Genomic DNA, 115,343 nt, shown 5'->3' on the forward strand with positions numbered 1-115,343 from the left:
TAGATTACGTCGTCTATGGCAAGAATTGACCAGCATTTATAATTGTGATAATGGATATATAATGGCCATTGCAATATACTATGAGGGGCATGAGACTAATATAATGGCGTATATCCTTGATTAAGAAAGGATTTCAGAGAATTATGTCGAATAAAAAAATTAACCGATGATTTGCGAGGAATTACATACAGGAGGAGAAGAAGTTGGCAAAAATCAGTTTAGAGCAGTTTATAAAAGCAGTAGAGGATATACCGCCGTTACCTCTTACCGTTACAAAAGCTCTTCAGGTTATAGATAATCCTAATTCCGGTCCAAGGGACTTAGCAAATATCATTGGCTCAGACCAGGCAATGACAGTAACACTGCTAAAGTATGCCAACTCAGCATTTTATGGTCTATCAAGACGCGTAAGTACTATTAATGAAGCGATAGTAATTATGGGGTTTGCCGCAATTAGATCCCTTTTAATGAGTTTTGCCCTTTCCAAGACATTAAATCGTGAAATAAAAGGCTATGCTATGCCCCAGGGAGAAATATGGAAACATGCATTATACTGTGGCAATATTTCACGGCACATTGCCAAGAAAATTAAATATCCACAACCAGAAGAGGCATTTGTTGCAGGGCTTATACATGATATAGGAAAAGTAGTATTAAATGAATTTATTTTTGAAGATTACCAACAAGTTCTACAAAAAGTAGAAACGGAACAAAAGCCTTTTGTGGAAGTAGAAAAGGAAATATTGGGTTATAGCCACGCAGAAGCTGGGGCGCTTTTAGGCGAGAAGTGGAAACTGCCTCAGAATATTGTTGAGACCATTGCCTATCACCATCAGCCTAAGGATCATACTAATAAATTGGTTCATATAGTTCATTTGGCTGATGCTCTGTGTCTGATGTTAGGGATAGGTTTGGGCATAGATGGACTATATTATTCTATAAATGAGACATCTTTGCAGCTTTTAAATTTGAAGTCTGAGCAAGTCGAACTGCTAATTGCAGAGATTGATGGTAATGCAGAAATTCCTCTCCCGTAGGTTCGAATTTTTTTTTCGAACCTTTTTTGTTTCTCAAGCAGGAAATTTCAAGCTAGTGTAGAACATAAGTTCTTGGGAGGGGAAGAAAAAATGTTCGTTAAAGTTAAAAGTGTCGGTATATATGGTTTGGATATTTATCCGTTATTGGTGGAGGTGGATGTTCAACGGGGATTGCCAAGTTTTGAAATTGTAGGTCTGCCAGATAAAGCAGTAAAAGAAGCCAGGGAGAGAGTGCGAAGTGCCATTAAAAATTGTGGTTGGCAGTTCCCATTGGCAAGAATTACAGTTAACCTATCACCAGCCAGTATAAAAAAAGCTGGGCCCTTTTATGATTTACCCATAGCAATAGGAATTTTACTGGCTTCACAACAGCTTTGCTTGCCAGAAAAAGTTCTAGAGCAGACCTATTTTATGGGGGAATTGTCCCTGAATGGAGAAATAAGACAGGTGAAAGGAATTTATGCTGCCGCTCTCATGTTGTCTGAACTGGAAAATAATTGCTATTTATGCTCAGCTGTGAAGAGTGCTGTTGAAGCCAGTGCTGCGGGAATTATTTTTTATGGTTTAACCACTCTAAAAGATCTAATAGACCTAAGCGAAAATAAATTGAGGCCAAAGAAAATTTTGCCGTCATTTTCAACATCTCTAAATAATCCGGACAACGGTTTATTTGAAGAGATCTATGGTCAGGAGCAGGCAAAATATGCTGTTCAAATTGCTGCTGCGGGAGGCCATCATTTACTTCTACAGGGACCACCAGGAGTTGGTAAAACTATGCTAGCCAGATTATTAGCGCAATTGTTACCACCACTGACTACTCATGAACAAAAGGAAGTTAATCGTATTTATAGTCTTGCCGGTATTGAAAGAACTTTCTTAGATAATTGCCGTCCTTTTCGAGCTCCTCATCATACCGCCAGTAAAGCAATAATTATTGGTAGTCCCAGAAGGCAGATGCCTGGAGAAATTACTTTAGCTCATCGAGGAGTATTATTTTTGGATGAAATTGCTGAATTCTCTAGAGATGTGCTGGAATCTTTACGGCAACCGCTAGAAGAAGGAAAAATTAGCCTTGGTCTGGTTCAGCAGAAACTGGAATTTCCGTCGGTTTTTCAGCTAGTAGCGGCAATGAACCAATGTCCATGTGGAAAAGATAAGACCGAGTGTAAGTGTTCGCCAGCTCAGGTCGAAAGATATCGATATAAATTATCAGGTCCCATTCTAGATAGAATTGATCTAAAGGTTGAGCTTTTTCGTCCAACCTATAAAGAAATAAAATCAACATCAGTTTTTAATAAAGGTAAAGTAAAACAGCAAATTGTCCATGCGAAGGAAATACAAATGAAAAGATATGGTGTTAGACATCTTAATAATGCTAATGTTTCTCTAAGCATTTTTCGTGAAAAAGCGGAGATTTCTGAATCAGCTCTGGAGTTGCTGGATTACGCTTATGAAAAATTTAAGATGACAATGCGCAGTTATTGGCGTGTTTTTCGAGTAGCCCGGACTATTGCAGATTTGGCAGATAGCTTACTAATCAAGGAAGAGCATATGGCAATAGCATTACAGTATAGAATTTTAAACGAAAATAACTGAAGATTATGGCATTTACCTTTATCACCTGCATATAATATCAGGGGGTGAAGGTAAATGCGAACTGGTTTTAAAGTCAAGAGAAAATCCTATGGGATGGATGTGGTTTTTCGGGTTATTCATATTTGCCAATATGAGCGCATTGCTATTCTTGAGGCTGAAGATAGTGACAAAAAGTTTTTCGCTGATGCCCCGTTAGAAGATTTAGTAATCATATAGCTAACTGAACCTGTCGTTGACAGGTTTTAATTTTTTTAAAGGAATTGTAAATCATATGTCGAATAAAAATTTGTATAAAGCTGAGAGGAGGGAAAGGATGCAGGAGTTACGTAAAATGCGGATCTGGTTTGTGTCAGTAACAGCTATATTTGTCGGAGCTTTTGAATATATCCGTCATTACCCTTTACATGAAACATTGGAAGAAATATTTCCCGGGTGGCAGGAAAACTTTTTTTTCTGTACTATTCTTAATGATTGGAGTAATGTTATTATCCAACCATATTTTCGTAAAATTAAAAAAGGTAAGTGAAAGTTTGAGCAAAATCGTTCAGACTTCACCTGATGCCATTATTTTTATTGACGGTAACCAGAAAATAGATATGTTAAATCCAGCTGCGTTAAAAATGCTTGGGATTGATGATAATAAGCAGGTGCAGCTAAAAATTCATTGTTCGAATATTTTAAACTGTCAAAATGAGAAAAAAGAGAAGTTGTGTAACTCAGAGGAATGTCCTTTTAACTGTACGAAGAACAGTGAAAATCGCATATGTAGAAAAGAGATATATATTAGCGACTCAAATGGAATAAATATTCCAGTGGAAGTAAGCTGTGCTAAACTGAAAGAAGATAAAGTATTTAATGGTTGTGTTTTTATTATTAGAGACATGAGAGATCGAAAACGCAAAGAGGCCTTAGAAAAACAGCGAATTAGTGAAAAAGCCATTGCTGAAGAGCGCTATCGTCTTGCCCGAGAAATTCATGATGGTTTGGCGCAAGGATTAGGATATTTGAATTTGAAAATGAGAACATTAATTGAGACTTGTAGAAAACAAGGATATAATTCTATACTGAGTGAGATGGAAGAATTGATTGCTATAATCAGTGATCTATATCAGGAAACCAGGCTTGCAATCAGAAATTTACATAGCACAAAACTAATAACTAACGGACTTAATTCATATATTGAAAGTTATCTTTCCAATTTTGCCAGACAGCAAAATATTATGGTAGACTATAAGTGGGTTTCCTCAGGAATAATTAATAATGCTGAAACGGAAATGCATATATTAAGAATTGTTCAAGAAGCATTAAACAATATCCGTAAGCATTCCGGTGCAACGGAAGTAAAGATACTATTAGAAGAAAATGATGGCCACTGGCTCTTAGAAATATATGATAATGGTTGTGGTTTTGAGATAGAAAAAGTGGATCGAGATAAGCATTTTGGACTAAATAATATGATAGACAGAGCTAAGATCATTAAGGCTGATTTTCAAATTTATTCAGGAGAGCAGGGAACCACTATAAAGTTGATCATACCTAAACTAAGCCAGGAGGGCGACTTTGATGGAAAAAATTTTGAAAATACTGCTGGTTGATGATCACAACCTTTTCCGCAGAGGAATCAAAAGTATTATTGAATCCCATCCCGCTTTAAAGGTAATTGGAGAGGCAAGTAATGGTAAGGATGCAATTAAAAAAGCCCATGAACTAAAACCGGATCTGATATTGATGGATATTAATATGCCAGAAATGAATGGTCTTGAAGCCACAAAAGTTCTTATTGCTCAAAATGTTGCTGCAAAAATAATAATCCTTACTGTCGAGGAAGAAGATGAAATTCTCTTTGATGCGATAAAACATGGTGCTAGTGGATATTTGCTAAAAAATCTTGAACCTGAACAGTTAATAAATTATTTATTAGAGACAAGCAACGGAATTGTGCCTATATCTCCACACCTGGCAACCAAGATTATACATGAATTTGCGCGCTTATCCCAGTACAGACAGGAGCATAAAGGGGATAATGAATCTACCGAGCCCAAGAAAGAGTTATCTTTAAGGGAAAAAGAGGTTTTAAGAATGGTGGCACAAGGTTATACAAATAAAGAAATAGGTGCTGCTCTATGTATCTCAGAGAATACAGTCCGCAATCATTTGAGAAATATCCTGGAAAAGTTACACCTGGAAAATAGAGTACAAGCTGCAGCCTTTGCTACCAGGGAAGGGTTAATTTAATTTAGTCCAACCAGACCAGCGAGAAGCTGGTCTTTTGGTTTTTTTGGACGAATGTCAATTTTCTGAATAGTATTATTTTGGTCGTAAATTAGTCTATTTCGGCCATGTAGTTTTTCGACCACTATTGTTAAAATTTTTTTAGAGACATAAAAATTCAGAATATTACGTACCATCAAAGGGAAGGAGTGGGTGAATGGAGACATTATTGTTGATATTAATGTTAGCCATATCTATCCTGATTAGCTGGATTTTAGTTGGACGTAAGGAACCTGAAGCCGGATCAATGAAGAAATATTTATTTCTGGCTATTGGCTATGGTGTTGCTAATGGTGCTATCTTTGCTGGAGCAATAGCTCTTATTAATTTATTGCAATACCATACACTGAAATGAGGAGGATTGTAATGGAAGAACAAAAGGAAATTTTTCATGCTGAAGCAAGTGACGAAATGGACGAAATCAGTCGCCGTAAGTTTTTAACAACCATGCTCGGTTTAACAGGGTCAGCAATTGCTTTGAGTCTGGCCACCCCATTAGCCGGATATGCATTAGCTCCGGCGATGAAGAAAGAGAAAGTGGAATTTATCGAGATAGGGAGTATCGCAAATTTCAAGACAGGGGAACCAATTAAAGTGGATTTCGAATTCACAAAGAAGGATGGCTGGGTAGAAACCAAACAAAAACGCTCGGTGTGGGTAGTAAAAAAAGATGAAAATAATATAACTGTATTTTCGCCTAACTGTACCCACCTGGGATGCGGATACAACTGGGACGCAGCCAGCAAACAATTCAAGTGTCCTTGCCATGGGGCAGTATTCAGTATGGATGGTGAAATAGTTGCGGGACCTCCCCCACGCCCATTAGATCGCTATGAAACTAAAATTGCTGATGGTAAATTGCTAATTGGGAAGCTAATCCAGGCTGAGGAGGCTTAAAACAGGTGATGACAGAAAGAATATATAACTGGATAGACGAAAGGCTACAAATCAAAGATCAAATCAAGGAAATACTGGACCATCCTGTTCCTCCACACGTGAACTTTTTATACTGTTTTGGAGGAATAACCTTTGTTTTAATTATGTTGCAGGTGATCACCGGTATTTTCCTGACTATGTATTATGTACCATCTCCTGACCACGCCTATGCTAGTGTTGAGTATATAAGTAAGGAAGTGGCTTTCGGCCGGCTAATTCGAGGAATGCATCGTATTGGTAGTTCTGGAGTTGTCATAATGGTAGTTGTACATCTCTTGCGAGTTTATTTCCACGGGGCTTACAAAAAGCCGCGGGAACTGAACTGGATGGTGGGTGTTGGGTTACTGCTCATCGTCCTAACTTTTGGGTTTACAGGTTACCTGTTGCCCTGGGACCAGAAAGCTTACTGGGCTACTGTGGTTGGAACTAAAATGGCTGGTTCAGTTCCAGTTATTGGCGAATTTGTTCTGAAGGCGCTGAGAGGCGGCAATGACCTGGGAGCGGTAACTCTGACACGCTTTTATTCACTGCATATCTGGTTCTTGCCCGGGGTTCTCTTTGCATTACTGGGGGCTCATTTCTTTATGATTAGAAAACAAGGGATTTCCGGTCCCCTATAAGATTCCAGTTTAAGGAGGCAGAAGAATGGCTGATCTAAAACAACACGGGAAAGGGGAGCCCTTTTTTCCTGGCCATATCCTCAAAGAAGCCGTGGTTATGTTATTAACGATAATTATTGTAATGTTTCTGGCTGTAACCATTGATTTGCCCAATGAATCTGTAGCTGACCCCACAGATACGTCTTACATCCCTCGTCCAGAGTGGTATTTCCTTTTTCTCTTTCAATTTTTGAAGTATTTCCCGGGTAGTATGGAAGTTGTTGCTGCCGTTCTTTTCCCGGCTGCTTTCATTGGTTTGTTATTATTCCTGCCTTTCCTGGACAAGAATCCGGCCCGTCATCCTAAAAAACGGCCACTGGCTACTTCATCGGCAATAGTAACAATGGTAGGAATTATAGTTCTGACTATACTGGGGATGGATGATGGAAGTAAAAATACCCAGCATACCATAACCTTCTTTGAAAAATGGAAATATGGTGTTATTATCGCCATTATCTTTATTAACTACATTGTTACCTGGATGCTGGTAAGCAAAAATTCACCAGTCAAAGATTCGGCAGCTAAAGCTATTACCGCTTCTGTACTGGCAGTATTAAGTATTATAGCAATCTCAACCGTAGTAGTTTTTTCGGCCTTGGAGCCGAACCAGGTTAAGGCTGCTGCCGGAGAAGGCAACCCCGGTAAAGATGTGTTGCTGGCAAAGTGTACATCCTGTCATAAATTTGAGGGACAGGGTGCTGATTTTGCCCCTGATTTAAGTAAAGGTCCCAAGAAATATAAAGGCAGTGAAGAAATAGCTAAGTTCCTTAAAGATCCTGCTTCGGTAGGCTCGGGTATGCCTAAACAACAATTGACTGACGATGAAATTAAGCAATTAGCTGATTTTCTGGCCAGTTTACAGGGAGCTGATGCAGGTAGCAGTTCTGGAGCGGCAGTTGAAACGTCCGGCTCCCCTAATAATGGTGGTGGAGGCAATGCTGACAAAGGTAAATCAGCTGTTGAAACCAACTGTATTGGTTGTCATGCTGTCAATGGCAAAGGTGGCACAGCAGGTCCGGATTTGGCCAAGGTAGTAGCTAATTATGACGAAAACAAGCTCAAGGAATTCCTGAATAATCCATCAGCTGTTAAACCTGGTACGCCAATGCCCAAGTTGCCGCTTGCTGAAGAAGATCTCAACAATATCGTTACCTATTTAATGAGTCTGAAAGGAACAAATAAAACTGATACTGCGCAGCCATCAAACAATATCCCAAGTGGCAATGCGCAACCATTGAGTCAGGAAAAAACTTTTGAGTTTGCCATAAAGACCATCGAAGCTAATAGCTGTAAGTCTTGCCACAAAATCAAAGGGGATGGAGGAAGTTTTGCACCCGATTTATCCAAAGTCGGCAGCTATCGTGACAAGGATTATATTGTTAAATTCCTCACAAATCCCAAGGCTGTTAATCCCAATACACAGATGCCCACAGTACCCCTCTCTAAAGAAGAGATCAATGCAGTGGCTTCTTATCTTGCCAGTTTGAAGTAGGTGGAGCAGATGCTGTGGAAGGAAATAAAAGCCTGGAGCCATGAGCATTGGAAACATTTTATTCTGATTCTGGTGATTACGCTGGTATTATCCTTCGCTACCACCTATGAATTGCAAAAATTGGTAGCGCCAAAACTCTGCAGCAGCTGCCACGAGGGGTTATCAGTGGCTCAAGCAATGCAGAAGGGTAATCATGCCCGCTTCAAGTGTGAACAGTGCCACCGCGAGACAGGCATTGGTATCAGTTTGATTCCCAAAACAAACATCATACCGGATAGTGTGCAGGGTAAAATTCCAGTTGATAAAGAAATTTGCCTTGAGTGTCACGCAATTGAAAACCGTCAGGTTACACCACGAATACCTATTAAGGTGCCACATAAGGAGCACCTGGCTAAAGGTATTCAGTGTGTGCAATGTCATATTGGAGTTGTTCATGGACAAAGACCATCTCGCGGTGCAGGAGTTGTCACTTTTAAAGGCCCTGCAATGCCAACTTGTATCAAGTGTCACCTCGAAAGAGGAGTACCTACTAACTGCTCATGGTGTCATCTACAGGATTTAAAACCCCAGTCCCATCAAGATAGAAATAAATGGGTCTGGAAAGGGGAGCATGGCTTGATGGCTCAGAAAGACGTGGGGGTCTGCGAGATGTGCCATGCTTATACCAAAGACAGAGCTGTAAATATGGGCAATAATAACAAACCTGCTGAGTTCGCTCGTAGCAATGCTTTCTGTTCAGGATGTCACATAAATAAACCACCCAGCCATACCGAAATTTGGCCAATTGTGCATAAGCAACAGGCAATACCTAACCGGGCAGCCTGTCTGGTTTGTCATAATGAAAATAAACCTGATCCGTCGGAACGAATTACCCAGAGAATTTATTGTTTCAAGTGCCACAAACCAAGGGATGGGATACAGGGGAATATTACCAATCACCCAACCAACTGGCGAAAACTTCATCCAAATGTAGTTAAGTCAATTGGGATCGTGGAAGGTAAATGTTTTAATTGTCATGCAAGTAACCATTGTGCTAAATGTCATAGGGCCTATAACATTCATCAAATTAACTGAAAGATCGGCAGGTAGACGGGAGGGGAATAAATCCCTTCCCCCTCCTCCCTTCCGAAAGGAAAGGACTAGAGGTTAATGGCCGTAAAAGAACTGCTAATAGTTGTTCTGATCGGGCTGATAATTGTGGGAATATTTGTTAATATTTATCAGCTTGACCTGAAAGAATTTTTCCTCGAAAGCTTATTGGGACTGGTGTCACCAAATAAATATGCGGAAGTAGAAAGCAAAAAAAACTTAATTAATCGCATTCCACGAGAGTTTAAGGTGTGCCTGGACTGCCACGATACGCTTGTGCAAAAACTGCAGGAAAAAAACATTCATCTTCCGGCAGTAATGGGTCAATGCGGAGTTTGTCATGTTGTAACTGGCCATCCTGGAGCCAGTGCTCAGTACACTTTACCTTTAAATGAATTATGTTTTACCTGCCATAATCGGATCTGGGATAAACAAAATCAATATCAACACAGACCTTTTGAGCTGGGCAAATGTGCGGATTGTCATGATCCCCATGGTTCTCCAAATCAATATAATCTGCGCCTGGTACCGCAGTTATTGTGCAATACCTGTCATAATATGGGGATTAGATATGGTAAATACAAAGTTCAGCATCCGCCGTTTGCAACTAACCAGTGTCTCGGTTGTCATTATCCTCACAGCTCACCTTATCCCAAAAACCTCAGAGCTCCAGTAAACGGGCTCTGTAACACCTGTCACTTTGCTACATTGCCGGGCCAATACGCACTTGTTAAACATCCTCCTTTTCGGGATGGACGCTGCATTGAGTGTCATCATCCCCATGCTTCGGATAATATGCGAATGTTAAGAAAGCCCATCCCATACCTGTGCTTGAATTGTCACGATAATGAAAGGCAAATCGGCTGGTATAAAAAAATGCATCCTTATGGCGAGAAGTTTCCAGATCGCGCTGAAGGAGGTAGCGTCACTTGTTTAAGTTGCCATCATCCCCATGGTACTGGTAATCCCAGGATGTGGCGACGACCTGGAAATTACCTGTGTTTTGGATGTCATCGCAATAAAATGGAGCCGATGAGGTGAAAAATATGGACTTACAGCCTCAAGAAAACATTATTCCGCTAAACCGCGCAATCATCTATTTGACCATTCTCATAATAACCGGTCTGTTAGTATTCTATTCTATTGGTAAATTTCTGTTCTGGAACAAACCAGAATTCCAGTCCAAAACCGAATATGATCTCGCAGTTGCCATGGAAAATGTAAAAAAATATCCGCAAAACGCGCTATTACGGGTTGAACTGGGCTGGGCCTTTGCACAGGCCGGTAATTATGATCGGGCCCTGGAAGAATACCAGAATGCTTTAAAAATTGATAAGAAGAACGTTGCAGCTAAATATAATATGGCCTTGATTTATCTGCAAAAAAATCAAGATCAAAAAGCGGTTAAATTACTCGAAGAACTTATCAAGGAAAGGCCAGCCTTTACAGAAGCCAGACTTACACTGGGCGAATACTACCTGCAGACTAAAAAGTATGATGATGCTTTAAAGCATTTTCATTTTGTGCTAAAGGCTAACCCTGGCACAGTAGACTATATCTATTTGATAGGTCAAGCGTTAGAGGGTAAAGGCAAAATAAAAGAAGCAATCCAGCAATATGAGCTGGCTTTGCGATATGTGCCTGATTTTCAACCAGCTAAGGAAGCCCTGGAAAAGTTGAAGGCCAAAAAATAGGGGGCACTATTATGGACAAGAAAAAATTTAAGCAATTATCGCTGGCAAGTCTAATAATTTTATTGCTGGTCTTTGCCTATTTTTACTGGCAAAAAACAGACCCCCTGGAAACCATACCTGTAGGCGATATAAGTGAACCTCCCAAATATGTTTTGTCTATGTATGGGGACAAAAAGTATTCTTTAGAACAACCTTTAGGTATAACAGTTTATGACAATGAGGTTTTTGTCTCTGACTCGGACGCAGGTAGAGTGTTGGTCTTTGATCAGAATGGTAAGTTATTGAGGATTATTGGAGAAAAAGACAAAAAGCTTAGAAATCCTTATGGTCTGGCAATTCACGCTGGAAAGCTTTATGTGGCTGACGGAGGACTGGCAAGAATCGCTATCTTTACTGTCCAGGGAGATTTCAAGGGGTACTGGCTTCCCAAGGAGGAGAATCGAATTAATGTGCCTGCGACGATATATGTAGATGACAATAGAATAGTAATCAGCGATTTGGTTCGCAGCGGTATATATGTTTTTGATCATCAAGGTAACCTGAAATTAGCTTTTGGCGGCAAAGGTACAGAAAAAGGCTTCTTAAATAAACCCCACGGCTTTGTAATTAATGAGCGGGGAGAATTTATTGTGGCTGATAGTAACAATAATAGAGTGCAGATTTTTGATAACAAAGGGAAATTTATCAAAATTCTTGGTGAGAATGAAAGCAATAAAGGAGAAATATTGACCCCAAGAGGCATCACCCAGGACGAACAGGGTAATATCTATGTCGTCTCCGGTCTGGAAAACAGAGTTTATGTTTTTGATAAAAATGGAAAATTTAGATTTAATTTTAACGAGACCGCTAATGGTGATACTTTAGGCTTGCCCAGTGGAATCGCCTACTCAGGACGTAAAGTCTATGTAACAGAATATGCCAATAAGCGGGTAAGTGTATTTAAGTATTAAATGAGCCTGTAAGGCAGATGCCTTACAATATAAAAATAAAGGGGTGATGGGTTAAATGTCTATTTTAAAAAAGAGAGGAGGACCTATATTGAAAGGGCGCTGGTTGACCCAAATATCATTAATTGGATCTCTGCTTTTATTCAGCGCTCAAGCAGCTTACGCTTTACCAACAACTCCACCATTGGCCAGTACTACCCTTAGCAGCGCGGCCAGTGCTGGAGGAACTACGATCACTGTTACCAGTACCACTAATATTGATGTTGGCGATGTACTGGTCCTTGACCAAGGCGTAATTGGCAAGGAAGAACGGGTGCGAGTAGCTGGTATAGCTGGAACTACTATAACCATAGCCGGAGCAAGTAATGGTTACAAGTTACAGTACAGTCATAATAGTGGTGCTACTGTAGTAGAAATTGATACTGTTGGTTTGACCAATGCCAATCCCAATACTCCTGCTACTACTTATGAACACGATCCGGGAGATCCTGATAATTTCCAAGGGGTGATGGATCCTAATTTTAATAACAATTTACCGGTCACCAGTGGGCCTCACGGTCGTTATACCACCAATACCAATGGTTGTGGACGCTGCCATCAATTACACCAAGCTAAAAGTATAAGATTAATCAGGTTTGATACAGCTGCAGCTCAAAACCCAATTTATGGAGTTTGTACTTATTGCCATAGTTTTAATGGGCAAAGTACCTATGATGTTAAAGATGGTATGATCTGGGATACCAACAATGGCTATCGCTATGCTACTAATGGTGGTGGTTTTGAACGCATGCTGGTGGTTGAGGGGCCGGCACAAGTAGCTACTGTAGTAAAAGTATCGGCTAAACACCGAGTAAATGAACAAGCAACTATAAATACCGATGGCTCAATTTCTTATGTAAAGTTTAATGCCCCTGGAGGTTACCAGGAAACAAACGGTCACGTGGAATTGCGTTGTTCAAGTTGTCATCAGCCCCACGGAACTTCTAACAGCCGTCTGCTGGTAACCAGAATACAAACAGCAGATACCAGTGGGAACCCCATCTGGCGTGATACATCTACTTCTGGAACTAAAGTAGTAATTAAGGTAAATAACCCTTTTAGTGATGAAAAAACAGAATACAACGAAGAAATTGCTACTTTCTGCGGCGCGTGCCACTATGACTATCTTTCCAGCAATGCTTCACAGAAAAGTGGATATTATATGCCCAATTATTATCGCCACAAGATGAAAATGGGACCCAATTCAGGTTTAAATGACATTAACACAAATGATGGTACTTTTGGTTATAATTCCAGTAAATTGGTTTTACCGCTGGCCAGCATCGGAAATGATGGTACTAGCACCGGAGCTGCCAATACTGTTATATGTTTGACCTGTCATTACGCCCATGGGACCTTTGTGCAGGTAACTGGAATAAAGACTTATGACCAGATCCAGCTTAATAGTAATACTAATCTAAATACAGTTAATGGCTATGAATCTCCCAAAAACCTGCGGATGGATAACAGGGGAGTCTGCCAGAACTGTCACAACAGAACAAAGAGTACAGTAAAACCGGTACTGGTGCAGGTTTTAGATCCTGCTCAAGATGGTTCAAAAGAATATGGTCAGACTGGTTCGTTGCTACCTGGTAAAGCTGTTTCACCCACTGCTAATACCATTCTAATCCGCTTCGACCAGTACATGTGGAGGGATAAAACCGATCCGACTGGTGTTGCTGGTAGTGTTGAAAACACTGGACATTACAAGGTGACAGACATGACAGCTAGCCAGAATATTTCTGTAACATCTGCTACTCTGCAGCCCGATGGACGTACTGTACTGTTAACTCTCGGCTCTAGTCTTACTCCTGGTAACCAGATTAAAGTCGAACTGCAAGCGATTGGTGCTACCAATATTAAAGACCTGAACTTTAATGAGGTAAACCCGGCAGATACGAATAATATTGTAACTTTCACTAAATAATTAGGCGCGGGGAATCTAGCATGATTCCCCGCTCGACCTTCTTCTGGGGTGGGAAAATGGCCAGAAAAATTAGTTGTTTCTTATTTGCTGTTGTTTTTTTTCTAGGAATTGGAGCATATTATTTCTCTCACGGTTATTCATTATCTTATTCTAGTCCTGCAAGAAAAACGATTTATCATTTTTGGCCATCTGGTAATAATAGAATGCTTAATCAACCATTGGATGTAGCTAAGACAGGTAACGATTTATACTGGATTGCTGAAAGTACAAACCAGCGGCTTAGTGCCGTCAATAATAACGGCACAATAGTAAAAGTTATAAACTTAGAGGGAAATTTCGCCCCTGGGAGTATTTGGTGGCAAAACAACCATCTTTATGTTTGTGATTTAAATAGTAATCAAATAATGATATTAGATAAAAATGGAAATTTGATCAATCGTCTATTTTTATCAACAAATGGGGCTATTGTTAAACCTGTTTTTATTACAGGAGACAACCAAGAGCGATTATTTGTGGCTGATGTTTTTTACCATCAGGTAATTGTTTTGGATAACCTGGGTAATATCATTCAGAAAATCGCTAAGCCGGGCCATGAAAAAGGCCAGGTCTATTATCCTTACGGTATCGCTTATGATCAAGGGAACAAACGAATTTATGTCAGCGATTTTGGCAACCAGGAAGTAGATATTTTCGATATAAATGGCAGTTGGCTAGGGGATATCCCCACCTTAAGAGGCAAGCAAATACGCGGTCTGGCATGGGATGAGCGCCGCGAATTGCTTTGGGCCGTCGACATTTTTAATCATTCTGTTTTAATCTTAAATAAGGAATATAAAATTGTTGAACAAATTAATGAGCTGTCAACTGGCCAGTTCTTATATATCCCAAATAGCGTAAGGGTTTTCGGTAACGAAGTACTAATTGCAGACAAAGAAAATAACCGGATAGTACAGAGGATTGAGGTCGATAGAAAATGAAAAAATTTTTTCAGATTATCTTTATGTTTTTTTTCTCATTTTTACCCATAACTCCGGTTATGGCAGCCCCTGACTATCCATTAATTATAAATTACAGGCCCCTGGCAGGAGATCAAGGGGCAGGCATTGATACCGTTAAATCCCCTATTACTATTACCTTTGACCGGCCTATGAATGCTGCTACAATTAATACAAGTACTTTTTATCTCAAGGATAGTAATAATAATTTACTAAATACAACTGTCACTTATGATAGTAATACCAGGGTGGCTACCCTGACATTAAATCCTGCATCAACAAAATTGAATACTAATCAAGTCTATACTGTTTTTGTTATTGGCGGAGTTTCTGGGATTAAAGATAGCAATAATAATCCACTTCCAGGAAATTTTCAATGGTCTTTTGCGACAGGAACTTCGGATTATTTTGTGCCTCATCGCAATTATTCTACCAGTACTGCAAAATGTGGAATATGTCACCAACTGCACCAGGCACCGGAGTATCGACTGGTGCGTAACAGTTCTACTTCAACTCTTTGCTTTACTTGTCATGATGGATCTGCCAGCAATTATAATATTAAATCACTTTTTGCAGCTGGCACCATTTCCTTTCACCCGGTGGCAGGCATATCTTTGGCTGGTAATTCTGATAAACTGAGATGTGTTGATTGCCATAACCCTCATAATGTTAATGATAACCGTCCCCTTGCGCCAGCTGCTTCAGGTGCTTTGTCTTATAGCCGCGGAGTTGCACCACCTGCGCGGCCAGCCTGGAGTCAGGTCGCAGAAGGGGACTGGAATTATAAAATAAGTATTTCGTATCAATACGAACTATGTTATCGCTGTCACTCAACCTGGGATCCAGCCAACCCAACCCATGCTGCTTTAACTTTACGGGATATTGCCAGGGAATTTAATCCTAATAATAAGGCTTTTCATCCAGTAGAAGCAGATAGTCCCAACACAAAGGGAATTTTTGTTTCCGGCTATTCCGCAAGTACCAGGATCTTCTGTACTGATTGTCATGGCTCTCCGGTTTCAGGTGCAGCCAGAGGACCTCATGGCTCTACAAATGTTAAGATTTTAAAAGGACTTTATGATAATAATACAGGAACTGGAAACAGCCAGCATTTATGTTTTCGCTGTCATAATTATAACGCTTATGCCCAAAGAGATCCTTACAGAGATTCAAATCTCACAGGATTTTATAATAGTAATAGAGGCAATCTGCATGCTTATCACACGGACAAATTAAACAGCATTCGCTGCCAGTATTGTCATTCTGCGGTAGTACACGGTCTTAATAGCAATAAACACCTGATTCTGAACACCAGTTTGGAATCCAATCCCTACAAAAGTAGTATTGCCAAAATTACTTACTATCAAGAAAGTAGTGGTAACTATAGTGCAAATAACTGCCGGGTTAATGATACTAATCTTTGCAGTGCACATTCAAATTAATGGAGAGTAATTAGTATGTTAAGAGTATTATCCAGTATCCGATTAGCTAATTTAATCATATTAGTTTATTGTATTTTCTTGATTATCGCTATGCTTAAACCTGAAAAGAAGCTGCTGGATTCTATTTGGTTTTTTATTTTAGGGATATTGTTTTTTTTCAATCTTACAGCCTGTACCCTTAAACAATTGGTTAATTATCGTAAAAACAAAATTGGCTTAGCGCTCTTTCATATTGGACTAGTATTAGTCCTTTTGGGAAATGGTATCAATTTTTTCTGGGGAAAAGAAGGTATTTTACAACTGGGGATTGGACAAACCAGGATTGTTGATAAAAGCAATTTATTAAATTATCGGGAGGGCAAATTTGCTTCCCCGTGGGAAGGGGATTTAGAAATCACGCTCCAAGATATAAAAATAGAAATGGATCAGGGTAAACCTAAAGTTAAGTATGGAAATTTACTGGTAGTAAACAGGAAAAACAACGCCATAGCTCAGATACCTTTTGATTATGTAAATTCATTTCAGTCAAACGGCCTTTATTTCTGGCCTTTGGAAAGAGGCTATGCTCCTGTATTAGAGTTAACGGATGAACTGATTCACTGGAGTCTACAAACTAAAAAATTAAATAACCAGGAAGTGTACGAAGGAAATTTAAAAACTGGTGATTTAGACCTGAAAGGCCAGCTGAAAGAGCAAAAATTGATTTTAATCTATCAACAAGGAAAAGAAACAAAAGAGAAAGTTTTAAGTCAAGGACAAACAGTATTCATTAATGGACAACAAATTAAATGGCTTGAAACCTCATACTGGCTGGCCTTTTCTGTTAAATACCAGCCAGGCAATAGTATAATCTGGCCAGGAACTCTCTTGCTGATTATTGGTAGCGCCTATCATTATCTACCACTGCTTTGGAAGAAGGGATAACATGTTTAAACTTCAAGTAATAAATTTATGGACAAGCGTTAGTTTCTATGGTGTCGCCTTTGTTTTTTGGGTTGTTCACAGCTACTGGTATAAACCCATTCTGCTTAGGTTTAGTAATTATTCAGGTATAATCGGCTTTGTTTTTCATACTATAGCGTTAATTCTACGCTGGATAGAGGTTAATCATGGCCCCTATCATAATTTTTATGAAGTATTAATTTCTGACATGTGGGTAGCCTTATTGTTTTTCGGTATTTTAAGCTATAAGTTACCTGAACTAAAAAACGGCGCCCTTATCGTATATCCTTTGGCTATGGTAGTTATAGCTTATGCTGTCTTCCAAACCCCCCAGCAAACAGAACTTCCACCTTCATATGCTACTTACTGGCTGACCATACATGTGCTCTTTGCTAAACTGTCCTATGGTTCCTGTTTGCTTTCGGCTGTAGCTGCTGCTCTATATCTGCGTGAAAGAAAAGAGATTTTCGAGAAATGGCAATATCGGCTTGCAGGTATAGGATTCTTTAACCTTGCTGTAATGATTGCTTCAGGAGCAGTTTGGGCATATAAAGCCTGGGGGCGTTTCTGGGGCTGGGATCCCATCGAGACCTGGGCTTTGATCTCCTGGCTTGTGTACGCATTGTACTTACATTTATGGAGAACGCAAAACTGGCGTGGCACAAAATCAGCCTGGTTGGCTATTATCAGTTTCTTATTCGTAATCCTGGCATTTTTCTGCCTTAAATTTCTATATCCTTCTGTTCACGAAAATCTCAGCATATAGAATATTTAGTTCATCTGGAGCAAAAAGATTACCCTCCGGGGTAGTCTTTTTTTGGCACAATCAGAGGATGGTAGAACTGCCAGAATTGTCACTATAATTGAAATAAGAGAAATAAAAGGGGGAAATAGCATGGATTGGTCAACTTTAATGGCCCATATGTATGGAACAGTTATTAGCGGAGTTATGTTTGCTGCAGGTATATATTTTTTCTTTGGATTAAGTGGAAAAACTTCCTTTGGTTATAAAGCTTTTGGAGCGGTTATGAGTAGTCTGGGAGGGTTGCTCTTTTTGCTGACCTTAATTCCTGCATTTTAATGCCAAGGAGGTTACATCAGCAAATGTCCATAGTATGCAAATGCGGATATGAACATTATGATGAATCCAAAATCATTAAACGACGCGATCCAATCACAAATCAGGTACGCCCAGTTTGTAAAATATGCGGGAGAAGAGTTTTTTTTAAATCTGTTAATCCTGCTCAATATAAGAGAATGTTAAGATCTATCCAGACATAGGATAGGTCTTTTTTTTACCCTAAATGGTAGAGCGAAAGGCAAAAAGTTTTATATGAATAGCAATTCAGTGCAAAACTAAAATGTAGCTAAATGTTTTAGTTAACAAATATTCATGTTTTTGAGCAGTTTAGTGACTATCTCTGTTTTTTCCCGGGATTTTTCTCGTCGAATTTTAGGGGCTGGCTTATAATATGACTAAACAATTCAGTATTCGGAAAGGAGGTAATTTGAGGCCAGGAGCCCGTAGCAGACAATAACTAACCTCAATTAATTTAAGAAAGGAGTGGCAGTATGAGCATTAATACTGAGGTCGGAATGGGTCAGAACGTAATTGAACATCCAAAACGTTCCCAGGCTGAATGGAAAAAAATCGCTGATAGTCCTGATTTTAAAACTCTTATTAACGCCAAAGGAAAATTTTTGATTCCTACCATCATATTTTCTTTTGTTTATTACTTTGCACTTCCTATTTTAGCTGGTTATGCCCCTGGCTTAATGAAAACAAAGATTGTTGGTGCTATTAATTTTGGCTATTTATTTGCACTTTCCCAGTTTTTCGTAGCCTGGATAATTGCCGGACTTTATAGCTCAGTATCTAATAATACCTTTGATCCGCTGGCAGAAAAAATTAAGCAACAACAGGGGGGGAAGGGTAGATGAAGATTATTACTTTTGGTCTATTTGCTCTTGTTGTTCTTGCTACCCTGATTATTACTTACTGGGCAGCACGACGTACTAAAACTACTGCCGAATTCTATGCTGCTGGCCGCAGCTTAAGTGGTATTCAGAACGGTTTTGCTATAGCCGGTGACTATATGAGTGCCGCTTCATTTCTGGGGATTGCTGGACTCATTGCTTTAAATGGCTATGATGGTTTTATGTATTCTGTAGGTTGGCTGGTAGCATATATTACTGTTCTACTGGTCGTAGCCGAACCCTTACGAAATAGCGGTAAATATACCATGGCCGATATGCTGGCTTACCGCTTAAAACCCAAGCCGGTGCGGACTGCAGCAGCCCTTTCTACTCTAGTTATCTCCACCTTTTATCTATTAGCCCAAATGGTGGGTGCAGGTAGCTTAATTAAAATGCTAATCGGCTTATCCTATGAAACCTCCATTATTATAATCGGTATAATGATGATCTTATATGTTGCCTTCGGTGGTATGCTGGCAACCACCTGGGTACAAATCATAAAAGCGGGATTATTAATGGCTTGTGCAATTGTTTTAAGCTTTGCGGTTTTAGTAAAATTTAACTTCAATTTCGTGGACTTTTTTGGCGGTTTAAGCCAGAAGTACGGCCAATCATTCCTGGAGCCAGGGAAATTATATAAGAATCCCATTGAATTAATCTCATTAGGATTAGCGCTAGTTTTAGGTACTGCGGGAATGCCTCATATTCTCATGCGCTTCTATACTGTACCTACTGCAAAAGAGGCCCGGAAATCCGTTGTTTGGGCAATGATTTTAATCGGTTCATTCTACATTATGACAACTTTCCTTGGATTCGGAGCAGCATACTTTGTTGGAGCAGATGCGGTCAAAGCTGCTGAAAAAGGCGGTAATATGGCAGCTCCAATGCTGGCCCAATATCTATTCGGTGGACCTAATACAATTGGTGGTGAAGCTGGTTTAGCTTTCGTTTCTGCGGTTGCTTTCGCTACAATCTTAGCAGTAGTTGCCGGTTTGACTCTGGCTGCATCCAGTGCCTTTGCCTATGATTTTTACACTAATGTAATTAAGGGTGGCAATGTGGATGAAGCTACTCAGGTTAAAGTCGCGAAGAGAACAACTGTAGCTGTTGGTATTGTAGCAATAATTTTGGGGCTTCTAGCTAAAGGCCAAAACGTCGCCCATCTGGTAGCTCTGGCCTTCGCAGTTGCATCCTCTGCCAATGTGCCGGTTATTGTCTTCTCGGTATTCTGGAAGAAGTTCAATACTGGTGGTGCTGTAACCGGTATCCTGGTTGGCCTGGCTTCCTGTATCATTTTCCTCCTGCTAGGCCCCAATGTGATGGATCCAAAGACTGCAATCTTTCCACTGAAGAATCCGGCTATTGTTTCTGTTCCGTTAGGATTCCTGGGTGCCTATCTGGGCAGCTTGTTCTATCGTGAACCGGAAGCCGAAGAGAAATTCGAAGAACTCTACGTACGGGCCAATACCGGTATTGGTGCAGAAGTGTAAAAGAAGCCCCGGCAAAATGCCGGGGCTTCATCTTAATCCCTTTGGATAATGATTTTTAATTAAATGTCCATCATCTTTACCCCAGCCTACTGGAAAACCATTTACTGTTATAGTTAGCCAGCCTTTATTGCCTGAAGCAGGTAGAGGATGGCCAGCAAAGTATTGGAATAATTGTTGATCATCAGGTCCAAATTCAACATTATTAATTGTTTTAATTAACGGCCAGGCTAGAGCGGCACTATGAGCAGGCTCAAACCGATTTTTCTTGAATGCTCCTAAAAGCAGTCCAGGACGCAAAATTTTAAGCCCATTAAAATCAGGGGGCTGTAAGGGGAGCCAGAAAAGATGCTGGTTTCTTTCAAAATAAAATCCTTCTGGGCAGCTATCCAAAAAATCTTTTGCGAATGCTTGCCACGTTTTCAAAGCTGAATTTGTTATATTAACATTAGCTCGTTGGATCTTTGAAGAGATACCCGTTTCTGTTTTTCTCAAAAGAGCAATGAAATGGCCTTCGCCTTCCAGTTTATGAGGCCACAATCTAGTGCATTTTTCCAGCTCGCGATTATTTAAGAGAAGCCATTCGGGATGTCCGCCATCAAAAACAGGTAAGGGATCTGGATGGGAAATTAGACTTAATTCGGGAAAATGAGTCAAAAGCCAGTCAATTACCCCTTCATTTTCAACAGGGTTAAAGGTGCAAGTTGAGTAAACCAGGGTACCTCCTGGTTTGAGCATTGTCACAGCGGCAGAGAGTATTTCTTTCTGGCGTTCAGCACAGAATTCCACCCCGCGCCAGGTCCACTGAGCTCGCAAACTAGGATTTTTGCGGAACATTCCTTCCCCTGAACAAGGAGCATCAACAACAATTTTATCAAAAACCTGAGGTAATTTTTGAGCTAGTTTGGCAGGCAGTTCGTTGCTGATTATACAGTTACCAACTCCCAGTCGTTCTATATTTTCTGCCAGCACTTTTAGTCTGGTTGCAGATGGTTCATTAGACCATAGCAATCCCTGACCGCCCAGGCGGGCAGCTATTTGGGTAGATTTTCCGCCAGGAGCAGCGCATAAATCCAGGATCCATTCACCAGGCCGGGGGTCTAAAGCACTTACAACGGCCATGGCACTTGGCTCCTGCAAATAATACAGGCCTGCCTGGTGATAGGGGTGATTCCCGGCTTTCGCTGACCGGGATATATAATAACCTTCCTTACACCAGGGGACCGGTTCTTCTAAAAAGTGGAGCTCTTGCTTCAAAGTATGTGTTTGGATCTTTAATAGGTTTACCCTTAACCCTTTCCGGGCGGTTGTTGAGTAGGAGTTAAGAAAAGCGGTGAACTCATTGCCAAGCCAGGACTGCATTTTGGTTGTATACTCTTCAGGGAGAGGAGGGAATTGGTTCATTCATGTATCGCTCCTTTTTATCAAACAGGACAATTTAAGGCTAGCTGTCTAATTGCACGCTAAACGGTATTATCTACAGTCTAAATGGTTATATATGTTTACTAACGAATGTACTGACATCTGGACAGGTAAAAAAAACTCTTAGCGAAAAAAATAATGAAAATTCCATATTATCTAGCTATATTGTTGGTAAGAAGAGAGCGAAAGGATGAGGTCTATGAGCCAGTGGTGTAGAATTTGTGAAGAACCTCTAGAACGTCCTAAAGACCGTTCGATTTGTGACCGCTGTGAAAGTCAGGTTGATCGACAAGCCCGAAGTAGCTGGTCGCCATTAACTGCTGAAGTAGTTAGACAGAGACTACGTCAAAAAGGTTATCAAAGAGCTAGTAAAAAGTCAAATTCCAGTTAGAAAAAAGGCCGGAGCCTGGGGCTCCGGCTTAGTTTTTGAGGAGGGACAAGAGGGAGCGGTATAAAATGTAGAGGGTGGCGCCAACTCCTGCCAGGAACAGGAGTAGGGCAACAACTTTGGCCATAAACATCACCACTAACTATTGTTGCCCTGGTAATGACAATATATGCGCCATACAAAAAATAGGTGTCAAATATAAAGTATGTAAAAAAAGTTTTCAAAAAATACAAAATTATCTTGTTGTTCTGCTAATAAAGACATTATAATTAAGTATAGAAAGAGAACGGGGAGGGGAAAAAGTGGTTAAAATTGAAATTAACAGTCGCTGGTGCAAAGGTTGCGGTATTTGTGTAGCTTTTTGCCCACAAAAGGTCCTGGAACTATCTCTTTTGGGAAAGGCAGTGGCTGTAAGTCCTGAAAAATGCATTAACTGTAAAATGTGCAGTGAACATTGCCCTGATTATGCTATTGAAGTGTTCAAGGAGGAATGAGGGGTGAGCGGGAGAAAACTGGTACAAGGCAACGAAGCCTGTGTCTATGGGGCACTGGCTGCGGGAGTTAGATTTTATGCGGGGTACCCGATAACCCCGTCTACCGAGATTGCAGAAATGATGGCAACTGAACTGCCAAAATATCAAGGCACATACATCCAGATGGAAGATGAAATTGCCAGTATGGGGGCGGTATTAGGTGCGAGTATGGCTGGAGTAAAAGCCATGACTGCGACCAGCGGCCCAGGCTTTTCCTTGATGCAAGAAAATATTGGCTATGGTTATATGGCAGAAGTCCCTTGTCTGATAGTAAACGTGCAGCGCATGGGGCCAAGTACAGGCGTCCCGACGGCCCCTGGTCAGGCTGATGTACAACAGGCACGCTGGGGCACTCATGGAGATCATCCAGCCCTTGTACTTACCCCCTGGAGTGTAGAAGAATGTTATACCCTGACTAAAAAGGCGGTAGAGCTCAGCGAACTACTATCTATGCCAGTTATCTTACTTATGGATGAAGTTATTGGACATATGCGGGAAAGCATAAATATAGCCGAAGAATTAAATTTCGCTCAAAAGGCAGAGCGAGCACTTCCTGCTCTTTCACCTCAAGAATATCAGCCCTATCGGGCCGATGAAAAAGGGCGAATTCAGCTGGCACCTTTTGGGCATGGGTATCGTTATCACATAACGGGTTTAGTCCATGATGTTAAAGGTTTTCCTACGAATAACCCCAAACTTATTGAGGAACAGCTCGTAAGAATTCAGCGGAAGGTTGAACTAAACCGACAAGAAATTGAGCTTTATGAAACCTATTATGCTGATGATGCAGATTATCTACTGGTTAGCTATGGTTGTTCTGCCAGATCCGCGTTTGCTACAATGCGCAAGCTAAGAGCTAATGGTTTAAAAGTAGGACTTGTGCGTTTGATTACCCTCTGGCCATTACCGGATAATTCACTTAGGAACATTGTCAAGAATAAAAAAAGAGTTTTTGTTGTCGAGATGAACCAGGGCCAGATTACCAGGGAAATAGGAAGAGTTGTTGCCGGCCTTTGTAAGGTACAGGGCATTCACCGGATTGATGGGGAGCTGATCACACCTAATGAAATTTTGGAAAAGGTGGTGGGATCTTTATGTTAACTGAACTGAAGCCATTTTTGCGGCTGGATCGTTTACCCCATATCTGGTGCCCTGGGTGTGGCAATGGCTTGGTCATGGCAGGCATTATCAGGGCCATTAAAAGGGCTGGCTTGAATCAGGATGAGGTAGTGATTGTTTCCGGCATTGGCTGTTCTGCTCGAGCCAGCGGTTACCTTGACTTTAATACTGTTCATACTACCCATGGCCGGGCCTTAACCTTTGCCACCGGTATTAAACTGGCCAAGCCCCATTTATCAGTCTTTGTTTTAATGGGAGATGGTGATGCATTAGCAATTGGCGGCAATCATTTTATCCATGCCGCCCGACGCAATTTGGATTTGAATGTCATAATATTTAATAACCAGATCTACGGAATGACCGGTGGGCAGGCAAGCCCTATGACACCAGCTACAAGCAAAGCAACCACTGCACCTTATGGACAACTTGAGCAGCCTTTTGACACGGTTGAACTGGCTAAAGGAGCTGGTGCTACCTTTGTCGCGCGTTCAACAGCATATCATACTCAGTTAACCGCAAAGTTTATTGCCGAGGGAATAAAACACAAAGGATTTGCGGTTACAGAAGTGATTACTCAGTGTCCTGTTGCCTTTGGCAGAAGAAATGGAATGGGCAACCCGGCGGATATGCTGAAATGGCAAAAAGAAAGAGCATTGAATATTGATGTAGCCAAAAACCTGGGGGTAAAACCGGAAGGAAAGTTCCTAATCGGTATTTTACATCAGGAGGAGCGGCCTGAACTTGGTGAGCTTATTGCTTCACAAAAGGCCAGATGGCAAAAGGGGGACAACTAGTATGTTAAAAGAATTTCGTTTATCAGGTACTGGTGGACAGGGGATAATTCTGGCAGCTATCTTGCTGGCTGAAGGCGCAACCCGGCAGGGACTAAACGTAGTTCAGACCCAGTCCTATGGACCGGAAGCACGGGGTGGAGCGTCCAAGGCAGAAGTTAAAATAAGTGATGAGCCCATTGATTATCCCAAAGTTGAAATGCCGGAATTATTATTGGCTTTGTCTCAGGAGGCCTATGATAAATATCATAATTCCGTCCAAGAGCGAGGAATCATAATAGTCGATGAGGACCTGGTCCCCCATACAGTTAATACTAATTGCCAGCTGTTCAAGATTCCATTTACCCGTTTGGCTAAAGAAAATATCGGTAAAGAAATTGTAACTAACATTGTAGCCCTAGGCGCGATTGCCGCCTTAACAAAAGAGCTTGATTCCACGTCGATTTTAGAGGCTTTACAGCAAAGAATTCCCAGCCACTTGCTTGATATAAATCTTAATGCCTATAACTTAGGTTATAAACAGGGAGTGCAAGCATATGCGCAATCCCAGACCTTCACCAGACTGGAACAGAATAGCCAATAGTGTACGGGATGTCTGCTTCCATCGCTGGGGGGGACCAAGAAGCCCGTTAGCTGTTGGCTATTTGGAGCAAACCATGCTACCAGATATCCTCTGGTTTTTGCATCGGCTTGAGCCCTGGTGGCATACAGTATTAGCCCAGGAGCTACTAAAGGATAAGTTTGTGATCCAGCATGGTTTCCCCAATGTTCTAGGCCAGGGGATGGCTGAGGAAATATTGGTTGAAATATCACCCTGGCAGACAGAACAGGGCGAAGAAAAGGACCTCTTGTTTCTTTTGTTATCTCCTATTGCGCTTGATCAGCCGATGCATTATTTGACAGAAACTTTTCCTTTGCCAGAGGAAATCTGGGCAAAATTTAAAATGGCCTGGCGGCAACAGTACAATTTCCTCACCAGGTGGCAACCACAAATCCTCGATTTTATTAGATTATGGCAGGACAATAAAGACTTTCAGCTAACCTGGCAATTTAGAACAGAGTTGTGGTTAGTTGGCATCAATTCTGATTGGGACTTTTATCTTAGCCAGCTTATACAACTGGAAAAATGCCGTATAGGTTTGCTAAACAGTCTAGAAGATTCATATGATCTTGACTTGATTCCATCTAATTGGTTAAACCTAAAAGCAGATGGCCAAGTAGAACTGAACAAAACCGGGAGTAAAATAATAACCCCCTGGATTGTAGAAGATATAATAAATACAGTCGAAGACCGTATGTTATTAGGTGGACCAACTCATGGCATCAACTCAGCTATGGGGGTTCTAGCCAGATTATATCCTGAACAAATAAAGTATTTACTAGATTTAATTGTAGATCGTAATCGGCAAGGATGGTTACCTTTGCTGGAAAGCTGGTATGCGAGGGCAGACAAAGAGATAAAAATTTATCTAATTGATGCAATTGGACATTTAGGCAAACAAAAGGCATTACCATTTTTAATCACTGCACTGCAAGCTGATGATGCTTCCATCATTCTGGCAATTTGTGAAACCCTGGCTATGATAGGTGATCGAAGTTGCGGCTTTGCCCTTAGCGCTCTGTTAAAGAACGGCAGTTATATTGTGCAGGAGAAAGTAGTATATACTCTGGCTGAATTGAAATTCACCCCGGCCCTTAAAAGCTTCCAGAAGATGCTTGACGATCCTAACGTTTCTCCAGAGTTAAAAAGAACAATCAAACGTGCAATTCATATTATTAATACACCCTCTTCCAGTTAAAAACTGGAGAGGGTGTTTTTGAATTCATCATAGATGTCCTTGAGATTTTCTGATTTTTGAAGTCTAGTGATCAAGAAACTAAGAAATTCAGATATAGCTTGATGGGGAGGTAAAGGTATTTCTTGCAAAAATGACTTTAGCCAAATGTACTGATTTTCATATAATTTTATGTTTAAATTAATTTCTTTTGGCATAATATTGCCGTTTGCTTGTTGTTGGGCCGAGTTCTTGTTATCTTTTTCCTGTTTTTGTTCTTTAGTAATATACCATTGCTCTCGCGCAAGTCGTTCTACCTCAGGTTCGTTTTTAATTTGGGGATGGGAAACAACTTTACTAAACCAGAAAATGGCTTCATCAAATTTACCCAGTCTGCGTTTTAACTCACCGATTAAATAGAGCTGTCTTACTTCCGACATTTCATTCTGAGTATAACTATTTAAATAGTTTTCTTCATAATGCTTACAGGCTAGTTCCAGAAAAAATATTTCTTTCTCTTGATTTCCCAAAAAACGATAACACCAGGCTGTTCTTAGAAATAGCGGAGCCAATTTATGGGGCGGTTTTTTGCATATTTGCATAGTGCGAATTAATAACTCAAAAGCCATAGCAGCATATGTCCAGTTCGGCTCAAACTTAAATTCAGGGTCCTTAGCTTTTAATATAGGCAGTAAAGTTTTTAGTCTTTCCTTTTCCTCGGAAGGGTGATCGGTTCCAAAAGTTTTGCTGGGAGCAGCATAATGGCATTGGGGACAAACAGCTACTTGATAAAGAAGGGGATTAATACCACTATACTGGGGACAAAAGTCAGAGTCTCTTCCAATAAGGCTATAACTGCTGCTTTTTACCCGATAAACTTCAACTACTGTATGACATATCGGGCAAGTTTTTTTTACGCTGAATATTTGGTTACTCATAGTAAGCCTCCTTTACAAAGAAAAAATTCTACATTAAACGATATTTTCCTCCAAAGTTTTATTTTTTACTTGCAAAAGGAGGGGTAAATGTAGTTATACTATATAGGGGTGGTAAAGTTGGCGCTCAGGACAAGGAGGAAAAAAAGTGTTTGAAGTAGCAATTAAGGAAAGTTTTGCAGCGGCCCATCTCATTAGAAATTATCCCGGGGATTGCGCAAGATTACATGGTCATACCTGGTTTGTAGAAGTAGGTATTTATGGCGAAGAACTGGATGACCTGGGGATGCTAATAGATTTCAGCAAACTGAAACAGATTGTTCGCAGTTATTTGAAAAAACTTGATCATCAATTAATAAATGATTTACCAGAGTTTCGGGAAGGAGAGCTTAATCCTACCGCAGAGAACCTAGCTTTCTATTTGTATCATCAAATAAATCAGGTTATAAAAAAGGAATGGCCCGATAAAAAAATTGCATTAGGATGGGTTAAAGTTTGGGAATCCCCTACAGCATGGGCTATTTATCGGAGGGGTAAAAATGAAAACATATCTGGTTAAACATGAGCTTACATATAATGGAGAACAGCTCTCATCGCTGTTTGCATATCGCAATTTTAGAGTTCAAGGCGATAGTATCGTAGCTTTTATCGGTCCCTGTCGTGTTGAATTATCTGAAATGGTGGATTTAGAAGACGTTTTGGCTCAGGACTGGATATATAGCCCCAGGATGTTACATTTTATTATTGAAATTTTTCATCTAGATCTGGAGAAAATGGTAATTATTCAACGCTTATTCATTGCTATTATTAAAGAACAACTGGAGTATTACGGCGTGAAAGGAATAAAACGTAAAGGAGATGACTTGTATTTAGAAAATAAGAAACTTTCGGTGTCAATAGCTACTCTAAGTCCGGTATCATGCCTGATTCATACTGGATTGAATCTAGAAACAGAAGGAACTCCAGTCGCTACTGTCGGCCTGAGAGAATTAGGGATTGAAAATACTGAAGAATTTGCAGAGCAGGTAATGATCGCTCTGGCAAATGAAGTTGAATCGATTAAGCTGGCCCGCTGTAAAGTAAGGGGAGTTAATTAATGCAAGCAGCTTTTCTGATCGAAATGATGTCATCCTTTCAAGGGGAGGGTACTGTCGTAGGCTTACGCCAGTTATTTCTTCGTTTTGCCGGTTGTAACCTTGCTTGTGCATATTGTGATACCCGTTATTCCTTGCATGCGCAAGAAACCTGGAAAGTTGAATTCCCTCCAGGTACGGGTTGTTGGAACATATTAACAAATCCAGTTACTGTAGAACAGTTGCTAGAACAAATAAAAAAATTTAATCCGGATAAACATCATTCTTTGAGTTTGACGGGTGGTGAACCCCTATTACACTCGGATTTTCTGCAAGAATTTTTACCTAAAATAAAACAAATGGGGTGGAAAATCTATTTAGAAACTAATGGTATACTGGTACATAACCTTAAACAAGTTCTAGATTACATTGACATTATTGCTATGGATATTAAACTGGAATCAGCTACTGGAGCTCCGACCCCCTGGGAAGAGCACCAAAAATTTTTAGAATTAGCGATGAATAAATCCTGTTTTATTAAAGTAGTAGTTAATAGCAGGACGGACAGGCGAGAAATCGGTCAAGTTGCCCAGCTAGGGCCTGAACGTACCATAGCAATTGATATAGTATTACAACCCCAAACTGGTTCAGAATTACCGCCGGCCAATCGATGGATAGAATGGCAAGAAATTTTAAAGCCATTTTATCGGGAGGTAAGAATAATTCCTCAGACTCACAAGATTCTGGGGGTATTATAGAAAGGGTGGAAGTATGGATATCAGAAAAATTGAAACAGCTATGCGAATGATCCTGGAGGCAATAGGGGAGGATCCAGAAAGAGAAGGATTAAGGGATACCCCCAAGAGAGTAGCTCGCATGTACGAAGAGATTTTTCATGGACTGGAAAATGACCCCAGGGAACATTTGCAGGTTTTATTTACTGAAGACCATGATGAAATGGTTTTAGTCAAGGATATACCATTTTATTCCATGTGCGAACATCATTTTTTGCCTTTCTTTGGCAAAGCTCATGTAGCCTATATACCAGCTAAAGGGAAAATAACTGGACTGTCGAAATTAGCCAGGGTTGTCGAAGGGTATGCTAAACGTCCTCAGCTTCAGGAACGTTTGACCAGTCAAATCGCAGATGCTATTATGGAATGCCTTCAGCCCCGGGGCGTCCTGGTAGTTGTGGAAGCAGAGCATATGTGCATGACCATGCGGGGAGTTAAAAAACCTGGCTCATATACAACCACTTCAGCTGTAAGAGGAATTTTTAAAACTAATAATGCTACCCGTGCGGAAGCATTTAGTCTGATTAACAGCAATTAACAAAAGTAAGGAGAAGAGAAAATGAGTGAAATGGAAAAGGATAAACTCATTTTACTGGCAACTAAGACAGTACCTGCTAATCCTGAAATGATCTATATAGTTGATTTTCTTAATAAAAACCTTAAACACAAAAAGGTGATGTTTGGTCTAACATTAAATAAAGAAGAAAAAACTATGACCTTGTCTATCTATGAGGTATAAAGGAGAGAATGGGTATGAATCAGGTTTGGGTAGCCGGGATTGTTTTTCTGTTAACCTATGCTGTGATTATCTCGGAAAAGTTACATAGGACGGTTGTGGCCCTCCTGGGTGCGGCAGTTTTACTTATCATGGGCACACTCTCTCAAGAAACAGCTTTGCATCATATTGATTTCAACACCTTAGGACTGTTGACTGGGATGATGATCATTGTCGGTATAACCCGTCACTCCGGGGTTTTTCAATATTTGGCAATTGTGGCAGCGCGTTGGGCAAAAGGAGAACCTATGGCTATCATGGTGGCATTAGCGACGATCACTGCTGTACTGTCTGCTTTTCTGGATAATGTAACTACGGTATTATTAATCGTGCCAGTCACCTTTTCTATAACTCGAGAACTGAAAATTAATCCAATTCCTTTTTTAATATCCCAGGTGTTGGCGTCTAATATCGGTGGTACAGCTACTTTAATTGGTGACCCTCCTAATATTATGATTGGCAGCCAGGTTAAAGAGCTAACTTTCAATGCCTTTATCTGGAATTTAGCACCAGTAATAATTATTATTTTTATTGTAACAATTTACTTATTAAAATGGATTTACCGTAAAGACTTAAATGTTGCTCCTGAGCTAAAGTCCCGTTTAATGGCTTTTGATCCCTATAAAGAGATTAAAGACCCTTTACTTCTGAAAAAATCCCTGCTGGTTTTGGCTTTAACCATTGCTGGATTTGCTACCCATCAAATCTTCCACCTGGAATCTGCAACAATTGCCATGGCTGGTGCAACCCTCTTGATGTTAATTAGCAAAGTTGATATGGAAAAAATCTTCCATGAGGTAGAATGGCCAACCCTCTTCTTCTTTATTGGACTATTTATCCTGGTAGGGGGGTTGGTAGAAGTAGGAATAATCAAAGCCATGGCTGAAAAATCTCTGGAAATAACTGAAGGTAATCTCACCTTTGCTGCAATGTTAATTTTATGGGTTTCTGCCATTGCTTCCGCCTTTGTAGATAATATTCCCTTTGTTGCTACCATGATTCCGCTCATCAAAACCATGGGCCAGCTGGGGAACATGGGCAATATTGAACCTTTATGGTGGGCTTTGTCTTTAGGAGCATGTCTGGGGGGAAATGGTACCATTATCGGTGCATCAGCCAATGTTATTGTGGCAGGGATGGCTGAACGTCAGGGCTATCCTATGACATTTGTTGGCTTTATGCGAATTGCTTTTCCCCTGATGATAGTCTCGATAATTATCAGCTCAGCATATATTTATCTCAGATATTTGTTATAGGGGGAAAATAAATGCGTATCCTGATCAGCAACGATGATGGGATCTGGGCCCCTGGTCTCAGGGCCCTGGTAGAAGCACTAAAGCCCCTTGGTGAAATTTTTGTTGTCGCCCCTGATCGGGAAAGAAGTGCAACAGGACATGGTATCACTGTTCACTGGCCCCTGAAAGTAGAACAGGTTGATTTTGGCATTACCGGGGTGCAAGCCTGGTCAGTTGAAGGTACACCCGCCGATTGTGTAAAGCTAGGAATTGAGGTTTTGACTGCGGGTAGTCGTCCTGATGTAGTTGTATCCGGGATCAACAAGGGCCCTAATCTGGGCACGGATGTTCTGTATTCTGGCACAGTTTCTGCAGCCATTGAGGCTATTATAAACGAAGTCCCGGGAATTGCTGTCTCATTGGCCAGCTATCAAGACTTCAACTTTGCAGCTACTGGAAAAGTCGCTGCCTACATGGTTGAAAAATTATTGGAACATGGGATTTCAGAAGATACTATTCTCAATGTAAATGTACCGCCACTGCCGCTGGATAAACTGAAAGGAATAAAAGTAACCAGACTGGGTCAAAGAAGATATCAAAATGCTTTTCACGAGCGAAGAGATCCGCGCGGCAGGGTTTATTACTGGATTGGCGGGGAACCGATAGATCTAGATGCCAGTCAAGACACAGATATCTGGGCGATTGAAGCAGGATATGTTGCTGTTACACCAATACACTTTGATTTAACCAATTATAAAATCATCCAGGAAGTAGATGGCTGGGATTTGTCGCTGAAATAAATTGGCATTAACCCCTGAAAAAAACAGGGGTTATTTTTTTTACCTTTATTACCTCTAAAATCATAAAGAAAATAAATAAATCTTTCTTTATAATAATTTTGAGGTGATATTATGAAAAAGGTTATCCTGGTGAATTTGCTCACGGGAGTAATGATTTTTGGACTCTTGTTTTTATATAACCAAAATAATATTGAAAAGCTTTTTAAGGACAATCCTTCTGTAATGCAAGTAAAAGTAAATGACCAGCAAATTAACATTAAGCTTAACTTCTCTTCAACCCTTTCTGAAAACCTGGTTAATATTTTAGAAAATACACCGCCTGATTATAAAATTTATTTTATTTCCGAAAGCAATAAGCAAATTGATACTTTTTGGCAAAAACACAAGAATAAAATATTGGAATTATTAATAAACAGGAAATTAACTGCTGCTGAAGAGCTGGTTCAGCATTTATCACAACAGCGCATACAGGGGCAAATTGTTGTTACCGATAAGGGAACCTTGCTAATTTTGAAACAAAATAAAAATTTCCTGGTGGAATTGATACCGGTAAATTTACTATCAAGCAGCTAATTTCTATGGTGAAGGGGGATATCATGAACAGATTGATTCTATATATAAACGGACCAATACTGGCAATAGGACTTTACACCTGGTTATATGTCCGGGAATATTTTGGTTTGATTTTACTGTTAGCTATATTTGCGCTGGGTTATCAGTACTTGTTAATGAAAAATTTGATACCCGGGTTACCTTTCAGTAACCAAAAAAAGTATGAGCTGGTACAATTCAGCGATATTGGCGGTCAGGAACGCGCTATTAAAGAACTACAAGAAGCTCTGGATTTTCTTAACCTTTCTCAAGAAGTACAAAGACTGGGTATCCGGCCAATCAAAGGTATTTTGTTAACTGGTCCTCCAGGTACCGGAAAAACATTGTTAGCCAAGGCGGCAGCAACTTATACTGATTCGGTTTTTCTTTCTGTTGCAGGATCTGAGTTCGTTGAAATTTTCGCCGGTAATGGTGCCAAAAAGGTACGTCGCCTATTTAATGATGCCCGTAAACTAGCGAGGAAAGAAAAGAAAAGACATGCGGTTATTTTTATTGATGAAATGGAAGTTGTGGGGGGCAAACGAGGCAGAGTTGCCAATCAGGTTGAGTATGACCAAACATTGAATCAGTTATTAGTAGAAATGGATGGCTGCCAACCGGAGGATAGTGTTCACATTCTGGTTATTGGTGCAACCAACCGCCCTGACCTTTTAGACGATGCTCTATTAAGGCCTGGCCGTTTTGATCGCCATGTGGAAGTAAGCTTACCTGACATTAAAGGGCGGGAAGCAATTTTAAAAATACATTTACGCAACAAGCCTGTCAGCCCTGACCTGGATCTATATGCAATTGCTAAACAAACTTATGGTTTTTCTGGAGCGCAATTGGCCAGTGTAGCTAATGAAGCGGCTATCTATGCTTTGCGTTCCGGAAAAGAACATATTGGGCAGGAGGAGTTCTTAAAAGCGATTGACAAAATTCTTTTAGGTGAACACAGAGACACACTATTAAGTGATGCTGAAAAATTCAGAATCGCAGTCCATGAGATAGGTCATGCTTTTATTTCTGAATTTTATTTCCCCAAAAGCATAGCTCAGATTACGATTGTCCCCAGAGGCAAAGCATTAGGCTTTATCAGACAAATACCAGAAAAGGATGAGCCAATCAAAACTGAAAGTGAAATTAGAAAGAAAATCAGGGTGTTATTAGCCGGGGGGTTGGCGGAAGAAACTATTCTCGGTGAAAAGAGTACGGGCAGCAAAGGGGACTATCAACAGGCTCTATTGTACATCAAGGAACTCATTTACTGTGGAATGAGTGGCTTAAAGCTGGTCGATCCTGAAAGGATTCCGGAAGAAATCATAACTGAAAAGATTAATGATATTGCGGAAATGGAATCACAAATAGTTTTGGAGATTTTTAGTAATTATCAAAATGATTTAGTTCAATTAAGCAATATTCTTTTAGAAAAAGAAACTCTAACGGGCGATGAATTTTACAACCTGCTGCCTTCTTTCGGCAAGTAACGCTGAAAGAAGGCTTTTCCATATCTGCGGATTATGATAAAATTATTACATATCAGGCTGGAGGGTAAAAGATGTCGCGTTCTGTAGAGGTTATCAATAAAAAAGTTGCGCAAATTTTAAATCAATATAGCATGAGATTAGCGGTTGCTGAATCCTGTACAGGTGGATTATTAGCTGCCAAGATTACCGATCTTCCCGGCAGTTCTGAATATTTCTCGGGCGGTATAGTGGCTTATGCCAATGATGTTAAAGTAAATTTATTAGGCGTTAAAACAGAAACTATCGAAAAGTATGGTGCTGTCAGTTCCCCTTGTGCCCGGGAAATGGCAAAGGGAGTAAAGGAACGACTTGGAGCTGATTGCGGAATTGCTATAACAGGCATAGCAGGACCGGGTGGAGCTACCCCTGATAAACCAGTGGGACTAGTTTATTTTGGTATTGCAATTGCAGAGTTCACCTATGTGGAAAAGCAGTTCTTTAAAGGCGACCGGGCAGAAATACGTAAAAAAGCAGCTGCTCACGGTTTGAAATTGCTTTACCAGATCATAACAAATAGATACCTTAATGAAAGGAGTTAGTAAATGTCACAGGAAAAATACTTTTTTGGAAATTTACAATTAAGCAAAAACGTATATCGCGCTATCAAAGAAATGGGGTTCGAAGAGCCTTCGCCAATTCAGACCCAGGCAATTCCCCCCTTATTAGCCAATAAAGATGTTATTGGTCAAGCTCAGACTGGAACAGGGAAAACTGCTGCCTTCGGTATTCCGATTGTGGAGAAAATCAATCCTCGCTATAAAGGAGTACAGGCATTGGTTTTAACTCCTACCCGGGAATTGGCCATCCAGGTTGCTGAAGAAATTAGTAAGATTGGCAAGTTTAAAGAAGTAAAAACTTTGCCGATTTATGGTGGACAACCTATTGAGAGACAAATTCATGCCTTGAAAAAAGGGGTACAGATTGTCATTGGAACTCCTGGCAGGATATTAGACCATTTAAATCGTAAGACTCTAATTCTTAACAATGTCAAGATGGTGGTTCTGGATGAAGCTGATGAAATGCTGGATATGGGTTTTATTGATGATATCCAGACCATTTTTGAATTTTTGCCCGAAACAAGACAAACATTATTGTTTTCAGCAACTATGCCCGTACCGATATTGAGTTTGGCTAAAAAATACCTTAATGAACCAGAATGGATTACTGTTAGCAAAGATGAACTCACAGTACCATTAATTGAACAAATCTACTATGAGGTAAGAGAAAACGAACGCCTTGCAGCTTTATGCCGGATCTTAGATGCCTCTCAAATTACACAGGCTATTATTTTTTGTCGGACTAAAAAAGGAGTAGATGACTTAGTAGGTAGTTTACAAGCCCGAGGCTATGCGGTAGACGGATTGCATGGTGATTTAACTCAGAGCCAAAGGGATAAGGTTATGAACTCTTTTCGTCTAGGAAAACTGGAGTTTTTGGTAGCTACTGATGTGGCTGCCCGCGGGATCGATGTGGACAATGTCAGTCATGTTATCAATTATGAAGTACCACAAGATCCTGAATCCTATGTGCATAGAATTGGTCGTACCGGTCGGGCTGGCAGGCAAGGCACTGCTATAACCCTGGTAGTTCCCCGCGAATATAAACAGCTAAGACTGATTGAAAAACTTGCCAATACTTCGATTCGCAAGGAAAAGCTGCCTACTCTGGCTGACATAGCTGAAAGAAGAAAAGAAAATGTAATTGCTCGAATTGAACAAATTGTGTCCAATTTGAAACTCGAAGATTACTATCCGATCATTGAAGAGCTAACAACCAGATATGAGCTAAGGGATATTGCGGCTGCTCTATTATTTGGGTGGATTGAGCCTGCAGAAACTGTAGTCAATGAAATCGAGGACAATGATGACGATTCCTTGTTCCAGAACACCGGAGCGGGTCCAGGCATGGTTCGATTCTTTATCAATGTTGGTAAAGAAGATGAAATTACTGTTAAGGATTTAATTTCTTTTATTGTTGAAGAAGCTGGCATTGAAGAAAAACAAATTGGTAACATTCGTTTGCTGGGCCGCTTTAGTTTTGTCGAAATACAGCAGGATATTGCTGAAAAAGTCTATTACTGTTTGCAAAAAACTTATTTAAGAGGACGCCGAATCAATGTCGAACCTGCTCGGAATCGCCAGAAATAAAAAGCTTGACCAGGGAAATGGGAACTGATAAAATAAAAACAAACATCCGTTCAGGGGATGGGAGGAAAAAATAAATGGATAAACAAAAAGCACTGGAAATTGCACTGAGTCAAATTGAGAAGCAATTTGGCAAGGGAGCGGTTATGCGGTTGGGTGAAGCCAGTAATAAAATGAATATTGAAGTAATACCTACTGGTGCCCTCTCCCTTGATATTGCATTAGGGGTAGGCGGAGTTCCCCGCGGTCGGGTGGTAGAAATCTATGGCCCGGAATCATCCGGCAAAACCACTGTTGCTCTGCATATAATTGCAGAAGCACAAAAGAACGGCGGTATTGCAGCTTTTATCGATGCTGAACATGCTTTAGATCCGGTTTATGCGAGAAAGCTAGGGGTTGATGTAGATAACCTGTTAGTATCACAGCCTGATACTGGGGAACAGGCCCTGGAAATCGCTGAATCATTAGTAAGAAGCGGTGCTATTGATGTGCTGGTAGTTGACTCAGTTGCAGCTTTAGTCCCCCGCGCTGAGATTGAAGGGGAAATGGGAGACTCCCATGTAGGTTTACAGGCCCGACTAATGAGTCAGGCTTTAAGGAAATTAACTGGAGCCATCAGTAAATCCAGATGCACTGCTATCTTTATCAACCAAATCCGTGAAAAGGTTGGGGTCATGTTTGGGAACCCGGAAACCACCCCCGGTGGTCGGGCTTTAAAGTTTTATGCTTCCGTCCGCCTGGAAGTTAGAAAAGTTGAGGCCATTAAACAGGGTAATGATGTTGTAGGTAGCAGAACAAGGGTAAAAGTAGTAAAGAACAAAGTTGCTCCTCCCTTTAAACAAGCGGATTTTGATATTATGTATGGTGAAGGTATTAGCAGAGAAGGGAACGTAATTGACCTTGCAACGGAAATAGATATTATCAAAAAGTCCGGGGCCTGGTATTCCTACGAAGGAGAGCGTTTAGGCCAGGGCCGGGAAAATGTTAAAGAATATTTAAAGGAGCATCCCGAGCTGTTACAGGAAATCGAAGAGAAAATTAAACAAAAACTTCTGGCAGGGGCTGATATAACAAGCCCAGCGGAGGTTATCCTAAATGAATAACATAGAAAATAAAAGTTTCAGGGCTGCTTACCAGGCGGCCCTGAAATTATTAGCCTTAAAAGATCGTACGCGCAAGGAAATAACCGAAAAATTAAAAAGAAAGGGTTTTTCTTCCGATTTAGCAAATCAGGTTGTTAGCCAGCTGGAGGAAGAAGGCCTGGTAAATGATTGTAAAGTGAGCCAAACCTATTTCAACGAGCTGTGGAATTATAGTAATGCTGGTCCAACAAAAATATTAAACAAAAGCAAAGAGAAAGGATTGGATCAAGAATTTATTAAAGCAATGATAAATAATCTAACTGAAGAAGAGCTAAAAACAAAAGTTAAAAATATTATAAAAAAACGCATGAAACAAGGAGATAATAAAGCAAAGCTAAGAATATATCGTTATTTATTAAATCAGGGTTTTTCTTACTCACTAATCAACAGAGCCTTTGCTGAGTTAGGGTATAACTTGACAAATCAGCAGGAATAATTTACAATCTTTTAAGAGTGGCATACTCTATCCACAGGAAAAGGCATAACATTGACCGAGAAATGCTCGGTGTTTATTTTTTTATCCATTGGAGGTGACGAAGTGATAGAACTATGGATTGGACTAGCCATTATCAGCGCTATTCTGGCTTTTTGGGGAGGTTATAAATACCGACAGAATGTCGTTGAGAAAAAAATAGGGGAAGCTGAATCGGAAGCCAAACAAATCCTCGAAGAGGCTGAAAAGGCCGCCGAAGCTAAAAAGAGAGAGGCTCTTGTTGAAGCCAAAGAAGAAATCCTGAAAATGAAACAGGAAGTCGAGAGAGAAAACAAGGAACGCCGGGCAGAAATCCAACGGATGGAACGGCGTTTAACCCAAAAAGAAGAAACCCTTGATCGAAAACTGGAGAACATAGAAAAAAAAGAAGAACTACTGAGCAAAAAAGAGGAAGAAATAAACAATTTAAGAAGCGAACTGGAAAATATTCTGTTAACCCAAAAGCAAGAACTGGAAAGAATCTCGGGTTTAACTTCGGAAGAAGCCAAAAACCTACTTCTCAGCCAAATTGAGGAGGAAGTAAAACATGATGCAGCAGTCTTGATAAAAGAAATTGAAACCAATGCCAAAGAAGAGGCTGAGAAAAGGGCCAGAAACATTATTGCTCAGGCAATTCAACGTTGTGCTGCTGATCATGTAGCAGAAATTACTGTTTCAGTAGTATCTTTGCCTAATGATGAAATGAAAGGGAGAATCATTGGTCGGGAGGGTAGGAATATCCGGACCCTGGAGACCCTTACCGGAATAGATCTTATTATTGATGATACACCAGAAGCAGTAATTCTGTCAGGGTTTGACCCTATCCGCCGTGAAATTGCCAGAATCGCTTTAGAGAAACTAATTTTGGATGGTAGAATACATCCTGCCCGTATAGAAGAAATGGTAGAAAAAGCCAAGAAAGAAGTTGAGGGGCAGATCAGAGAAGCTGGCGAACAGGCGGCGTTTGAAGTCGGAGTTCATAATTTGCACCCAGAATTGATCAAACTGCTTGGTCGCTTGAAATATCGTACAAGTTATGGCCAGAATGTACTAAAGCATTCTATTGAAGTGGCACACCTGGCCGGAATGATGGCCAGTGAGCTAGGTGTGGATGTTACATTAGCGAAACGCTGCGGTTTGCTACATGACATTGGTAAAGCTGTTGACCATGAAACAGAAGGCTCCCATACAGAAATTGGTGCTGATCTCGCCAAAAAATATAAAGAATCCAAAGAAGTTATTAATGCGATTGCATCACATCACGGGGATATTGAGGCAACTACTATCGAATCAGTTCTTGTTGCTGCAGCTGATGCCATTTCAGCTGCTCGTCCTGGCGCCCGCCGCGAGACACTGGAAGCATATATTAAACGTTTGGAAAAATTAGAACAGATAGCCAATGAATTCGATGGAGTAGAAAAATCCTTTGCTATTCAAGCGGGCCGCGAAATAAGAATAATGGTCAAACCAGAAAAAATCGATGATTTAACAGCTGTTCGATTGGCACGTGATATTGTCAAGAAGATCGAATCGGAGCTTGAATATCCGGGTCAAATTAAGGTTGTTGTTATTCGAGAAACGCGAGCAATCGATTATGCCAAGTAACTTTAAAGGAGAAGGTTGTTCCTTCTCCTTTTTGCTTGTGTTGTTCTCCTTGGTTATATATGATAATATGATTTTAGGGTTATTTATTGGGAAGGGTGACACAGTTGAAACAAAATCTAACAATGGAAAACGACAATGCTGGTTTACTGATTTCTTTCTTGATCCGCTATCCCGAGATACTGAAGATTATATATGAGCCAAAACAAATGGTCATTACCTTTGCCTTTGGCATCCGAACACCCTTAGAGGATAAGCAATTTAATAAATTTAAAAATAAAGTATCGGATTATATTAATACCGTACTGTATCTAAATAATCAGACTGCTAAAATCCAGGATCTCTCTATAACGTCTATGCATGGAATCAGCTTGGTGGAATTTAAAAGGGACTTAACTACTTTTGAAAAAAATGAACTCAATGTGTTGATTGAACTTCTAAAAAGAGAGTATGAGGAAAAGTTACTGGTAGAGGATATGGGAAGTGTTGAAGAAGATGTACTCTGGCTACATGAAGAGATTATTAATAATTTTTTACTGAATCTGGGTGGAGCTGCTAGCAATGATGTCCCTTTAGTAGCTTTCCGTGAAAATGGGAGAGTATTTGTTTTTAATAAAAATTAGTTGAGGTGAATGGAATGCGCATCTTAATGCTGGGGGATATTACCTCCAGGCCTGGAAGAAGAGCGATCAGTGAAAGGTTACAGGATATAATAAAAACTAACGAGATAGATTTCGTTATTGCCAATGGAGAAAATGCAGCTGGTGGTAATGGTATAACCAGGGAAATAGCTGATGAACTATTCCTCGCTGGTATTGATGTATTAACAATGGGTAATCATGTCTGGGATAAAAAAGAAATTTATAATTTTATTGATAAAGAGGCCAGAATATTAAGACCTGCTAATTATCCCCCTGGTACTCCAGGTACAGGCTGGGGCATCTTTCGTTTAAAAAATAATCTCAAAATAGGGGTAGTTTCACTAGCAGGAAGAGTTTTCATGGGGGAGCAACTTGACTGTCCCTTCCGAACCCTTGAGAATGTTATATCAAGTTTAACAAAAGAGACCAAAATAATCATCATAGACTTTCATGCTGAAGCAACTTCGGAAAAACAGGCCCTGGCCTGGTATTTTGATGGGCGGGTCTCGGCAATATGCGGTACGCACACCCATGTACTTACCTGTGACGCCAGAATTTTCCCCAGAGGAACAGCCTACATTACTGATTTGGGAATGACCGGACCATACTATTCTGTCCTCGGAGTAAAACCCGAAATTGTTATCCGCAAATTTATTACCCAGCTGCCACAAAAATTTGAGGTCGCCAGTGGTCCCTGGCAAATTAATGGTGCAATCTTGGAGATAGATGAGGGGACTGGTAATGCTCTTGCAATAACTACTTTAAATGAAATAGAAAAAATGTTGTAAAAAATTTCTGAAATCTTCGAGCTACAAAAAGGAATTTTTTCATTGTTGGCGAATATTTATAATTGGGAACAAAAGAAAAAAATTACATCCCTATTTTGTAAGGAGGTTGTGTAAATGGAAGTCCTCAAGGTTTCAGCAAAGTCTAATCCAAATTCTGTAGCAGGTGCATTAGCGGGGGTCTTGCGTGAGAGGGGCGGTGCCGAAATTCAAGCCATAGGAGCTGGAGCGATCAACCAGGCTGTAAAAGCGGTTGCTATTGCCCGGGGTTTTGTTGCTCCAAGCGGTATGGATCTTATTTGCATTCCAGCTTTCACCGATATTATTATCGACGGTGAAGAAAGAACAGCCATAAAGTTAATAGTAGAGCCCAGATAAAATATTTTTTTCAAGATATTTGACCTGTTTGTCTCCACAAACAGGTTTTTCTATTTTATGGGAAGGAGGCGTGAAGCGTTGGACTATTCAAAGGTTTTACTGTTTGATGGCCATTGTGATGCCCCCTGGGCCGAATTTCAAGGGCAAAAACCAGCAATAGATTCTAGACCTGTGGAAGGCCGGTATATTCAGGTGTTAAATACTTTTTTCTCAGATTCAATGCTGGTAAAGGAATCAAAATGGTCAACCTTGTTCTCATTGTGGGATATCTCTAGAAGAATTGCCAGGAGGCTAAATCTACCAATTTTAACGGAACGGCCATTTTCTACCCAGTATGGAATAATTCTAGGGATTGAGGGGTTAGATCTGTTTTCCGGAAATATGGCTGAGTTGGAAGCTCTCTTTGTTTTAGGATATCGGTTAATTGGCTTAACCTGGAACAGATCTAACCTGGTTGCAGATGGGGTTGGTGCTGGCAGTTCAGCAAAGGGACTTACCCAAATAGGCAAACTTGTGGTAAAATGGTGTTTGGATAAAGGGGTTATTTTAGATTTAGCTCATCTTGCCGAAAAAGGTTTTTGGGATGTAATGGCAGTAGCTACAAAACCGATAGTAGTTAGCCACGCTAACTGTTATCAACTTTGCCCACATCAGCGTAATCTTACTGATTGTCAAATCAAGGCCCTCATTGCTAACCAAGGTCTAATTGGCATAACTTTCGTCCCAGAGTTTTTGAGCGGCAAGACACAGGCTACAATGGATGATATTATTCGACATCTCGACCATGTTCTAGCTTTAGGAGGAGAAAACAATGTCGGTTTCGGCAGTGATTTTGCCGGCACTGACAGCCTACCACTTGGAATTACTGGCCCTGAAAGCTGGATGAAAATAATTGAAAGCCTTTATCAAAGATATTCAGACGAATTAGTGCATAAAATCATCGGTCTTAATTGGTTACGCATTATTAATTCAAATTTGCCTGAAAGAAGGAATTGATATGCCCGCTGACCTCCATCTCCATTCAACGGCATCTGATGGCACCCTATCCCCGGAAGAAATTGTGGCTGAGGCAGCTGCCCTGGGGTTGACAACTATTGCTATAACTGACCATGATACTATGGATGGCATTAATTCGGCACTAATTGCAGGTAAAAAACATAATGTTAAAGTCATCCCGGGAATCGAGATAAACACTGAATGGAAGGGACTGGAGGTACACATTCTTGGTTATTATCCCGACATGTTTCATCCCCAATTTGCGGATATGTTGCTAACCTTGCAAGCAGCAAGAAGGGAAAGGGTAATTAAAACAATTGAAAAGTTGCAGCGTAACGGTATCGACATTGATATTTCTGATATACTGGCAGAAGCTGGAGGCCGCTGTTTAGGACGTCCTCATATAGCAAGAGCATTAATCAAGAAGGGTTATGCCAGCACCCAACGCGAAGCTTTTGAATTGTATATTGGGCCAGAAGCACCCGCCTACGTACCTCGTTTTAAACTTAGTCCAGAGCAAGCTATTTCAATCATTATTCAAGCTGGCGGGGTACCTGTTCTTGCTCATCCAGGGGTTCTTGCTAGAGACGATATTATTTATTATTTATTAAAACACGGGTTAATGGGAGTGGAAGTATTTCATCCCGACCATAACGCACGCCAGATTCAAATTTATTTAAAAATTGCCAGAAAGCTCGATTTATTAATTACTGGTGGTTCTGACTGTCATGGACCGCGGGGCAAAAAAAGAGGATTGATGGGGAAAGTACGCCTGTCTACGCGCTATGTGGAAGAACTCAATTCGGCAATTAAAAATAATCCCACAATAATGCTACCTGAATGTAAGCTATAAAAAAAATTATCCACAACTGTGGATAATTCTGTTGATAAATTATCAGACAATTCACGACAATTTCCGTCAGCTTTCGGAATTGTTTCGGCTGTTTTTTCTTGTTATAATAGTTTTGTCATAATATTTTAAGAAAGGAGCCGTTCTTTTGCGTAAATTAGCTATTTATATGCTATGTATTATTTTGTTCCATTCGATGTTCATACCAAGTGCCCTGGGGGCAACAAAATATTTGCAAAACGGTGATAAGGGTCCTTTGGTTAAAGAATTGCAAGTTTTGCTAAAACAGAAAAAAGTCTATAATGGGCCTATTAACGGCATTTTTGATAATCGTACCCATGCTGCAGTTGTTAAATGGCAAAAACGCATGGGTCTACCGGCGTATGGTAAAGTAGGCCCAGCTACATGGGCAACATTAAAAAAGCAGAACGAAAGTAGAACAAAAACTGTTAGCCGCAGTGGAGACCTCCGTAAACCAGGGTATGGACAGCTGATAGACTGGTCGCTAGTCAATCAGCTTTGGGAAGTAGGTACAATTGCCCAAATTATCGATCTGGAAACCGGGAAACAGTTTAATGTCAAGCGGATTTACGGGCATAACCATGCCGATGTTATTCCTTTAACAGCTGCTGATACTGAAGTCCTTAGATCTCTTTATGGAAGGTGGAGCTGGGACAGAAGAGCGGTTATTGTTTGTTATAACGGACAATACTGGGCGGCCTCAATCAATGGTATGCCCCATGGAGAAGGAGCTCCTGCAATTAACAACTTTCCCGGACATTTTTGCGTTCATTTTCTTAACAGCCGTACCCACGGTTCCAGTTATACTAAATCGGGTGTTTCTATAACTGATCCTGATCATCAAAGAATGGTGAGAAAGGCTGCTGGATTATGATTAAACGTTGGCTAGTCCGCATTTATGGTGTAGTACAGGGAGTAGGGTTCAGGCCGTTTATCTACAATCTTGCCAGCAAATATCAACTCAGCGGATTGGTTGGCAATGATACCCAAGGGGTTTTTTTAGAGATAGAAGGGTCAGAGGAAGTGTTAAACGCATTTGTTCAACAGATACCAATTGTAGCTCCTCCTATGGCTGTAATTGACAAGATTGAGATAATTAATACTGAGTTACCTATATCAATGCAATCAGGTTTTATCATTGTCAAAAGCCAGGGAGCAGGTGACAAACAAATATCTGTACCTGTAGATACAGCTTTATGTTCTGACTGTGAAAAAGAATTGTTAACTCCGGAAGATAGACGTTATTTATACCCTTTTATAAATTGTACAAATTGTGGCCCTCGTTATACAATTATCGAAGCTTTACCCTACGATCGTTTTAATACTACAATGAAAACTTTTCAAATGTGCCCGGAGTGTGCGGCGGAATATAACGACCCCACAAATCGGCGTTTTCATGCCCAGCCTAATGCATGCTGGCACTGTGGCCCACAGGTCAGTCTGCTCGATAGACAAAAAAACATTATCGCCAGAGGTATTGAAGCTATAAAACAAGCGGGAGAATTTTTATCTGCTGGCAAGATTATTGCTATCAAAGGCTTGGGGGGTTTTCATCTCGCCTGCGATGCCCGGAACTCTGACGTGGTAAAAACTTTACGACGGAGAAAAAACCGGGAAGAAAAAGCTCTTGCTGTTATGTGCAAAGACATCAATACACTAAAGGCGATAGTGCAAACTAGCATTTATAGTGAAAAAATCCTTCAAGGTCCTGAAAAACCAATTCTCCTGCTGCCCAAAAAGGATACTCAGCTTCTGGCTGATGAGATTGCCCCTGTAAATCCTAATTATGGGGTGATGTTACCATACACTCCTCTGCATCGGGTATTATTTGAGTTTTCACCACCGTATCTGGTTATGACTTCCGCCAACAAAACGGATGAACCTATAGAATACAAAAATGATGAGGCGGTATCAAATCTTAATCAGATTGCAGATTACTTTCTGTTACACGATCGAGAAATTAAACGCCGCTGTGATGATTCAGTTGCAACCGTTTTTAGGGACAAACTCTTTATGATAAGACGCTCTCGTGGTTTTGCTCCTCTAGCCATCAAACTGCCTGAGGAATTTAGCCATATTATTGCAACGGGAGCAGAACAAAAAAATGTTATCGCAATAGCTAAAGGTAAAGATATTATTCTCAGTCATCACCTGGGCGACCTGGAAAATGAGGAAGCCTATCGAGCCTTTGAAGAATGTATAAATGACCTGACAAGTTTTTTGGATTTAAAACCGCGCCTAATCGTACACGACTTACACCCTGAATATTTAGCCACTAAATGGGCTCTGGAACAACCGGTTGCTAAACTGGCTATACAGCACCATGAGGCACATATTGGAGCTTGCATGCTAGAGCATCAACTGGCAGAGCCCGTTATCGGTATTGCCTTTGATGGCACTGGTTATGGTTACGACGGAACTCTCTGGGGCAGTGAAGTTTTTATCGGTGATGGTAAAGATTTTCGGCGAGTAGCTCACTTACTTCCCATACCGTTAATTGGTGGCGAAAAAGCTATTAGGGAAGTCTGGCGTTTAGGATATGTTTTACAGGAGCTAGCCGGTATAAAAGAAAAGAATGCCAACTTTAACAATAGGCCCGAAATTAGTATTTTCAAGAAAATGCTATCCAATCATCTTAACGTTTTTCTATCCACCGGCATGGGACGGCTATTTGATGGTGTAGCAGCAATACTAAATTTACGTGAAAAAATTACGTATGATGGACAGGCTGCCATTGAGCTGGAAAATATAGCTTATCATAGCACTAAATCAATTCCTTTAAAATTAGATATAATCCAGCAGGAGAAAAAATGGTTTTTTGACTGGCGACCGCTAATACAACAAATTTCCGCCCATCTCCGCAAAGGTGAGGCTATTTCAACCCTTGCTTTTGGCTTCCATTTAGCCATAGCAAATGCAATCAATGAAATCTGCCTCTTAATAAGAAACCAGTACGGAATAAATAAGGTCTGTCTGAGTGGTGGGGTGTTCATGAATCAAATTCTTTTAAGAGAAAGTGTTTCAAGGTTGGAACAGGACAATTTCGAAGTTTACTGGCATCAGACAATTCCCTGTAATGATGGTGGCATAGCTGCCGGTCAAATTTATTTAGCATATTTAAGGAGTGAAAAATAATGTGTTTAGCTGTACCTGGTAAACTGATTGAAAAGAAAGAAAACACTGGAGTTGTGGAACTGATGGGAGTTAAACGGGAAGTTAGTTTAATACTATGTCCGTCCGCTTCAGTTAATGATTATGTGCTTGTTCATGCTGGTTTTGTTATTGATGTTGTAGATGAGGAAGCTGCTTTAGCAACTATTAAATTATTACAGGAGCTGGAGGAAAAAAATGCTGAACACCATTTCGCAAATTAAAAACCCGCAACTAGCAAAAAATCTAGTTCAGGAAATCACCAAGCTAGCCTTACAATTGCCCCAAGTAAAAATAATGGAAGTGTGTGGTACCCATACAGTTTCAATCTTTAAATCGGGCATTCGTTCTCTGTTGCCTGAAAATGTGAAATTGCTATCCGGGCCCGGTTGCCCGGTTTGTGTTACACCTAATAACTACATTGACCAGAGCATTTGGCTGGCCCTAGAAAAAGGTGTAATCTTAACCAGTTTCGGCGATATGTTAAAAGTTCCTGGTAGTAAGTATTCCCTGGCCCAGGCCAAATCATTGGGTGCTGATATTCGCGTTGTATACAGTACGTTAGATGCACTGAAAATAGCACAGGAAAATCCTGAAAGAGAAGTTGTATTTCTGGGTATAGGTTTTGAGACAACAACTCCAACCGTAGCCAGTGCGGTTTTGCTGGCAGCAGAGCAGGGACTGAATAACTTTTCAATTATAGGAAGCCATAAAACGATCCCTGCCGCATTAAGGGCTTTAGCTGAAAACAAAGAAATAGGAATAGACGCATTTTTATTACCAGGACACGTTTCTGCTATTATCGGCCTTGAGCCTTATGTTTTCCTTGCTAACGAATATAACTTGCCTGGCGTAATAGCTGGTTTTGAAGGCGTGGATATTCTAATGGGAATTTATGAAATCCTGCAAATGCTTATAAACGGCCAGGCTCAAATATTAAATGCTTATCCTAGAATTGTTAAAACAGAAGGCAATCCAGTGGCCAGAGAAATAGTCAATCGAATTTTTCAACCTGCCGATGCCTACTGGCGTGGTATCGGTCTTATTCCCGAAACAGGCCTTGAATTAAAAGATCAATACAAAACTTTTGATGCAAAGGAAAAGTTTAACATTCCCGATTTTTCTGCTCATGAACCTAAGGGTTGTCGTTGTGGGGAAGTTTTAAGGGGCCTAGTTACACCACCTGAATGTCCATTGTTTAGTAGAAAATGTACTCCTGAAACACCAGTAGGTGCATGTATGGTTTCTATTGAAGGAACATGCGCAGCATATTACAGATATGGGGTGTGAACCATGGAATTTATTACACTCGGCCATGGCAGTGGTGGCAAATTATCTCATCGCCTAATTTCTGAACTGTTTTTGAAGTATTTTCAAAACGAAATTCTCATAAAACAGGATGATATGGCTATCGTACCAGGCAGCAGTATGAACTGGGCTATTTCGACTGATTCTTTCGTTATTAATCCGATCTTTTTCCCCGGTGGAAACATAGGGAAATTATCTGTCTGTGGAACTGTAAATGATGTCGCCATGTCCGGTGGAATACCATTATACTTGACAGCAGCTTTCATAATTGAGGAAGGGTTCCCCCTGGCAGAACTGGAAAGAATCGTCCAGAGTATGGCTGAGACGGCCGCATCGGCTGGTGTGAAAATAATAGCAGGCGATACCAAAATAGTTGGAAAGGGACAAGCCGATGGCATTTTCATTAACACAACAGGTTTTGGATTAATTCCAGAAGGCAGAAATATTAGCGGACGCAACGCTCAGCCAGGTGATGTAATAATCGTAAATGGAACTTTAGGAGACCATGGGGTAGCAGTAATGGCTGAACGACATGGACTGGAATTTTCCGTACCTATCTTCAGTGACTGTGCTCCTTTAAATGAAATAATTGCCCTGTTGCTGGAAAATGTACCCCGGGTAAATGTTTTGCGCGATCCCACACGTGGCGGTTTGGCAACTACCCTCAACGAAATAGCCTACCAGAGTAATGTAATGATAGAATTATGGGAGGAAAAGCTTCCAGTAAAGGATGAGGTTTTTAGTGCCTGTGAAATTCTTGGGCTAGATCCTTTATATATTGCTAATGAAGGTAAATTTATCGCCATTTTACCGGAAGAATTTGCTGATATAGCATTAGCTACAATCAAGAACCATCCTCTTGGCCGTGACGCGGCGATTATCGGTAAAGTAGTAGACAAACCTAAAGAAAACTCAAATAATAAAGTTTACCTTAAAACAGCCTTGGGCGGAAAAAGGATTCTCGACATGCTGGCCGGCGATCAGTTGCCCAGGATTTGTTAGGGAGAGGTTTTATGCGTATTGCTGTGATTGATGGTCAAGGCGGAGGTATTGGAAAACATATTACTGAAAAACTGCGTAAAGTTTTTGGGGAAAAAATCGAGATAATAGCCCTGGCTACCAATGCCTGGGCGGCCGCTAATATGTTGAAAGCAGGAGCCAATGAGGCTGCCTCAGGAGAAAATGCTATTTGTTACAGCATTAAAAACGTAGACATAATTGTGGGACCGCTAGGTATAGTTATTCCGAATTCAATGTTAGGGGAAATAACTCCTGCTATAGCTACGGCTATAGCTAGTATAGATAAAGAAAAATATCTTTTACCTATTTGTCGTGATCAAATCAAGCTAATAAGCAATAGCAATGAGCCATTACCTCATTTAATCAATGAACTGGTGGATGTGATAAGAAACAAACTGGCCGATGATCTCAATTGAGATTATCGGCCAATCTTAAAATCTCGATCTCTGCGGGAATTTTGTGTTCCTGAGAATGGTGATGCCTAATTAGTTGTAAGGTAATAGAATCAATGGTATTAATGGTCCTGGCTACATTCCAGCCAATTTCCCCGTGATAAAGATAGGAATGACACATGCGATGCCACCAGGATAACGGACTGCGATAATCAAGATATGCATATTTTTTAACTAATCCTGGGAAAAGGGCATTTACCATTACCATGATAACTCTTTCCAGCAAGGATATTTGGAAACTTACCTTACCGATATCATGTAATAGAGCTCCTTTAATCAATGCTTCTCGATTAAGACGGCTTTGTTGCTCAGAATCTAGTCGATCAAATAATTTTTCGCAGGTTCTGGCAACCCGGACACAATGCTTTTGGGTTATGGGATCCAAATGATAAAAAAGGGTTTGTTCCATCAAGTTTAAATATGAGTTAACATATTCTCGATCTTTATCAGTCATCTTCGAAAATATAGCCCCAAAAAACTGCTTGAACCGTCTTAACATATATTGCCTCCAATCCAAGAAATCTATGACATAGTATAGCAAAAAATATTCAGGGGAGAAAGGGGTAACAAACTTGCCGGGGGAAAAAATTTTGGTAGTTGGTGGCATCCGCAGTGGGAAAAGTAAGTGGGCAGAAAAATTAGCTTCATCGGATAGGCAAGTAGTGTATATTGCTACTGCACAGGTCTGGGATGAAGAAATGGCCAGAAGAGTAAATGAACATAAAATACGCCGCCCGTCACACTGGCAAACAGTTGAGGAACCACAGAAAATAGCTTGTATTCTAAATGAACTAAATCAGTGGGATGTCCAACCAACGGTGTTAATTGATTGTCTAACATTGTGGGTAACTAATTTATTGCTGAGTGAAATGAATTTGGAAAAAGAGTTTGCTGATTTGGTGCAAACAATAAAAACATATCAAGGAAAAGTTATTTTGGTTAGTAATGAAGTTGGGTTAGGAGGAATAGCCAGCAACCAGTTAACCCGGACCTTTGGTGATGCACTGGGAACTTTACACCAGCTATTAGGTGAAATTTGCAATAAAGTTTATTTTGTCTGGTGTGGTATAGCAATAGATATAAAAAAGCACGGGGAGAGGATATAATGGCGGCAAAGACTATTATGGTCCAGGGAACTGGCTCTAATGTCGGTAAATCATTAATTGTTGCTGGCTTGTGCCGGATTTTGAAAGAACAGGGGCTAAAAGTAGCTCCCTTCAAAGCGCAAAATATGGCCCTGAATAGCTACATTACATATGAGGGTGGGGAAATAGGCAGGGCCCAGGCATTACAGGCAGAAGCTGCTGGTATATTACCCAGTGTTGATATGAATCCCATCTTATTAAAACCTGCCGGTAATATGCAAAGCCAGGTTGTAGTATTGGGGAAGCCTCTCGGTAACATGTCTGCTCGAGAGTATCATAACACTTGGTCGCTGCAGGCATGGAAAATTGTAACTGATGCTTTTCACAGATTAGCAAATCAATACGATGTTATTGTTATCGAAGGTGCCGGCAGTCCAGCGGAAATAAACCTAAAAGATACTGAAATTGTAAATATGCGAGTTGCTAAATATGCCAGGTCGCCCGTCTTACTTGTTGGAGATATCGACCGCGGGGGCGTTTTGGCATCACTAGTTGGAACTATGGAATTATTAGAACCAGAAGAACGGCAACTGATTAAAGGGTTTATTATCAATAAATTTAGAGGCGATGTCAATCTGTTTTTACCAGCGATTGAGATATTGGAAAGAAAAACGCTGGTTCCTGTTTTAGGAGTTCTGCCCTATCAAAAGCTGGCACTGGAAGAAGAGGACTCTATGTCTATTCAATCTAAGCCTCTGCCACCAAACGGATTGGATATTGTAGTGATACGCTTGCCTCAGATATCTAATTTCACAGATTTTGATGCATTAAAATTTGAGCCAGATGTAGGTGTGCGTTTTGAATCTGACCCTTCTGCTGCAGGCAACCCTGATGCTATCATTATTCCTGGCAGTAAAAATACCATCAGCGATTTGAACTTTTTACGAACTTCCGGTTGGGAAAGTTATTTAAAAAGCGCTCAAACCCAAGGGATTCCAATAGTGGGAATATGCGGTGGCTATCAAATGCTAGGGGAAAAAATCTACGATCCCCATGGTGTGGAAGGTACAAAAAGGTTCGAAACTGGCTTAGGCTTTATCAAAATGAAAACAGAGTTTTGGCCTGAAAAAACAACTACAATTAGTAATGGTATTTTAACTAATAAATTTTTTAATTTGGAAGAGTCAGGACTTGATGTAAAAGGGTATGAAATTCACATGGGTCAAACCATTCTTGATCCTTCCGAAACCCCGTTTATTAAGCTGGATGACAATCGAACTGATGGAGCAATTACTGCACATGGACAAATTTGGGGGACGTATTTTCATGGCATTTTTGATAATGACCAATTCCGTCGAAACTGGTTAAATTATTTGCGTCAACGAAAAAAACTTTTACCTATTACTACTTTGCGTAACTATAAAGAATGGAGAGAGTACAATTTAACCCAGCTAGGCAATTTAATTAAAGAAAATTTAAATATGGAGTATTTAATGAAATTGATAGAAAATGGTATTGAGGGATAAAAATGGAGCATTGGATTATTAATAATATTATAATGATTTTTATTGCATTTTTTTTAGATTTGCTTCTAGCTGACCCTAGATGGTTACCCCATCCCGTAGTAGGAATGGGAAAACTGGCTGCTTACATTGATGCAAGACTGAACCATAATCATAACGATTTTAAAAAAGCATTAGTATCGGGCATAATTGCGCTAATTGTTTATTTACTGGCAGTTTCTCTAATTTGCTTAATAATTTTGAGCGTAACTTATGCCTATAATGAAATTTTATATGTCTTCACTGGCTCAATTCTCATCTATTTTTCCTTAGCTCTAAAGAGTTTATTAAAGGCAGCAACAAAAATATTAAAACCTTTATCTAGAGGGAATATAGCTTTAGCCCAGAAAAAAGTAGCTGAAATTGTCGGCAGAGACACTGAACATATGAATGAAGAAGAAATAATTAGAGCAACTGTTGAATCTGTAGCGGAAAATTTCATCGATGGTTTTTTTGCGCCCATTTTTTGGGCTCTTCTTGGAGGCCCTGGCGCAGCGATAATTTATCGTGCCATAAATACTTTAGATTCTATGTGGGGATATAAAAATTCTCGTTATCTTTATTTTGGGAGGTGGGCAGCCCGCCTTGACGATGTGGTTAACTGGCTACCCGCTAGATTAGGAGGATTGGGCTTATTAATCACAGGTGGAATATTAGGATTCAATCTAAAACAAAGTTTCATTATATGGTTGCGGGACGCCCATAAACATCCCAGCCCAAATTCAGGTCATCCAGAAGCAGTAATAGCTGGTTTATTAGGAGTTCAGCTGGGAGGATTAAACTATTACCATGGTCAGCCACAGTGGCGGGCTACCTTAGGAGATAAAAATAAGAAGTTTGAGTTGCGAGATATAATTAATACCCAAAAAATTGTTTTCACTGCAGGCTTATTAACTATAACCTTCATTGGATTTTTAGGTATAGCTCTAGTACTAAAGTTAGGGGTAAATTAAAATGAAGTCAGCTATCTTTGCCTTACATGCTTTAACAAGAATTTCGCTGTTTGAAGTTAAATGGGATGAAAAAGCATTCGGTAAAGCAACCGCATATTTTCCAGTAATCGGATTGTTACTGGGGGGAATTTATCTACTAATTGCCGTTTTTCTGGCACCATTTGCAAGTAGTGTTATTTTAGCTGCATTACTAATTTGGGCTCACACTATTTTAACAGGTGCCATGCATATTGATGGCTTGCTAGATACAATTGATGCAGTTTTCAGTAACAGATCTCCTGAACGGATGTTAGAAATTATGAAGGATAGCCATGTTGGCAGCAATGCAGTAATCGGTGCTTTTTGTCTGTATTTGTTAAAATACAGCTTTTTAATTGAAATTATTAAAAATAAGCAACTGGTATTGATCGTACTAGCGCCTGTTCTGGCGAGATTCAATCAAGTCGTAGTAATTTATTTTTTTCCTTATATTAGACCACAAGGATTGGGAAGTTTGTTTAAAAACTATACTGGAAAAAAGGAATTCATGTTAGCCTCATTTTTTACAATATTGAGCCTTATCATTATGTCTTATTGGTTAGAGTTTGCTGATATTTTTCTTTTTTTAATTTCAATAATTACTGCTCTTTTATGGGGAAAGAAGTTTACAAAACTTTTTGGTGGGTTAACAGGTGATCTCTATGGAGCACTTAATGAAATCACAGAAATATTGATACTAGTAGCTGGCTATTTTCTTTTAAAATAATATTGGGTGGGGGTAGTAGGTTGAAAGAAAAATTTATACGTCACCATGGCGGTAACATTTGGCGATTCAGAAAAGTTATCGATTTTTCTGCCAATATAAACCCCGAAGGGTTATCTCCAAACGTAGTAGCAGCAATTAAAGACAATCTTAATTTATTAGTTCATTACCCTGATCCTGAATGCACAGAATTAACTCAAATTTTTTGTAAAAAAAACAACCTGGATCCGGGTTACTGTTTGTGGGGAAATGGCGCCGCTGAACTTTTTTATTTATTGTTCAAATATCTAAAACCAGGCACCATTCATCTTCCTATTCCTTCTTTTTGTGAGTATGAAGGTGCTGCTTTAGCAGCTGATGCGGAAATACGGTTCTGGTCATTTGCAAAAGAAAATAACTGGGATATAGACTGGCTTGAGATAATAGCTGAAGCAAACCCTGGAGACCTGTTAGTAATTACCAATCCTAACAACCCTACAGGATTTCTCTGGGAGAAGCAGAGACTTTTACCAGTGATTGATCGTGCTTATTCTAAAAATGTAAATGTCTTGATTGATGAGGCCTTTATTGACTTTGTCGATGAACCTGAAAAATCATCTTTTATACAAGATTTCTATCAATGGCCTAATCTATTTATAAGCTATTCACTTACAAAATTTTATGCCATACCAGGTCTAAGACTGGGAATTTTACTGGCTAATAAAGAGATGATATCCTCTTTGAAATTTCATAAGGACCCCTGGAATGTTAACTTATTGGCCCAGGTAGCAGGAGCAGCAGCTTTACAGGATTCTGCTTACGAGGCTATTAGTAGAAAACTAGCCAAAAAAAGGCGTGAAGCAATGATTGAATTAATAGAGGACTATCTGGTACCAGCGGGTGTAAATTTTTGGTTACCACAGGCCAACTATGTTCTCCTGGAGTTGCCAGTACCTGTCTCAGATGTAGAACAAAAAATTAGAGATGCCGGTTTTCTAATTCGCAACTGCCAGAACTTTCGTGGACTAAATGAATATTATTGTCGTGTTGCTATAAGAACAGAAGCGGAAAATCGGGCATTAATTTTAACTATGCAAGAAATAATTACTGAGGTGAAAAAAAGTGCCGAAAGTCTTACTGGTAAGACATGGTGAAACAATCTGGAACAATCAATTACGCTACCAGGGACATACTGACATCCCGTTGAGTGAAATTGGACGCCAGCAAGCAGAAAGATTAGCATTACGACTAAAAAACTGGCCGATAACTGCCTTTTATGCCAGTGATTTGTCCCGAGCGCAAGAAACAGCCCAGATTATTGCCAGGTATCATCAAAAACCTGTAGTGTTATGTAATGGATTTAGAGAAACGAAGTTTGGCGCTTGGGAAGGATTAACCTATAAGGAGATAGCAGCACAATTTCCTGACGTTTGGAATGCATGGCAACGGGACCCTGTTAATGTCGTTATACCGCAAGGTGAAAGTGTTTCACAAGTAGCAGACAGGGCATGGAAGGCTTTACAACAAATCCTGTGTCAGCACAGGGACGATGATATGATTCTAATTGCCTCCCATGGTGGTACCATTCGTTTAATCTTAGCCCGTGCTTTACAAATGAATCTTAATCTGTTCTGGAATATCCGACAGGACAACACCGCTCTTAATATTATCGATGCATATAATGACCGTTATATAATTAGCCTGGTAAATGACACCAGTCACCTGGAACAAATTTAATGCCCGAATTGGGCATTTTTTTCTTGGCGTACTATTATGATTGTGCTATAATAATGGGAAATATTTAGGTCGAATCGAATTATAAACTAAAGAAAGGAGAATTAGATATGGAAGACAAATTCCTTAAGGAAGGACTTACCTTTGATGATGTATTATTAATACCAGCTAAGTCCGAAGTATTACCCAGGGATGTAGATACCTCTACATACCTGACAAAAAATATCAAACTAAATATTCCTCTGATGAGTGCTGGCATGGACACAGTTACTGAAGCCCGCCTGGCCATCGCCATTGCCCGTGAAGGAGGCATTGGTGTAATTCATAAAAACATGTCAATTGAGCGTCAGGCCCTGGAGGTAGATCGGGTTAAACGTTCGGAACACGGAGTAATTACTGATCCAATCTATTTGTCACCTCAACATCCCATCAGAGATGCCCTGGAATTGATGGAGAGATATAGAATTTCAGGAGTTCCTATTACTTTGCAGGGCAAACTTGTCGGTATTTTGACTAACCGAGATTTACGGTTTGTAAAAGATTATACTTTACCTATTGAGGACGTTATGACAAAAGAAAATCTTGTTACCGCTCCGATAGGTACAACCTTAGAAGAAGCGAAAGAAATATTACAAAAACACAAGGTAGAAAAACTCCCTATTGTTGATGAAAACTTTATGTTAAAGGGTTTAATAACTATAAAGGATATTGAAAAAGCCAGACAGTATCCCAATGCTGCAAAGGATCAAAGGGGACGGCTCTTAGTTGCAGCTGCGGTAGGTGTAGCCAAGGATACTGATGAGCGGGTAGAAGCTTTAGTAGCTGCAAAGGTAGATGCCATTGTAGTTGATACTGCTCATGGTCATTCTCGAGGTGTTATAGAAACAGTAAAACGGATAAGACAAAAATACCCCGAACTAAATATTATCGCAGGTAATGTGGCAACTGCCGAGGCTACAAGAGACCTAATTGAAGCTGGTGCTGATGCCATTAAGGTGGGTATTGGTCCCGGTTCCATTTGTACTACCAGGGTTGTAGCAGGCATTGGCGTTCCGCAAATTACCGCCATTTATGATTGTGCTAGAGAGGCAGCTAAATATAATATTCCCATTATCGCAGATGGTGGGATAAAGTACTCTGGAGATATCACAAAAGCCATTGCTGCTGGTGCTGATGTAGTCATGATAGGCAGTCTGTTTGCTGGTACGGAAGAAAGTCCTGGGGAAATGGAAATTTATCAGGGACGCAGTTTTAAGGTTTATCGTGGCATGGGCTCAATCGGAGCTATGAAAGATGGCTCCAAAGATAGATATTTTCAAGAGAATGAGCAAAAACTGGTTCCAGAAGGAATTGAAGGCCGTGTACCCTATAAAGGTCCCCTTGCTGAAACCGTTTATCAATTAATAGGCGGTTTGCGAGCTGGTATGGGCTACTGTGGAGTACGTAATATACAAGAACTGAAGACTAAAACAAAATTTATACGAATTACTAGTGCTGGTTTGAGAGAAAGTCATCCCCATGATGTGATTATTACAAAAGAGGCACCTAATTATAGTTTGTAAACAATAGAGGTCTGGAGTTTGTTCCAGACCTCTTAACATTACCAGCAGGATTTTGCTGGTTTTATCGAGAATTATATTATGTTGAGATTATAATTGTGGAGGCGAATGTTCTTGCAAGAATTGCTATTTTATTCCCAGTTAGCTGTAACAGCTCTGGCCATTATGTGGTATATATTTGCAGCCTTTCAGGGATTTAAGTTTTTAACTGGTCAAATGACTACTACAGAAATGGTACCTTCTCTTAAAAACCTTACCATGTTAGGACTTCTATTTTCAATTTTAAGCATATTATTTACTGGTTTCTATAACCTGACTACTGAAAAAGTTTTTTGGGAAAATATTATGCTGGTCTCGATTGTGGATATTTTATTTAATGCTGCAGTATTGCATATGCTTTACTGGAAATGGCGCCCTTACTGGCCTGCTGCCACAACCATCTTAACTATTTTTATTGATGCTTTTTTAAGAGTAATGTTTACCAAATTTTATTTATAGAGATAAAGGGAAGAGGGGAGAAAATGGTAAACAGTTTAGACCAACTCAAACAGTTATTTATTGAAAATAACTACTGTCCTGATGACCGTACAGTAATGGCAGTTTTTCTGGCTTTAAAGTTAAAAAAACCATTATTGGTTGAGGGCCCTGCAGGGGTAGGCAAAACTGAATTGGCCAAAGTTATCTCTAAAAGTTTAAACAGGCCTCTCATTCGCCTCCAGTGCTATGAAGGGCTAGATGAAAGCAAAGCATTATTTGAATGGAATTATCAAAAACAACTTTTATACATTCAGACATTGGTGAATCAGGGTTCTAACTGGCAGGATATTAAGAAGAATATTTTTAGTGAAGAATTTTATCTAGCCCGCCCAATTTTGCAGGCATTAACTGCTGAAAAGCCAGTAGTTCTGTTAATTGATGAGATTGATAAAAGCGACCAGGAATTCGAAAGTTTCCTGCTAGAAGCACTGGCTGAATATCAAGTTACCATTCCCGAAATCGGTACTATCAAAGCCAAACATATTCCTTTTGTTTTGTTAACCAGCAATAACACAAGAGCATTCAGTGAAGCATTAAAACGACGTTGTCTCCATCTTTACATTGATTATCCTGACAAGGAAAGAGAGTTAGAAATAATTCTAAAAAAATTGCCTGATCTGGATAAAATATTGGCTGAAAAAATTATCACTTTTACCAGTAATATCAGAAAACAAAAGATCAAGAAATCACCTAGTATAGCTGAAGTAATAGAGTGGGCCCAATCTGCCCTTGTAAGCGGCCAAAAAGACCTTAACATAGACTGGGTTCAGCAATCATTATGCGTATTACTAAAATATGAAGAAGATATCAAGACAATCATGCCAAAGGTGGCCTCACTCCTATGATAGTGAGGAAAATACTCCAAATAATTAATGAGTTGCGCGAATACGGTTATCCAGTTTGTACTGATGAAGTTTGTGATTTCTTACAGGCACTAACAATTATCCCATCTACAGAATGGAATTTGAAAGATTTACTTTACATTACGCTGGTTAAAGATGATATACAGGCCAAGATGCTTGAAACTATACTATTTTATAAATCTTCAGAACTTCCAGTTGGAAATATTGTCGGTGATAGAGAATTTACAAGTAGTGAATATGGTCAACCCGAAGCTTTTAAAGAAAAGCTATTTCAGTATATTGTTCTCGGAGATATGAATAGTTTAAAGCGGATTATAAGTAAGTCATTGGACTATATTTCAGAAAAAAATCTTAATCTTAGCTACGAAGAATTTAATAAAAAGATAAAAGTTTTTTTGGAATGGAAAATTACTGAGAACAAGCTCTTAAAAACTGAAGATCCCCAATTAATAATTAATTTAGAAAGTGCACGAGAGATTTTTGAGAACGAGGTAAAAAAATTTTGGTATAACAAACTAAGTATAGAAAATAAAAAAGATTTTATAAAAGAAAACATGTTAGTGAACAAGGACCTGGGATCACTTGATACAAAAGAACAAATGGTAATTGAGCAACACATTCAAAAACTTACAAGATACCTGGCAATGAAAAAAAGCAGGCGCTGGATACGTGCCAAGTCAGGACTTTTTGACTTTAAAAAAACTTTTTCGACTTCAATAAGACACAATTTTCTCCCCTATCATTTATATTATAAAAAGCCCAAAATTACTAAGACAAATCTATACGTTCTTTGCGATATTTCTGGCTCAGTTAGTCCATACGCCTTGTTTTTACTACAGCTTGTTCAAGGGATTTATAATGTTTTTAAAAATGTTAAAGCCTTTGTGTTTGTGGATCAGGTAGCAGAAATTTCCCATTTGCTTGCACAGGAAAGAATGTCTAAAGAATTAATTACCGAACTTTTCAATAGTCAGGCGTCTATTAGCGGGTTTAGTAATTACGCTTTAGTCGGACAGCAAATTTGTAATCTTCTATCTGATCACCATTATTTCCATAGTATATTAATAGTAATTGGTGATTGTCGCACCAATTACCAGCCTGCTGGTATCCAATACTGGCGAGGTCTATGCAGTAAATTTAATAAAACAATATTTTTAAATCCTGAACCCATTGAGCGCTGGAATCAAGATGACTCACAGGTAAAAGATTTTATGCCATTATTTCATTATTTTTTCGAGTGTCGAAATATCAATCAGCTGGAAAAAATCATAAGTTTTTTGCTATAATATAAGTAACTAAACAACAAGGTGGGATTATTGTGAATCTAAAAGTATGTCTTAATGTAGATAGCTTAAAAAAAGATGAAGTTAGAAAACTAATAAAGGATGTAGAGATTTTTTGCACTTGCGGTTTGCGTTTGCATGCCCTGGACTTTGAACATTCTGAAGTTTGCCCTGAATGTGGCCGCGAGTATCATTTACAGGATGGGATTGGACATTTTCATATTATTATAAATAAACCAACAGAAGAAAAAGGATATTATTAAATATTTTTGTTCATGAAAGCAGGAAAACCTGAAAAGGTGTAGAATAAATGTAATTAATATAGCTGAATATTATGACAACAGGTGCCTCTTTTGAGAGGAGAATAGGGAATCAGGTGCAAATCCTGAGCGGTCCCGCCACTGTAATCGGGGAGCAACTACCAATATGCCACTGGCTACTATTGCTGGGAAGGCGGTAGCATTGTTATGATCCGAGAGCCAGGAGACCTGCCTGTTGTTATAGCAGATAACTGTGGATGATGGTAAAGTCCGCGGCATGTTTCATGCTGCGGATTTTTAATTTTATCTTATAAAATTTGAGGGAGGTAGTTAAAATGGATTTGTTAAAGCGCACCATCAGTTCAATAGTCCCCCTTAATACTGAAGCGATGCAGCAAGCCCAGGTAAGACTGGATATTCTGACCAAGCCACTGGGGAGTTTAGGAAGATTAGAAAGTATAGCTAAACAGCTAGCTGGCATTACAGGAAATCCGCGTCCCCAAATATCTAAAAAATGTGTGGTTGTTATGGCGGGTGACCATGGTGTAGCTAGCGAGGGAGTAAGTGCTTTCCCTTCTGAAGTTACATACCAGATGGTAGCCAATTTTATCCGGGGTGGAGCAGGAATCAATGTTTTAGCGCGCCATTCTAATGCAGATGTGTTTGTAGTGGATATGGGAGTGGCAGTAGATATAGACCTGCCAGGTGTAATAAACAGAAAAATAGATTACGGTACCCGTAATATGGTCATCGAACCGGCGATGACTTATGAACAAGCAGTAAAGGCGTTAGAAGCCGGGGTTGAAATAGCAAAAGATCTAATAAAAAATCAGGGTTATACTCTGCTGGCAACTGGAGAAATGGGCATTGCTAATACTACTCCAAGTTCAGCGCTGTTAGCTGTATTTGGGGGTCTAAAGGTTGAAGATGTTTGTGGCCGTGGTACAGGAATCGATGAGGCCGGCCTAAAAAATAAACAAAATGCTATAAGGAAAGCAATCGAAGTAAACCAGCCCAATGTAAATGATCCTATTGATGTTTTAGCTAAAGTAGGTGGTTACGAAATTGCTGGATTGGCCGGTTTGATCCTGGGTGCTGCTGCCAATAAAACACCCATTATTATAGATGGGTTTATCTCCTCCGCAGCAGCACTAATAGCACAACGGATTGCTCCGCTGAGTGTTGAATATATGATTCCTTCCCATGCCTCAGAGGAACCTGGTCATAAAATGATCCTTGAATTATTGGGATTGAAACCCATGCTCTTGCTAAATATGCGCCTGGGTGAAGGTACAGGTGCTGCTTTAGCAATGCATATTGTTGAAGGCGCTTGTAAAATCATTAATGAAATGGCTACCTTCGCAGATGCTGGAGTGACTGGCCCATGACGTCCGTTCTGGAAAATGCTTCACAGGGCCAAATCACGTCAACCATGGAGTTTGTTGCCAGCCAAGAAAACATTACAAAAGAAGAACTAGCCCGGGGAATAGCCCGGGGAGAAATTGTTATCCTGAATAATCGTAATCATAAAAATATCAAACCAGTTGGTGTAGGCTATCCTTTATCAGCCAAAGTAAACGCTAGTATAGGCACCTTAAAACATTTTATCAATCATACAGAAGAAATTGAGAAACTTAAAAGCGCAGAAGCAGCTGGTGCCGATACCATTATGGATTTGTCCAGTGGAGGAACCTCTCAGCAAAGCGATGAGTTTCGCCGAAATCTAATCCGGGAAACATCTTTACCTGTCGGAACTCTCCCTCTTTACCAGGCATTAATCGAAGCGAGAGAAAAATATGGATCCTGTCTGAAAATGTCGGCGAGTCAGTTATTTGAAACTATAGAAAAGCAGGCTGAAGACGGTATCTCTTTCATGGGTTTTCATTGTTCTTTAAATCAATTCACCCTGGATCTTTACTTGAAACAAAACCGTCAAGAGCCGATTGTAAGTTATGGCGGTACTTTTCTAACTGCCTGGATGTTAGAGCATAAAAAGGAAAATCCATTATACGAACACTATGATAAGCTATTGAAGATCCTGAAAAAACACGACATAGTTTTAAGCCTGGCTGATGCTTTTCGTCCCGGCAGTGTCCATGATTCGTTAGATACAGTTCAAACAGCAGAACTAGCTGTAATAGGTTATCTAGTAAAAAGAGCAAGAGATTTTGGAGTGCAAGTCCAGGTTAAAGGCCCTGGTCACACTCCTATTCAGGATATCCATCCTACAATTAACTTAATGAAGAAATTGACCTCCAATAGTCCATACTTCGTTTTTGGCCCCATTGTAACTGATATTGCACCTGGTTATGATCATCTAACCAGTGCCATTGGGGGAGCATTGGCTGTCGCTGCCGGTGCCGACTTTATCTGTTATGTTACACCAGCAGAACATGTTGCTTTTCCCACTGTAGAACACGTTTACGCAGGGGTGGAAGCGGCAAAAAAAGCAGCTAGATTTGGCGATCATTATAGACTTCAGAAAGGGAGGAAGGGGAAGTGACTCAACTGGAAATGGCCCGTCAGGGGATCATTAGCAAAGAAATGGAGTATGTTGCGGCAAAGGAAAAAGTATCACCTGAATTTATTCGCCAGGGAGTAGCAGAAGGGACGATTGTTATATTGAAAAACAAAAACCGCAAAGATAGTAATCCGGTTGCCATCGGCAAAGGGTTAAGAACAAAGGTGAATGCCAGTGTCGGAACCAGCCCTGATAGCACCAGTCTGGAACTGGAACTGGAAAAACTTCAGGTTGCAGAAAAGGCCGGTGCAGACACGATTATGGATTTGAGCACTGGCGGGGATATCAATGGAATTCGGAAAGAAATCCTGGCTAAAACCAAATTACCTGTTGGCTCTGTGCCCATTTATCAAACAGCAATAGAAGCAATCGCCAAATACGGTAGTATTGTCGAAATGAAAGCTGAAGATATCTTTGCTACTATTGAGGCTCATGCTGCTGATGGGATAGATTTTATGGCTATCCATTGTGCCCTGAATTTTGATGTGGTCAACCGGCTGAAAAAACAGGGAAGGACAATGGATATAGTTAGTCGCGGTGGTGCCTTTTTAACTGGTTGGATGCTGCACAACCAGGCGGAAAATCCTCTCTATACCCAGTTTGATCGGCTTTTAGAAATAGCTAAAAAATACGATGTTGTCCTCAGTATTGGTGACGCCATTAGGCCTGGATGTATAGATGATTCTTTAGATCGTGCCCAGGTTCAGGGCCTAATCATTGCTGGAGAACTGGTTGACCGGGCCCGGGAGTATGGGGTTCAAGTTATGATTGAAGGACCCGGGCATGTGCCAGTACATCATATCCACTCTACGATTCAGTTACAGAAAGAATTGAGCAATCAGGCCCCATACTTTGTCCTGGGAACCCTGGTTACAGATATTGCGCCTGGTTATGATCATATTACTTCAGCTATAGGAGGCGCACTGGCTTCGGCGGCAGGAGCTGACTTTATATGCTATGTTACACCTGCTGAACATTTGCGCTTGCCCACTGCCGCTGATGTCCGGGAAGGAGTAATCGCTGCCAGAATTGCCGCCCATGCAGGGGATCTGGCTAAAGGCGTCAAAGGGGCGGCTGAATGGGATTTAGCCATGGCCAGGGCTCGTAAATCATTAAACTGGGAAGAACAGATGGTTGTAGCAATCGACCGGGAGAGAGCGGAAAAAATACGTTCGGAACGAGCACCTTTAAATTCAAGCGATGATGTTTGTACTATGTGCGGAGATTATTGTGCCATGAAAGTGGTAAGCCAATATCTTGGCGTTCCGGCCGGAGAGTGTTAATTTTTCAGAAAATTATTGTTGCCTTATAGACAATTGAAAAGGACTAATGTTATAATAAAGCCAACAAAAAAGTGTAGCAAGTTTAGGGAAGTCAGTGAAAATCTGACGCGGTCCCGCCACTGTGAAAGGGAGTCTGGTACAAATTAGCCACTGGCAATTACCGGGAAGGCGTACCAGATGATGATCTTGAGCCAGGAGACCTGCTTGCTACTTGCCTTCACCTACGGAGGATAGGGAAAGGCAGGTTGTTGGTAAGAAGGCTAACCCTGCCTATAGCGGGCAGGGTTTTTGTTTTTATCTTTCATAAACGGAGCCGTGAGAGATATGATCGTAATCTTTGCCGGGCCCAAAGCAGGGGAAAAACTTATTCGTCCACTTAAGGAACACGGTTACTGCCTTTGTACAATAACGGCTACTGACCTGGGAGTAAAACAGGCATTAGCTAATGGAAGCGATTATGCTTTTACTGCAATGGAAATGTTTGAGCATTTACCCTGGTTAAAGACAAACTATCAAATTAAGTTAGTTATCGATCACTCCGGACCTATGCTCTCTCAATCACCTTTTTTTCTGCTGGAATGGTTTCAGCGAAATGGTTATGAGATCATTAAATATCGTGATGCTCTGCCATTGTTGCCAGATAATAAACTGCTTCATCGAGTTAATTCCTGGGAACAACTGGCGGCAAGCTTGAATAATTTTGGTCGTAACATCTTTTTGACAACCGGTAGCAATAACCTGGAATTTTTATTAAAACACCCATCGCTAAAAGAAAAACAATTTATTGTTCGCGTAATCCCCGACAGTAAAGTGGTTGACAAGTGCCTCAAAAACGGTATTAGTCCCAAAAACCTGATCGCCATGATGGGACCTTTTTCTGCCAAACTTAACAAGGCTTTATTTCAAGCCTATAAAGCCGATGTAATTGTCGCTAAGGAAAATAATGCTGAGATAAAGAATAAGGCCAAAGCTGCTTTTGAGTTAGGCTTACCATTAATAGTTTTATCTAAGCAAGAGGAAAACGCTTTTAATAAAATAGATGATGTAATTGCTTATCTAAATAATAAGGGGATTTAGGGACTATGAAGAAAAATATGTCCTTTTTTTCGGGGAAAAAAGGCTATACTACCGGTAGTTGCGCAACGGCAGCTGCAGTATCTGCCTTGCTGGCACTAGCGGGTAAACATCCCCAGCAAATAAAAATAATTCTACCAGACCAAAAGACGATTGACATTCCTGTTGCCAGCTGTGGTATTGGCACTGACTTTGGCTGGGCTGAAGTAATTAAGGATGCAGGTGATGACCCTGATGTTACCCATGGTCATATAATTGGTGCTTGTGTACGATTGATTGAGTCGGGTCATATTGTTATCAAAGGTGGTAAAGGGGTTGGCGTCGTAACAAAACCGGGATTGAAAGTTGCCGTAGGGGAGCCAGCCATAAACCCTGTACCAAAACAAATGATCCTGGATAATATTAAAAAGACCCTGGTCTCCCTTGGCATTAAGCAGGGGGTAGAAATCACTATTTATGTACCGGAAGGGGAAAAACTGGCAGAGAAAACATTGAATTCTAAACTGGGGATTATTGGTGGAATTAGCATACTGGGAACAACCGGGATTGTTGAGCCCATGTCTGAAGAGCGATTTAAGCTATCCTTGTTGCCTCAGCTGGAAATTGCCCGGGCAGCTGGGTACAAAGAAATAATCCTGACGCCGGGCAGAGCAGGCCAAAAGGCCGCTGAGAAATTTTTAGCTTTTCCTGAGGATGCCATAATATTGAGCAGTAACTTTATTGGTTTTATGCTGGAACATGCCATTGGAATGGGTTTTAAAAAAGTTATTATTTTTGGTAGCCTGGGTAAATTGGTTAAGTTAGCAGGAGGAATTTTTTACACTCATTCAAAAATTGCTGATGCAAGACAAGAGATTTTGGCCTGTCACACTGCCCTTCTGGGGTTTTCGTCTGAATTAGTTAGAAAAGTCTTTCTTGCTAATACCACTGAAGAAATAATAGATCTGCTTAAAACCCATAACGGGGAAAAGGTCTTATGGCAGATAGCAGCAGAAGCTAAAAAAAGAGCTGAAGATTATATTTTTAATGAGGCCCAGGTAGAAGTTATTATTACAAATATGGCTGGCATACCTGTAGCCTGGAGTTCACAAGCCGGTTTACTATTGGGGGAAGCAACATGACAAAGCAAAAATCATCAATAAAGTTAGTGGGCTTGGGCCCTGGTAATCCCGCTTTTATTTTCCCAGCATATAAAGACTTAATTAAAACTGCCGACATCATTCTGGGAGGAAAGCGCCAGCTGGATTTGATATTGCCTTTCCTCGAGAAAAAAACAGATTTATGGTTAATTGACAGGAATTTTAGAGAGGTATTGAACAAATTAAAAAATCTGCAACACCAAAACATCGTTATTGTTGCTTCCGGCGACCCTGGTTTTTTTGGTATTCTTAACACGATTAAAAAGTATTGTTCAGAATTTGAGCTTGAAGTTTACCCCAATATCAGTAGTGCCCAATGGGCCCTGGCTAAATTAGGCTGGAGCTGGGAAGAAGTAAAGTGGTTTAGTATTCATGGACGGGAATTGCACACTGCTATGCAATCCTTACCCTCATCAGGTAAAATTGGGATTTTAACAGACCCACGCATTAAACCTCAGCAACTGGCAACCGAGCTTAAATTCCGCGGCTGGTCAGAAGCTGATTTTATCCTGGCTCGTAACTTGACTTTGCCAGATGAAGAGCTGGTTATTTTTCATCTGGAAGAATTGGCTAATCTGGATGATTTTAAGAATGATATCTTGTTAGCATACCTTCCACAAAAGAATTCAAAATTTTGGCCATACCAGTCTCCAGGTATTCCTGAACATCTTTTTATTACTGGTAAACCACCAATTACCAAAGCCGAAACCAGGGCGCTCATAATATCCAAGTCCTACCTGGAACCCGGTTTAACAATTTGGGAAATTGGCACAGGAACAGGCAGTATTACCATCGAAGCAGCTCTATTCTCTCCAGGTAGTCAAGTATATACCGCAGATCCCCGCCCGGAGAGTGAACAGCTGCTAAAAGCCAATCAACAGCGCTTTAATTGTAATAATATTCATTTTTATCAAGGGTTTGCGCCAGAGATATGCCATTCCTGGCCATCTCCTCATCGGGTTATTATAGGTGGACACGGTGGCAAGCTGGACAAAATCCTGGAGTATGTTCATGAGAGACTACTGCCTGCAGGTAGGCTGGTTATCTCCGCTACTCAGTTAAAAACTGCAGCAACGGCCTGGGATTTTTTCCATGGTAATCAATATCAGGAAATTGAGGCGATTCAACTACAGGTGAATAGAATGCGTTCCGGACCTGGCTGCTCCCAGTTATGGGATGTTCAAAATCCATGCTTTATCATATCAGGCAGAAAAAAATCGGAGAGTGATTGAAATGACTCCAGTTTTATATGGAATAGGTGTTGGCCCTGGTGACCCGGAATTGATAACCGTTAAGGCAATGAATACTCTTAAAAAAGTCAAAGTGATTTTTGCTCCCAAAGCTACTGAGGAATATAAGAGTGTCGCCCGCGAAATAATTACTCCTTACCTGACAAAAGAACATAATGTAATTGAACTTACTATGCCAATGTTAAATCAACAGGATGTTTTAATTAAATCCTGGCAAGAAAATGCCCGGATGATAGCTAGTTATCTACAACAAGGAGAGGACGTAGCGTTTATTACCCTGGGTGACGTTAATTTATACAGTACGTTTTACTATTTATACTATGAATTAAAAACTTTAATTCCTCATTTAAAAGTAGAGATAATACCAGGGATAACATCCTTTGCTGCTGCTGCCTCACGCACTCAGTGGTGCCTGGCGGATAAAAACCATCCACTTATAATCATACCCATGAATAAAGAAATACACTTAACAGAAATGCTGGTGAATCAATCCCGGGCTGTATTAATGAAGGTAGGAAAATATTTGCCCAGGATAAAACAGGCATTAAAAGCAACAGGGCCATGGCAGGGTTGGATAATCAGTTATTGTGGACAGGCAAATGAAAAAATTCATCCCCTTTCGGAACTGGAGGAAATTTCGGCATTACCATACATGACTGTTATATTACTGGCAAAGGAGTAATCTTATGAAAGTATATATCGTAGGAGCCGGACCCGGTGCGGTTGATTTGATTACAATCCGAGGACTGGAATTATTGAAAAGGGCAGATGTAGTGATTTACGCCGGTTCTCTGGTGAACCCGGAACTGTTAAATTATTGCAAAGAAAATGTAAAAATCTACGATAGTGCCGGTATGACATTAGAAGAAATTAACAAAGTTGTGTTCCAATCAGCTTCTGCAGATCAGCTGGTAGTCCGCTTGCATACCGGAGACCCCTCGATGTATGGAGCTATTCAGGAACAGATTAAAGCCTGGGAAGAAAAAGGTTTAGAAGTTGAAATCGTACCAGGAGTTAGCTCTGTATTTGCAGCCGCTGCTGCTTTAAAAGAGGAATTTACTAAACCCGGTGTTACCCAGACTTTGATTTTAACCAGGGTAGGGGGTAAAACACCCGTACCGGAAAAGGAACGCCTGGCAAACCTTGCCAGTCATGGTGCCAGTCTCGCTATCTTTTTAAGTGTTCATCTCATCGACCAAATCGTAACAGAACTTTTAGAGGCTAATCTACCCCCTGATACTCCGGTTGCAGTCGTACAACGCGTAACCTGGCCCGATGAAAAAATTGTCAAAGGCAATTTATCTAATATTGCAGCTTTAGTAAAAGAAGCAAAAATCACCAAAACAGCTTTAGTCCTTGTAGGAAAATTCCTTAATGCTGAGTTTGATCGTTCTTTGCTTTATCACCCCAATTTCTCCCACGCATTCAGAGAGGGATCTTGACAATGAAAAAAATTTCTTTTTGGGCTCTGACTAAAGGTGGACAGGAGACAGCTTCTTTACTGGCCCAACTTTGGCAAAAAGCTTATCCGCAGACTGAGGTTGCTACTTTTTTTCCAGAAGTAATGCAGCCATCATTAAAAGAAAAAATCAAACTGGAATTTGATAGATGGGATGCCCATGTTTTTATTATGGCATCTGGTATTGTCGTACGCTGTATAGCACCCTGTTTAAAGTCTAAACTGCATGACCCGGCAGTTATTGTTGGGGATGAAAAAGGACAATATCTAGTTAGTTTACTGAGTGGCCACTGGGGTAATGCTAATTGGCTTACCAAAGAATTGGCTCGTTTAAGTAATGCTACACCGGTTATAACTACCTCAACTGATGTTCAAGGCATCACATCAATTGAAGATTTAATCAAGCTCCTTAAAGCGAACCCTGAAAGTTTAAAACCGGCTAAGAAATTAAATTCAACGCTTGCCAACTCTGGAACTTTAAAAGTTTTCTGGGATAATAAAAGTTTACTAACTACACCACTACCTCTTCCAGAACGATATGAGTATACTGACAATCTTATAAATGCAGATCTAATCTTTTCCAATTCCCAGCTAACTGAAATTGATCCAGACAAACAATTGTTATTGCGTATACCCTATTTTGCATTAGGTATAGGTTGTCGTAAAAATATTTCTTTTCATCAACTCTGGCGCAATTTGCAAAGTTTTCTTTCCTCCGGCAATATTGCCATTTCTGCAATTAAAGCTCTCTGTTCAATTACGTTAAAAAAGAATGAACCAGCTATTTGGGAACTGAGTCAAAAATTAAATTTACCCCTTTATTTTTTTGAGGCTGAGGAACTGAAAACTTATGAGTCAGAGCAAAATTTTTCTGCCTTTGTCAAAAAAACAACAGGAGTTGGTTGTATATGCGAACCGGCAGCAATGAAGGCATGTCAAAAGCCGAAACTAATAATTCCCAAAACCAGTTATCCCCAAACAACCTTCGCTCTGGCAGCGGACATATCTATATTATCGGAATTGGACCAGGTAATAAGGAACAAATGACCTTTTCTGCCTGGGAAGCGATAAAAAAGGCTAACTACATTGTCGGATATAAAACATATATTAATTTAATTAAAGATATGCTTACAGACCAGCAAAAAGTGGTTTCTACCGGTATGAGAGGTGAAGTAGAACGCTGCCAGACAGCGATTCGGCTGGCGCGGGCTGGTGAAATAGTGGCAGTTATTTCCAGTGGAGATGCCGGAGTTTATGGTATGGCAGGTTTAATTTATCAGCTTTTATTTCAGGACAATATATCTTTGCAAGTTACAGTAATACCAGGTATTACAGCTTCCATAGCTGCTGCTTCCCTTCTGGGTGCTCCATTAATGCATGATCACTGCAGTATAAGTTTAAGTGACCTTTTAACACCCTGGGAAGTTATAACTAAACGAATTGAGGCTGCTGCTCAGGCTGATTTTGTTATCGCCTTCTATAACCCCAGGAGTAGAGAGAGAACAGAACACATTGAAAAAGCCAGAGAAATTCTTTTAAAATACCGCCCCCCAAGCACTCCCGTAGGAATTGTTAAAAATGCTTTCCGTACTGATCAACACATTACTGTTTCTAATTTAGAAGAATTTACAAATTGTGAAATTGATATGTTGTCCGTTGTAATAGTGGGAAATAGCCAAAGTTTTATAAAAGATGGCAAAATCATCACCCCACGGGGGTATGACCTGTGATTTTAATTTTAGGTGGAACTACTGAGGCTAAAGAAGCCGCCGTTTGGCTAAAAAAAAATACGGTACCTTTTGTTGTTACTACTACTACCGAGCTAGGAAGAAAACAATTGCTTTCTGAAGGTATTGAAAATATTCTCGTAACTAAATTAAATGAAATAACCTTTACGGAGCTAATTCACAAACTTAAAGTCAACATGATCCTGGATGCAACCCACCCCTTTGCAGAACAAATCCATCAATTGGCAATAGACATCGCAAGAAAAATGAACCTTCCTTACTTGCGTTACCAGCGCCAAGATGTGGAGCTGAACAACAATAATCCATATATTATTGTTTGCCATAACTGGGAAGAAGCCATCAAACAAGCCAGTAAATTTAATTGCATTCTCCTGACTATCGGTGTCAAGAGACTGAATGAGTGGGTCAATCATCCCTTATTACAAACGAAGAAACTTTACGCCAGGGTACTCCCTGTACCTGAATCGATAAGTACAGCTCTGGATGCAGGTTTTTCTCCGCAAAATCTCTTCGCTATGTATGGCCCTGTCCCGGCAGCAATAGATTTGAGTATAATCAGGAGCTATAAAATTGATGTAATGGTAACTAAGGAAAGTGGTTATAATGGCGGTTTGCAAAATAAAATTCAGGCTGTGACAGAAGCTGGCATTCACCTTATCCTTATAAAAAAGCCACAACTTAATTTAACTATAATAACTGATTTAAATGAACTAAAAAGTGTAATTGAGAAAGGAGATATTAACCCATGCAAGGAGTAATAGTTTTAGGACATGGCAGTAGAGCAGTGGCTAATGATGCCAACATGCTTTTGTACGACGTAGTTGATTTATTTAAGAAGATTTCCGGTAAAGAATTGGTAGTCCCGGCCTGGATGAATCGTGAATCTGGCTTAACAGGTCTGCAGCAGGCCATTGACCACCTGGTAGAAAAAGGTGTAACTTCTATCGTCATTGCCCCCTGGTTTTTAACTAACGGTCTGCATATTAAAGAAGATATTCCCGAAGAAATTAAACATGCTCAAAGCAGATATCCCTTTCTAACCATAAAATTGGCTAAACCATTAGGGTTAGATCGGCGTTTAGTGGAAGTACTGGCAGAAAGGATTGCTGAAGCAGAATGAATAATAACTTTTTTTTACAACAACCGGAATTAATTGAGCAAAAAAGTATGGAAATCATTGAGAATAGTGTTGATTTATCCAATTTTAATGAGCAGGAAAAAGTAATAGCCCGACGCTTAATCCATGCAACCGGTGACCTCGGTATTGCCTCTGAAATTGTTATCCATCCGCAAGCCATAACTACAGCAAAAGCTTGCTTTGCCAGAAAAACACGGATTATTACTGATGTAGCTATGGTAAAATCAGGCATTAGCCCTGCAAAATTGTCTCGCTATGATATTGAAGTAAAAACATTAATTCATGATAACAACGTGCATCAGTTGGCCAGAGAAAAAAGGATCACTCGGGCCATGGCAGCAATTGAACTTACCAAAACAGAGTGGGCAGGAGAAATTGTGGCTATTGGCAATGCGCCCACTGCTCTTTTCCATTTGCTGGATTTAATAGCTAAAGGAGCTCCGGCCCCTGCCTTAATCATTGGAATTCCCGTTGGTTTTGTCGGTGCTGCTGAATCGAAAGAAGCATTGATTGCTCAGGGGCAAGTTCCCTTTATAACTGTTCGAGGGACTAAAGGTGGCAGTCCCATGGCTGCCGCAGCAATAAATGCTTTATTAACCCTGTTAAGGTGGTAGATATAATGGTTAGGGCATTGATGATCGGAGCACCATATAGTGGAAGTGGAAAAACTACTTTGGTTGCCGGTCTCCTTCATGCCCTTGTACAACAGGGGTATCAGGTACAATCTTTTAAAGTTGGCCCAGACTATATTGATCCCAGTTACCATTCTTTAATAACTGGCCGACCCTGTCGTAACCTTGATTTGTTTTTAATGAACGAAGAAGCGGTTAAGGCTTCTTTTTTTCATAATTCCCGTGGTGCAGATTTTAGTATAATTGAAGGTGTGATGGGGCTTTTTGACGGCATGAGCTACAGCGATTTTGGTTCAACAGCTCATATTGCCAGAATATTATCCATTCCGGTCCTGCTCGTTTGGCCATGTCGAGGATTGGCCCATACAATTATCCCACTGTTAAAAGGTCTTAGCAGCTACGATCCTGAATTAAATATTGCAGGAATAATATTAAACCAGGTAAATTCGGAACAGCATTTTCAACAAATGAAAGAGTTAATTGAAGCTGAAACCAGGATTAAAGTTATCGGAAGTATCGGGAAAAAAAAGGAATTCCAGCTAAATGAACGCCATTTAGGTTTGGTTCCTGCTGTAGAAAATCAGGATTATCTTGCAAGGACCGCAAAGGTAGGAGAATATTTGCGAAAACATCTGGATTGGGAAACTCTTTTTAGTGTTTTTGGGAAATGTAATGAAGAAGTGCTCAAATTTCCCGAGGCCGGTATCGATTTTTCCGATTTAATCATTGCGTATGCTTTCGATGAAGCTTTTAATTTTTATTATCAGGATGCCCTGGATTTGTTGACCAAATGGGGAGTAAAGCTGGTAAAAACCAGCCCGTTACATGATGAACATTTACCAGAAAATATTGATGGTTTAATTATCGGAGGAGGATTTCCAGAACTCTTTATCGAATTATTAAAAGAAAATAGGAATTATATTGCATCTTTAATCGCTCATCATCAGGCTGGAATGCCTATTTACGCTGAGTGCGGCGGTTATATGTACCTGGCCATGGTGAATATTATTCCTGCTAGTGTTGTAATGCAAGAGAGACTAGTAGCTTTGGGATATTATCAGGGTATAACCCTTAATGATAGTATTATTGGTCCAGTTAATACATTAGTCAAGGGACATCAATTCCATTATTCTGAACTAATTCCCTTGGATAAACAATATCCCTGGGCAGCCTCCCTCCATAAACCCAATCGGCATTCCACTGCAGTCCTGGATGGCTATGCTCAAAACAATATTTTTGCTTCTTATCTACATATTCACTGGGGTGGCCAGCCTGATATTGCCTATAACTTTTTATCCAGCTGTTTAAATTGGCAGAGGAGAAGGGTAAAGTGAAAACAAAACCCAGAATAATTATTTTTACTGGAACAGGCAAAGGGAAAACAACTGGTGCATTAGGCTATGTCCTGCCATATGTTAATCAAAAGACAATAAAAATTGTTCAATTTTTAAAAGGCAGCAATTATGCTGCTGAGCAAAATTTAGGAAGCAAACTGGATAATTTGTATTTTTATTCTTTTGGATATGGCTGTTCACAAAGCAACTTAATACGTAGCGGAGAAGGTCACTGTAAAAGCTGCGGAAAGTGTTTCAGAATTAATCGACAAGAACCTGGGTTTGTTTATAAGGCTTGGAGTTTCACAAAAAAAATAGCTAATGATAACAAAACGGATATTCTAATACTAGACGAATTTGCATATGTATTGAAATATAATTTTTTAGATACAACCAGTTTTTTAACTGAGATTTCAACTTGGCCAGCTCATTTAATTATTATTTTGACTGGACGGGTATTCCCGCAAGAAATACTGGATGTTTCTGTTGAGGTATACGAGTTAATCGAAATAAAACATCCTTTTCGACAGGGGATACCCTCCCGTCGCGGTATTGAGTATTAGTGGAGGTGAGTGTTGATGCAAATTCGCTTAGGAAAAATTAATCCTGAGAAAGGCTTTTTCTATTACTACCTGCCTAATTGGACTCTCTCAATGTGGAAATTATTTTACAATATTGATTTTACCCTGCAGGAGATAAGGCTCAAAATTTCAACTGCAACAGACAACTTACTCCTGGAAAAAAGTTTACATAATCCAACCGGCCTCTTTTTTTTTAATTATAAAAACTCCGAGGAACTGAAGATTGAGTATTATTATAACAATAAAAGGTTGTTATCGATAAGCTCAAAAATTGATAGTAAATTAACAGATGATAAAATTTATTTTTCGAGTGGAGGCTGGATAAGTAGAATGGTAGGTGAGGGAAATTGAAGAAAGCTTTTTTTGTTTTACATGGTCATTTACCCTGGGTTTTACATTTTCACAATAAAAATTATGAAAAAACCTGGGTTTTTGAAATTACTGCGGAATGCCATTTGCGGTTAATTGAAATTTTACAATGGGTAAATAGGGGAAAAGTTTCCTACTCCGTAAGTCCACCTTTGTTATCCATGTGGCTAAGTGATTATTTTAAAAACGAATTTAACGATTATTTACTAAAGCAAATTTACATAGCTGAACAAGAATACAAGAGAAATAAAGGTACTGATTATGATAATGTTAGTGCGTTTTATCTGGAGTTCTGGCAAAACAGATATAATTTCTGGCAAAAAATTGACAGGGATATTGTTCAAGCTCTCCTGTATCTGAAACACAATGGTAGAATTGAACTCCTAACCTCTGCAGCCTCTCATCCCATCCTGCCTTTACTACCATCAAACCAGTGGATTAATCTTCAAATAAAAGCAGCAAAAGAATTATTTTCTCGGGTGTTTAGTTTTGACCCAAAGTCCTTCTGGTTACCAGAATGTGCAGTAAGCGAAGAATTATTGCCAATTTTGGAAGATAACGGAATTGAGAACATTTTTATTTCTGAACATGCTGCTAATAATCCTGCAAGTTCAATTTTCCGTAAAGGTAAAGTCAATATTTTTCTACGAGACATGGCTACGGCAGAACGGGTTTGGAGCAGAGAATGTGGATACCCCGGTCACCCTTTTTATAGGGAGTATTATCGGGACATAGGCTGGGATATGCCATTAGAACAAATTCGCGAATATCTAAGACCATGGGAATTCCACCGATTTACTGGTTTTAAGTATTTTAGTATCACAGATAAAAACAACCCAAGGAAAGAGATTTATAAATACGATAGAGCTTTGGCTATTACAAATCAACAAGCTTTAGAGTTTATAAACTTTCTAAACCAATATCCCAAAGATAATATTGTTTGTGTTTATGACGCCGAACTCTTTGGCCATTGGTGGTTTGAAGGCCCTGAATGGTTAGCTAAGATTCTATCCCTTTCAGAATCTATCGATTTTACAGCCCCGGAAGCATATCATAGTAATTTTGTTGAAAAAATTGAAGTCACAGATAAAGTCTGTTCCTGTTCCTGGGGTGAAAAAGGGTATTTTGATGTTTGGGTAAATGAAAAAAATGAGTGGATGTATCAAGATTTGATTAGTATCAGCCATATAGTAGAAAGACAAATAGACTATCTTTCCTCAGATGAGAAAGAACTTTTACTTAGACTTATATTGTTATTACAGGCAAGTGATTGGCCTTTCATGGTTTACTATAATTCCGCCAAAGATTATGCCCATTACCGTTACAATACCTACAAAAATGACATTCATTCATTACTTGAAAATAAATCTTTAACTACCGATCAAAAAGAAATCTTATCGTTTTTGCCTGGTATTAGCTTGATAAATCTTTGGCAAGGTTCTAAATTTGTAATTTCCCGTCCCACAGTATTATTATTGGCCTGGGAGTTTCCTCCTATGACTGTCGGCGGACTTGCTACTCATGTCTTTTATTTATCAAAATATTTACAGGATTTTTTGGATGTGCACGTCATCACTCGCGGAAGCAAAAATACAATAGAAAAAAATGGCAATGTCATCATTCATCGTATTGCCTTACCTTCATATGAGGGCCAGGATTTTATCAACTGGATTTTATTGCTAAACCTTGAATTCACTAAATATATTATAAACAATTTTTTATTCAATACTAGTCAGGTTATAATACACGCTCATGACTGGCTTGTAGGCTTAACTGGAATTACCCTCCAGGAAAGACAAGTAGGTCGTTTGATTGCTACTATTCATGCTACCGAACATGGCAGGCAGGGAGGTATTTATAATGAGGTTCAGGCATTAATTCATCATCAGGAAGCCTCTCTGGTAAAAAATGCTTCCGAGGTTATTGCCTGCAGTAATTACATGAAACAGGAAATTACTACCCTGTTTGGAAACGAGGCGAAAATTAATGTCATTCCAAATGGTATTGAAGTTATGACCGTAGGTTTGAATAGAGAGCAAAGGTCAGTGCCGAAAAAATTCATCCTTTTCTTCGGTCGCTTGGTCCCGGAAAAAGGAGTTCAAACCTTAATAGATGCTTTTGCACAAATTCAAGCTGAATATCCTGACTATTATCTTTTGATCGGAGGTAAAGGCTATTATGAGGAAACTCTAAAAAGTAAAGCCGGCAATTCAAAGGCCAGTGGAAAAATCATTTTCCTTGGGTTTTTAGATAATCAGACCCGTGACTTTCTATTAGACAGAGCAGATATAGTTTGTTTTCCCAGTCTCTATGAGCCTTTCGGAATAGTGGCTTTAGAAGCCATGGCTAGCGGCAAGCCAGTGATAGCAGGAAAAACAGGAGGTCTTAGCGAAATAATAGATCATGGAGTTAATGGCTTATTGTTTGTTCCAGGTAATGTTGAAGATTTAATAGCCCAGCTACGAACTTTTTTAAACAACCCTGACTTTGCCGCTCGATGTGGGGAGAATGCCAAATCTAATGTTCTTCAGAATTATAGCTGGAAAAATATTGCCTGGAAAACCTATGAAATCTATAAAAAACATTTGAGAGAGGAGAATTTTAATGAAAAAAATACTAATCCCTATTGATGGTTCAGAACATGCTCAGAAAGCCGCACTATGGGTAAAGAATTTTTTTAAGGATTTCAAAAATGTATCAGTTACTTTTTTACACGTTTCAGATTTACCCAAAGAATTAATGCCTCATAGTTATATGATGGAATCAATTATAGAACCCACTTTAATTGAAGAGATTATCAATGAAAAAAAGGAGCAAGCTTTTAAGAGTGTTGCCGGTGTTTTTGAAGATACAGAAATAAAGACAGAATATGTAAACAAGGTAGGCAATCCCGCTGAAGTTATTGCCCAGGTCGCAGCTACAGAAAATTTCGATCTGGTTGTAATTGGAAGCAGAGGGTTGGGAGAAATAAAGGGAATACTTCTGGGAAGTGTTTCAGACCGCGTAGCTCATATCTGTAAACGTCCAGTCCTAATCGTTAAGTAGGAGGAGCCTGAAATGAGCTATGCAAATATAGACCAAACTTTTACTCTTGCTTTTGAAAATTTAAAAGCTGCATTTCATAACGCAAAAAAACTCGAGACAAGACTATGGGACAAAAATATTACAGTTGATCTTGCTAACGGAAACTTTCAGCCTGAAATAGATACTGTAAGCAAAATCCTTGTCTGCCATTATCTTGGCAGTAAAAGTAGCATGCCCTGGGATGGGCAATGGTTAAGTTTCAAGGAATTGCCTGATGGTGAAATATATAATATACCCTTTCAAAAACGCACTATCTTTCCTTTACTGAAGCTAATAAATGATGAACCATCCAAATTAATTAAACTTAAAGAAAAGCTAAACGGCGAAGAAGGTACCTTTGGGGATATATCAATTATTTTAAACCCTTTCCCTGAGCTATATTTAGCATATATATACTGGCAGGGAGACGAAGAGTTCCCTGCCAATGCCAATATCCTTTTTTCCAGCAATTTTCCGTACTATCTTCCCACCGAAGATTGTGTCGTTCTGGCTAGCTCAGCAATCTGGCAGCTTAAAGGTATTTAAACCCCGGAATCATCTTTCTGGGAACGCTCCTTATTGTTGTTATCTTCATATTTAATAATCCCAAGCTTTTGTAAGATATAGGCAATTTTTAAGGCAATCCTAAGTAAGACGATGGTGATAAAAATTAAATAATATTGTCCAAGTCCAGCAGCTATTCCTAGACCTGCTGCAGCCCAAATATTTGTAGCTGTAGTTAATCCCCTGATTTCACCAAAACCCTGTTTCCATATTACCCCAGCACCTAAAAAGCCAATACCGGATACAATTTGTGCTGCTAAGCGCAGTGGGTCTGTGTTGCGACCTTGAAACTCTTCAGCCAATCCATATGCAGAAATAATAGTCAACATGGCTGAGCTAATACAAACCAGGGCATGAGTCCTGATGCCAGCCGGCTTCCCGGCTTTGGTTCGTTCATAACCAAGGATTGCTCCAGCAATCAAAGCTACTACCATTCTTAATGTAATATCAAAATATCCTAAACTCACTCTATAACCTCCTCTCTCGTTGACATTACTTTTTTAACATGCTACTATTTTGATATATTTGGGTAGGGGAGGGATAAATGGTGCTGGTGATACCGCAAAAATATAGTTTTAGCAATTTTCGACTGGAATCAGGGGCAAATTTGCCATTAGTTGATATAGTATATGAAACATATGGAACACTGTCAAGGGCCAAGGATAATGTTGTCATTGTTTGCCATGCCCTGACCGGCAGTGCCCATGCAGCCGGTTATCACTCTCCTCAGGAAAAAATGCCTGGTTGGTGGGATCCGCTAATTGGCCCTGGCAAAGTACTGGATACGAATCGCTTTTTTATAATCTGTTTGAATATCTTAGGTAGCTGTTATGGTAGTACCGGGCCCGCATCACCACATCCTGATGATGGAACACCCTATGCAATGCGGTTCCCCGTAATTACCATACGAGATATGGTCAGAGCCCATTTTCAAGTTATTAAACATCTGGGAATTGAGAAAATCAGACTGGTAATCGGCGGCTCTCTTGGCGGAATGCAAGCTTTAGAATGGGCCTTGCTCTACCCGGATATGGTAGAAAACCTGATTTGTATAGCAGCACCTGCCCGTCTTTATCCACAGGCAATTGCTTTTAATGAGGTAGGCAGACAAGCAATAATGTCAGATCCAGAGTGGAGACAGGGCAATTATTATCCCGGCAAAGGACCTGTTAATGGTCTGGCGATTGCCAGGATGCTTGGAACCATTACTTATAGAAGTGATTTATCTATGAATCTGCGTTTTGGCCGCAAATCAGCTCCATTACCACCCAATGGCTATTACAGTTTTGACCAGAAATTTGAAGTGGAGACCTATTTACATTATCACGGCCAGGCGTTGGTACAGCGTTTTGATGCTAATTCCTATCTTTATCTGACCAAAGCAATGGATTACCATGATATCTCCTTTAACCGAGGCAAATATGAAGAAATATTTGCCGACATTAAGGCTAAAACTCTTGTGATTGGAATCGATACAGACATTTTATTTCCCACTTATCAACAACAAGAGATAGTAAAAAACATGGTCAAATATTACAGGCCGGCATACTATCGCGAAATAACCAGTCCGCATGGTCATGATGCTTTTTTAATTGAATACAAGCAGTTAGGGAAAATTATAAATGAATTTATTGCTGAGGTGGCTCCATGAATATTGGCATTGATATTGATGGTGTCCTCGCAGATTCTGTTACCCAGTGGTTAAATGTCATGAACAAATATTTTGGCCAAAACAAAAAGTATGAAGAACTATATACATACAGATTTGAAAAAGTATATAATGTAACCTGGGAAGAAATGGATCGCTTTTTTCGCACTAATCAGGAAATCCTTCTGTCAAATCTGTCTCCTATACCCAACTCTGTGTCAGCTGTTAAAAAGCTCAAAATCTGGGGACACAAAATTTATTTAGTTACAGCCCGTCCCAGGCAATACCAGCATTTAACCACAAAATGGTTGAAAGAACACCAGGTAGAATACGATCAGTTAATCATGACAGATTTTCAGTGTAAGGCTGATTATTGTCAGGAGTTGCAATTAAAAGTATTCATCGATGACTCATTGGATAATGCCATGGCCATAGCCTCTAGAGGTATTAAAGTCTTTTTGTATAATGCCCCTTATAATCAAGGCCATTTTCCGGACAACCTGCAAATTCTAAGGAAAAATTCCTGGTCTGAGATTCTGACCGAAGTAAAAAAAATGCGGTGAGTTTTTACCGCATTTTTTTATTTTAGGGGTTGCAATTTTACTCGCAATATGTTGTAATATATTCATTGTAAAGAAGGGAGTGAACAACATGGCTTTGACTCAACATCGTACACCCATTTTTACAGCAGTTCAACAATATGTCAACGAAGGCACCATCCCATTTCATGTACCTGGTCATAAACAGGGTAGAGGTCTAAAAGAGTTTACCGAATATGTTGGTCCTAATGTAATGAAAATTGATTTAACGTGCTTTGAAGGCACTGATAATATATGCAATCCTCTTGATACTATTAAAGAAGCTGAAACCCTGGCGGCAGAAGCTTATGGTGCTGATTATGCCCACTTTCTTGTAAATGGCACTACCTCTGGCATCCAAGCCATGATAATGACCGTCTGCCAGCCTGGAGATAAAATTATTTTACCAAGAAATGCTCATAAATCAGCAATTGGAGGTTTAATCCTTTCCGGGGCCCAACCAATTTATGTTCAACCGGAAATCAGCAAGGAACATGGGATTGCCCTGGGTGTGACCCCGGAAAAAATCCGTGAAGCTTTGGCCCTTCATCCCGACGCAAAAGCTGTTTTTCTGGTAAACCCCACTTACTATGGTTTTACCTCTAATCTAGCCGAAATTATAGAAATTGCTCATAGTTATGATATTCCTGTTCTAGTAGATGAAGCTCATGGAGCTCATCTTCCTTTCCATCCCGAGTTGCCTCCTTCTGCCATGTCATTGGGAGCAGATATGAGTGCAGCCTCAACCCATAAAATGGCGGGTAGCTTAACCCAAAGCTCATTGTTGCTAGTACGAGAAGGGTTGATCGACAATAAACGCGTTAAAGCAGTTTTAAACTTGACTCAGACGACCAGCCCCAGCTATATTCTCCTGGCATCAATTGATGTGGCCAGGAAACAAATGGCTTTATATGGCAAACAGTTGTTGGACAAAACCCTTTTGCTGGCAAACCACTTGCGAACTGAGCTGTCCAAACTACCCGGCCTAACATTGATCGGGGAAGAAATGCTGGGCAATCCAGGTTGTTATGGCTGGGACCCTACTAAAGTCGCTGTCAATGTCCGGGCCCTTGGACTCTCAGGGTTTGAAGTAGAACATATTTTGCGCCATAAATATCGGATTCAAGTAGAACTGGCCGATTTGTACAATGTACTCTTCTTGGTCTCAGTTGGCGATACTGATGAAACCATTAATATGTTAATTGAAGCAATGACAGAACTGGTTAAGAGTAGACCAGTTCAAAAAGTAACCAAGTTTGGTTTAAATTTGCCGAAAACACCAGAATTTGTTGTCTCCCCTCAGACTGCTTTCCATAGCCCGACTTACCATGTAGAGCTGGATGAGGCAGAAGGCGAGATAGCGGCCGAAATGATCATGGCTTACCCGCCGGGTATCCCCATTATTTGCCCGGGGGAGAGAATTACTAGAGAAATAATTGAATACGTACGGCTGCTTAAAAATGAACATTGTAGTTTGCAAGGCACAGAAGACCAGTATATCAATAAAATAAAGATACTGGCTAATCGAGAACAATTTGAGCAACTGGAAACCGCAAATTCAGCAGGTTAAAAATTCAAGGCTGTCTCAGAAGAGACAGCCTAATTAATTTTATGCCGCATTTTTATTTTCAGATCTTTGCGAACCCCAGCAGGAATAAACCTGGCTTCCCTGGGCCGAGGAATCCCTGTGCGCTTGTACAACTCTGTAGAAAATTCTTCCCTGCCAAAATCAATTTTGTTTCTGAATTTATTTTTTTTATTCGGCATACTACAGCACCCCTTTCAGCATTATTTTCTGCGGGCGCTGTAGTCTTTATACTTTTCAATTAAAATGGTATTATTGTATATATATGCGATTTCAGGGATTAATGTTTCATTACCAGTCTGGCCAGGTAAATCCTGTTCAGGGTTGCGACTGAAAACTGAACCGATTCTAATTTGCTGAGGTCGAAAGGAATAGGCCATGATCGTGGCATTGGCATTACCGGTTGCACCAGCATGGACAATTCCTTTGATTGTACCAAAAACACATATATTGCCGGCAGAAACTAATTCAGCATTAGGATTTACATCCCCGATCAAAACGATGTCTCCGTTGCTTTCAACACGACATCCAGAGCGCAAAGTACCTTTAATGTATTCAACACCAGTTTCATTCTTTATATCAGTTGCTTGTGCAGCTAAAGTCCTTTGGGAGAAATTATGCCAGATAACCTGCGATTCGGATTGCGGAATCAAGCCATGATTAAGACAAATTTTTTCAATATCTTCTTTAATTCCATCATCAATCACACTACCAGATCTAGTCGCTACAGCAAAAGTAGCTCCTTTAAAAAATCCCCGAGCTTGTTGCATTTTTCGTTCGATATCTTTCAGTAATATTTTTTTATCCAGGTTTTCATCTATTAATATTACAAGACCATTTTTGGTTCCCTTGATACTGACACCTTCATACATTTTGGTTTAACCTCCTTCCTACAACAATTGACTATTCGAGCAAAATAGCCATTTTCCTGCTCAGTGTCGAAAAAATAAAGTTATTGCAGAGGAGGCACCTAAAATGAAGCAATTAATTGGCACCAGTCCGGCGATTAAAGAAATAAATCACCTAATTACTCAGATTGCGACAAAAGGTTCCACTGTTTTAATCAGAGGAGAGTCAGGTACAGGAAAGGAACTGGTAGCTAATTTGATCCATCATTTTAGTTACCGTCGCTTTAATTCTTTAGTTAAGATTAACTGTGCAGCTATACCTGAACATTTGTTGGAAGCCGAGTTATTTGGATATAGTGAAGGTGCTTTCACCGGGGCCAAAAAAGGAGGAGCTGTTGGCAAATTCGCCCAAGCCCATAAAGGTACAATCTTTCTAGATGAGATTGGTGATTTGAGTTTTTCGACTCAGGCTAAATTATTGCGGGTAATTCAGGAAAAAGAGATCATTCCCATCGGGAGCGAGAGCAGCATTAAGCTTGATGTAAGAATAATAGCAGCAACTAACGCCAATTTAGAAATAATGGTCAAGGAAGGTAAATTTCGTGATGATCTCTTTTATCGCCTGAATGTCGTAAGTATTTATATTCCTCCATTACGGGAGCGAAAAGAGGATATTCTACCACTTACAACTAGTTTCATTACTGAGTTTAATGAAAAATTTAACGTATCCATAAATGGAATCGATAACAAGGTAAAACACATTTTTTTGAACTACGATTGGCCAGGTAATATCAGGGAGCTAAAGAATACACTGGAATATGCTTATAATATAGTAGATGGTAATATTATAAAAACTAAACATTTGCCCAAGTATATTTTAGCTAACACGAATACTGCCATTACCTCAAATAATTATTTCAGCCAAATTGGTCAACGATCGTTGACAGAAATCGTGGATGATTTTGAAAAGGAATTAATCCAACAAGCATTGATTAAATGTACAGGGAACAAAGCTAAAGCCGCTGAACTACTAGGTTTAAGCCGGCCTGGTCTTTATAAAAAGTTACAAAAACATGGCTTAATCTAAAGCGTTATTCAACTGTATAGAACTATTGACGCAAGGCATATCCCAATTCTAATAAGGGATATGCCTTTTTATATTGTCAGCTAATGTCACCATTGTTTACATCTTCGCCATATTATAAAAATCCAGTTTAAACTCAAACTGTTACCATTCATCTTCAAATAATGCATTTCGGGACAAAATTTTGACATTTCACTCTTTTTAGACTTTTGTGGCATGTCTTTTGCTTAATAATCAGGTGTAATAAACCAAGAGGGAGGTATTACCATTGAAAATCGTTGTATTGATGAAACAGACTTTTGACACAGAAACAAGAATCTCTCTAGATGCAAATGGTAAAATCGATAGTACTGGCGTCAATTATGTTGTTAACCCATACTGTGAGTTTGCTGTTGAGGAAGCACTAAGAATTAAAGAGCGTTTGGGTGAAGGAGAGGTAATTATCTTATCCGCTGGTCCTGATCGAGTCGAAAGTGCAATCAGACAATGCCTGGCAATGGGAGCTGACCGGGGTGTGCTGATTAATGATCCCGCCCTGGAAAATGGAGATGAGTATACTTACGCTCTTGCTTTAGCAAAGGCATTACAAACCATGGAGTATGATCTAGTACTGGCCGGATTTCAGGCTGTAGATGATGGTTCCGCTCAAGTTGGACCAAGAGTTGCACAGCTTTTAGATATACCGCAGGTTACTATTGTTACCAAGATAGAAATAGAAGATAAAAAAGCCGTAGTAACCAGAGAAATCGATGACGGTGTTGAAATCATCGAAGTACCTTTGCCAGCCCTCTTTACCGCGCAACAAGGCCTGGCTGAACCAAGGTATCCTTCCATGAAGGGAATTATGCAAGCCAAGAAAAAGCCTTTGCAGGTATTGACTTTGCAAGATATCGGCGTATCCCCTGACGAAGTGGGCGCCAGTGGCGCCAGAGTAAAAGTTGAAGAATTTTCTTTGCCAGCTCCACGGCAAGCCGGAAAAATTATTGGTGGCGATCCCAGGGAAGCTGCAGTAGAACTCGTTAAATTATTAAGAACTGAAGCAAAAGTGATATAACGGGGAGGGTAAGGTAATGGCAGGAGTACTGATTTTTGCCGACCAAAAAGAAGGTAAATTTAGAAAAGTAATTTTTGAAATGCTGGGTGAAGGCCGTAAACTGGCTGACCACCTAGGTGAAGAATTACAGGCTGTTTTAATGGGGCAAAACGTTGAAGAATACGCTACCGTTTTAGGGGAAGCAGGAGCAGATAAAGTTTTTGTGATTGATGACCCTCTCTTAGCCAACTATACCACCGACGGATTTGCAAACGCCCTGGTTAAACTGATTTCAACAGAAAATCCATCTATAGTTCTGTTCCCTAATAATGCTGTTGGTAAGGATTTGGCTCCAGCGGTGGCTCAAAAATTAAATGCCGGTCAAGCTTCCGATGTAATTGCTATCGAATATGATAATGGATTACGCTTTAAGCGGCCTATTTATGCAGGCAAGGCTTTTGCCCATGTTAGTTTTACATCTAATAGAACCATGATTGTTACCATTCGGCCCAAAGCTTTTGAAGCTGCTACACCTCAGCCCGGCAAACAGCCAGCAATTGTGCGTTATGCCAGTGAGCTAGATGCCAGCAGTTTAAGGCAAATAGTTAAAGATGTAGTCAGAAAAGCATCAGGACGCGTCGAGCTCACCGAAGCAGATATTGTGGTGTCCGGTGGACGTGGTATGAAATCAGCAGAAAATTTCAAGATTCTGGAGGAACTGGCTGATGTGCTCGGTGCTGCTGTTGGTGCTTCCCGCGCTGCAGTTGATGAAGGTTGGCGCGAGCCCCAGTATCAGGTAGGGCAAACAGGTAAGGTAGTATCACCTACCCTCTATATAGCCTGCGGTATTTCCGGTGCAATTCAGCATCTGGCCGGGATGAGCAGTTCCAAATATATTGTAGCCATTAATAAAGATCCTGAAGCAGAGATTTTTAAAGTTGCCGACTATGGTATTGTAGCCGATCTTTTCGAAGTTGTGCCAGTATTAACCGAAGAATTCAAAAAAGCTCTGGCAGAATAAAAAAGAGAAAGAAGGCCAGCCGAAAGATAGGGGGTATATTTTCTGGAAAGGAGGGCGTTCTACGTGGTTCCAAGCAGACAACTTGGCATGTATCATGAACAATATATCGTTATGTGGTCCCTCTTGGTATTAACATTAATTGTCTTTGCTAAAGGAATTTACGAAAGATACAAAGTTTGGCAGGTTGGGCAGCCTGAAAAGAGATGGCAAAGTGAGCATGCCAGCTGGAAACGTTTTTTATCCAATAGTTTTGGTCACTTGCGCCTATTAAGGGATAAATATCCTGGTATAATGCACTGGCTGATTTTCTGGGGATTTGTGGTTTTTGCGATCGGTACCTTATCTGTCATGTTAGAAGAAGATTTTAAAATTCCGATTTATCGTGGCTCGTATTATCTTGTCTTATCCTTCTTACTGGATATCTTTGGTGCCGGTGCCATCGTTGGCTTGCTCATGGCTTTATGGAGAAGGTATGTAATTAGACCTCCAAGGTTGGACTCAAACCCAGATGATGGTGTTACCTTACTGTTAATACTTGGTATTATTGTCACCGGTTTTATATTAGAAGGACTTCGTATCAGTTTCACTAAAGATCCCTGGGCTGGATGGACGCCAGTTGGATTCATGCTTGCAAAGTCTTTTTCTCAAATGGCTGAAACAGCCCAGAGAAATTTGCATCAAGTAATCTGGTGGATACATTTGTTACTAACCTTTGGTTTTATCGCCTATATTCCGCACTCCAAGTTGTTTCATATCATTACTGGCTCACTTAATCAGTATCTGGCTAAAGATAAAGCAGCACAGGCCCTTGTACCATTGAACCTGGAAGATGAAAATATTGAACAATTTGGCATTGCCGAAATCCAGCAGTTTACCTGGAAACAGTTAATGGACGGAGATGCCTGTATTCGCTGTGGCCGCTGTCAGGATAACTGTCCTGCCCATTTAACCCAAAAACCCCTTTCTCCGAAGAAATTCACTCAGGACCTAAAAAATCACCTCTATGAGAGGGTAGAAAAATTCAGACAAACCAATGAAGAGATTGGTGGACTGGCACTGGTCCCTGAGGTTATCGAAGAAGATGTAGTTTGGTCTTGCACCACTTGCCGTTCCTGTGAAGAACAGTGTCCTGTTTTTGTTGAGCATGTACCCAAAATCGTTGACTTGCGCCGAAATTTGGTAATGATGGAGAGCAATTTCCCTTCAGAAGCCCAGCTGGCCTTTAGGGGCATGGAAAATAATGGCAATCCCTGGAACATCGGCTGGAAATCCCGGGCTGATTGGGCTCAGGAATTAAGTGTTCCTCTTCTGGTTGAAGATAGTGAGGTGGAATATCTATACTGGCCAGGTTGTAGTGGTGCTTTTGATAACCGAAATAAAAAGGTTGCCATAGCAGTAGTTAAATTATTGCAAAAGGCTGGCGTATCTTTTGGTATTTTAGGGACCGAAGAAAAATGTTGCGGTGATTCAGCCCGACGTCTTGGCAATGAGTATCTCTTTCAAAACCTGGCTCAAGAAAATATTGAGACTATGAATGGTTATGGAGTAAGGAAAATCATAACTTCTTGTCCCCACTGTTATAACACGATTAAAAATGAATACCCCCATTTTGGCGGAAATTATCAAGTTTACCACCATTCAGAATTTTTGGCTCAATTGCTCAAAGAAGGAAGACTCAAACCTCAGAAAAAATTGGATTTACAATGTACCTACCATGACTCCTGCTATCTTGGGCGTTACAACGATATCTATACAGAGCCTAGAGCTATCCTTGATACTATCACCGGTCTAGCCGTATTGGAAATGGAACGTAACAGGGAAAAGGGCTTTTGTTGCGGTGCCGGCGGCGGCAGGATGTGGCTTGAAGAACATATTGGTAAAAGAATTAACTTGGAAAGAACAGAACAGGCTTTAACGACTGGAGCCAATACCATTGTAACCGCTTGTCCCTTCTGTTTAACAATGTTAGAAGATGGTACCAAAATGAAAAATGTAAATGAAACCATCAAGACAAAAGATTTAGCTGAGTTATTATGGGAAAGTTTAAATTAAATACATTGGGGGGTAGGGAAATGAAAGAAGTAGCCATTGTAAGCGCTGTACGTACTCCGATTGGCACTTTTGGAGGCAGTTTAGCCGGCATTCCGGCCGTACAGCTAGGAGCAACTGTAATAGCTGAAGCCATTAGAAGAATTAATCTCGAGTTTTCACAAGTAGATGAAGTTATTATGGGTAATGTTCTGCAAGCTGGCCTGGGTCAAAATCCTGCGCGCCAGGCAACGATTTCGGCTGGCTTACCGCTGGAAACTCCGGCAATTACCATCAACAAGGTCTGTGGCTCAGGTTTAAAAGCCGTTGCCTTAGCTGCCCAAAGCATTATGACAGGAGATAACGAAATCGTAATCGCTGGCGGCATGGAGAATATGAGCAGCGCTCCATATCTTTTGCCTAATATTAGAAATGGTGTGCGAATGGGGAACAGCCAGGTAGTAGATAGCATGATCAAAGATGGCTTGTGGTGTGCATTTACCGATGTCCATATGGGCATTACAGCCGAAAATATTGCGGCAAAGTATGGAATCACCAGAGAAGAACAGGACAACTTTGCTTTGCAAAGCCAGCAGAAAGCTGCTGCTGCCATTCAAGCCGGCAAATTCCAGGCTGAAATTGTTCCCGTTAACATCCCACAAAAAAAGGGCGAACCGATTATTTTCAGTCAAGATGAACACCCTCGTCCCAATACCACTCCGGAAGCTCTGGCTAACTTAAAACCAGCTTTCAAGAAAGATGGTACTGTGACTGCTGGTAATGCTTCTGGAATAAATGATGGAGCAGCAGCATTCGTTTTAATGTCAGCGGAAAAAGCGCAGGCATTAGGTTTCAAACCACTAGCAATGATTCGTTCCTATGCATCAGCTGGTGTAGATCCTGCTATTATGGGAATTGGTCCGGTTCCTGCCACACTTAAAGCCTTAAAGAAAGCAGGTCTAAGCATTCAGGATATTGGGCTCGCTGAAGCCAATGAAGCTTTTGCCGCTCAGGCTTTAGCAGTAATGAAGGAATTGGAATTGGATCCCAATCTTACCAATGTAAACGGGGGAGCTATTGCTTTAGGTCATCCTATAGGGGCGTCGGGGGCTAGAATACTGGTTACATTAGTATACGAATTACTGCGTCGCAATACAAAATATGGTTTAGCTACACTGTGTATTGGCGGTGGTCAAGGTATTGCCATGATTATTGAGAAGGTTTAAGCTGTAAGGAGGCGGTAAGATGGCAGCATATAAAAGCTTATCCCAGCTTACCTGGAGCATTCTGTCATCCCGCAAAACCAAATCCAATTATATACCACCATCCAGTACAAACATCGAGGAACTAACCGACGGTCAGAGAGAATCGGCCAAAAAAGCAATAGAGTGGCTAATTTCGAAAGCCCCCCATACAGTTACAGAAATAGCTGAACATTTTGAAATGTCGACTGTTTTAGTTGCTGTCCTTGTTAGTGAGCTGATAAAAGCTGGAAGAATCCGGGTGCAAGCAGCTAATCCTGAATTGTTGGAGCTTAATGAAAACAACTAGGAGGTGAGTGAATTGGCAGAAACAGTAATAGTTAGTGCAGCCCGAACCCCTTTTGGTAAGCTTGGTGGCGGGCTTGCCCCCCTGTCTGCTACAGACTTGGGTGGAATTGCCATTGCTGAGGCAGTAAAACGGGCTGGTATCCCAGCCGATCATATTGATAATGTAATCATGGGCATGGTTTTACAGGGGGGAGCTGGTCAAATCCCCAGTAGACAGGCAACGAACAAAGCTGGATTACCCTGGGAAACCCCATCAGAAACTATCAATAAAGTCTGTGCCAGTGGTTTAAGGGCTGTTACTATGGCAGATCAACAAATTCGCAGCGGTGACGCCAGCATTATCGTTGCTGGTGGCATGGAAAGTATGTCCAATGCCCCCTATTTCCTTAAAAAAGCCCGCTGGGGTTATCGCATGGGTCATGATGAATTAATAGATCTAATGGTACATGATGGTTTATGGTGTGCTTTCCATAACCGGCATATGGCAGTACACGGAAGTGTTGTAGCTGCAGAATATGGTATCAGCCGGGCTGAACAGGATGAATGGGCGCTTCGAAGTCATAATCTGGCAATTAAAGCTATTGATTCCGGGATAATGGCACAAGAGATTATTCCCGTTACTATTCCGCAAAAAAAAGGTGATCCCAAAGTAATAATTACAGATGAAGGGCCAAGGCGAGATACCTCTCTTGAACAACTGGCAAAATTACCGCCCGTTTTTGACAAAAACGGTACTGTTACAGCCGGCAATGCTCCAGGTGTTAATGATGGTGCTGGAGCTATGGTGTTGATGAGTTCCGACAAAGCCAAAGAACTGGGTGTTCAACCTCTGGCTAAAATAATCGGGCACGCTTTTGTTGCTCTAGAAGCCCAGTACATTGCTACTGCCCCGGGACACGCTGTTAATAAATTACTGCAAAAAAATAATCTTAAAATATCTGATATAAACCTATTGGAAATCAATGAAGCATTTGCGGCAGTTCCCTTGGTTAGCCAGAAAATTGCAAACTGGAATCCTGAATTAGTTAATGTAAACGGAGGAGCAGTAGCCTTAGGTCATCCCATAGGCGCCTCCGGAGCAAGGATAATTATGACTCTAATTTATGAACTGAGACGGCGTGGTGGCGGCTACGGTATTGCCGCTATCTGTTCCGGTGCTGCTCAAGGTGATGCTGTTTTAATAAAAGTAGATTAATTAATTGATTGGGGGTAGAGGGACATGGAGATTAAAAAGGTAATGGTTGTTGGAGCCGGACAGATGGGCAGCGGAATAGCTCAGGTAGCTGCTCAGGCAGGCTACCAGGTAATTTTGAATGATATTAAACCGGAATTTGTTGAAAGAGGCCTTTCTGTAATTACAAAAAACTTAGCCAGAAATGTGGAAAAAGGTAAAATTACTGAAGATGAGAAAAATGAAATCCTTGGTAGACTAACCAGATCCATTTCCTTAGAAGACGCTCATGACGTAGATATTGTGATTGAAGCTGCAGTAGAAAAAATGGAAATTAAAGCTGATATTTTCCGTAAACTGGACGAAATTACACCAGCCCATGCTATTTTGGCAACCAACACCTCTTCATTACCAATTACTGAAATCGCTGCCTGCACAAGACGACCGGAGAAGGTTATAGGCATGCACTTTATGAATCCAGTTCCTGTAATGAAGCTGGTGGAAATCATTAAAGGTTTGGCGACCGACCAGGAAGTCTATAAAATTGTGGAAAACATGAGTATTAAAATGGGAAAAGTTCCTGTGGAAGTTAATGATTCACCGGGTTTTGTTTCTAACCGGGTCTTGTTGCCAATGATCAATGAAGCAATTTACTGTGTGTACGAAGGAGTAGCTACTCCGGAAGCTGTCGACCAGGTGATGAAACTTGGTATGAATCATCCCATGGGACCCCTGGCTCTGGCAGATTTAATCGGTTTAGATACCTGCTTATCCATTATGGAAGTTCTTTATGAAGGCTTTAAAGATTCCAAATATCGCCCCTGTCCCTTGCTGCGGAAAATGGTTAAAGCCGGTTGGCTGGGCCGTAAAACATGCAAAGGTTTCTATGATTATTCCAACTAATGTAGTAGGGGTGGTAAAAGATGCAATTCAATAATTTACTGGTTCAAAAAGAAAATAATCTGGCTATTCTAACCATTAACCGCCCTGCTGCTTTAAATGCCCTTAATGCGGACACCCTCCATGAGCTGGGGCAAGCAATTCAAATGTTAACTGAAGACCAGGAAGTTAAAGTCATTATCTTGACCGGGGCAGGAGAGAAGGCTTTTGTAGCAGGCGCTGATATTGCTTTTATGCAGCAACTGGACCCCATTGCGGCAAGGCAGTTTGCCTTAACCGGCCAAATGGTATTTAATCAGATTGAATCCTGTCCTAAACCTGTGATTGCTGCTATTAATGGTTACGCCTTAGGAGGCGGCTGTGAGCTGGCAATGGCCTGTGATATCAGAATAGCCAGTGAAAAAGCCAAATTTGGCCAACCGGAAGTCAATCTGGGAGTCATTCCTGGTTTTGCTGGCACCCAGCGTTTGGCTCGGTTGGTTGGTAAAGGTAAAGCTAAAGAACTGATCTTTACAGGGGATATGATCGATGCCCAGGAGGCTTATCAGATTGGCTTAATTAATCAAATCGTCCCTCATGATCAGCTAATGGACCAAACAAAAAAAATGGGACTAAAAATTGCTAGCAAAGCTCTAGTAGCGGTTCAACTGGCAAAAAGGGCTATCAATGAAGGTTTGGAAATGCCTTTAGAACAGGCAAACTATCATGAAGCTAATTACTTTGGCTTGTGCTTTGCAACAAATGATCAAAAAGAAGGGATGGCCGCCTTTTTGGCAAAAAGACCACCACAGTTTCAAGGCAAATAAATCACGTGGGGAGTAGGGGATTCATATGAATTTTGATCTCACGGAAGAACAACTATTGCTAAAAAGAATGGTCAGAGAATTCGCTGAAAACGAACTCGCACCCAAAGCCGCATACTGGGATGAAACCGGAACCTTCCCCCGGGAAAATCTCAAAAAAATGGCTGAACTTGATTTAATGGGCATGCCTTTTCCCGAAACGGTAGGCGGAGCGGGAATGTCCGTACTGGATTATGTCCTAGTATTAGAAGAAATCGCTAGAGTTTGCCCAACAACAGCAGTAATACTAGCCGTTCACACTTCAGTAGGGACTATGCCGATTTACCTTTTCGGTAATCAACAGCAGAAGGAAAAATATTTAACAAAACTTTGCCGTGGCGAATACCTGGGAGCTTTTGCCCTCACCGAACCAACTGCCGGCTCTGATGCCACCAAAATCAAATGTTCTGCTGAAGACAAAGGGGATCACTACCTTGTAAATGGTACCAAGATTTTCATTACTAATGCCGGTGAAGCCGATGTTTACTGCACTTTTGTTGTTACAGACAAAACCAAGGGCCATCATGGTATTAGTTGTTTACTTATAGAAAAAAATACTCCTGGTTTTAAAGTAGGAAAGATCGAAAAGAAAATGGGTCTTAATGGTTCCAAAACCGGTGAGTTGATATTTGAAAATGCTATAGTTCCAAAAGAAAATTTACTGGGCCAAGAAGGTGAAGGGTTCAAGATCGCCATGTCCCTTTTAGATGGTGGCAGAATTGGGATCGGAGCCCAGGGAATAGGGATTGCCCAGGGAGCATATGATTATGCTTTAGCTTACACAAAAGAACGCAAACAATTTGGCCAACCCATCAGTAATTTTCAAGCTATTCAATTTAAGCTGGCTGATATGGCAACCAGAATTGATGCTGCCCGACTTCTAGTTTATCAGGCTGCCTATTTGCGGGATCAAAAACTGCCTCATAGCAAACAGGCCAGTATGGCCAAAATGTATGGAACCGATACTGCAATGTGGGTAGCAACAGAAGCAGTACAAATTCTTGGTGGCTACGGGTATATCAGGGAATACCCGGTAGAGCGGTATTTCCGTGATGCCAAAATTACGCAAATCTATGAGGGTACAAACCAGATCCAGCGTCTGGTAATTGCGAAAAATATATTAAAGTAACAAGGGGGTAGAGGATTTTGATTTTCAAGCTCACAGAAGAACAGGAAATGTTACGCAATATGGTCCGGGATTTTGCAGAAAAGGAATGTGGACCTACTGCAGCCGAAAGGGATGAAAAAGAAACTTTTGATCGGTCTATTTTTGATAAAATGGCCGAACTGGGACTTACCGGGATTGTGTTCCCCGAAGAATATGGTGGTGCTGGTGCTGATTATATAAGTTATGCTATCGCCGTCGAGGAACTTTCCCGGGTAGACGCTTCAGTTGGTGTCACTCTGTCCGCCCATACTTCCTTAGGCTCCAACCCCATTTACAAATTTGGGACTGAAGAACAGAAACAAAAATACCTGGTACCCTTAGCCGAGGGCAAGAAAATGGGCGCTTTTGGTTTAACTGAACCCTTCGCTGGTTCTGATGCTGGAGGTACCAGAACTACCGCCGTACTTGATGGTGATGAATGGGTTCTGAATGGTACGAAAATCTTTATTACCAATGGCGGAGAAGCTGAAATATATGTTGTCTTTGCCATGACCGATAAAGAAGCTAAACCCAAACACAAAGGCATAAGTGCTTTTATCGTGGAAAAAGGCACACCTGGTTTCACTTTCGGTAAAAAAGAACACAAACTGGGTATTCGTTCATCACCGACCATGGAGCTGGTTTTTGACAACTGTCGTATCCCAAAAGAAAATCTTCTGGGACAACTGGGTGAAGGGTTTAAAATAGCCATGGTAACCCTGGATTATGGAAGAATTGGTATTGCTGCTCAGGCTTTAGGCATTGCCCAGGGTGCATATGAAGCAGCCTTAAATTATGCTAAAGAAAGAAAACAATTCGGTCAGCCTATTGCCAATTTCCAGGCGATTCAATTTATGCTAGCAGATATGGCTACTGAAATTGAGGCTGCCAGATTATTAGTTTACCGTGCTGCATATCTGGCCAGTCAGGGGGTAAGAATCAGCAAAGAGGCTGCCATGGCCAAAATGTATGCCTCAGATGTAGCAATGAAAGTAACAACCAATGCTGTACAAATCTTTGGCGGTTATGGCTATACCCGTGAATTCCCGGTAGAACGCATGATGCGGGATGCTAAAATAACCCAGATCTATGAAGGTACAAATGAAATTCAACGGGTAGTTATTAGTGCTAATATTTTAAAGGAATAGGGTTGGAGGTTTGCCTTCAACCCCTTTTCCCATTGAAAGGAGATTGTACCCTTGTGTGCAATCAGCGCGGAATAATCTGGACCATTACCGGAGACGGCAAAGGCAAAACTACAGCTGCTTTCGGTCAGGCTCTCAGAGCACTAGGGCATAACCAAGCGGTTGCAATTATTCAATTTCTTAAGGGTAGTAATATCTATGGTGAATACAGGTTTCTTCAGCAATTAGCAAATAAGCAGCTACTGATAAAACAGGTTGGTTTGCCGACCTTTGTGCGCAAAAACATTGCTGACCAGATCGATCAAGATTTGGTACTCCGGGGTTGGTTCCTGGCCCGGTCTCTGATTGAAACATCCTATAATCTGGTCATTCTCGATGAGATTAATGTCGCCCTTGATTATGGTCTTTTAGCGATAGAAGACGTTATAAAAACCTTAACTACTAGACCTGCCACCGTTAGCATTATTCTTACGGGTAGAAATGCACCCCAGGAAATTCTGGCAATTAGTGATACAGTGAGTATTATAACCAATGGAAAACACCACTATGAACAGGGGCTTATGGCCCAGGCGGGAATTGAATTCTAGCCCAGTTAGGCGGTGAAAAAATGCATTCGTTAGTTGAAGGGTTGTTGCAGGGTAATAAACGCAGTGCGGCAAAATTGATCACTATCATTGAAAACCAAGAGCCGCAAAAAGAAGAAATGTTAGCCCAAATCTTTCCTCATACCGGTAATGCTTTTATTATTGGCATTACTGGCTCACCTGGAGCAGGCAAAAGCTCTCTGGTAGACTCCTTGATTCGAACTATCCGCTCCGAAAATAAAACCGTAGGTATTATCGCTGTGGACCCATCCAGTCCCTTTACAGGTGGAGCTCTGTTAGGAGACCGCATACGCATGCAAGAGCACGCTTTAGATCCAGGAGTTTTTATCCGCAGCATGGGCACCCGCGGCAGTTTAGGAGGTTTAGCCCATACTACCAGAGATGCTCTGCGAGTTTTGGATGCTATGGGGATCGATGTTATCTTAATAGAAACTGTGGGAGTAGGCCAATCAGAACTGGATATTATGAACGTGGCTGACACCACCGTCGTAGTCCTCACCCCTGGAGCAGGGGACCACATCCAGACAATAAAAGCCGGAATCATGGAAATTGCCGATGTTTTCGCCGTTAACAAGGGAGACTTACCCGGAGCAGATAAAGTCGTGACTGAAGTAGAAGCAATGCTGGATTTAGGCTGTCATACTAGCTGGCGCCCTCCAGTCATCAAAACTTCAAACTTAAAACAGCAAGGAATAAACGAACTTTGGGAAGCTATCAATAAACATAAACAATTCTTAATAGCTAATGGGTTATGGGAAGAAAACAGAAAAAAAAGGTTTGAACAAGAGGTATTAGAGATTGTGGAACTGGAACTGCGGAAAACAATTCACAAAAAAGTGGTAGATACCCCATTAATGCATGAAATTTTACAACAAGTACTTGAAAGAAAACTTGCTCCTTACAATGCAGCGATCAGTATTATTCGTCAAGGGTTAAATTTGAAAATATAAAGGTTAGAAGGGAGTTGGCGTTGCATGAATAAAGAAAATTTTAATAAGTGGCAAGAAAAATTTACTAACGCTGCAAAACGAGATTCTTCTTTTACTACTGTATCAGGTCTGCCTATCAATCCTCTTTATACCCCAGCCGATGTAGCTAATTTTGATTATGAAAAAGATTTGGGTTACCCTGGTGAATTTCCTTATACTCGTGGTGTACAAACCACCATGTATTTGGGTAGATTATGGACTATGCGCCAGTTTGCCGGTTTTGCGACAGCAAAAGAATCCAATCAGCGCTATAAATTTCTTCTTTCTCAAGGCCAAACTGGCTTAAGTGTGGCATTTGACATGCCCACCATAATGGGATATGATTCCGACCATCCCAGAGCCTATGGAGAAGTTGGCCGGGTTGGGGTAGCCATTGATTCTCTCCAGGATATGGAGATCTTATTTGATGGAATTCCTTTAGATAAAGTAAGCACTTCAATGACTATTAATGCTCCAGCTTCTGTAATCTGGTCAATGTATATAGCAACTGCCGAGAAACAGGGAGTACCATCCCATAAACTAACCGGTACCATCCAAAATGATATCTTAAAAGAATATATAGCTCAGAAATCCTGGATCTTCCCCCCGGAACCTTCTATGCGCCTGATTACCGATATCTTTAAGTTTGCTAAAGATCATGTGCCAAAATGGAATACTATTAGTATTAGTGGTTACCACATTCGTGAAGCTGGTTCTACTGCCGTTCAAGAATTAGCATTCACCCTGGCTGACGGTTTTGCCTATGTAGAAGCTGGCATCGCAGCTGGCTTAGATGTTGATGACTTTGCTCCTCGTCTCAGTTTCTTCTTCAATGCCCATCTCGACTTTTTCGAAGAAATTGCCAAGTATCGTGCTGCCCGTAGAATCTGGGCCCGGAGAATGAAAGAAAAATATAAAGCCAAAGATCCCCGTTCCTGGTTACTTCGCTTCCATACCCAAACTGCAGGCTGCTCACTGACAGCCCAACAACCGGAGAACAACATTATTCGTACCGCTTATGAAGCACTAGCCGCCGTTCTGGGGGGAACGCAATCCCTGCATACTAACTCTATGGATGAAGTTCTGGCATTGCCTACGGAAAAAGCTGTAACCATAGCCTTACGCACTCAGCAAATAATCGCCCATGAAATTGGGGTAACTAACACCATTGACCCGCTGGCAGGTTCATACTTTGTTGAAGCCTTAACCAATAAAATGGAAGAAGAGGCTGAAAAATATTTTGCCAAGATTGAGGAACTGGGTGGGGTGTTAAAGGCCATTGAAAAAGGTTTCTTCCAGAAGGAAATTGCTGATGCTGCTTATGAATATCAAAAAGCTATTGATAGCAAACGGCGAATTGTGGTTGGAGTCAATCAGTATGTCGATGAAAATGAAAAACTGGATATTGAAATTCTCAAGATTGACCCCCGAATCGAACAGGAACAAGTTGCTCGCCTGCAAAAACTAAGAGAAGAGCGGGATAATCTGCGGGTTCAAGAGTGTTTGGCTGAGCTGAGAAAGGCGGCCAATACTTCCGATAACCTCATCCCATATATTCTCAACTGTGTCAGATGCTATAGTACTTTAGGGGAAATTATCCAGGTAATGCGCGACGAATTTGGCGAATACAAAGAACAACCTTTATTTTAATCACTGGGGGAGGATAGTCATGGAACAGAAGAAAAAAATTAGAGTTTTAGTAGCCAAACCTGGCCTGGATGGACATGATCGGGGAGCAAAAGTGATTGCCCGGGCCTTGCGTGATGCCGGTATGGAAGTCATCTATACCGGCCTTCATCAGACTCCGGAACAGATCGTACATGCTGCCATCCAGGAAGATGTTGATGTAATTGGCTTGAGTATACTATCCGGTGCCCATATGACCCTTTTCCCGCGGGTCAAAGAATTGTTGAAAGAACAAGGAGCAGATGATATAGTCTTAATAGGTGGAGGAACTATCCCTGAAGATGATGTTCAACAATTAAAAGAAATGAATGCAGCTGAAGAGATCTTTACACCCGGCACCCCGCTTGAGGACATAGTTGCATGGATTAACAATCGTATCGGGAATTAAAACTACAAACCTTATATTTGGCAGTAGGGGGAGTAAGAGATGTCGCAGCATCAGGAACAGTATCGAAGAAAGTTAATTAGCGCAGAGGAAGTAGTTTCTCTGGTAAAAAACGGCGACCAAATCTGGGCCCCTGTGGGCGCGGGCGAACCCCAGACTATTTTTGCAACAATTGCCAGTAATTATAAATCCCTTTTCAATGTAACAGTCAATCAAATTCTGCCCTTAAAACCCTTTTTTGCCAAAAAAGAAATGGCACCTCACATTCGCTATAACTCATGGTTTACCAGTGACATTAATCGTACAGCCGTCAATGAAGGCTGGGCCGATTTCACCGCCAACAATTTCCACGAGGTTCCTAAACTACTACGCCTTTACTGGCCAGTAGATATAGTGATGGCAAGCGTATCTCCCATGGATAAACATGGATACTTCAGTTTAAGCTTAAGTGTAGATTACACGTTTGAAGCAATTAAAAAAGCCAAAATGATTATCCTGGAAGTTAACCCCAATTATCCTCGTACCCTTGGTAATTGTTTTGTTCACATATCTCAGGTGGACTATATTGTTGAGAGCAATGCTCCAGTACCTATCCTGAATATCCCGCCAATAACAGAGGTTGAACAGAAAATTGGAGAATACATTGCAGATTTAATCGAAGATGGCTCCACTCTACAAATAGGTTTTGGTGGTATCCCCAATGCAGTTACTGCCGCCTTAAAAAATAAAAAGAATTTAGGCATTCATACTGAAATGATTACCGATGGTATGGTCAACCTTGTTGAGTGGGGTGTGGTAGATAATAGCCGTAAAACATTACATCCTGGCAAAGTCATCGGCACTTTTGCTATAGGTACTCAGCGGCTTTATGACTTCCTGGATAATAACCCGATGGTCGAAATGCATCCAGTGGACTATACCAATGACCCATATATCATCGGTCGAAACAATCAACTGGTAGCAATCAATGCCTCGATTGAAGTTGACCTTTTGGGACAATGTTGCTCTGAATCCATGGGCCATTATCAATGGAGTGCTACAGGCGGTCAGGCGGATTTCTTCAGAGGTGCCAACATTTCCCCTGGTGGCAAGGGGTTCGTTACTCTAGCTTCTACTGCCAAAAATGGTACAGTAAGTCGAATCGTCCCCGAGCTTAAACCCGGAGCTGTTGTAACCACCAGTAAAAATGATGTGGATTACGTTGTAACCGAATACGGCGTTGCCAAATTAAGAGGCAAAACAGCTCGGGAAAGAGCATTAGAGCTGATTAATATAGCTCATCCTGATTTTCGGGCTGAATTGAGAGAAGCTGCCCGGAAATATAACCTGATTTAAAAAGTATTGACAAGGTTATGGGAGGGATTAAAATGGATCTGTTTCAGGCAATTAGAGAAAGGAGAAGTATCAGAAAATATGAAGAACGTCCGGTTGAAAAAGAAAAAATAGATCTGATTTTGGAGATGGCTCGCCTTGCACCTTCCTGGAAAAATATGCAATGCTGGCGCTTCCTGGTGATTGATAAAGCTGAAAATAAGCAACTGATGTTATCCGCTTTTCCTGATGACAATCCAGGTAAGAAGGCTTTAGCTCAAGCTCCTGTAGTGATTGTTGTCTGTGCCAATCCCAGGGAATCTGGTATTGAAGAGGGAAAGGAATACTACCTGGCCGATGCAGCCATTGCTTTTGAGCATATCTGCCTCAGCGCTACAGCTCTGGGGCTGGGAACTTGCTGGATGGGCTGGTTTGATGAAAAAACTTTAAAGCAATCTTTAAATATTCCAGATGAATATAAAATTGTCGGGGTTACTCCTTTAGGTTATCCCGCCCAAGCTCCTAACCCCCGTCCCCGCAAATCTCTGCAGGAAATCGCATATTATAATGAATGGGGTTCTGGATATGATGGATAGAATCCAAATACTACAACAAAATTTACAGTCTAATGAAATTGATGGTGCCCTCATAGTCTCTGCTATCGATGTATATTATTACAGTGGTACCCGTCAGAATGCTTTACTCTGGGTACCTGCCAGCGGGGATCCTTATCTTTTGGTTAAAAAAAGCTTTAGTCGTGCTTTTCAAGAGTCCTTTTTAGCTAATGTCGAACCTCTAAAATCTCTGAAAGAGCTACAAAAGTATATAGGTCAGGCTAAAAAAATCGGTTTAACCCTGGACGTATTACCAGCCCAAACCTACTTCTATTATCAAAAACTTCTGCCTGAGTGTATTTTTCAAGATATCTCCACCCTGGTTCGGGAACAGCGTTCAATAAAGTCATCCGCTGAATTGGAAATAATGCGAAAAAGCGCCAGCATTCTTTGTCAGGTTTTTAAAGAAGTGCCTGATTTCCTGCGACCGGGAGTCAGGGAAATTGATCTCGCCGCAGAGTTTGAATATCGTGCCCGCAAAGCTGGACACGAGGGTTTAATCCGTCTAAGAGCATTTAACCAGGAATTGCATTCCGGACATGTACTTGCCGGGAAGAATGCAGCCTTCCCATCGTTTTTTGATGGACCAGTAGGCGGAAAAGGCCTTTCCGCTCCCTACCCCCAGGGCCCTTCCCGTGATGTCGTTCAACTAAATGTGCCGATTGTTTTTGATTTCGTCTGTGTTTATGAAGGATATATGGTAGACATGACCAGGATTTTTTGTCTAGGTGATCTTGATAACAAGTTAAAACAAGCTTTCAATGCAGCTTTGGAAATCCAGAATACTCTGGTCCAAAATTTAAAACCAGGGGCAGTAAGCGGTCAATTGTTTGATCAGGCCTGCTCTATTGCTGAAAAATACGGACTGCAGGATAATTTCATGGGCTATAAAGAAGAACAGGCCCGTTTTGTCGGTCATGGGGTAGGATTAGAATTAGATGAACTGCCGGTAATCGCCCTGGGAGTCAAAAACGCTTTGCTGGCAAATCAAACCATCGCCTTAGAGCCCAAATTTATTTTCCCGGAACTGGGAGTAGTAGGTATTGAAAATACTTATCTCGTAACAGAACAGGGTGGCGAAAAACTGACAGCACTGGATGATGTAATATTTTATCTCTAGTCGGAGGCTCAAAAATAATGATCAGTTTCTTATGGCGCAAGGAAGTACTACTTATACTGGCGCTTGCCAATGGCCTGGGGTCAATTTATGGTTACTACTGGTATCATCATCAACTGGCAGTTTCTCCCTGGTACTTATGGCCAGTTATACCTGATAGCCCTTTGTCAGCCAGTTTGTTTACCTTATTTCTTATTTTTCTAATCTGGAAAATTAATCTGCCCTGGTTATTTTTGCTAGCTAATTTAATGATGATAAAATATGGGCTCTGGGCTGTGATAATTAATTTAGATGTCTACTGGAGCGGACATTCCTTTGCCTGGGAAAATCTGCATTTAACCCTTTCCCATGCTGTCATGGCCCTTCAGGGTATACTTTTTCTAAGAAAAATTCGATTTGCATTCAGCGATTACTTCATAGCGTCCGGGTGGCTAATTCTCAACGACTTTATCGATTATTTCTGGCAAACCCATCCTTATTTGTTTTATGCTGAGCAAATCACAATTGCCCAGACAACCGCAAGTTTACTAACAGGTATAGTGATAATATATGCCGCCAAACGCTTGATAGCCGTTCAGTAGCTTTATTAGCCGCTAAGACGGCTTTTTTTGTTACTTGGCTGAAAAAAATAGATTATTAGCAAGATAAAAGTTTACAATATATATTAGGATAGTAGGCAGAAAGGCAGGGATCTGTTAATGTATTGTTTTTTAGATCCCTCCCGGGAAAATCATAGCCAGAACCTGGGGCATTTTTCTTTATCCGACCTGGTAGGCATCAGTCCTCAAATGGTCGATATAAAAGAAACTATTATCAAAATTGCCCCACGGAAAGCTAATGTATTAATCCTTGGAGAATCCGGCACAGGAAAAGAGCTGGTAGCCCAGGCTATTCATTATCTAAGCAATCGGCGATTTGGGCCATTAATTAAAGTAAACTGTGCTGCCATTCCAGAAAGCCTCTTTGAGGCAGAACTTTTTGGCTATGAAGAAGGAGCCTTTACTGGTGCTAAAAAGAATGGCTATCCAGGCAAGTTCCTATTATCCCATCAGGGAACATTTTTTTTAGACGAAATCGGTGAGCTGCCTTTGCCCTTGCAGGCCAAATTACTACGAGTATTGCAGGAAAAAACCATTGAACCTTTAGGAAGTACTAAATCAATCTCCATAGATACCCGAATTATTGCTGCTACTAATGCTAACCTTTCCGATCTGGTCAAATATGGCAAATTTCGTGCTGATCTATATTACCGTTTAAATGTTGTTGCTATTCATCTTCCTGCTTTACGAGAACGTAAAGAGGATTTACCTCTCTTAATAAATTATTTTATTAAAAAATTTAACCGAGAATATGGCATGCAAATAAAGGGTATTACCAAAGAAGTCTTAGATATTTTTATGCATTATACCTGGCCAGGTAATATTAGAGAGCTAGCCAACGTAATTGAAACAGCCTTTAATTTTGCCGATGGAGAGCTAATTACTGTAAATGACCTACCTCAGTCCCTCCAGTGGCCTTCCTCTCAAAATCCTAGCAGCCTTCGTACTCTGTTCGGTACCGCATCACTCAATGATATCCTGGATAATATTGAAAAAAACTATATAGTGTACGCTTTACAGATTTGTCAGGGAAATAAAGTAAAAACTGCGGAACTACTGGGTATTTCCCGACCCTGTCTCTATAAAAAACTGATTAAATACGGTTTGGAAAAGTAACCCGCTTTTACACAGTGGGTTATTTCTTTAAATAGCAGATGTAAAGAAAAGTAACAGTAGAGAAGATTAAGTCCAAAGCCTGATTACCATTCGAGGAGAAAATCATGCCATTAACCACCTTTACCTAACCTTTAGCTACAAATCCCTGTTTCCGGTATGTTATTTGCATCAGAATATAATGAACAACTGCCGGGAGGGATTGGGATGAATTTTGATTTGTCTTCTGAACAGGCCTTGTTACAAAAAACTGTCCGCGAATTTGCCCAGGAAGTTATTAAACCCCAAGCTAAGAACATTGATGAAAATGGAAAAATTCCTGAAGCCATTTTAAAACAACTGGCTGAGCTGGAACTAATGGGATTGCCATTTCCTGAAAAATATGGTGGTGCTGGCGGAGACTATATTATGTATGCAATTGCAGTCGAGGAGATCTCTCGCGCTTGTGCCAGCACTGGAATAACTTATGCTGCTCATATTTCCCTGGGTTCAGCCCCTTTTTATCTTTTTGGTACAGAAGAGCAAAAAGTAAAGTTTTTAACTCCTCTGGCCCAGGGCCACTATCTGGGAGCGTTTGGATTAACTGAGCCCAATGCTGGTTCCGATGCTGGCGGTACAGAAACCAATGCCTTGAAAAAAGATGGACGCTGGGTTATTAATGGCAGTAAAATTTTTATCACTAATGCTGGTTATGCCGGGACTGTTGTTATTACTGCAGTTACCGATCGCAGTAAAGGTAAAAAAGGCATTTCTTCCTTTATCATCCCCAGAGGAACAAAAGGTTTTTCCATTGGGAAGGAATTTGACAAACTCGGGTTACGGGGGTCCAACACTGTCCCTCTTTATTTCGATAATGTAGAGGTTCCGGAAGACTATCTGCTAGGTAAAGAAGGCGAAGGTTTTAAACAGTTTCTGCAAGTACTAGATGGGGGACGGATCAGCATTGCTGCTATGGCTGTTGGAATCGCCCAGGCCTGTCTCGATGCCTCTCTGGAATATGCTAAAACTCGAAAACAATTCGGGCAAACCATAAGTAAATTCCAGGCAATTCAGTTTAAGCTTGCTGATATGGCGGCCCAGATCGAACTGGCACGTACCATGGTTTATCGAGCTGCCTGGCTTAAGGACCAGGGTAAACCTTTTTCCTATGAAGCCGCTATCGCCAAACTTTTTGCTTCTGAAATGGCTACACAGGCAGCCTCTCAAGCCATCCAGATTCATGGTGGTTATGGCTATATGAAAGAATACCCGGTTGAGAGATATTATCGAGATGTAAAACTTTTGGAAATCGGGGAGGGAACTTCAGAAATCCAGAGGTTAGTAATAGCCCGTCATCTGGGCTGTTAAAAACAAGGGGGGTTTTATTGAATGAGCGAACTGCTAAATGTAACCATTGGCGATTTGTTTGACCAGACGGTGGAAAAATTCCCGGACAAAGATGCACTCGTATATGTAGACCGTGACTTGCGCTTAAGCTATCGTCAATTACAGGAAAAGGTAAACGAAGTAGCAAAAGCCCTTATGGGTCTTGGAATCCAGAAAGGTGAACACATTGCCATCTGGGCCACCAATTATCCGGAATGGATTTATACTCAGTTCGCTACCGGCAAAATGGGAGCTGTTCTGGTAACAGTTAATACCAACTATCGTGCTTTTGAATTGGAGTATCTCCTCAAGCAATCTGATGTTACTACTTTAATCATGATTGAAAATTACCGGAACAATAATTACATTGAAATGATAAACACTGTACTTCCCGAACTGGCAAACAGTCAACCAGGTCAAATCAACTCATCCAACTTGCCTTTATTAAAAAACATTATTGTAATCTCTGACCGCAAATACCCTGGAATCTATTCCTGGTCAGAATTTCTCCAGTTCGCCAGTCGGGTTAGTGATGCCGACTTAGCTGCTCGCCAGGCTTCCCTTAAGCCCGATGAAGTCATAAATATGCAGTATACCTCAGGTACAACCGGTTTCCCCAAAGGTGTAATGCTGACCCATTATAGCATCTTAAATAATGCTAAGTTTGTAGGTGAATGCCAAAAATTCTCTTCTGAAGATAAACTCTGCTTCCCAGTACCGCTCTTCCATTGTTTTGGCTGTGTGATGAGCACCTTAACCTGCATAGTCTATGGTGCTACCATGGTTCCCATTGAATATTTTGATCCTGTTAAAGTCCTGGAAGCTGTAGAAAAGGAAAGATGCACAGCCCTTTATGGTGTGCCAACAATGTTTATAGCTGAACTGGAAGTTCTGAATCAGCGTTCCTTTGATCTCTCTTCCCTGCGTACAGGAATTATGGCCGGAGCGCCCTGTCCTATTGAAGTGATGAAACAGGTTGTGGAAAAGATGAATATGCGGGAAGTAACCATCGCTTATGGTCAAACCGAGTTCTCGCCCGTGATCACTCAAACCAGGACAGATGATCCCATTGAATTGCGGGTCACAACTGTGGGGCGTGCTATTCCTCATGTTGAAGTCAAGATCGTCAATCCCGAAACTGGTGAGACCCTGGGCCCAGGCCAGCAAGGAGAATTGTGTGCCAGAGGCTTTGGTATCATGAAAGGCTACTATAAAATGCCCGAAGCAACCCAGGCTGCTATCGATAATGAAGGGTGGCTACATACCGGGGATTTAGCAACTATGGATGAAAACGGATATTGTAAAATCACTGGCCGCCTCAAAGATATGATTATTCGCGGTGGTGAAAATATCTATCCCAGGGAAATTGAAGAATTCCTCTATACCCATCCTAAAATCCTGGATGTTCAGGTGGTCGGTGTCCCGGACATAAAATATGGTGAAGAAGTAGCTGCTTTTATTCGCTTGAAAGAAGGTGAAGTATTAACAGAGGAAGAGGTACGGGAATTCTGCACTGGCAAAATCGCCCGTCATAAGATACCCCGTTATATCAAGTTTGTTGACCTTTATCCCTGCACTGCCTCCGGAAAAGTGCAAAAATTCAAGTTAAGGGAAATGGCGATCAAGGAATATGGCCTTGAAGCAGCCGCTAATATAGAAACGGCATAAAGGCAGGGCCCTCAGGTTGGCCCTGCCTGAAAAGAGAGGGGGATAGGTATGGCGGAAAAGCTGTGGGAACCTGGCCCGGAAAGAATACAAAAAACTAACATGTATAATTTCATTAACTATGTTAATGAAAGGTACAATCAAAAGCTTGAAGATTATGACGGATTGTATCAGTGGTCTATTAACGATATAGAGCAGTTCTGGGTATCAGTTTGGAATTTCAGTAAAATAATCTTTTCCCAGCCCTATCATACTGTACTGAAAAACAGCTCGGACATGTTTAACAGCAAGTGGTTCGAAGGAGCGAGTTTAAATTTTGCCGAAAATCTGCTACGACATTATAACCTGAACAAACCGGCAATTATCAGTATAAATGAACAAGCGGAGATTAAATCTCTATCTTATCCTGAGTTATATGCAGCAGTGGCCCGTACTGCTGCATATTTGCAACAGCTCGGAGTAAAACCTGGGGACAGGGTAGCAGGATATATGGCCAACATACCGGAAACGGTTATCGCAATGCTAGCTGCTACCAGCATTGGTGCCATCTGGTCTTCTTGTTCACCTGATTTCGGCGTCAATGGGGTAATAGACCGCTTTGGGCAAATAGAGCCGAAAGTTCTTTTCACTACCAATGGCTATTTCTATAATGGCAAACTTTTTGATTGTACGGAAAAAATTATACAAATTACTGGCGCCATTACCAGCATTGAATCAGTTGTGCTGGTCCAATATGTTCAGGAAATTCCGTTACCTCAGCTCAGTTTGTCAGCTATAGCTTTCTCGGATATTCAAAAACAATTTTCTGCCCAGCCCATTATTTATACCCAGTTACCTTTTGACCATCCAGTTTATATACTATATTCTTCTGGAACCACAGGAAAACCAAAATGTATTGTTCATGGTGCCGGCGGAACTCTGTTACAACACATGAAGGAACTGATTTTGCACACGGATTTAAAACAGGATGACATTATTTTTTACTATACCACCTGTGGCTGGATGATGTGGAACTGGCTAGTTTCCTCACTGGCTACGGGAGCAACCATAGTTTTATTTGACGGTTCTCCCTTTCACCCTCATCCGGGTATTTTATGGGAACTGGCTGAAAAGACTGGTATTACCATTTTTGGTACCAGCGCAAAATATATCTCTTCATTAGAGAAAACCGGAATAGAACCTGGTAAAGAATATGATTTATCCAGAATCAAAACGATTTTATCCACAGGCTCCCCATTAACTAAAGAAAATTTTTATTATGTATACCAAAAGATTAAATCCGACGTTCAGCTCAGCTCTATTTCCGGTGGAACAGATATTATATCCTGCTTTGCTCTAGGCAATCCCCTGGGTCCTGTTTATGCCGGTGAATTACAATGCCGCGGTCTGGGAATGAAAGTAGAAAGTTATGATCCTGAAGGTAAGCCCCTGATTAACCAGAAAGGAGAATTGGTCTGTACCGCTCCTTTTCCGTCAATGCCGCTGGAATTCTGGAATGATCCCGAACGCCAGAAATATTATCAGGCTTATTTCAATGTTTATTCCAATGTCTGGTGCCATGGTGATTTTATCGAAATAACTGACCGGGGCGGAGTGATCATCTACGGTCGTTCTGATGCTACCCTCAATCCCGGTGGGGTCAGGATAGGTACAGCCGAGATCTACAGGCAGGTGGAAACTATCCCTGAAATCCTGGATAGCCTGGTAGTTGGACAGAACTGGCACGACGATGTGAGAGTAATACTATTTGTTAAATTAAAACCTGGTTTTACTTTAAATGAACAGCTGGTAAACCAGATCAAAACAGTTATAAGAAAAAACGCTACTCCCCGCCATGTGCCAGCTAAGATCATTGCTGTACCTGATATTCCATATACCATCAATGGCAAAAAAGTTGAGCTGGCTGTGCGCAATGTCATTCATAATGAACCAGTTACCAATAGAGAAGCACTGGCTAACCCGGAAGCCCTGAATTATTTCAAAGATATACCTGAATTACAACAGGAGTAAAGGAGGGGAGGGAGAGAAGATGTTTAAAAAAGTTTTGATCGCCAATCGAGGGGAAATCGCCTGCCGTATCATTAAAGCCGCCAAAACATTAGACATAAAAACAGTAGTTGTTTATTCAACTGCTGATGAAAACACTTTACCCACCCGGCTGGCCGATGAAGCCATTTGTATTGGCCCACCACCCGTGGCCCAGAGTTACCTGCAAATGGATAAAATCCTCGAAGTCGCTCTGCAAACTGGTTGTGATTGTATTCATCCTGGCTATGGCTTATTATCGGAAAATGCCAAATTCGCTGAAAAGGTGAGGGAAAATAACCTGGTTTTTATTGGCCCCAGTCCTGAGATCATAGCTGCCATGGGAGATAAGGTAGCTGCGCGTAAAACGATGGCTGAGATTGGGATTCCTTTACTCCCGGGCAGTGATGAGATTGAACATCTTGAAGAAGCCAAAAAAATGGCCGAGAACATCGGTTTCCCGGTAATACTAAAAGCAGCCAGTGGCGGTGGCGGAATTGGTATGGCCATTATTAATTCCCAGGCTGAGTTAGAGCAAATGTGGTCATCGGTGCGCCAACGGGCCCAGGCTTATTTCGGCAATCCCGTTATCTATGTAGAGAAATATCTGCCTAATCCCCGGCATATTGAAGTACAGATATTAGGGGATGAACATGGGCATTGCCTGGCTATCGGGGAAAGAGATTGTTCCATTCAGAGGAGACATCAAAAAGTGATTGAAGAAGCACCGGCTCCCAACTTGCCGCAAGAAGTGCGTGAGCAACTTTTCGACCTTGCAGAAAGAGCAGGTACCAGTCTGGGCTATGTAGGGGCAGGAACATTTGAATTTCTTGTAGATGAAAATTATAACCTGTACTTTCTTGAAATGAATACAAGAATACAGGTAGAACATCCTGTCACGGAAGAAGTAACCGGCTGGAATCTGGTGGCCTGGCAATTTCAACTGGCAGCAGGTGCAGCTTTGCCTACAACACGTCCCATTAGTAAGGGATGGGCTATAGAAGCACGACTTTATGCTGAAGATGATAAAACCTGTTTGCCTGCCCCAGGAAAAATAGAAACTGTCATCTGGCCTGAAATACCTGGTATAAGAATTGAGACCTGGATAGAATCCGGTCTCAAAGTAACCCCATATTATGACCCCTTGTTAGCCAAAATTATTGCTCATGGGGAAACCAGAGATGAAGCACGTTTAAAGTTAATACAAACTTTAACCAATCTAGAAATTACAGGTATAAAAACCAATCGCAATTTACTGGTTGCTATTCTAACAAGTCAGTCTTTTCAATCAGGTAAATATAATACGCAATTTTTAACAGAATTTCTTAAATCATACTAGAAGGAGAGGATAAACATGAAAGAAATTACAGCTCAAATGGCTGGAATTATACTGGCACTCAGGGTGAATGTGGGAGATGTGGTTGCACCAGGCCAGGAGATCGCAGTGCTTGAATCCATGAAAATGGAAATCCCATTGACCAGCGAATATGGCGGCACTGTGGTAGAAATCTCCGCTCAGGTTGGCGATTTTATTAACGAAGGAGATTGTATTTTAAAACTGGAATAAACAGATTTTACAATGAAAGGGGATGGGGCCCATGTTAGCCAATTTGCCAAAACAGGTTACAATTTGGGAGGTGGGCCTCAGAGATGGCCTGCAAAATGAAACAAGGTATATTTCTGTTGAGGAAAAACTGGAATTGATAAATGGTTTAATTCAAAGTGGGGTTAAAAACCTGGAGGTAACAGCTTTTGTAAGCCCAAAATGGGTTCCGCAAATGAAAGATGCCAGTGAATTACTGGCAAAAATGGAGAGACCCTCAGAATGTAACATTAGTGCCCTTGTTCCCAATGAAAAAGGCCTGGAAAAAGCCCTGGCAGCTAGATTAAATGAAATCGCCGTAGTTGTATCCGCCAGTGAAGGCCATAACCTAAAAAATTTAAATAAAACAGCAGATGAAGCCATTCGGGAGGCATTGCATCTAATCTACAAAGCCAATGTGGCGGGGCTCAGAGTGAGGGCCTACCTTTCCACCGCCTTTGGTTGCCCTTATGATGGTCCAGTAAAAATAGAAAGAGTAATGGAGATCAGTGAAAAATTACTAGGGGCAGGAGCTTACCAGGTCTCCCTTGGCGATACTATCGGGATAGCCCATCCCAAACAGTTACAGGAAAGTCTTAGCCTGATTACTCGACGAATTCCTCCCGGTAAATTGGCCTTACATTTACATGATACCCGGGGCATGGCCCTGGCCAATACCATCATTGGTCTGGAATACGGAATTACCACATTTGATTCTTCTTTTGGTGGTCTCGGTGGCTGTCCTTATGCTCCTGGAGCCAGTGGTAATGTAGCAACTGAAGATCTGGTTAATATGCTGCATGCTATGGGCTGTCAAACCGGGATAGATTTGGACCGTCTGGTGTTAGTATCAACCCGGGCCCAGGCTATTCTGGGTAAGCGGCTACCCAGTAAAATTCTGCAAATCTATCGCCGTACCAGGGGGGAATAGAATGAGCTTTTTAATTCAACAGGAGATTATAGAGGGCAATGGTCTTCTCCTCACTATAAATCGCCCCGAAGTATATAATGCCCTCTGTTATCCCCTTTTAACTGAATTAAAAGAACTGGTTTTCCAATTATACCATTCAAATTTGCGGATAATGATTATCACCGGAGCTGGTACAAAAGCCTTCTGTTCCGGTGCAGACCTGAAGGAAAGAGATTCAATGAATGATGATCAGGTCTTGCAATTCATTGATACTATCCGAGACACTTTTCAGTTGATTGCCAATTTGCCCTTTCCTGTAATTGCAGCAATAAATGGAGTGGCTTTTGGAGGTGGTCTTGAACTGGCCCTTGCCTGTGACCTGCGCTTGGCTTCAGAACAGGCCATGCTGGGATTAACTGAAGTTGCTCTTGGCATCATACCAGGAGCAGGAGGTACGCAAAGGCTGGCGCGTATTATCGGTCCCGCCAGGGCCAAAGAATTAATTTTTACCGCTGCCAGATTCACAGCCAGGGAAGGGGAAAAGATTGGCTTAATCAATCATGTTTATAAACCTGAAGATTTGTTACCAAATGCCTTGGGTCTAGCCGAAAGGATTGCCCAACATGGACCATTAGCTGTTAGACAGGCAAAAACAGCAATAAACCGAGGTCTTAATATGAGTTTGGATGATGCACTATACTGGGAAACCAGCTGTTACCGCCAGCTTATCAATACCGCTGACCGTCGCGAGGGGCTGACTGCTTTTAAAGAAAAGAGACTACCACAATTCCAAGGCAAATAGGGGGTAGGGAGCATGTTAGGATTGGATAAATTTCATGAGATAGCCAACCAGATCAAAAAGGGCGGCGCCGAAAAATATCATCAGCAGGCACAAGCCCAGGGAAAGATGTTCGTACGCCATCGTCTGGAAATGCTTTTAGATCCAGGTAGCATGCAGGAAGACGGCTTGTTTGCTAACTGCCAGCAGCCCGACCTACCTGCCGATGGGGTAGTGACGGGATATGGAAAAATTAATGGGCAACCGGTATGTTTTATGGCTAATGACTCCACCGTAAAAGCTGGATCGTGGGGCTGGCGCACAGTAGAAAAGATTATCCGCATTCAGGAAATGGCTTATAAACTGCGTTTGCCAATGATTTACCTGGTTGATTCAGCCGGAGCCAGAATCACCGACCAGGTGGAAATGTTCCCCGGCAGACGCGGTGCAGGTAAAATCTTTTATAACCAGGTTAAAATGTCCGGGGTAATACCACAAATCTGTTTGCTTTTCGGACCTTCTGCTGCCGGAGGAGCTTATATACCTGCCTTTTGTGATGTAGTAATCATGGTAGAGGGTAATGCCAGTATGTATTTGGGTTCCCCCAGGATGGCTGAAATGGTTATCGGGGAAAAGGTGACCCTGGAAGAAATGGGAGGAGCCATGATGCACTGCAGTGTCAGTGGCTGTGGTGATGTACTGGTAAAAAGCGAGGCAGAGGCCATTGCCTGGGCCAAACGCTATTTGTCTTACATGCCAGCCAATAATCAATGCTCTCCTCCGAGCCTGGAAGGGAAAAAGCCTGCAGCTGGCAAGCCACTGGCAAATATTATCCCGGCCCATCAGAATATACCCTTTGATATGTACGAATTCATCAAGGGGATAGTTGATGAAGACAGTTTTCTTGAGATTAAAAGCCTTTTTGCTCAGGAAGTGATTACTGGACTTGCCCGCATTGAAGGCCATGTCTTTGGCATTATCGCCAACCAGCCTAAAGTGAAAGGTGGTGTTCTCTTCGTTGATTCAGCTGACAAAGTAGCAAAATTTGTTTGGTTGTGCGATGCCTTTAACATACCACTACTGTTTTTAATGGACGTTCCAGGCTTTATGATCGGTACCAAAGTGGAAAGGGCTGGAATAATTCGGCATGGAGCCAAACTAATTTATGCTATTTCTGAAGCGACTGTGCCCAAATTTTCCGTGGTAGTACGTAAAGCCTATGGCGCTGGGCTATATGCCATGTGCGGACCTGCTTTCGAACCTGATGCCTGTCTGGCACTGCCCTCAGCTCAAATTGCAGTCATGGGCCCGGAAGCAGCAGTAAATGCAGTATATGGCAATAAAATTGCCCAGCTAGAAGGTGAAGAAAAGCGCAAATTTATCGAGAGCAAGCGCCAGGAATATCAAGAGGATATAGATATATATCGTTTGGCATCTGAGTTAGTGGTAGACGGTATTATTGCCCCCGAAAATTTACGTTCTGAAATTGTTAACCGCTTGGATTTTGCCCGTAATAAACAAAGGCATTTCAGTGATCGCCGTCATGGTGTTATACCGGTCTAATTAACTGAAAATTTGAGCCAACGGTCAATTTTTGAGAGTTTTTGGCCGTTGGCTCTTTTTTGTTTATTATAATGAATTTTCACCTCTCAATTCTTCCATTCCAGTTATGGTTAACCTTTAGAAATGACAATTAACGATTTTTTGTTGTGAAAAACCAGGATAATTTCTAATATTTTAATAAACAACGATGGGCTGGAAAGGAGGGTAGCTGTTTAGCCCGTTAAAGATCAAAAGATGGAGGTGTTAAACGTGAGTAATAAAGTAAATGTAAACAACTTGCCTCCTTTAGACGTTGAAGTTAAGAATGTAATGAAATCAGAATTCAATTTGGCTTTTTGGCTATCAGTAATTTATTTTATCTTTCTCTTCGCCGTTCCTGTACTAAACTGGACCGCACCGGCACTAATGAAAACCAGAATCTGGGGAGGCATGTCATTAACCTGGTTTTTAACATCAATTTTTGCTATGATTCTGGCTTTCCTGATCGCAGCAGTTCATGTTTATTTCTACCAGAATAAGTTCGGTGCCGATATTGAGGAAACCCGGACAAGAAGGGAGGTATTTCATTAATGAATTGGTTAACTGATCCCAAATATTTATTTACAATTATTCTATTGGGTACCATTGTCTGGATTACTAACGCAACCCGTAAATATGCTACCACCACCGTTGACTACTGGGTCGCTGGTCGGAGTTTTGGCTGGCTGGTTAATGGTTCAGCTATTGCTGGGGATTATCTCAGTGCTGCTACTTTTTTAGGATTGGCAGGTCTGACTTTTTCACTAGGTTATGACGGACTTTTTTATACTTTTTGTTTCTCAATCGGTTTAACATTATTGGCTATGTTTATCGCAGGCCCCTTGCGTAGATTCGGCGCCTTTACCGTTCCCGATTTCCTTGGCCAGCGTTTTCATAGTAAAACAGCCCGTCTGGTTGCAGTTATAGTAGTGTTAGCCATTTCCGGTTTTTATGCTGCCCCACAACTACTGGGTGCTGCCCAGATTTTAAAACTGTTTTTCGGGACCAGTTATGCCTTCGGGATTGTCTTTACCACAACAGTAATGGTGTTCTATGTTGGGGTCGGAGGTATGAAAGGCACTACTATTAACCAGGCCCTGGAAATCTGGATCCGTTTCGGTGCTTTCCTGGTATTATTCGCTATGGCTATTTACATGGGAATGAATTACGGCAAAATCCTGGATTTTATCACTCAATTCAACGGAACATTACCGGGAACTGGTCAGTATGCTCCCGATGGTAAGGATCTGGTCTTTAATGGAGCCAAGTGGGAATATACTGGTACCATGTTCAAGGATTTAACAGGTACTATCTCCATGCTAATCGGTTTAGCTTTTGGAACCATGGGATTACCCCATATCCTTTTGCGTTTCTACACCAATCCCTCTGCCAAAGATGCTCGCTATTCCGCACTTTTCGCTATCGCAATCGCTTCTGCCTTCTTCGGTCTTGCCTTATATCTCGGCACCGTTGGCCGCTATGTTTTCCTCGATGGTGTAACTAAAGGAACCTTAAATCCAGAAACCATGAAAGCCATGATTCAAGGTGGAAACAATATGATTATCCCTGCACTTTCTGAATCCCTGGGCGGTCAATGGCTATTAGGATTTGTTATTGCCGGCGCCTTTGCTGCTATTTTCTCCAACCTTTCCGGTATCTTTATTGCCAGTTCCGGTGCCCTTGGCCATGATCTCTATACCAATTTCATTAACCCCAATGCTACTGAGAGACAGAAAGTTCTAGCCGGAAAATGGGCAGCAGTAATATGCGGTATCTTCTACGGCATCCTTGGGTTAATGGTGGAAAAAGCCTCTATCGGTCATCTGGTGGGATTGGCCTTTAATGTGGCAGCCAGTACTTTTGCTCCTATTTTCGTTCTTGGTATCTGGTGGCGTGGAATGACAGAAAAAGGTGCCATTGCTGGTCTGCTGGTAGGTTTAATCTCCTCCCTGTGGATGATTTTCCTGCCCGAAACCTTACCGACCTGGCTACAGTTCAAGATTCCTGGTCTTGTTACTGTTCCTCTGGGATTCCTCTCCGTCTGGCTGGTTAGCCTCTGGGATGGTCAGGTGCCGGCTGATGTTAACGAATTTATGAAAAAGGTACACGCAAAAGAAGTATATTAGAAGAAAAATCACGGTGGGGCTTAGAGCCCCCTTTTTTCTTCCCCGGGAGAAGAGTATAATTGAAGTAAACGTGGGTAAGGGGATGGACATTATGTGGAAAGGTATTGGCGCTTCACCAGGTATTGCTATAGGTCAGGTCCAGTGGCTAATTGCCTGGGAAGTAGGAGTAAATAAAGAGAAAATCAGCAGCCAGCAAGTAAATGAGCATTTAGAGCGTTTTGAGCACGCCCTGCTGCAGGCTGAATCGGAACTCAACCAGTTGCGGGAAAAGACAGCCCGGGAATTGGGGTACCAGGAGGCCAGAATATTTGATGCCCATTTGTTTTTATTAAAGGATCCACTCCTCATTGATGCCATAAAAGAAAACATTACC

Annotated in this window: 123 protein-coding genes and 2 riboswitches (2 of these 125 only partly in view); of the genes, 117 read left to right on the top strand and 6 right to left on the bottom strand. The window is 40.8% G+C overall.

Annotated elements, in window-relative coordinates; all coding sequences use genetic code 11:
- The 23 genes from CTH_RS06700 to CTH_RS06805 all read left to right on the top strand — a co-directional run.
- Positions 1-124: the final stretch of a YraN family protein gene (locus CTH_RS06700; RefSeq protein WP_078664361.1), read on the top strand. It extends 221 nt beyond the left edge of the window; only the last 124 of its 345 coding nucleotides appear in the window; its start codon lies off the left edge, out of view; the stop codon is at positions 122-124.
- A 79-nt stretch (positions 125-203) separates the two neighbouring features.
- Positions 204-1,037, top strand: a complete 834-nt coding sequence (locus CTH_RS06705; RefSeq protein ID WP_159073830.1) for an HDOD domain-containing protein — start codon at positions 204-206, stop codon at positions 1,035-1,037.
- Positions 1,038-1,127: 90 nt separating this feature from the next.
- On the top strand, positions 1,128-2,633 hold the full coding sequence (locus tag CTH_RS06710) for a YifB family Mg chelatase-like AAA ATPase (protein WP_079906829.1): 1,506 nt from the start codon (positions 1,128-1,130) through the stop codon (positions 2,631-2,633).
- A gap of 54 nt (positions 2,634-2,687) precedes the next feature.
- Positions 2,688-2,849, top strand: a complete 162-nt coding sequence (locus tag CTH_RS06715) for a sporulation peptidase YabG (protein ID WP_078664364.1) — start codon at positions 2,688-2,690, stop codon at positions 2,847-2,849.
- 97 nt (positions 2,850-2,946) lie between these two features.
- Positions 2,947-3,159 carry a hypothetical protein gene (locus CTH_RS14125; RefSeq protein ID WP_159073831.1) on the top strand — a complete coding sequence of 71 codons (213 nt, stop codon included), beginning with the start codon at positions 2,947-2,949 and terminating at the stop codon, positions 3,157-3,159.
- 4 nt (positions 3,160-3,163) lie between these two features.
- Positions 3,164-4,228, top strand: coding sequence for a sensor histidine kinase (locus tag CTH_RS06720; protein ID WP_159073832.1), 1,065 nt, complete (start codon positions 3,164-3,166; stop codon positions 4,226-4,228).
- The gene (locus CTH_RS06725) at positions 4,197-4,868 is read left to right on the top strand and encodes a response regulator (protein WP_078664366.1); all 672 of its coding nucleotides are present in this window, start codon (positions 4,197-4,199) and stop codon (positions 4,866-4,868) included. Before CTH_RS06720 ends, CTH_RS06725 begins: the two co-directional genes overlap by 32 nt.
- A gap of 193 nt (positions 4,869-5,061) precedes the next feature.
- Entirely contained in the window at positions 5,062-5,259 is a 198-nt protein-coding gene (locus tag CTH_RS06730; RefSeq protein ID WP_078664367.1) for a hypothetical protein, read from the top strand.
- An 11-nt stretch (positions 5,260-5,270) separates the two neighbouring features.
- Positions 5,271-5,801 (top strand): QcrA and Rieske domain-containing protein, encoded by a 531-nt coding sequence (locus CTH_RS06735; protein WP_159071865.1) that lies wholly within the window; start codon positions 5,271-5,273, stop codon positions 5,799-5,801.
- An 8-nt stretch (positions 5,802-5,809) separates the two neighbouring features.
- On the top strand, positions 5,810-6,460 hold the full coding sequence (locus CTH_RS06740; RefSeq protein ID WP_078664369.1) for a cytochrome b N-terminal domain-containing protein: 651 nt from the start codon (positions 5,810-5,812) through the stop codon (positions 6,458-6,460).
- 25 nt (positions 6,461-6,485) lie between these two features.
- A complete protein-coding gene (locus CTH_RS06745) occupies positions 6,486-7,991 on the top strand; it encodes a c-type cytochrome (RefSeq protein WP_079933638.1) in 1,506 nt (501 codons plus the stop codon).
- Between the two features lie 9 nt (positions 7,992-8,000).
- Positions 8,001-9,065: a hypothetical protein gene (locus CTH_RS06750; RefSeq protein WP_078664371.1), complete on the top strand. Its 1,065-nt coding sequence runs from the start codon at positions 8,001-8,003 to the stop codon at positions 9,063-9,065.
- Positions 9,066-9,140: 75 nt separating this feature from the next.
- Entirely contained in the window at positions 9,141-10,121 is a 981-nt protein-coding gene (locus tag CTH_RS06755) for a cytochrome c3 family protein (RefSeq protein WP_107753379.1), read from the top strand.
- A gap of 5 nt (positions 10,122-10,126) precedes the next feature.
- Positions 10,127-10,774 carry a tetratricopeptide repeat protein gene (locus tag CTH_RS06760; protein ID WP_079906840.1) on the top strand — a complete coding sequence of 216 codons (648 nt, stop codon included), beginning with the start codon at positions 10,127-10,129 and terminating at the stop codon, positions 10,772-10,774.
- A gap of 11 nt (positions 10,775-10,785) precedes the next feature.
- Positions 10,786-11,724: an NHL repeat-containing protein gene (locus CTH_RS06765; RefSeq protein ID WP_079906841.1), complete on the top strand. Its 939-nt coding sequence runs from the start codon at positions 10,786-10,788 to the stop codon at positions 11,722-11,724.
- Between the two features lie 181 nt (positions 11,725-11,905).
- Complete coding sequence (locus CTH_RS06770) at positions 11,906-13,687, top strand: cytochrome c3 family protein (RefSeq protein WP_159071867.1); 1,782 nt, start codon at positions 11,906-11,908, stop codon at positions 13,685-13,687.
- Between the two features lie 56 nt (positions 13,688-13,743).
- Positions 13,744-14,664, top strand: coding sequence for an NHL repeat-containing protein (locus tag CTH_RS06775; protein WP_143311763.1), 921 nt, complete (start codon positions 13,744-13,746; stop codon positions 14,662-14,664).
- Positions 14,661-16,124, top strand: coding sequence for a cytochrome c3 family protein (locus tag CTH_RS06780; RefSeq protein ID WP_078664377.1), 1,464 nt, complete (start codon positions 14,661-14,663; stop codon positions 16,122-16,124). Before CTH_RS06775 ends, CTH_RS06780 begins: the two co-directional genes overlap by 4 nt.
- Before the next feature lie 15 nt (positions 16,125-16,139).
- Positions 16,140-17,048 (top strand): cytochrome c biogenesis protein ResB, encoded by a 909-nt coding sequence (locus CTH_RS06785; RefSeq protein WP_107753383.1) that lies wholly within the window; start codon positions 16,140-16,142, stop codon positions 17,046-17,048.
- A 1-nt stretch (position 17,049) separates the two neighbouring features.
- Entirely contained in the window at positions 17,050-17,832 is a 783-nt protein-coding gene (ccsA, locus tag CTH_RS06790; RefSeq protein WP_078664379.1) for a cytochrome c biogenesis protein CcsA, read from the top strand.
- Between the two features lie 129 nt (positions 17,833-17,961).
- Complete coding sequence (locus tag CTH_RS06795; RefSeq protein WP_078664380.1) at positions 17,962-18,147, top strand: hypothetical protein; 186 nt, start codon at positions 17,962-17,964, stop codon at positions 18,145-18,147.
- 491 nt (positions 18,148-18,638) lie between these two features.
- Positions 18,639-19,007 carry a DUF485 domain-containing protein gene (locus tag CTH_RS06800; RefSeq protein WP_200803449.1) on the top strand — a complete coding sequence of 123 codons (369 nt, stop codon included), beginning with the start codon at positions 18,639-18,641 and terminating at the stop codon, positions 19,005-19,007.
- Complete coding sequence (locus CTH_RS06805; protein ID WP_107753386.1) at positions 19,004-20,533, top strand: solute symporter family protein; 1,530 nt, start codon at positions 19,004-19,006, stop codon at positions 20,531-20,533. Before CTH_RS06800 ends, CTH_RS06805 begins: the two co-directional genes overlap by 4 nt.
- A 27-nt stretch (positions 20,534-20,560) precedes the next feature.
- Here CTH_RS06805 and CTH_RS06810 read toward each other — a convergent pair whose 3' ends face one another.
- Positions 20,561-21,934 (bottom strand): RsmF rRNA methyltransferase first C-terminal domain-containing protein, encoded by a 1,374-nt coding sequence (locus CTH_RS06810; RefSeq protein ID WP_078664381.1) that lies wholly within the window; start codon positions 21,932-21,934, stop codon positions 20,561-20,563.
- A gap of 708 nt (positions 21,935-22,642) precedes the next feature.
- On the opposite strand from CTH_RS06810, the gene CTH_RS06815 reads away from it, so the two are divergent.
- Genes CTH_RS06815 through CTH_RS06835 form a run of 5 tightly spaced genes read left to right on the top strand, consistent with a single transcriptional unit; the run spans position 22,643 to position 26,582 of the window.
- A complete protein-coding gene (locus tag CTH_RS06815) occupies positions 22,643-22,834 on the top strand; it encodes a 4Fe-4S dicluster domain-containing protein (protein ID WP_242946622.1) in 192 nt (63 codons plus the stop codon).
- A 3-nt stretch (positions 22,835-22,837) separates the two neighbouring features.
- Complete coding sequence (locus CTH_RS06820) at positions 22,838-23,974, top strand: 2-oxoacid:acceptor oxidoreductase subunit alpha (protein WP_078664383.1); 1,137 nt, start codon at positions 22,838-22,840, stop codon at positions 23,972-23,974.
- Positions 23,968-24,786, top strand: coding sequence for a 2-oxoacid:ferredoxin oxidoreductase subunit beta (locus CTH_RS06825; RefSeq protein WP_078664384.1), 819 nt, complete (start codon positions 23,968-23,970; stop codon positions 24,784-24,786). Before CTH_RS06820 ends, CTH_RS06825 begins: the two co-directional genes overlap by 7 nt.
- Position 24,787: 1 nt before the next feature.
- Positions 24,788-25,366: a 2-oxoacid:acceptor oxidoreductase family protein gene (locus CTH_RS06830; protein WP_079906853.1), complete on the top strand. Its 579-nt coding sequence runs from the start codon at positions 24,788-24,790 to the stop codon at positions 25,364-25,366.
- Positions 25,320-26,582 (top strand): HEAT repeat domain-containing protein, encoded by a 1,263-nt coding sequence (locus CTH_RS06835; RefSeq protein WP_143311767.1) that lies wholly within the window; start codon positions 25,320-25,322, stop codon positions 26,580-26,582. Before CTH_RS06830 ends, CTH_RS06835 begins: the two co-directional genes overlap by 47 nt.
- On the opposite strand, the gene CTH_RS06840 is transcribed toward CTH_RS06835, so the two are convergent.
- A complete protein-coding gene (locus CTH_RS06840) occupies positions 26,579-27,496 on the bottom strand; it encodes a DUF2225 domain-containing protein (RefSeq protein WP_078664387.1) in 918 nt (305 codons plus the stop codon). The two genes, CTH_RS06835 and CTH_RS06840, sit on opposite strands and share 4 nt — an antisense overlap.
- A gap of 145 nt (positions 27,497-27,641) precedes the next feature.
- Between CTH_RS06840 and queD the strand changes: the two genes are divergently transcribed.
- The 25 genes from queD to CTH_RS06965 all read left to right on the top strand — a co-directional run bounded on the left by queD (position 27,642) and on the right by CTH_RS06965 (position 49,212).
- Positions 27,642-28,052 (top strand): 6-carboxytetrahydropterin synthase QueD, encoded by a 411-nt coding sequence (queD, locus tag CTH_RS06845; protein WP_078664388.1) that lies wholly within the window; start codon positions 27,642-27,644, stop codon positions 28,050-28,052.
- Positions 28,033-28,590, top strand: a complete 558-nt coding sequence (locus CTH_RS06850; protein ID WP_078664389.1) for a DUF366 family protein — start codon at positions 28,033-28,035, stop codon at positions 28,588-28,590. The genes queD and CTH_RS06850 overlap by 20 nt, the downstream gene beginning before the upstream one ends.
- Positions 28,590-29,324: a 7-carboxy-7-deazaguanine synthase QueE gene (locus tag CTH_RS06855; RefSeq protein ID WP_107753388.1), complete on the top strand. Its 735-nt coding sequence runs from the start codon at positions 28,590-28,592 to the stop codon at positions 29,322-29,324. Before CTH_RS06850 ends, CTH_RS06855 begins: the two co-directional genes overlap by 1 nt.
- A 13-nt stretch (positions 29,325-29,337) precedes the next feature.
- Positions 29,338-29,898 (top strand): GTP cyclohydrolase I FolE, encoded by a 561-nt coding sequence (folE, locus tag CTH_RS06860; RefSeq protein ID WP_078664391.1) that lies wholly within the window; start codon positions 29,338-29,340, stop codon positions 29,896-29,898.
- 21 nt (positions 29,899-29,919) lie between these two features.
- Entirely contained in the window at positions 29,920-30,099 is a 180-nt protein-coding gene (locus CTH_RS06865) for a YpmA family protein (RefSeq protein ID WP_078664392.1), read from the top strand.
- A gap of 8 nt (positions 30,100-30,107) precedes the next feature.
- On the top strand, positions 30,108-31,391 hold the full coding sequence (locus tag CTH_RS06870) for an ArsB/NhaD family transporter (protein ID WP_078664393.1): 1,284 nt from the start codon (positions 30,108-30,110) through the stop codon (positions 31,389-31,391).
- Positions 31,392-31,402: 11 nt separating this feature from the next.
- A complete protein-coding gene (surE, locus tag CTH_RS06875; protein ID WP_078664394.1) occupies positions 31,403-32,170 on the top strand; it encodes a 5'/3'-nucleotidase SurE in 768 nt (255 codons plus the stop codon).
- A 111-nt stretch (positions 32,171-32,281) separates the two neighbouring features.
- A complete protein-coding gene (locus CTH_RS06880) occupies positions 32,282-32,743 on the top strand; it encodes a hypothetical protein (RefSeq protein ID WP_079933628.1) in 462 nt (153 codons plus the stop codon).
- Positions 32,744-32,766: 23 nt separating this feature from the next.
- Positions 32,767-34,248 (top strand): AAA family ATPase, encoded by a 1,482-nt coding sequence (locus CTH_RS06885; RefSeq protein ID WP_107753392.1) that lies wholly within the window; start codon positions 32,767-32,769, stop codon positions 34,246-34,248.
- Positions 34,249-34,319: 71 nt separating this feature from the next.
- Positions 34,320-34,826 carry a CinA family protein gene (locus CTH_RS06890; RefSeq protein WP_078664396.1) on the top strand — a complete coding sequence of 169 codons (507 nt, stop codon included), beginning with the start codon at positions 34,320-34,322 and terminating at the stop codon, positions 34,824-34,826.
- 3 nt (positions 34,827-34,829) lie between these two features.
- On the top strand, positions 34,830-36,434 hold the full coding sequence (locus CTH_RS06895) for a DEAD/DEAH box helicase (RefSeq protein WP_107753394.1): 1,605 nt from the start codon (positions 34,830-34,832) through the stop codon (positions 36,432-36,434).
- 74 nt (positions 36,435-36,508) lie between these two features.
- Entirely contained in the window at positions 36,509-37,534 is a 1,026-nt protein-coding gene (gene recA / locus CTH_RS06900) for a recombinase RecA (protein ID WP_078664398.1), read from the top strand.
- Positions 37,527-38,009 (top strand): regulatory protein RecX, encoded by a 483-nt coding sequence (locus tag CTH_RS06905; RefSeq protein ID WP_078664399.1) that lies wholly within the window; start codon positions 37,527-37,529, stop codon positions 38,007-38,009. Before recA ends, CTH_RS06905 begins: the two co-directional genes overlap by 8 nt.
- Before the next feature lie 129 nt (positions 38,010-38,138).
- Positions 38,139-39,650, top strand: a complete 1,512-nt coding sequence (rny, locus tag CTH_RS06910) for a ribonuclease Y (RefSeq protein ID WP_432612290.1) — start codon at positions 38,139-38,141, stop codon at positions 39,648-39,650.
- 104 nt (positions 39,651-39,754) lie between these two features.
- Entirely contained in the window at positions 39,755-40,270 is a 516-nt protein-coding gene (locus CTH_RS06915) for a hypothetical protein (RefSeq protein ID WP_143311769.1), read from the top strand.
- A 14-nt stretch (positions 40,271-40,284) separates the two neighbouring features.
- The gene (locus CTH_RS06920) at positions 40,285-41,076 is read left to right on the top strand and encodes a TIGR00282 family metallophosphoesterase (protein WP_078664401.1); all 792 of its coding nucleotides are present in this window, start codon (positions 40,285-40,287) and stop codon (positions 41,074-41,076) included.
- A 114-nt stretch (positions 41,077-41,190) separates the two neighbouring features.
- Positions 41,191-41,451 (top strand): stage V sporulation protein S, encoded by a 261-nt coding sequence (locus CTH_RS06925; RefSeq protein ID WP_078664402.1) that lies wholly within the window; start codon positions 41,191-41,193, stop codon positions 41,449-41,451.
- Positions 41,452-41,529: 78 nt separating this feature from the next.
- Positions 41,530-42,447: a dipeptidase gene (locus CTH_RS06930; RefSeq protein ID WP_159071869.1), complete on the top strand. Its 918-nt coding sequence runs from the start codon at positions 41,530-41,532 to the stop codon at positions 42,445-42,447.
- Position 42,448: 1 nt separating this feature from the next.
- Positions 42,449-43,300, top strand: coding sequence for a PHP domain-containing protein (locus CTH_RS06935; RefSeq protein ID WP_078664404.1), 852 nt, complete (start codon positions 42,449-42,451; stop codon positions 43,298-43,300).
- Positions 43,301-43,445: 145 nt separating this feature from the next.
- Positions 43,446-44,192: a peptidoglycan-binding domain-containing protein gene (locus tag CTH_RS06940; RefSeq protein ID WP_107753396.1), complete on the top strand. Its 747-nt coding sequence runs from the start codon at positions 43,446-43,448 to the stop codon at positions 44,190-44,192.
- The gene (gene hypF / locus CTH_RS06945) at positions 44,189-46,453 is read left to right on the top strand and encodes a carbamoyltransferase HypF (protein WP_107753398.1); all 2,265 of its coding nucleotides are present in this window, start codon (positions 44,189-44,191) and stop codon (positions 46,451-46,453) included. The genes CTH_RS06940 and hypF overlap by 4 nt, the downstream gene beginning before the upstream one ends.
- A complete protein-coding gene (locus CTH_RS06950) occupies positions 46,453-46,692 on the top strand; it encodes a HypC/HybG/HupF family hydrogenase formation chaperone (protein WP_078664407.1) in 240 nt (79 codons plus the stop codon). The genes hypF and CTH_RS06950 overlap by 1 nt, the downstream gene beginning before the upstream one ends.
- Positions 46,667-47,758, top strand: a complete 1,092-nt coding sequence (hypD, locus tag CTH_RS06955; RefSeq protein WP_107753400.1) for a hydrogenase formation protein HypD — start codon at positions 46,667-46,669, stop codon at positions 47,756-47,758. Before CTH_RS06950 ends, hypD begins: the two co-directional genes overlap by 26 nt.
- Before the next feature lie 3 nt (positions 47,759-47,761).
- Positions 47,762-48,778: a hydrogenase expression/formation protein HypE gene (hypE, locus tag CTH_RS06960; RefSeq protein WP_078664409.1), complete on the top strand. Its 1,017-nt coding sequence runs from the start codon at positions 47,762-47,764 to the stop codon at positions 48,776-48,778.
- A gap of 11 nt (positions 48,779-48,789) precedes the next feature.
- Positions 48,790-49,212, top strand: coding sequence for a DUF3842 family protein (locus CTH_RS06965; protein WP_078664410.1), 423 nt, complete (start codon positions 48,790-48,792; stop codon positions 49,210-49,212).
- Here CTH_RS06965 and CTH_RS06970 read toward each other — a convergent pair.
- Positions 49,205-49,747 (bottom strand): HD domain-containing protein, encoded by a 543-nt coding sequence (locus CTH_RS06970; RefSeq protein ID WP_159073833.1) that lies wholly within the window; start codon positions 49,745-49,747, stop codon positions 49,205-49,207. The genes CTH_RS06965 and CTH_RS06970 overlap by 8 nt on opposite strands.
- Positions 49,748-49,820: 73 nt before the next feature.
- Between CTH_RS06970 and cobU the strand changes: the two genes are divergently transcribed.
- The 30 genes from cobU (at position 49,821) to CTH_RS07120 (ending at position 77,942) form a co-directional block, all read left to right on the top strand.
- Positions 49,821-50,354, top strand: a complete 534-nt coding sequence (cobU, locus tag CTH_RS06975; RefSeq protein ID WP_078664412.1) for a bifunctional adenosylcobinamide kinase/adenosylcobinamide-phosphate guanylyltransferase — start codon at positions 49,821-49,823, stop codon at positions 50,352-50,354.
- A complete protein-coding gene (locus CTH_RS06980; protein ID WP_078664413.1) occupies positions 50,354-51,859 on the top strand; it encodes a cobyric acid synthase in 1,506 nt (501 codons plus the stop codon). The genes cobU and CTH_RS06980 overlap by 1 nt, the downstream gene beginning before the upstream one ends.
- 2 nt (positions 51,860-51,861) lie before the next feature.
- Positions 51,862-52,848 (top strand): adenosylcobinamide-phosphate synthase CbiB, encoded by a 987-nt coding sequence (gene cbiB, locus CTH_RS06985; protein ID WP_107753404.1) that lies wholly within the window; start codon positions 51,862-51,864, stop codon positions 52,846-52,848.
- 1 nt (position 52,849) lies between these two features.
- Entirely contained in the window at positions 52,850-53,593 is a 744-nt protein-coding gene (gene cobS, locus CTH_RS06990; protein WP_078664415.1) for an adenosylcobinamide-GDP ribazoletransferase, read from the top strand.
- 20 nt (positions 53,594-53,613) lie between these two features.
- Positions 53,614-54,723: a pyridoxal phosphate-dependent aminotransferase gene (locus CTH_RS06995; RefSeq protein WP_159071871.1), complete on the top strand. Its 1,110-nt coding sequence runs from the start codon at positions 53,614-53,616 to the stop codon at positions 54,721-54,723.
- The gene (cobC, locus tag CTH_RS07000; RefSeq protein WP_078664417.1) at positions 54,692-55,306 is read left to right on the top strand and encodes an alpha-ribazole phosphatase; all 615 of its coding nucleotides are present in this window, start codon (positions 54,692-54,694) and stop codon (positions 55,304-55,306) included. Before CTH_RS06995 ends, cobC begins: the two co-directional genes overlap by 32 nt.
- A gap of 107 nt (positions 55,307-55,413) precedes the next feature.
- Positions 55,414-56,865, top strand: a complete 1,452-nt coding sequence (gene guaB, locus CTH_RS07005) for an IMP dehydrogenase (RefSeq protein ID WP_107753406.1) — start codon at positions 55,414-55,416, stop codon at positions 56,863-56,865.
- A 111-nt stretch (positions 56,866-56,976) separates the two neighbouring features.
- A complete protein-coding gene (locus tag CTH_RS07010; RefSeq protein ID WP_078664419.1) occupies positions 56,977-57,360 on the top strand; it encodes a hypothetical protein in 384 nt (127 codons plus the stop codon).
- A 23-nt stretch (positions 57,361-57,383) separates the two neighbouring features.
- The gene (locus CTH_RS07015; protein ID WP_078664420.1) at positions 57,384-58,244 is read left to right on the top strand and encodes an AAA family ATPase; all 861 of its coding nucleotides are present in this window, start codon (positions 57,384-57,386) and stop codon (positions 58,242-58,244) included.
- The gene (locus CTH_RS07020) at positions 58,241-59,548 is read left to right on the top strand and encodes a VWA domain-containing protein (protein ID WP_079906866.1); all 1,308 of its coding nucleotides are present in this window, start codon (positions 58,241-58,243) and stop codon (positions 59,546-59,548) included. The genes CTH_RS07015 and CTH_RS07020 overlap by 4 nt, the downstream gene beginning before the upstream one ends.
- 32 nt (positions 59,549-59,580) lie before the next feature.
- Entirely contained in the window at positions 59,581-59,808 is a 228-nt protein-coding gene (locus CTH_RS07025) for a hypothetical protein (RefSeq protein WP_078664422.1), read from the top strand.
- A 62-nt stretch (positions 59,809-59,870) separates the two neighbouring features.
- A riboswitch (cobalamin riboswitch) is annotated at positions 59,871-60,055 on the top strand.
- An 85-nt stretch (positions 60,056-60,140) separates the two neighbouring features.
- Positions 60,141-61,193 (top strand): nicotinate-nucleotide--dimethylbenzimidazole phosphoribosyltransferase, encoded by a 1,053-nt coding sequence (gene cobT / locus CTH_RS07030; protein ID WP_078664423.1) that lies wholly within the window; start codon positions 60,141-60,143, stop codon positions 61,191-61,193.
- Complete coding sequence (gene thiC / locus CTH_RS07035; RefSeq protein WP_078664424.1) at positions 61,190-62,308, top strand: phosphomethylpyrimidine synthase ThiC; 1,119 nt, start codon at positions 61,190-61,192, stop codon at positions 62,306-62,308. Before cobT ends, thiC begins: the two co-directional genes overlap by 4 nt.
- A complete protein-coding gene (gene bzaB, locus CTH_RS07040) occupies positions 62,305-63,609 on the top strand; it encodes a B12 lower ligand biosynthesis ThiC-like protein BzaB (RefSeq protein WP_078664425.1) in 1,305 nt (434 codons plus the stop codon). Before thiC ends, bzaB begins: the two co-directional genes overlap by 4 nt.
- A gap of 61 nt (positions 63,610-63,670) precedes the next feature.
- Positions 63,671-63,831, top strand: a riboswitch (cobalamin riboswitch).
- 102 nt (positions 63,832-63,933) lie between these two features.
- Positions 63,934-64,686: a precorrin-6A/cobalt-precorrin-6A reductase gene (locus CTH_RS07045; RefSeq protein WP_078664426.1), complete on the top strand. Its 753-nt coding sequence runs from the start codon at positions 63,934-63,936 to the stop codon at positions 64,684-64,686.
- A gap of 5 nt (positions 64,687-64,691) precedes the next feature.
- A complete protein-coding gene (gene cbiD, locus CTH_RS07050) occupies positions 64,692-65,804 on the top strand; it encodes a cobalt-precorrin-5B (C(1))-methyltransferase CbiD (protein ID WP_078664427.1) in 1,113 nt (370 codons plus the stop codon).
- A complete protein-coding gene (cbiE, locus tag CTH_RS07055; RefSeq protein WP_078664428.1) occupies positions 65,801-67,054 on the top strand; it encodes a precorrin-6y C5,15-methyltransferase (decarboxylating) subunit CbiE in 1,254 nt (417 codons plus the stop codon). The genes cbiD and cbiE overlap by 4 nt, the downstream gene beginning before the upstream one ends.
- 1 nt (position 67,055) lies before the next feature.
- On the top strand, positions 67,056-67,754 hold the full coding sequence (gene cobI / locus CTH_RS07060) for a precorrin-2 C(20)-methyltransferase (protein WP_159073834.1): 699 nt from the start codon (positions 67,056-67,058) through the stop codon (positions 67,752-67,754).
- A gap of 4 nt (positions 67,755-67,758) precedes the next feature.
- The gene (gene cobM, locus CTH_RS07065) at positions 67,759-68,514 is read left to right on the top strand and encodes a precorrin-4 C(11)-methyltransferase (protein ID WP_079932924.1); all 756 of its coding nucleotides are present in this window, start codon (positions 67,759-67,761) and stop codon (positions 68,512-68,514) included.
- A 2-nt stretch (positions 68,515-68,516) separates the two neighbouring features.
- On the top strand, positions 68,517-69,578 hold the full coding sequence (locus CTH_RS07070; RefSeq protein ID WP_107753410.1) for a cobalt-precorrin 5A hydrolase: 1,062 nt from the start codon (positions 68,517-68,519) through the stop codon (positions 69,576-69,578).
- Positions 69,575-70,261, top strand: a complete 687-nt coding sequence (gene cobJ, locus CTH_RS07075; protein WP_242952029.1) for a precorrin-3B C(17)-methyltransferase — start codon at positions 69,575-69,577, stop codon at positions 70,259-70,261. Before CTH_RS07070 ends, cobJ begins: the two co-directional genes overlap by 4 nt.
- Complete coding sequence (gene cobK, locus CTH_RS07080; RefSeq protein ID WP_078664433.1) at positions 70,258-71,037, top strand: precorrin-6A reductase; 780 nt, start codon at positions 70,258-70,260, stop codon at positions 71,035-71,037. The genes cobJ and cobK overlap by 4 nt, the downstream gene beginning before the upstream one ends.
- On the top strand, positions 71,025-71,399 hold the full coding sequence (locus CTH_RS07085; protein WP_078664434.1) for a sirohydrochlorin chelatase: 375 nt from the start codon (positions 71,025-71,027) through the stop codon (positions 71,397-71,399). The genes cobK and CTH_RS07085 overlap by 13 nt, the downstream gene beginning before the upstream one ends.
- The gene (locus tag CTH_RS07090) at positions 71,396-72,031 is read left to right on the top strand and encodes a precorrin-8X methylmutase (RefSeq protein WP_107753414.1); all 636 of its coding nucleotides are present in this window, start codon (positions 71,396-71,398) and stop codon (positions 72,029-72,031) included. The genes CTH_RS07085 and CTH_RS07090 overlap by 4 nt, the downstream gene beginning before the upstream one ends.
- A gap of 5 nt (positions 72,032-72,036) precedes the next feature.
- Positions 72,037-73,383 (top strand): cobyrinic acid a,c-diamide synthase CobB, encoded by a 1,347-nt coding sequence (locus CTH_RS07095; RefSeq protein ID WP_078664436.1) that lies wholly within the window; start codon positions 72,037-72,039, stop codon positions 73,381-73,383.
- A complete protein-coding gene (locus tag CTH_RS07100; protein ID WP_159071873.1) occupies positions 73,380-73,946 on the top strand; it encodes a cob(I)yrinic acid a,c-diamide adenosyltransferase in 567 nt (188 codons plus the stop codon). The genes CTH_RS07095 and CTH_RS07100 overlap by 4 nt, the downstream gene beginning before the upstream one ends.
- A 15-nt stretch (positions 73,947-73,961) precedes the next feature.
- On the top strand, positions 73,962-74,315 hold the full coding sequence (locus tag CTH_RS07105) for a hypothetical protein (protein WP_107753417.1): 354 nt from the start codon (positions 73,962-73,964) through the stop codon (positions 74,313-74,315).
- Positions 74,312-76,963 (top strand): 1,4-alpha-glucan branching protein domain-containing protein, encoded by a 2,652-nt coding sequence (locus CTH_RS07110; protein ID WP_078664439.1) that lies wholly within the window; start codon positions 74,312-74,314, stop codon positions 76,961-76,963. The genes CTH_RS07105 and CTH_RS07110 overlap by 4 nt, the downstream gene beginning before the upstream one ends.
- Entirely contained in the window at positions 76,938-77,378 is a 441-nt protein-coding gene (locus tag CTH_RS07115; RefSeq protein ID WP_078664440.1) for a universal stress protein, read from the top strand. The genes CTH_RS07110 and CTH_RS07115 overlap by 26 nt, the downstream gene beginning before the upstream one ends.
- 12 nt (positions 77,379-77,390) lie before the next feature.
- A complete protein-coding gene (locus tag CTH_RS07120; RefSeq protein ID WP_079906882.1) occupies positions 77,391-77,942 on the top strand; it encodes a DUF3786 domain-containing protein in 552 nt (183 codons plus the stop codon).
- Here the strand turns inward: CTH_RS07120 and CTH_RS07125 are convergent.
- Positions 77,939-78,427 carry an MgtC/SapB family protein gene (locus CTH_RS07125; RefSeq protein ID WP_200803451.1) on the bottom strand — a complete coding sequence of 163 codons (489 nt, stop codon included), beginning with the start codon at positions 78,425-78,427 and terminating at the stop codon, positions 77,939-77,941. The genes CTH_RS07120 and CTH_RS07125 overlap by 4 nt on opposite strands.
- Positions 78,428-78,504: 77 nt before the next feature.
- On the opposite strand from CTH_RS07125, the gene metX reads away from it, so the two are divergent.
- From metX to CTH_RS07140, 3 genes are all read left to right on the top strand, one after another.
- Positions 78,505-79,611, top strand: coding sequence for a homoserine O-acetyltransferase MetX (metX, locus tag CTH_RS07130; protein WP_078664442.1), 1,107 nt, complete (start codon positions 78,505-78,507; stop codon positions 79,609-79,611).
- The gene (locus CTH_RS07135) at positions 79,608-80,171 is read left to right on the top strand and encodes a 5' nucleotidase, NT5C type (RefSeq protein ID WP_078664443.1); all 564 of its coding nucleotides are present in this window, start codon (positions 79,608-79,610) and stop codon (positions 80,169-80,171) included. The genes metX and CTH_RS07135 overlap by 4 nt, the downstream gene beginning before the upstream one ends.
- An 88-nt stretch (positions 80,172-80,259) precedes the next feature.
- Positions 80,260-81,756: an aminotransferase class I/II-fold pyridoxal phosphate-dependent enzyme gene (locus CTH_RS07140; RefSeq protein ID WP_107753419.1), complete on the top strand. Its 1,497-nt coding sequence runs from the start codon at positions 80,260-80,262 to the stop codon at positions 81,754-81,756.
- A gap of 29 nt (positions 81,757-81,785) precedes the next feature.
- Here CTH_RS07140 and CTH_RS14130 read toward each other — a convergent pair whose 3' ends face one another.
- Entirely contained in the window at positions 81,786-81,953 is a 168-nt protein-coding gene (locus tag CTH_RS14130) for a hypothetical protein (protein WP_159073835.1), read from the bottom strand.
- Positions 81,954-81,974: 21 nt separating this feature from the next.
- Positions 81,975-82,643 carry a septum site-determining protein MinC gene (minC, locus tag CTH_RS07145; RefSeq protein WP_078664445.1) on the bottom strand — a complete coding sequence of 223 codons (669 nt, stop codon included), beginning with the start codon at positions 82,641-82,643 and terminating at the stop codon, positions 81,975-81,977.
- 103 nt (positions 82,644-82,746) lie between these two features.
- On the opposite strand from minC, the gene CTH_RS07150 reads away from it, so the two are divergent.
- The 31 genes from CTH_RS07150 to ptsP form a co-directional block, all read left to right on the top strand.
- Positions 82,747-83,706 (top strand): sigma-54 interaction domain-containing protein, encoded by a 960-nt coding sequence (locus CTH_RS07150; protein ID WP_078664446.1) that lies wholly within the window; start codon positions 82,747-82,749, stop codon positions 83,704-83,706.
- Positions 83,707-83,971: 265 nt separating this feature from the next.
- Complete coding sequence (locus CTH_RS07155; protein WP_078664447.1) at positions 83,972-84,757, top strand: electron transfer flavoprotein subunit beta/FixA family protein; 786 nt, start codon at positions 83,972-83,974, stop codon at positions 84,755-84,757.
- Between the two features lie 16 nt (positions 84,758-84,773).
- Positions 84,774-85,757, top strand: a complete 984-nt coding sequence (locus CTH_RS07160; RefSeq protein WP_078664448.1) for an electron transfer flavoprotein subunit alpha/FixB family protein — start codon at positions 84,774-84,776, stop codon at positions 85,755-85,757.
- Between the two features lie 87 nt (positions 85,758-85,844).
- Entirely contained in the window at positions 85,845-87,809 is a 1,965-nt protein-coding gene (locus CTH_RS07165; protein WP_078664449.1) for a heterodisulfide reductase-related iron-sulfur binding cluster, read from the top strand.
- A 20-nt stretch (positions 87,810-87,829) separates the two neighbouring features.
- Positions 87,830-89,011, top strand: a complete 1,182-nt coding sequence (locus CTH_RS07170; RefSeq protein ID WP_078664450.1) for an acetyl-CoA C-acetyltransferase — start codon at positions 87,830-87,832, stop codon at positions 89,009-89,011.
- 19 nt (positions 89,012-89,030) lie between these two features.
- Positions 89,031-89,336 (top strand): helix-turn-helix domain-containing protein, encoded by a 306-nt coding sequence (locus CTH_RS07175; protein WP_078664451.1) that lies wholly within the window; start codon positions 89,031-89,033, stop codon positions 89,334-89,336.
- 12 nt (positions 89,337-89,348) lie between these two features.
- Complete coding sequence (locus CTH_RS07180) at positions 89,349-90,530, top strand: acetyl-CoA C-acetyltransferase (protein WP_078664452.1); 1,182 nt, start codon at positions 89,349-89,351, stop codon at positions 90,528-90,530.
- Between the two features lie 24 nt (positions 90,531-90,554).
- Complete coding sequence (locus tag CTH_RS07185) at positions 90,555-91,409, top strand: 3-hydroxybutyryl-CoA dehydrogenase (protein WP_107753422.1); 855 nt, start codon at positions 90,555-90,557, stop codon at positions 91,407-91,409.
- A 20-nt stretch (positions 91,410-91,429) separates the two neighbouring features.
- A complete protein-coding gene (locus tag CTH_RS07190; protein ID WP_078664454.1) occupies positions 91,430-92,212 on the top strand; it encodes a short-chain-enoyl-CoA hydratase in 783 nt (260 codons plus the stop codon).
- Between the two features lie 25 nt (positions 92,213-92,237).
- Positions 92,238-93,377, top strand: coding sequence for an acyl-CoA dehydrogenase (locus tag CTH_RS07195; RefSeq protein WP_107753424.1), 1,140 nt, complete (start codon positions 92,238-92,240; stop codon positions 93,375-93,377).
- 17 nt (positions 93,378-93,394) lie between these two features.
- The gene (locus tag CTH_RS07200) at positions 93,395-94,543 is read left to right on the top strand and encodes an acyl-CoA dehydrogenase (protein ID WP_078664456.1); all 1,149 of its coding nucleotides are present in this window, start codon (positions 93,395-93,397) and stop codon (positions 94,541-94,543) included.
- Between the two features lie 53 nt (positions 94,544-94,596).
- Positions 94,597-95,127, top strand: coding sequence for a cob(I)yrinic acid a,c-diamide adenosyltransferase (locus tag CTH_RS07205; protein ID WP_159071874.1), 531 nt, complete (start codon positions 94,597-94,599; stop codon positions 95,125-95,127).
- A 20-nt stretch (positions 95,128-95,147) separates the two neighbouring features.
- Positions 95,148-96,095: a methylmalonyl Co-A mutase-associated GTPase MeaB gene (meaB, locus tag CTH_RS07210; protein WP_078664458.1), complete on the top strand. Its 948-nt coding sequence runs from the start codon at positions 95,148-95,150 to the stop codon at positions 96,093-96,095.
- A gap of 24 nt (positions 96,096-96,119) precedes the next feature.
- A complete protein-coding gene (locus CTH_RS07215; protein ID WP_078664459.1) occupies positions 96,120-97,763 on the top strand; it encodes an acyl-CoA mutase large subunit family protein in 1,644 nt (547 codons plus the stop codon).
- A 19-nt stretch (positions 97,764-97,782) separates the two neighbouring features.
- Positions 97,783-98,187 (top strand): coenzyme B12-dependent isobutyryl CoA mutase small subunit, encoded by a 405-nt coding sequence (locus tag CTH_RS07220; protein WP_078664460.1) that lies wholly within the window; start codon positions 97,783-97,785, stop codon positions 98,185-98,187.
- A 39-nt stretch (positions 98,188-98,226) separates the two neighbouring features.
- Complete coding sequence (locus CTH_RS07225) at positions 98,227-99,519, top strand: acetyl-CoA hydrolase/transferase family protein (protein ID WP_078664461.1); 1,293 nt, start codon at positions 98,227-98,229, stop codon at positions 99,517-99,519.
- Between the two features lie 32 nt (positions 99,520-99,551).
- Entirely contained in the window at positions 99,552-100,091 is a 540-nt protein-coding gene (locus CTH_RS07230; RefSeq protein WP_078664462.1) for a nitroreductase family protein, read from the top strand.
- Positions 100,081-101,229: a M24 family metallopeptidase gene (locus CTH_RS07235; protein WP_200805650.1), complete on the top strand. Its 1,149-nt coding sequence runs from the start codon at positions 100,081-100,083 to the stop codon at positions 101,227-101,229. The genes CTH_RS07230 and CTH_RS07235 overlap by 11 nt, the downstream gene beginning before the upstream one ends.
- 17 nt (positions 101,230-101,246) lie before the next feature.
- Positions 101,247-101,807 (top strand): DUF1405 domain-containing protein, encoded by a 561-nt coding sequence (locus CTH_RS07240; RefSeq protein WP_078664464.1) that lies wholly within the window; start codon positions 101,247-101,249, stop codon positions 101,805-101,807.
- A gap of 117 nt (positions 101,808-101,924) precedes the next feature.
- Positions 101,925-102,941 carry a sigma-54 interaction domain-containing protein gene (locus CTH_RS07245; protein WP_107753426.1) on the top strand — a complete coding sequence of 339 codons (1,017 nt, stop codon included), beginning with the start codon at positions 101,925-101,927 and terminating at the stop codon, positions 102,939-102,941.
- A 204-nt stretch (positions 102,942-103,145) separates the two neighbouring features.
- Positions 103,146-104,285, top strand: a complete 1,140-nt coding sequence (locus CTH_RS07250) for an acyl-CoA dehydrogenase (RefSeq protein ID WP_078664466.1) — start codon at positions 103,146-103,148, stop codon at positions 104,283-104,285.
- Between the two features lie 21 nt (positions 104,286-104,306).
- A complete protein-coding gene (locus CTH_RS07255; protein ID WP_107753428.1) occupies positions 104,307-105,971 on the top strand; it encodes an AMP-binding protein in 1,665 nt (554 codons plus the stop codon).
- Positions 105,972-106,019: 48 nt separating this feature from the next.
- Positions 106,020-107,978, top strand: coding sequence for an acetoacetate--CoA ligase (locus CTH_RS07260; RefSeq protein WP_107753430.1), 1,959 nt, complete (start codon positions 106,020-106,022; stop codon positions 107,976-107,978).
- Positions 107,979-107,997: 19 nt separating this feature from the next.
- Positions 107,998-109,332: an acetyl-CoA carboxylase biotin carboxylase subunit gene (locus CTH_RS07265; protein WP_078664469.1), complete on the top strand. Its 1,335-nt coding sequence runs from the start codon at positions 107,998-108,000 to the stop codon at positions 109,330-109,332.
- A gap of 15 nt (positions 109,333-109,347) precedes the next feature.
- Positions 109,348-109,560 (top strand): biotin/lipoyl-containing protein, encoded by a 213-nt coding sequence (locus CTH_RS07270; protein ID WP_078664470.1) that lies wholly within the window; start codon positions 109,348-109,350, stop codon positions 109,558-109,560.
- A gap of 31 nt (positions 109,561-109,591) precedes the next feature.
- The gene (locus CTH_RS07275; RefSeq protein ID WP_200805651.1) at positions 109,592-110,506 is read left to right on the top strand and encodes a hydroxymethylglutaryl-CoA lyase; all 915 of its coding nucleotides are present in this window, start codon (positions 109,592-109,594) and stop codon (positions 110,504-110,506) included.
- 1 nt (position 110,507) lies between these two features.
- Positions 110,508-111,287 carry an enoyl-CoA hydratase-related protein gene (locus CTH_RS07280; RefSeq protein ID WP_078664472.1) on the top strand — a complete coding sequence of 260 codons (780 nt, stop codon included), beginning with the start codon at positions 110,508-110,510 and terminating at the stop codon, positions 111,285-111,287.
- A 12-nt stretch (positions 111,288-111,299) separates the two neighbouring features.
- Entirely contained in the window at positions 111,300-112,826 is a 1,527-nt protein-coding gene (locus CTH_RS07285) for an acyl-CoA carboxylase subunit beta (RefSeq protein WP_078664473.1), read from the top strand.
- A 249-nt stretch (positions 112,827-113,075) separates the two neighbouring features.
- A complete protein-coding gene (locus tag CTH_RS07290) occupies positions 113,076-113,396 on the top strand; it encodes a hypothetical protein (protein ID WP_079906905.1) in 321 nt (106 codons plus the stop codon).
- On the top strand, positions 113,396-114,970 hold the full coding sequence (locus CTH_RS07295) for a sodium/solute symporter (RefSeq protein WP_078664475.1): 1,575 nt from the start codon (positions 113,396-113,398) through the stop codon (positions 114,968-114,970). The genes CTH_RS07290 and CTH_RS07295 overlap by 1 nt, the downstream gene beginning before the upstream one ends.
- Before the next feature lie 91 nt (positions 114,971-115,061).
- Positions 115,062-115,343, top strand: partial view of a phosphoenolpyruvate--protein phosphotransferase gene (ptsP, locus tag CTH_RS07300; RefSeq protein WP_078664476.1) — the 5' portion only. It continues 1,446 nt past the right edge of the window; the window shows 282 of its 1,728 coding nt (coding positions 1-282); the start codon lies at positions 115,062-115,064; the stop codon falls past the right edge of the window.

It is taken from the genome of Carboxydocella thermautotrophica, from assembly GCA_003054495.1.
Taxonomy (GTDB): Bacteria; Bacillota.

Excerpts from the sequence above, each read along its gene's own strand:
- CTH_RS06710 (WP_079906829.1), top strand. The coding sequence starts at position 1,128 with ATGTTCGTTAAAGTTAAAAGTGTCGGTATATATGGTTTGGATATTTAT.
- CTH_RS06715 (WP_078664364.1), top strand. The coding sequence starts at position 2,688 with ATGCGAACTGGTTTTAAAGTCAAGAGAAAATCCTATGGGATGGATGTG.
- CTH_RS14125 (WP_159073831.1), top strand. The coding sequence starts at position 2,947 with ATGCAGGAGTTACGTAAAATGCGGATCTGGTTTGTGTCAGTAACAGCT.
- CTH_RS06725 (WP_078664366.1), top strand. The coding sequence starts at position 4,197 with ATGGAAAAAATTTTGAAAATACTGCTGGTTGATGATCACAACCTTTTC.
- CTH_RS06730 (WP_078664367.1), top strand. The coding sequence starts at position 5,062 with ATGGAGACATTATTGTTGATATTAATGTTAGCCATATCTATCCTGATT.
- CTH_RS06735 (WP_159071865.1), top strand. The coding sequence starts at position 5,271 with ATGGAAGAACAAAAGGAAATTTTTCATGCTGAAGCAAGTGACGAAATG.
- CTH_RS06740 (WP_078664369.1), top strand. The coding sequence starts at position 5,810 with ATGACAGAAAGAATATATAACTGGATAGACGAAAGGCTACAAATCAAA.
- CTH_RS06745 (WP_079933638.1), top strand. The coding sequence starts at position 6,486 with ATGGCTGATCTAAAACAACACGGGAAAGGGGAGCCCTTTTTTCCTGGC.
- CTH_RS06750 (WP_078664371.1), top strand. The coding sequence starts at position 8,001 with ATGCTGTGGAAGGAAATAAAAGCCTGGAGCCATGAGCATTGGAAACAT.
- CTH_RS06755 (WP_107753379.1), top strand. The coding sequence starts at position 9,141 with ATGGCCGTAAAAGAACTGCTAATAGTTGTTCTGATCGGGCTGATAATT.
- CTH_RS06760 (WP_079906840.1), top strand. The coding sequence starts at position 10,127 with ATGGACTTACAGCCTCAAGAAAACATTATTCCGCTAAACCGCGCAATC.
- CTH_RS06765 (WP_079906841.1), top strand. The coding sequence starts at position 10,786 with ATGGACAAGAAAAAATTTAAGCAATTATCGCTGGCAAGTCTAATAATT.
- CTH_RS06775 (WP_143311763.1), top strand. The coding sequence starts at position 13,744 with ATGGCCAGAAAAATTAGTTGTTTCTTATTTGCTGTTGTTTTTTTTCTA.
- CTH_RS06780 (WP_078664377.1), top strand. The coding sequence starts at position 14,661 with ATGAAAAAATTTTTTCAGATTATCTTTATGTTTTTTTTCTCATTTTTA.
- CTH_RS06785 (WP_107753383.1), top strand. The coding sequence starts at position 16,140 with ATGTTAAGAGTATTATCCAGTATCCGATTAGCTAATTTAATCATATTA.
- ccsA (WP_078664379.1), top strand. The coding sequence starts at position 17,050 with ATGTTTAAACTTCAAGTAATAAATTTATGGACAAGCGTTAGTTTCTAT.
- CTH_RS06795 (WP_078664380.1), top strand. The coding sequence starts at position 17,962 with ATGGATTGGTCAACTTTAATGGCCCATATGTATGGAACAGTTATTAGC.
- CTH_RS06800 (WP_200803449.1), top strand. The coding sequence starts at position 18,639 with ATGAGCATTAATACTGAGGTCGGAATGGGTCAGAACGTAATTGAACAT.
- CTH_RS06805 (WP_107753386.1), top strand. The coding sequence starts at position 19,004 with ATGAAGATTATTACTTTTGGTCTATTTGCTCTTGTTGTTCTTGCTACC.
- CTH_RS06810 (WP_078664381.1), bottom strand. The coding sequence starts at position 21,934 with ATGAACCAATTCCCTCCTCTCCCTGAAGAGTATACAACCAAAATGCAG.
- CTH_RS06825 (WP_078664384.1), top strand. The coding sequence starts at position 23,968 with ATGTTAACTGAACTGAAGCCATTTTTGCGGCTGGATCGTTTACCCCAT.
- CTH_RS06830 (WP_079906853.1), top strand. The coding sequence starts at position 24,788 with ATGTTAAAAGAATTTCGTTTATCAGGTACTGGTGGACAGGGGATAATT.
- CTH_RS06835 (WP_143311767.1), top strand. The coding sequence starts at position 25,320 with ATGCGCAATCCCAGACCTTCACCAGACTGGAACAGAATAGCCAATAGT.
- CTH_RS06840 (WP_078664387.1), bottom strand. The coding sequence starts at position 27,496 with ATGAGTAACCAAATATTCAGCGTAAAAAAAACTTGCCCGATATGTCAT.
- CTH_RS06850 (WP_078664389.1), top strand. The coding sequence starts at position 28,033 with ATGAAAACATATCTGGTTAAACATGAGCTTACATATAATGGAGAACAG.
- CTH_RS06855 (WP_107753388.1), top strand. The coding sequence starts at position 28,590 with ATGCAAGCAGCTTTTCTGATCGAAATGATGTCATCCTTTCAAGGGGAG.
- folE (WP_078664391.1), top strand. The coding sequence starts at position 29,338 with ATGGATATCAGAAAAATTGAAACAGCTATGCGAATGATCCTGGAGGCA.
- CTH_RS06865 (WP_078664392.1), top strand. The coding sequence starts at position 29,920 with ATGAGTGAAATGGAAAAGGATAAACTCATTTTACTGGCAACTAAGACA.
- CTH_RS06870 (WP_078664393.1), top strand. The coding sequence starts at position 30,108 with ATGGGTATGAATCAGGTTTGGGTAGCCGGGATTGTTTTTCTGTTAACC.
- surE (WP_078664394.1), top strand. The coding sequence starts at position 31,403 with ATGCGTATCCTGATCAGCAACGATGATGGGATCTGGGCCCCTGGTCTC.
- CTH_RS06880 (WP_079933628.1), top strand. The coding sequence starts at position 32,282 with ATGAAAAAGGTTATCCTGGTGAATTTGCTCACGGGAGTAATGATTTTT.
- CTH_RS06885 (WP_107753392.1), top strand. The coding sequence starts at position 32,767 with ATGAACAGATTGATTCTATATATAAACGGACCAATACTGGCAATAGGA.
- CTH_RS06890 (WP_078664396.1), top strand. The coding sequence starts at position 34,320 with ATGTCGCGTTCTGTAGAGGTTATCAATAAAAAAGTTGCGCAAATTTTA.
- CTH_RS06895 (WP_107753394.1), top strand. The coding sequence starts at position 34,830 with ATGTCACAGGAAAAATACTTTTTTGGAAATTTACAATTAAGCAAAAAC.
- recA (WP_078664398.1), top strand. The coding sequence starts at position 36,509 with ATGGATAAACAAAAAGCACTGGAAATTGCACTGAGTCAAATTGAGAAG.
- CTH_RS06905 (WP_078664399.1), top strand. The coding sequence starts at position 37,527 with ATGAATAACATAGAAAATAAAAGTTTCAGGGCTGCTTACCAGGCGGCC.
- CTH_RS06920 (WP_078664401.1), top strand. The coding sequence starts at position 40,285 with ATGCGCATCTTAATGCTGGGGGATATTACCTCCAGGCCTGGAAGAAGA.
- CTH_RS06925 (WP_078664402.1), top strand. The coding sequence starts at position 41,191 with ATGGAAGTCCTCAAGGTTTCAGCAAAGTCTAATCCAAATTCTGTAGCA.
- CTH_RS06935 (WP_078664404.1), top strand. The coding sequence starts at position 42,449 with ATGCCCGCTGACCTCCATCTCCATTCAACGGCATCTGATGGCACCCTA.
- hypF (WP_107753398.1), top strand. The coding sequence starts at position 44,189 with ATGATTAAACGTTGGCTAGTCCGCATTTATGGTGTAGTACAGGGAGTA.
- CTH_RS06950 (WP_078664407.1), top strand. The coding sequence starts at position 46,453 with ATGTGTTTAGCTGTACCTGGTAAACTGATTGAAAAGAAAGAAAACACT.
- hypD (WP_107753400.1), top strand. The coding sequence starts at position 46,667 with ATGCTGAACACCATTTCGCAAATTAAAAACCCGCAACTAGCAAAAAAT.
- hypE (WP_078664409.1), top strand. The coding sequence starts at position 47,762 with ATGGAATTTATTACACTCGGCCATGGCAGTGGTGGCAAATTATCTCAT.
- CTH_RS06965 (WP_078664410.1), top strand. The coding sequence starts at position 48,790 with ATGCGTATTGCTGTGATTGATGGTCAAGGCGGAGGTATTGGAAAACAT.
- CTH_RS06970 (WP_159073833.1), bottom strand. The coding sequence starts at position 49,747 with ATGTTAAGACGGTTCAAGCAGTTTTTTGGGGCTATATTTTCGAAGATG.
- CTH_RS06980 (WP_078664413.1), top strand. The coding sequence starts at position 50,354 with ATGGCGGCAAAGACTATTATGGTCCAGGGAACTGGCTCTAATGTCGGT.
- cbiB (WP_107753404.1), top strand. The coding sequence starts at position 51,862 with ATGGAGCATTGGATTATTAATAATATTATAATGATTTTTATTGCATTT.
- cobS (WP_078664415.1), top strand. The coding sequence starts at position 52,850 with ATGAAGTCAGCTATCTTTGCCTTACATGCTTTAACAAGAATTTCGCTG.
- guaB (WP_107753406.1), top strand. The coding sequence starts at position 55,414 with ATGGAAGACAAATTCCTTAAGGAAGGACTTACCTTTGATGATGTATTA.
- CTH_RS07015 (WP_078664420.1), top strand. The coding sequence starts at position 57,384 with ATGGTAAACAGTTTAGACCAACTCAAACAGTTATTTATTGAAAATAAC.
- CTH_RS07020 (WP_079906866.1), top strand. The coding sequence starts at position 58,241 with ATGATAGTGAGGAAAATACTCCAAATAATTAATGAGTTGCGCGAATAC.
- cobT (WP_078664423.1), top strand. The coding sequence starts at position 60,141 with ATGGATTTGTTAAAGCGCACCATCAGTTCAATAGTCCCCCTTAATACT.
- thiC (WP_078664424.1), top strand. The coding sequence starts at position 61,190 with ATGACGTCCGTTCTGGAAAATGCTTCACAGGGCCAAATCACGTCAACC.
- CTH_RS07045 (WP_078664426.1), top strand. The coding sequence starts at position 63,934 with ATGATCGTAATCTTTGCCGGGCCCAAAGCAGGGGAAAAACTTATTCGT.
- cbiD (WP_078664427.1), top strand. The coding sequence starts at position 64,692 with ATGAAGAAAAATATGTCCTTTTTTTCGGGGAAAAAAGGCTATACTACC.
- cbiE (WP_078664428.1), top strand. The coding sequence starts at position 65,801 with ATGACAAAGCAAAAATCATCAATAAAGTTAGTGGGCTTGGGCCCTGGT.
- cobI (WP_159073834.1), top strand. The coding sequence starts at position 67,056 with ATGACTCCAGTTTTATATGGAATAGGTGTTGGCCCTGGTGACCCGGAA.
- cobM (WP_079932924.1), top strand. The coding sequence starts at position 67,759 with ATGAAAGTATATATCGTAGGAGCCGGACCCGGTGCGGTTGATTTGATT.
- CTH_RS07070 (WP_107753410.1), top strand. The coding sequence starts at position 68,517 with ATGAAAAAAATTTCTTTTTGGGCTCTGACTAAAGGTGGACAGGAGACA.
- cobJ (WP_242952029.1), top strand. The coding sequence starts at position 69,575 with ATGACCTTTTCTGCCTGGGAAGCGATAAAAAAGGCTAACTACATTGTC.
- CTH_RS07085 (WP_078664434.1), top strand. The coding sequence starts at position 71,025 with ATGCAAGGAGTAATAGTTTTAGGACATGGCAGTAGAGCAGTGGCTAAT.
- CTH_RS07090 (WP_107753414.1), top strand. The coding sequence starts at position 71,396 with ATGAATAATAACTTTTTTTTACAACAACCGGAATTAATTGAGCAAAAA.
- CTH_RS07095 (WP_078664436.1), top strand. The coding sequence starts at position 72,037 with ATGGTTAGGGCATTGATGATCGGAGCACCATATAGTGGAAGTGGAAAA.
- CTH_RS07105 (WP_107753417.1), top strand. The coding sequence starts at position 73,962 with ATGCAAATTCGCTTAGGAAAAATTAATCCTGAGAAAGGCTTTTTCTAT.
- CTH_RS07115 (WP_078664440.1), top strand. The coding sequence starts at position 76,938 with ATGAAAAAAATACTAATCCCTATTGATGGTTCAGAACATGCTCAGAAA.
- CTH_RS07120 (WP_079906882.1), top strand. The coding sequence starts at position 77,391 with ATGAGCTATGCAAATATAGACCAAACTTTTACTCTTGCTTTTGAAAAT.
- metX (WP_078664442.1), top strand. The coding sequence starts at position 78,505 with ATGGTGCTGGTGATACCGCAAAAATATAGTTTTAGCAATTTTCGACTG.
- CTH_RS07135 (WP_078664443.1), top strand. The coding sequence starts at position 79,608 with ATGAATATTGGCATTGATATTGATGGTGTCCTCGCAGATTCTGTTACC.
- CTH_RS07140 (WP_107753419.1), top strand. The coding sequence starts at position 80,260 with ATGGCTTTGACTCAACATCGTACACCCATTTTTACAGCAGTTCAACAA.
- CTH_RS14130 (WP_159073835.1), bottom strand. The coding sequence starts at position 81,953 with ATGCCGAATAAAAAAAATAAATTCAGAAACAAAATTGATTTTGGCAGG.
- minC (WP_078664445.1), bottom strand. The coding sequence starts at position 82,643 with ATGTATGAAGGTGTCAGTATCAAGGGAACCAAAAATGGTCTTGTAATA.
- CTH_RS07150 (WP_078664446.1), top strand. The coding sequence starts at position 82,747 with ATGAAGCAATTAATTGGCACCAGTCCGGCGATTAAAGAAATAAATCAC.
- CTH_RS07160 (WP_078664448.1), top strand. The coding sequence starts at position 84,774 with ATGGCAGGAGTACTGATTTTTGCCGACCAAAAAGAAGGTAAATTTAGA.
- CTH_RS07165 (WP_078664449.1), top strand. The coding sequence starts at position 85,845 with ATGTATCATGAACAATATATCGTTATGTGGTCCCTCTTGGTATTAACA.
- CTH_RS07170 (WP_078664450.1), top strand. The coding sequence starts at position 87,830 with ATGAAAGAAGTAGCCATTGTAAGCGCTGTACGTACTCCGATTGGCACT.
- CTH_RS07175 (WP_078664451.1), top strand. The coding sequence starts at position 89,031 with ATGGCAGCATATAAAAGCTTATCCCAGCTTACCTGGAGCATTCTGTCA.
- CTH_RS07185 (WP_107753422.1), top strand. The coding sequence starts at position 90,555 with ATGGAGATTAAAAAGGTAATGGTTGTTGGAGCCGGACAGATGGGCAGC.
- CTH_RS07190 (WP_078664454.1), top strand. The coding sequence starts at position 91,430 with ATGCAATTCAATAATTTACTGGTTCAAAAAGAAAATAATCTGGCTATT.
- CTH_RS07195 (WP_107753424.1), top strand. The coding sequence starts at position 92,238 with ATGAATTTTGATCTCACGGAAGAACAACTATTGCTAAAAAGAATGGTC.
- meaB (WP_078664458.1), top strand. The coding sequence starts at position 95,148 with ATGCATTCGTTAGTTGAAGGGTTGTTGCAGGGTAATAAACGCAGTGCG.
- CTH_RS07215 (WP_078664459.1), top strand. The coding sequence starts at position 96,120 with ATGAATAAAGAAAATTTTAATAAGTGGCAAGAAAAATTTACTAACGCT.
- CTH_RS07220 (WP_078664460.1), top strand. The coding sequence starts at position 97,783 with ATGGAACAGAAGAAAAAAATTAGAGTTTTAGTAGCCAAACCTGGCCTG.
- CTH_RS07225 (WP_078664461.1), top strand. The coding sequence starts at position 98,227 with ATGTCGCAGCATCAGGAACAGTATCGAAGAAAGTTAATTAGCGCAGAG.
- CTH_RS07230 (WP_078664462.1), top strand. The coding sequence starts at position 99,552 with ATGGATCTGTTTCAGGCAATTAGAGAAAGGAGAAGTATCAGAAAATAT.
- CTH_RS07235 (WP_200805650.1), top strand. The coding sequence starts at position 100,081 with ATGATGGATAGAATCCAAATACTACAACAAAATTTACAGTCTAATGAA.
- CTH_RS07240 (WP_078664464.1), top strand. The coding sequence starts at position 101,247 with ATGATCAGTTTCTTATGGCGCAAGGAAGTACTACTTATACTGGCGCTT.
- CTH_RS07245 (WP_107753426.1), top strand. The coding sequence starts at position 101,925 with ATGTATTGTTTTTTAGATCCCTCCCGGGAAAATCATAGCCAGAACCTG.
- CTH_RS07250 (WP_078664466.1), top strand. The coding sequence starts at position 103,146 with ATGAATTTTGATTTGTCTTCTGAACAGGCCTTGTTACAAAAAACTGTC.
- CTH_RS07255 (WP_107753428.1), top strand. The coding sequence starts at position 104,307 with ATGAGCGAACTGCTAAATGTAACCATTGGCGATTTGTTTGACCAGACG.
- CTH_RS07260 (WP_107753430.1), top strand. The coding sequence starts at position 106,020 with ATGGCGGAAAAGCTGTGGGAACCTGGCCCGGAAAGAATACAAAAAACT.
- CTH_RS07265 (WP_078664469.1), top strand. The coding sequence starts at position 107,998 with ATGTTTAAAAAAGTTTTGATCGCCAATCGAGGGGAAATCGCCTGCCGT.
- CTH_RS07270 (WP_078664470.1), top strand. The coding sequence starts at position 109,348 with ATGAAAGAAATTACAGCTCAAATGGCTGGAATTATACTGGCACTCAGG.
- CTH_RS07275 (WP_200805651.1), top strand. The coding sequence starts at position 109,592 with ATGTTAGCCAATTTGCCAAAACAGGTTACAATTTGGGAGGTGGGCCTC.
- CTH_RS07280 (WP_078664472.1), top strand. The coding sequence starts at position 110,508 with ATGAGCTTTTTAATTCAACAGGAGATTATAGAGGGCAATGGTCTTCTC.
- CTH_RS07285 (WP_078664473.1), top strand. The coding sequence starts at position 111,300 with ATGTTAGGATTGGATAAATTTCATGAGATAGCCAACCAGATCAAAAAG.
- CTH_RS07295 (WP_078664475.1), top strand. The coding sequence starts at position 113,396 with ATGAATTGGTTAACTGATCCCAAATATTTATTTACAATTATTCTATTG.